Source organism: Streptomyces sp. NBC_01537 (assembly GCF_045040445.1).
Classification (GTDB): domain Bacteria; phylum Actinomycetota; class Actinomycetes; order Streptomycetales; family Streptomycetaceae; genus Actinacidiphila.
Genome location: NZ_CP109392.1, coordinates 57,433 through 169,679, shown reverse-complemented (window position 1 = coordinate 169,679; position 112,247 = coordinate 57,433). Strand labels below are relative to the sequence as shown.

107 protein-coding genes and 9 pseudogenes (2 of these 116 only partly in view) are annotated in these 112,247 nt (G+C 70.3%); 77 read left to right on the top strand and 39 right to left on the bottom strand.

Annotated features, from left to right (window positions below):
* The 9 genes from OG607_RS00825 to OG607_RS00785 all read left to right on the top strand — a co-directional run.
* Positions 1–109, top strand: the final stretch of a protein-coding gene (locus OG607_RS00825; protein ID WP_405717409.1) for an ABC transporter ATP-binding protein. Its footprint begins 686 nt before the window's first position; the window shows 109 of its 795 coding nt (coding positions 687–795); its start codon lies off the left edge, out of view; its stop codon occupies positions 107–109.
* A 14-nt stretch (positions 110–123) separates the two neighbouring features.
* Positions 124–984, top strand: a complete 861-nt coding sequence (locus tag OG607_RS00820) for an ABC transporter permease (RefSeq protein ID WP_405717407.1) — start codon at positions 124–126, stop codon at positions 982–984.
* 132 nt (positions 985–1,116) lie between these two features.
* On the top strand, positions 1,117–2,232 hold the full coding sequence (locus tag OG607_RS00815; protein ID WP_405717405.1) for an ABC transporter substrate-binding protein: 1,116 nt from the start codon (positions 1,117–1,119) through the stop codon (positions 2,230–2,232).
* 77 nt (positions 2,233–2,309) lie between these two features.
* Positions 2,310–3,371, top strand: coding sequence for an LLM class flavin-dependent oxidoreductase (locus OG607_RS00810; protein ID WP_405717402.1), 1,062 nt, complete (start codon positions 2,310–2,312; stop codon positions 3,369–3,371).
* Positions 3,371–4,030, top strand: coding sequence for a cysteine hydrolase family protein (locus tag OG607_RS00805; protein ID WP_405717399.1), 660 nt, complete (start codon positions 3,371–3,373; stop codon positions 4,028–4,030). The genes OG607_RS00810 and OG607_RS00805 overlap by 1 nt, the downstream gene beginning before the upstream one ends.
* 5 nt (positions 4,031–4,035) lie before the next feature.
* A complete protein-coding gene (locus OG607_RS00800; RefSeq protein WP_405736453.1) occupies positions 4,036–5,361 on the top strand; it encodes an NtaA/DmoA family FMN-dependent monooxygenase in 1,326 nt (441 codons plus the stop codon).
* Between the two features lies 1 nt (position 5,362).
* Complete coding sequence (locus tag OG607_RS00795; RefSeq protein ID WP_405717396.1) at positions 5,363–6,772, top strand: MFS transporter; 1,410 nt, start codon at positions 5,363–5,365, stop codon at positions 6,770–6,772.
* Positions 6,769–7,269 carry an NAD(P)H-dependent oxidoreductase gene (locus OG607_RS00790; RefSeq protein WP_405717393.1) on the top strand — a complete coding sequence of 167 codons (501 nt, stop codon included), beginning with the start codon at positions 6,769–6,771 and terminating at the stop codon, positions 7,267–7,269. The genes OG607_RS00795 and OG607_RS00790 overlap by 4 nt, the downstream gene beginning before the upstream one ends.
* Positions 7,266–7,766 (top strand): flavin reductase family protein, encoded by a 501-nt coding sequence (locus OG607_RS00785; protein ID WP_405717390.1) that lies wholly within the window; start codon positions 7,266–7,268, stop codon positions 7,764–7,766. The genes OG607_RS00790 and OG607_RS00785 overlap by 4 nt, the downstream gene beginning before the upstream one ends.
* A gap of 500 nt (positions 7,767–8,266) precedes the next feature.
* Here the strand turns inward: OG607_RS00785 and OG607_RS00780 are convergent, their stop codons facing one another.
* Positions 8,267–9,781 (bottom strand): MFS transporter, encoded by a 1,515-nt coding sequence (locus OG607_RS00780; protein WP_405717387.1) that lies wholly within the window; start codon positions 9,779–9,781, stop codon positions 8,267–8,269.
* A 231-nt stretch (positions 9,782–10,012) separates the two neighbouring features.
* Here OG607_RS00780 and OG607_RS00775 point away from each other — a divergent pair, with 231 nt between their 5' ends.
* Together OG607_RS00775 and OG607_RS00770 are read left to right on the top strand one after the other, a co-directional pair.
* Positions 10,013–10,930 carry a helix-turn-helix transcriptional regulator gene (locus OG607_RS00775; RefSeq protein ID WP_405717384.1) on the top strand — a complete coding sequence of 306 codons (918 nt, stop codon included), beginning with the start codon at positions 10,013–10,015 and terminating at the stop codon, positions 10,928–10,930.
* 60 nt (positions 10,931–10,990) lie between these two features.
* Positions 10,991–11,218 (top strand): annotated as a pseudogene (locus OG607_RS00770) (aldo/keto reductase); the annotation flags it as partial.
* 74 nt (positions 11,219–11,292) lie between these two features.
* Here the strand turns inward: OG607_RS00770 and OG607_RS00765 are convergent.
* The 3 genes from OG607_RS00765 to OG607_RS00755 all read right to left on the bottom strand — a co-directional run bounded on the left by OG607_RS00765 (position 11,293) and on the right by OG607_RS00755 (position 12,622).
* Entirely contained in the window at positions 11,293–11,445 is a 153-nt protein-coding gene (locus tag OG607_RS00765) for a hypothetical protein (protein WP_405717381.1), read from the bottom strand.
* 317 nt (positions 11,446–11,762) lie between these two features.
* Positions 11,763–12,329: a hypothetical protein gene (locus OG607_RS00760; RefSeq protein WP_405717379.1), complete on the bottom strand. Its 567-nt coding sequence runs from the start codon at positions 12,327–12,329 to the stop codon at positions 11,763–11,765.
* Between the two features lie 56 nt (positions 12,330–12,385).
* Positions 12,386–12,622, bottom strand: coding sequence for a hypothetical protein (locus OG607_RS00755; protein ID WP_405717376.1), 237 nt, complete (start codon positions 12,620–12,622; stop codon positions 12,386–12,388).
* A gap of 44 nt (positions 12,623–12,666) precedes the next feature.
* On the opposite strand from OG607_RS00755, the gene OG607_RS00750 reads away from it, so the two are divergent.
* Entirely contained in the window at positions 12,667–12,930 is a 264-nt protein-coding gene (locus tag OG607_RS00750; RefSeq protein WP_405717373.1) for a hypothetical protein, read from the top strand.
* 96 nt (positions 12,931–13,026) lie between these two features.
* Here OG607_RS00750 and OG607_RS00745 read toward each other — a convergent pair whose 3' ends face one another.
* Both OG607_RS00745 and OG607_RS00740 read right to left on the bottom strand, forming a co-directional pair.
* Positions 13,027–13,587, bottom strand: coding sequence for a hypothetical protein (locus OG607_RS00745; RefSeq protein ID WP_405717371.1), 561 nt, complete (start codon positions 13,585–13,587; stop codon positions 13,027–13,029).
* Positions 13,588–14,105: 518 nt separating this feature from the next.
* Positions 14,106–14,669, bottom strand: a complete 564-nt coding sequence (locus tag OG607_RS00740; RefSeq protein WP_405717369.1) for a hypothetical protein — start codon at positions 14,667–14,669, stop codon at positions 14,106–14,108.
* 212 nt (positions 14,670–14,881) lie between these two features.
* Here OG607_RS00740 and OG607_RS00735 point away from each other — a divergent pair.
* Positions 14,882–15,373 (top strand): annotated as a pseudogene (locus OG607_RS00735) (hypothetical protein); the annotation flags it as partial.
* Between the two features lie 113 nt (positions 15,374–15,486).
* Positions 15,487–15,906 (top strand): hypothetical protein, encoded by a 420-nt coding sequence (locus OG607_RS00730; RefSeq protein WP_405736451.1) that lies wholly within the window; start codon positions 15,487–15,489, stop codon positions 15,904–15,906.
* A 6-nt stretch (positions 15,907–15,912) separates the two neighbouring features.
* On the opposite strand, the gene OG607_RS00725 is transcribed toward OG607_RS00730, so the two are convergent.
* Both OG607_RS00725 and OG607_RS00720 read right to left on the bottom strand, forming a co-directional pair.
* The gene (locus OG607_RS00725) at positions 15,913–16,071 is read right to left on the bottom strand and encodes a hypothetical protein (RefSeq protein WP_405737490.1); all 159 of its coding nucleotides are present in this window, start codon (positions 16,069–16,071) and stop codon (positions 15,913–15,915) included.
* A 395-nt stretch (positions 16,072–16,466) separates the two neighbouring features.
* On the bottom strand, positions 16,467–17,447 hold the full coding sequence (locus OG607_RS00720; RefSeq protein ID WP_405717366.1) for a GNAT family N-acetyltransferase: 981 nt from the start codon (positions 17,445–17,447) through the stop codon (positions 16,467–16,469).
* A 257-nt stretch (positions 17,448–17,704) separates the two neighbouring features.
* On the opposite strand from OG607_RS00720, the gene OG607_RS00715 reads away from it, so the two are divergent.
* A complete protein-coding gene (locus tag OG607_RS00715; RefSeq protein WP_405717363.1) occupies positions 17,705–18,007 on the top strand; it encodes a hypothetical protein in 303 nt (100 codons plus the stop codon).
* A gap of 116 nt (positions 18,008–18,123) precedes the next feature.
* Positions 18,124–18,340 (top strand): annotated as a pseudogene (locus OG607_RS00710) (NAD-dependent DNA ligase LigA); the annotation flags it as partial.
* 292 nt (positions 18,341–18,632) lie between these two features.
* Here OG607_RS00710 and OG607_RS00705 read toward each other — a convergent pair.
* Positions 18,633–19,412 (bottom strand): NAD(P)H-dependent oxidoreductase, encoded by a 780-nt coding sequence (locus OG607_RS00705; RefSeq protein ID WP_405717360.1) that lies wholly within the window; start codon positions 19,410–19,412, stop codon positions 18,633–18,635.
* Between the two features lie 138 nt (positions 19,413–19,550).
* On the opposite strand from OG607_RS00705, the gene OG607_RS00700 reads away from it, so the two are divergent.
* From OG607_RS00700 to OG607_RS00685, 4 genes are all read left to right on the top strand, one after another.
* Positions 19,551–20,399 carry a helix-turn-helix transcriptional regulator gene (locus OG607_RS00700; RefSeq protein WP_405717357.1) on the top strand — a complete coding sequence of 283 codons (849 nt, stop codon included), beginning with the start codon at positions 19,551–19,553 and terminating at the stop codon, positions 20,397–20,399.
* Positions 20,400–21,366: 967 nt separating this feature from the next.
* Positions 21,367–21,864, top strand: coding sequence for a hypothetical protein (locus tag OG607_RS00695; protein ID WP_405717354.1), 498 nt, complete (start codon positions 21,367–21,369; stop codon positions 21,862–21,864).
* Between the two features lie 85 nt (positions 21,865–21,949).
* Complete coding sequence (locus tag OG607_RS00690) at positions 21,950–22,201, top strand: hypothetical protein (RefSeq protein WP_405717352.1); 252 nt, start codon at positions 21,950–21,952, stop codon at positions 22,199–22,201.
* Complete coding sequence (locus OG607_RS00685) at positions 22,201–22,572, top strand: fic family toxin-antitoxin system, toxin component (protein ID WP_405717349.1); 372 nt, start codon at positions 22,201–22,203, stop codon at positions 22,570–22,572. Before OG607_RS00690 ends, OG607_RS00685 begins: the two co-directional genes overlap by 1 nt.
* A 179-nt stretch (positions 22,573–22,751) precedes the next feature.
* Here the strand turns inward: OG607_RS00685 and OG607_RS00680 are convergent.
* Positions 22,752–23,144, bottom strand: a pseudogene (locus tag OG607_RS00680) (DUF4265 domain-containing protein); the annotation flags it as partial.
* 296 nt (positions 23,145–23,440) lie between these two features.
* The gene (locus OG607_RS00675) at positions 23,441–27,181 is read right to left on the bottom strand and encodes a tetratricopeptide repeat protein (protein ID WP_405717347.1); all 3,741 of its coding nucleotides are present in this window, start codon (positions 27,179–27,181) and stop codon (positions 23,441–23,443) included.
* A gap of 189 nt (positions 27,182–27,370) precedes the next feature.
* Here OG607_RS00675 and OG607_RS00670 point away from each other — a divergent pair, with 189 nt between their 5' ends.
* From OG607_RS00670 to OG607_RS00660, 3 genes are all read left to right on the top strand, one after another.
* Positions 27,371–27,790 (top strand): hypothetical protein, encoded by a 420-nt coding sequence (locus OG607_RS00670; RefSeq protein ID WP_405717346.1) that lies wholly within the window; start codon positions 27,371–27,373, stop codon positions 27,788–27,790.
* Positions 27,791–27,809: 19 nt separating this feature from the next.
* Positions 27,810–28,778 carry a hypothetical protein gene (locus OG607_RS00665; protein WP_405717343.1) on the top strand — a complete coding sequence of 323 codons (969 nt, stop codon included), beginning with the start codon at positions 27,810–27,812 and terminating at the stop codon, positions 28,776–28,778.
* Between the two features lie 160 nt (positions 28,779–28,938).
* Positions 28,939–29,490 (top strand): hypothetical protein, encoded by a 552-nt coding sequence (locus OG607_RS00660; RefSeq protein WP_405717341.1) that lies wholly within the window; start codon positions 28,939–28,941, stop codon positions 29,488–29,490.
* Between the two features lie 28 nt (positions 29,491–29,518).
* Here the strand turns inward: OG607_RS00660 and OG607_RS00655 are convergent, their stop codons facing one another.
* The 4 genes from OG607_RS00655 to OG607_RS00640 all read right to left on the bottom strand — a co-directional run bounded on the left by OG607_RS00655 (position 29,519) and on the right by OG607_RS00640 (position 32,966).
* Complete coding sequence (locus tag OG607_RS00655; RefSeq protein WP_405717338.1) at positions 29,519–30,154, bottom strand: IS5 family transposase; 636 nt, start codon at positions 30,152–30,154, stop codon at positions 29,519–29,521.
* A 517-nt stretch (positions 30,155–30,671) separates the two neighbouring features.
* Complete coding sequence (locus tag OG607_RS00650; RefSeq protein WP_405717336.1) at positions 30,672–31,106, bottom strand: hypothetical protein; 435 nt, start codon at positions 31,104–31,106, stop codon at positions 30,672–30,674.
* Positions 31,107–31,366: 260 nt separating this feature from the next.
* Positions 31,367–31,744: a transposase gene (locus tag OG607_RS00645; RefSeq protein WP_405717334.1), complete on the bottom strand. Its 378-nt coding sequence runs from the start codon at positions 31,742–31,744 to the stop codon at positions 31,367–31,369.
* Positions 31,653–32,966: an ISL3 family transposase gene (locus OG607_RS00640; RefSeq protein WP_405717331.1), complete on the bottom strand. Its 1,314-nt coding sequence runs from the start codon at positions 32,964–32,966 to the stop codon at positions 31,653–31,655. Before OG607_RS00640 ends, OG607_RS00645 begins: the two co-directional genes overlap by 92 nt.
* 484 nt (positions 32,967–33,450) lie before the next feature.
* Here OG607_RS00640 and tal point away from each other — a divergent pair, with 484 nt between their 5' ends.
* Complete coding sequence (gene tal, locus OG607_RS00635; RefSeq protein WP_405717328.1) at positions 33,451–34,575, top strand: transaldolase; 1,125 nt, start codon at positions 33,451–33,453, stop codon at positions 34,573–34,575.
* A 2-nt stretch (positions 34,576–34,577) separates the two neighbouring features.
* The gene (locus OG607_RS00630; RefSeq protein ID WP_405717327.1) at positions 34,578–35,828 is read left to right on the top strand and encodes an NAD(P)/FAD-dependent oxidoreductase; all 1,251 of its coding nucleotides are present in this window, start codon (positions 34,578–34,580) and stop codon (positions 35,826–35,828) included.
* A gap of 163 nt (positions 35,829–35,991) precedes the next feature.
* Here the strand turns inward: OG607_RS00630 and OG607_RS00625 are convergent, their stop codons facing one another.
* Complete coding sequence (locus OG607_RS00625; RefSeq protein WP_405717325.1) at positions 35,992–36,801, bottom strand: uracil-DNA glycosylase; 810 nt, start codon at positions 36,799–36,801, stop codon at positions 35,992–35,994.
* A 301-nt stretch (positions 36,802–37,102) separates the two neighbouring features.
* On the opposite strand from OG607_RS00625, the gene OG607_RS00620 reads away from it, so the two are divergent.
* Positions 37,103–37,600 carry a VOC family protein gene (locus tag OG607_RS00620; RefSeq protein WP_405717322.1) on the top strand — a complete coding sequence of 166 codons (498 nt, stop codon included), beginning with the start codon at positions 37,103–37,105 and terminating at the stop codon, positions 37,598–37,600.
* Positions 37,601–37,643: 43 nt separating this feature from the next.
* Entirely contained in the window at positions 37,644–38,006 is a 363-nt protein-coding gene (locus OG607_RS00615; RefSeq protein ID WP_405717319.1) for a DUF488 domain-containing protein, read from the top strand.
* Between the two features lie 960 nt (positions 38,007–38,966).
* Here the strand turns inward: OG607_RS00615 and OG607_RS00610 are convergent.
* From OG607_RS00610 to OG607_RS00590, 5 genes are all read right to left on the bottom strand, one after another.
* Positions 38,967–39,848, bottom strand: a complete 882-nt coding sequence (locus OG607_RS00610; protein WP_405717317.1) for an LLM class F420-dependent oxidoreductase — start codon at positions 39,846–39,848, stop codon at positions 38,967–38,969.
* 171 nt (positions 39,849–40,019) lie between these two features.
* Positions 40,020–40,532 carry a MaoC/PaaZ C-terminal domain-containing protein gene (locus tag OG607_RS00605; RefSeq protein ID WP_405717314.1) on the bottom strand — a complete coding sequence of 171 codons (513 nt, stop codon included), beginning with the start codon at positions 40,530–40,532 and terminating at the stop codon, positions 40,020–40,022.
* Between the two features lie 115 nt (positions 40,533–40,647).
* On the bottom strand, positions 40,648–42,207 hold the full coding sequence (locus OG607_RS00600) for a carotenoid oxygenase family protein (protein ID WP_405717311.1): 1,560 nt from the start codon (positions 42,205–42,207) through the stop codon (positions 40,648–40,650).
* A 119-nt stretch (positions 42,208–42,326) separates the two neighbouring features.
* Positions 42,327–42,749, bottom strand: a complete 423-nt coding sequence (locus OG607_RS00595) for a MarR family winged helix-turn-helix transcriptional regulator (protein WP_405717308.1) — start codon at positions 42,747–42,749, stop codon at positions 42,327–42,329.
* Between the two features lie 175 nt (positions 42,750–42,924).
* Positions 42,925–43,899, bottom strand: a complete 975-nt coding sequence (locus OG607_RS00590; RefSeq protein WP_405717306.1) for an amidohydrolase family protein — start codon at positions 43,897–43,899, stop codon at positions 42,925–42,927.
* 77 nt (positions 43,900–43,976) lie between these two features.
* Here OG607_RS00590 and OG607_RS00585 point away from each other — a divergent pair, with 77 nt between their 5' ends.
* From OG607_RS00585 to OG607_RS00575, 3 genes are all read left to right on the top strand, one after another.
* A complete protein-coding gene (locus OG607_RS00585; RefSeq protein ID WP_405717303.1) occupies positions 43,977–44,606 on the top strand; it encodes a TetR/AcrR family transcriptional regulator in 630 nt (209 codons plus the stop codon).
* 201 nt (positions 44,607–44,807) lie between these two features.
* Complete coding sequence (locus tag OG607_RS00580; protein ID WP_405717300.1) at positions 44,808–45,677, top strand: hypothetical protein; 870 nt, start codon at positions 44,808–44,810, stop codon at positions 45,675–45,677.
* Complete coding sequence (locus OG607_RS00575) at positions 45,572–46,120, top strand: hypothetical protein (RefSeq protein WP_405717297.1); 549 nt, start codon at positions 45,572–45,574, stop codon at positions 46,118–46,120. Before OG607_RS00580 ends, OG607_RS00575 begins: the two co-directional genes overlap by 106 nt.
* 256 nt (positions 46,121–46,376) lie before the next feature.
* Here OG607_RS00575 and OG607_RS00570 read toward each other — a convergent pair.
* Positions 46,377–46,757: pseudogene (locus OG607_RS00570) on the bottom strand (transposase family protein); the annotation flags it as partial.
* Positions 46,758–46,867: 110 nt separating this feature from the next.
* On the opposite strand from OG607_RS00570, the gene OG607_RS00565 reads away from it, so the two are divergent.
* The 5 genes from OG607_RS00565 to OG607_RS00545 all read left to right on the top strand — a co-directional run bounded on the left by OG607_RS00565 (position 46,868) and on the right by OG607_RS00545 (position 50,499).
* The gene (locus tag OG607_RS00565) at positions 46,868–47,260 is read left to right on the top strand and encodes a hypothetical protein (RefSeq protein WP_405717295.1); all 393 of its coding nucleotides are present in this window, start codon (positions 46,868–46,870) and stop codon (positions 47,258–47,260) included.
* Positions 47,261–47,413: 153 nt separating this feature from the next.
* On the top strand, positions 47,414–48,235 hold the full coding sequence (locus OG607_RS00560; RefSeq protein WP_405717293.1) for a S1 RNA-binding domain-containing protein: 822 nt from the start codon (positions 47,414–47,416) through the stop codon (positions 48,233–48,235).
* 321 nt (positions 48,236–48,556) lie between these two features.
* A complete protein-coding gene (locus OG607_RS00555; RefSeq protein ID WP_405717290.1) occupies positions 48,557–49,033 on the top strand; it encodes a hypothetical protein in 477 nt (158 codons plus the stop codon).
* Positions 49,030–50,109, top strand: coding sequence for a hypothetical protein (locus tag OG607_RS00550; protein ID WP_405717287.1), 1,080 nt, complete (start codon positions 49,030–49,032; stop codon positions 50,107–50,109). The genes OG607_RS00555 and OG607_RS00550 overlap by 4 nt, the downstream gene beginning before the upstream one ends.
* Before the next feature lie 102 nt (positions 50,110–50,211).
* Positions 50,212–50,499 carry a hypothetical protein gene (locus OG607_RS00545; RefSeq protein WP_405717284.1) on the top strand — a complete coding sequence of 96 codons (288 nt, stop codon included), beginning with the start codon at positions 50,212–50,214 and terminating at the stop codon, positions 50,497–50,499.
* A gap of 147 nt (positions 50,500–50,646) precedes the next feature.
* On the opposite strand, the gene OG607_RS00540 is transcribed toward OG607_RS00545, so the two are convergent.
* On the bottom strand, positions 50,647–51,612 hold the full coding sequence (locus tag OG607_RS00540) for a helix-turn-helix transcriptional regulator (RefSeq protein ID WP_405717282.1): 966 nt from the start codon (positions 51,610–51,612) through the stop codon (positions 50,647–50,649).
* Positions 51,613–51,704: 92 nt separating this feature from the next.
* On the opposite strand from OG607_RS00540, the gene OG607_RS00535 reads away from it, so the two are divergent.
* Both OG607_RS00535 and OG607_RS00530 read left to right on the top strand, forming a co-directional pair.
* Entirely contained in the window at positions 51,705–52,073 is a 369-nt protein-coding gene (locus tag OG607_RS00535) for a VOC family protein (RefSeq protein ID WP_266555071.1), read from the top strand.
* A gap of 71 nt (positions 52,074–52,144) precedes the next feature.
* Positions 52,145–53,148: pseudogene (locus tag OG607_RS00530) on the top strand (IS481 family transposase).
* Between the two features lie 14 nt (positions 53,149–53,162).
* Here the strand turns inward: OG607_RS00530 and OG607_RS00525 are convergent.
* Positions 53,163–54,092: a hypothetical protein gene (locus OG607_RS00525; RefSeq protein WP_405717279.1), complete on the bottom strand. Its 930-nt coding sequence runs from the start codon at positions 54,090–54,092 to the stop codon at positions 53,163–53,165.
* 314 nt (positions 54,093–54,406) lie between these two features.
* Here OG607_RS00525 and OG607_RS00520 point away from each other — a divergent pair, with 314 nt between their 5' ends.
* The 3 genes from OG607_RS00520 (at position 54,407) to OG607_RS00510 (ending at position 56,442) form a co-directional block, all read left to right on the top strand.
* On the top strand, positions 54,407–55,090 hold the full coding sequence (locus OG607_RS00520) for a competence protein CoiA family protein (protein WP_405717276.1): 684 nt from the start codon (positions 54,407–54,409) through the stop codon (positions 55,088–55,090).
* A complete protein-coding gene (locus tag OG607_RS00515) occupies positions 55,027–55,788 on the top strand; it encodes a hypothetical protein (RefSeq protein WP_405717274.1) in 762 nt (253 codons plus the stop codon). The genes OG607_RS00520 and OG607_RS00515 overlap by 64 nt, the downstream gene beginning before the upstream one ends.
* Positions 55,789–55,983: 195 nt before the next feature.
* The gene (locus OG607_RS00510) at positions 55,984–56,442 is read left to right on the top strand and encodes a hypothetical protein (protein ID WP_405717273.1); all 459 of its coding nucleotides are present in this window, start codon (positions 55,984–55,986) and stop codon (positions 56,440–56,442) included.
* A gap of 375 nt (positions 56,443–56,817) precedes the next feature.
* Here the strand turns inward: OG607_RS00510 and OG607_RS00505 are convergent, their stop codons facing one another.
* Positions 56,818–57,396: a hypothetical protein gene (locus OG607_RS00505; RefSeq protein ID WP_405717271.1), complete on the bottom strand. Its 579-nt coding sequence runs from the start codon at positions 57,394–57,396 to the stop codon at positions 56,818–56,820.
* A gap of 358 nt (positions 57,397–57,754) precedes the next feature.
* Positions 57,755–58,327: a CGNR zinc finger domain-containing protein gene (locus OG607_RS00500; protein WP_405717269.1), complete on the bottom strand. Its 573-nt coding sequence runs from the start codon at positions 58,325–58,327 to the stop codon at positions 57,755–57,757.
* Between the two features lie 89 nt (positions 58,328–58,416).
* On the opposite strand from OG607_RS00500, the gene OG607_RS00495 reads away from it, so the two are divergent.
* Complete coding sequence (locus tag OG607_RS00495) at positions 58,417–59,643, top strand: MFS transporter (RefSeq protein ID WP_405717267.1); 1,227 nt, start codon at positions 58,417–58,419, stop codon at positions 59,641–59,643.
* 220 nt (positions 59,644–59,863) lie between these two features.
* Positions 59,864–60,526 (top strand): hypothetical protein, encoded by a 663-nt coding sequence (locus OG607_RS00490; RefSeq protein WP_405717265.1) that lies wholly within the window; start codon positions 59,864–59,866, stop codon positions 60,524–60,526.
* Positions 60,527–60,860: 334 nt separating this feature from the next.
* Here OG607_RS00490 and OG607_RS00485 read toward each other — a convergent pair whose 3' ends face one another.
* Positions 60,861–61,958: a barstar family protein gene (locus OG607_RS00485; RefSeq protein WP_405717263.1), complete on the bottom strand. Its 1,098-nt coding sequence runs from the start codon at positions 61,956–61,958 to the stop codon at positions 60,861–60,863.
* 258 nt (positions 61,959–62,216) lie between these two features.
* Between OG607_RS00485 and OG607_RS00480 the strand changes: the two genes are divergently transcribed.
* A complete protein-coding gene (locus OG607_RS00480) occupies positions 62,217–62,570 on the top strand; it encodes a transposase family protein (RefSeq protein WP_405717260.1) in 354 nt (117 codons plus the stop codon).
* Positions 62,513–63,754, top strand: a complete 1,242-nt coding sequence (locus tag OG607_RS00475; protein ID WP_405736449.1) for an ISL3 family transposase — start codon at positions 62,513–62,515, stop codon at positions 63,752–63,754. The genes OG607_RS00480 and OG607_RS00475 overlap by 58 nt, the downstream gene beginning before the upstream one ends.
* A 339-nt stretch (positions 63,755–64,093) precedes the next feature.
* Here the strand turns inward: OG607_RS00475 and OG607_RS00470 are convergent, their stop codons facing one another.
* Both OG607_RS00470 and OG607_RS00465 read right to left on the bottom strand, forming a co-directional pair.
* The gene (locus OG607_RS00470) at positions 64,094–64,435 is read right to left on the bottom strand and encodes a hypothetical protein (protein WP_405717259.1); all 342 of its coding nucleotides are present in this window, start codon (positions 64,433–64,435) and stop codon (positions 64,094–64,096) included.
* Positions 64,428–64,778 carry a hypothetical protein gene (locus tag OG607_RS00465; protein ID WP_405717257.1) on the bottom strand — a complete coding sequence of 117 codons (351 nt, stop codon included), beginning with the start codon at positions 64,776–64,778 and terminating at the stop codon, positions 64,428–64,430. Before OG607_RS00465 ends, OG607_RS00470 begins: the two co-directional genes overlap by 8 nt.
* Before the next feature lie 487 nt (positions 64,779–65,265).
* Between OG607_RS00465 and OG607_RS00460 the strand changes: the two genes are divergently transcribed.
* Positions 65,266–65,484 carry a ribbon-helix-helix protein, CopG family gene (locus tag OG607_RS00460; protein ID WP_405717255.1) on the top strand — a complete coding sequence of 73 codons (219 nt, stop codon included), beginning with the start codon at positions 65,266–65,268 and terminating at the stop codon, positions 65,482–65,484.
* 915 nt (positions 65,485–66,399) lie between these two features.
* On the opposite strand, the gene OG607_RS00455 is transcribed toward OG607_RS00460, so the two are convergent.
* Together OG607_RS00455 and OG607_RS00450 are read right to left on the bottom strand one after the other, a co-directional pair.
* The gene (locus tag OG607_RS00455; protein WP_405717252.1) at positions 66,400–67,095 is read right to left on the bottom strand and encodes an alpha/beta hydrolase; all 696 of its coding nucleotides are present in this window, start codon (positions 67,093–67,095) and stop codon (positions 66,400–66,402) included.
* An 847-nt stretch (positions 67,096–67,942) separates the two neighbouring features.
* Positions 67,943–68,521 (bottom strand): TetR/AcrR family transcriptional regulator, encoded by a 579-nt coding sequence (locus OG607_RS00450; RefSeq protein ID WP_405717248.1) that lies wholly within the window; start codon positions 68,519–68,521, stop codon positions 67,943–67,945.
* A gap of 91 nt (positions 68,522–68,612) precedes the next feature.
* On the opposite strand from OG607_RS00450, the gene OG607_RS00445 reads away from it, so the two are divergent.
* Positions 68,613–69,059 (top strand): anthrone oxygenase family protein, encoded by a 447-nt coding sequence (locus OG607_RS00445; RefSeq protein WP_405717246.1) that lies wholly within the window; start codon positions 68,613–68,615, stop codon positions 69,057–69,059.
* 16 nt (positions 69,060–69,075) lie between these two features.
* Positions 69,076–69,831: pseudogene (locus tag OG607_RS00440) on the top strand (IS5 family transposase); the annotation flags it as partial.
* Here the strand turns inward: OG607_RS00440 and OG607_RS00435 are convergent.
* A pseudogene (locus OG607_RS00435) lies at positions 69,801–70,250 on the bottom strand (transposase); the annotation flags it as partial. The pseudogenes OG607_RS00440 and OG607_RS00435 sit on opposite strands and share 31 nt — an antisense overlap.
* Positions 70,251–70,407: 157 nt before the next feature.
* Between OG607_RS00435 and OG607_RS00430 the strand changes: the two are divergent.
* Positions 70,408–71,919: an FAD-dependent monooxygenase gene (locus OG607_RS00430; RefSeq protein ID WP_405717244.1), complete on the top strand. Its 1,512-nt coding sequence runs from the start codon at positions 70,408–70,410 to the stop codon at positions 71,917–71,919.
* Positions 71,920–71,973: 54 nt separating this feature from the next.
* Here the strand turns inward: OG607_RS00430 and OG607_RS00425 are convergent, their stop codons facing one another.
* Positions 71,974–72,645 carry a ScbR family autoregulator-binding transcription factor gene (locus OG607_RS00425; RefSeq protein WP_405717241.1) on the bottom strand — a complete coding sequence of 224 codons (672 nt, stop codon included), beginning with the start codon at positions 72,643–72,645 and terminating at the stop codon, positions 71,974–71,976.
* A 95-nt stretch (positions 72,646–72,740) separates the two neighbouring features.
* On the opposite strand from OG607_RS00425, the gene OG607_RS00420 reads away from it, so the two are divergent.
* On the top strand, positions 72,741–73,661 hold the full coding sequence (locus tag OG607_RS00420; RefSeq protein WP_405717238.1) for an NAD(P)H-binding protein: 921 nt from the start codon (positions 72,741–72,743) through the stop codon (positions 73,659–73,661).
* Here the strand turns inward: OG607_RS00420 and OG607_RS00415 are convergent.
* Positions 73,613–74,614, bottom strand: coding sequence for a ScbA/BarX family gamma-butyrolactone biosynthesis protein (locus tag OG607_RS00415; RefSeq protein WP_405717235.1), 1,002 nt, complete (start codon positions 74,612–74,614; stop codon positions 73,613–73,615). The two genes, OG607_RS00420 and OG607_RS00415, sit on opposite strands and share 49 nt — an antisense overlap.
* 529 nt (positions 74,615–75,143) lie before the next feature.
* Between OG607_RS00415 and OG607_RS00410 the strand changes: the two genes are divergently transcribed.
* From OG607_RS00410 to OG607_RS00395, 4 genes are all read left to right on the top strand, one after another.
* The gene (locus OG607_RS00410; protein WP_405717233.1) at positions 75,144–75,347 is read left to right on the top strand and encodes an acyl-CoA carboxylase subunit epsilon; all 204 of its coding nucleotides are present in this window, start codon (positions 75,144–75,146) and stop codon (positions 75,345–75,347) included.
* 123 nt (positions 75,348–75,470) lie between these two features.
* Positions 75,471–77,063: an acyl-CoA carboxylase subunit beta gene (locus tag OG607_RS00405; RefSeq protein WP_405717230.1), complete on the top strand. Its 1,593-nt coding sequence runs from the start codon at positions 75,471–75,473 to the stop codon at positions 77,061–77,063.
* Between the two features lie 11 nt (positions 77,064–77,074).
* Entirely contained in the window at positions 77,075–77,695 is a 621-nt protein-coding gene (locus tag OG607_RS00400) for a ScbR family autoregulator-binding transcription factor (protein ID WP_405717227.1), read from the top strand.
* 454 nt (positions 77,696–78,149) lie between these two features.
* Entirely contained in the window at positions 78,150–79,004 is an 855-nt protein-coding gene (locus OG607_RS00395) for a BTAD domain-containing putative transcriptional regulator (RefSeq protein WP_405717225.1), read from the top strand.
* Between the two features lie 117 nt (positions 79,005–79,121).
* On the opposite strand, the gene OG607_RS00390 is transcribed toward OG607_RS00395, so the two are convergent.
* Positions 79,122–80,066: a BTAD domain-containing putative transcriptional regulator gene (locus tag OG607_RS00390; RefSeq protein WP_405717222.1), complete on the bottom strand. Its 945-nt coding sequence runs from the start codon at positions 80,064–80,066 to the stop codon at positions 79,122–79,124.
* Between the two features lie 195 nt (positions 80,067–80,261).
* Positions 80,262–80,459, bottom strand: coding sequence for a hypothetical protein (locus OG607_RS00385; RefSeq protein WP_405717220.1), 198 nt, complete (start codon positions 80,457–80,459; stop codon positions 80,262–80,264).
* A 306-nt stretch (positions 80,460–80,765) separates the two neighbouring features.
* On the opposite strand from OG607_RS00385, the gene OG607_RS00380 reads away from it, so the two are divergent.
* The 4 genes from OG607_RS00380 to OG607_RS00365 all read left to right on the top strand — a co-directional run bounded on the left by OG607_RS00380 (position 80,766) and on the right by OG607_RS00365 (position 85,012).
* A complete protein-coding gene (locus tag OG607_RS00380) occupies positions 80,766–81,587 on the top strand; it encodes a BTAD domain-containing putative transcriptional regulator (protein WP_405717217.1) in 822 nt (273 codons plus the stop codon).
* A gap of 94 nt (positions 81,588–81,681) precedes the next feature.
* Positions 81,682–82,494: a thioesterase II family protein gene (locus OG607_RS00375; protein WP_405717215.1), complete on the top strand. Its 813-nt coding sequence runs from the start codon at positions 81,682–81,684 to the stop codon at positions 82,492–82,494.
* Positions 82,491–83,765 (top strand): beta-ketoacyl-[acyl-carrier-protein] synthase family protein, encoded by a 1,275-nt coding sequence (locus OG607_RS00370; protein ID WP_405717213.1) that lies wholly within the window; start codon positions 82,491–82,493, stop codon positions 83,763–83,765. The genes OG607_RS00375 and OG607_RS00370 overlap by 4 nt, the downstream gene beginning before the upstream one ends.
* Positions 83,762–85,012, top strand: a complete 1,251-nt coding sequence (locus tag OG607_RS00365; RefSeq protein WP_405717211.1) for a ketosynthase chain-length factor — start codon at positions 83,762–83,764, stop codon at positions 85,010–85,012. The genes OG607_RS00370 and OG607_RS00365 overlap by 4 nt, the downstream gene beginning before the upstream one ends.
* Positions 85,013–85,299: 287 nt before the next feature.
* On the opposite strand, the pseudogene OG607_RS00360 reads toward OG607_RS00365, so the two are convergent.
* Positions 85,300–85,494 (bottom strand): annotated as a pseudogene (locus OG607_RS00360) (DUF6059 family protein); the annotation flags it as partial.
* 831 nt (positions 85,495–86,325) lie between these two features.
* Between OG607_RS00360 and OG607_RS00355 the strand changes: the two are divergent.
* From OG607_RS00355 to OG607_RS00330, 6 genes are all read left to right on the top strand, one after another.
* Positions 86,326–87,282, top strand: a complete 957-nt coding sequence (locus OG607_RS00355; protein WP_405717208.1) for an aromatase/cyclase — start codon at positions 86,326–86,328, stop codon at positions 87,280–87,282.
* On the top strand, positions 87,279–89,069 hold the full coding sequence (locus OG607_RS00350; RefSeq protein WP_405717205.1) for an acyl-CoA dehydrogenase: 1,791 nt from the start codon (positions 87,279–87,281) through the stop codon (positions 89,067–89,069). Before OG607_RS00355 ends, OG607_RS00350 begins: the two co-directional genes overlap by 4 nt.
* A gap of 136 nt (positions 89,070–89,205) precedes the next feature.
* Positions 89,206–90,027 (top strand): 4'-phosphopantetheinyl transferase family protein, encoded by an 822-nt coding sequence (locus tag OG607_RS00345; RefSeq protein ID WP_405717203.1) that lies wholly within the window; start codon positions 89,206–89,208, stop codon positions 90,025–90,027.
* A 165-nt stretch (positions 90,028–90,192) separates the two neighbouring features.
* Positions 90,193–91,680: a condensation domain-containing protein gene (locus tag OG607_RS00340; protein WP_405717200.1), complete on the top strand. Its 1,488-nt coding sequence runs from the start codon at positions 90,193–90,195 to the stop codon at positions 91,678–91,680.
* 34 nt (positions 91,681–91,714) lie between these two features.
* Entirely contained in the window at positions 91,715–91,873 is a 159-nt protein-coding gene (locus OG607_RS00335) for a hypothetical protein (protein WP_405717198.1), read from the top strand.
* Positions 91,874–92,112: 239 nt separating this feature from the next.
* Positions 92,113–92,532 (top strand): pyridoxamine 5'-phosphate oxidase family protein, encoded by a 420-nt coding sequence (locus OG607_RS00330; RefSeq protein WP_405717196.1) that lies wholly within the window; start codon positions 92,113–92,115, stop codon positions 92,530–92,532.
* An 89-nt stretch (positions 92,533–92,621) separates the two neighbouring features.
* Here OG607_RS00330 and OG607_RS00325 read toward each other — a convergent pair whose 3' ends face one another.
* A complete protein-coding gene (locus OG607_RS00325; protein WP_405717193.1) occupies positions 92,622–93,092 on the bottom strand; it encodes a nuclear transport factor 2 family protein in 471 nt (156 codons plus the stop codon).
* Between the two features lie 166 nt (positions 93,093–93,258).
* Between OG607_RS00325 and OG607_RS00320 the strand changes: the two genes are divergently transcribed.
* From OG607_RS00320 to OG607_RS00275, 10 genes are all read left to right on the top strand, one after another.
* Positions 93,259–94,731, top strand: a complete 1,473-nt coding sequence (locus tag OG607_RS00320; RefSeq protein WP_405717191.1) for an FAD-dependent monooxygenase — start codon at positions 93,259–93,261, stop codon at positions 94,729–94,731.
* 50 nt (positions 94,732–94,781) lie between these two features.
* Positions 94,782–95,480 (top strand): antibiotic biosynthesis monooxygenase family protein, encoded by a 699-nt coding sequence (locus OG607_RS00315; RefSeq protein WP_405717189.1) that lies wholly within the window; start codon positions 94,782–94,784, stop codon positions 95,478–95,480.
* Between the two features lie 258 nt (positions 95,481–95,738).
* Positions 95,739–96,068, top strand: coding sequence for a TcmI family type II polyketide cyclase (locus OG607_RS00310; RefSeq protein ID WP_405717186.1), 330 nt, complete (start codon positions 95,739–95,741; stop codon positions 96,066–96,068).
* Entirely contained in the window at positions 96,065–97,336 is a 1,272-nt protein-coding gene (locus OG607_RS00305) for a beta-ketoacyl-[acyl-carrier-protein] synthase family protein (protein ID WP_405717183.1), read from the top strand. Before OG607_RS00310 ends, OG607_RS00305 begins: the two co-directional genes overlap by 4 nt.
* Entirely contained in the window at positions 97,333–98,547 is a 1,215-nt protein-coding gene (locus OG607_RS00300; protein ID WP_405717180.1) for a ketosynthase chain-length factor, read from the top strand. The genes OG607_RS00305 and OG607_RS00300 overlap by 4 nt, the downstream gene beginning before the upstream one ends.
* Positions 98,548–98,609: 62 nt before the next feature.
* A complete protein-coding gene (locus tag OG607_RS00295; protein WP_405736447.1) occupies positions 98,610–98,879 on the top strand; it encodes an acyl carrier protein in 270 nt (89 codons plus the stop codon).
* Between the two features lie 12 nt (positions 98,880–98,891).
* Positions 98,892–99,680: a 3-oxoacyl-ACP reductase FabG gene (gene fabG, locus OG607_RS00290; RefSeq protein ID WP_405717177.1), complete on the top strand. Its 789-nt coding sequence runs from the start codon at positions 98,892–98,894 to the stop codon at positions 99,678–99,680.
* 48 nt (positions 99,681–99,728) lie between these two features.
* A complete protein-coding gene (locus tag OG607_RS00285) occupies positions 99,729–100,691 on the top strand; it encodes an aromatase/cyclase (protein ID WP_405717175.1) in 963 nt (320 codons plus the stop codon).
* Between the two features lie 2 nt (positions 100,692–100,693).
* Complete coding sequence (locus OG607_RS00280; protein WP_405717172.1) at positions 100,694–102,226, top strand: FAD-dependent oxidoreductase; 1,533 nt, start codon at positions 100,694–100,696, stop codon at positions 102,224–102,226.
* Positions 102,227–102,354: 128 nt separating this feature from the next.
* Positions 102,355–103,875 carry an FAD-dependent monooxygenase gene (locus OG607_RS00275; RefSeq protein WP_405717169.1) on the top strand — a complete coding sequence of 507 codons (1,521 nt, stop codon included), beginning with the start codon at positions 102,355–102,357 and terminating at the stop codon, positions 103,873–103,875.
* Between the two features lie 151 nt (positions 103,876–104,026).
* Here the strand turns inward: OG607_RS00275 and OG607_RS00270 are convergent, their stop codons facing one another.
* Positions 104,027–105,109 carry a methyltransferase gene (locus OG607_RS00270; RefSeq protein ID WP_405717167.1) on the bottom strand — a complete coding sequence of 361 codons (1,083 nt, stop codon included), beginning with the start codon at positions 105,107–105,109 and terminating at the stop codon, positions 104,027–104,029.
* 585 nt (positions 105,110–105,694) lie between these two features.
* Between OG607_RS00270 and OG607_RS00265 the strand changes: the two genes are divergently transcribed.
* The 4 genes from OG607_RS00265 to pcaB all read left to right on the top strand — a co-directional run.
* Complete coding sequence (locus tag OG607_RS00265; RefSeq protein ID WP_405717165.1) at positions 105,695–107,173, top strand: FAD-dependent monooxygenase; 1,479 nt, start codon at positions 105,695–105,697, stop codon at positions 107,171–107,173.
* Positions 107,174–107,312: 139 nt separating this feature from the next.
* Positions 107,313–108,785 (top strand): FAD-dependent monooxygenase, encoded by a 1,473-nt coding sequence (locus OG607_RS00260; RefSeq protein WP_405717163.1) that lies wholly within the window; start codon positions 107,313–107,315, stop codon positions 108,783–108,785.
* 333 nt (positions 108,786–109,118) lie between these two features.
* On the top strand, positions 109,119–111,146 hold the full coding sequence (locus OG607_RS00255) for an FAD/NAD(P)-binding protein (RefSeq protein WP_405717161.1): 2,028 nt from the start codon (positions 109,119–109,121) through the stop codon (positions 111,144–111,146).
* A protein-coding gene (pcaB, locus tag OG607_RS00250; protein WP_405717159.1) for a 3-carboxy-cis,cis-muconate cycloisomerase crosses the window boundary here: on the top strand, positions 111,143–112,247 show its 5' portion. Its footprint extends 311 nt past the window's final position; the window shows 1,105 of its 1,416 coding nt (coding positions 1–1,105); the start codon lies at positions 111,143–111,145; its stop codon lies beyond the right edge, outside the window. The genes OG607_RS00255 and pcaB overlap by 4 nt, the downstream gene beginning before the upstream one ends.

Sequence of the window (112,247 nt, the reverse complement as noted above, 5' to 3'; positions counted from 1 at the left end):
CCTGCCCCGGCCGCGCGGCGAACGCCTCTTCAAGGAACGCCGCTTCCACGAGTACGAGGACCTGATCCGAGATCGCCTGCGCCATGCCTGGCACGGCGCGGCGGCGTGAAGGGGGTGCGAGAGATGACCGTGGCCGACGAACGCACCAGCGCCACCCGGGCAACCGAGCCGGAGACACCCGTCGAACCGTCGCCCTTCAGCCTCAGGCATCCGAGGTCCCGGATCGCGTGGATCCGTCCCTCCGTGTGGCTGCCCCTCACTGTGATGCTGGCCTTCCTCGCCGTCCTGTGGCAGTGGGGAGCCAGGGAACTGCCCTACCTGCTGCCGCCGCTGCCGAAGATCGGCGACTCGCTCGCCACAGAGTTCGACTACTACCTCGACAACGCCCTGGTCACCCTGGGTGAGGCGACGGCCGGCCTCGCGCTGGGGTTCGTCGCCGCGTTCGTCCTCGCGGTGCTGACGACCGAGCTTCCTGTGGTGCGCCGGGCGGTCATGCCGATCGCGGTCGTCCTCAACGTCACTCCGCTCGTGGCGATCGCACCGGCGCTGGTCGTGGCCTTCGGTTTCGGCCCGCTGCCCAAGCTCGTCATCGCCGGCCTGATCTGCTTCTTCCCGATCCTCATCAACACCGCTACCGGTCTGCGGTCCGTGCCGCAGCAGGTGCTGCAGGTGTACCGGACGATGGATGCGGGCCGCTTCGAGCTCCTGCTGCACGTGCGCTTGCCCAACGCGTTGCCGTTCCTGTTCGCGGCGCTGCGCATCGTCTTCCCGCTGTCGATCGTCGGTGCAGTGGTGGCCGAGATGTCGGCATCGGGATCGACCCGCGGCCTCGGCACCGCGATCGGTGTGGCCTCGTCGATGAACCAACTACCGGTCGTATACGCCTCGATCCTCGTCCTCGCGGTACTGGGCGTGCTGCTGCTGCTCGTCGTGACGCTGGTGGAACGCCGCGTCCTCCACTGGCACGACAGCGCCCACAACTGACCCGCCCGCACGTCTCTGTCCCCGGTGGCCCGCGATGGCGGGGCGCTCGGCGGCCCATGCCCTGATCCGCGCCATTGGCGCCCCTTCCTCGGCACACCTTCCCAGGCACCCCTCGCCAGTTTGGAGTCACCCATGCAGTCCCGCCTCATCAGATCCGGCCTCGCCTCCCTCACCGCCGTCGTACTGACGGCCGGCGTCGCGGGATGCGGCTCGAACTCCTCCGACAGCACCTCGACGGGCTCGGAAGGTTCCGCGATCTCCGCCGAACGGTGCGCCGAGAACAAGGCCGCTGGCAAGATCACCTACCTGTCGGGCTACCAGTACCAGTCGTCGGTGTCGATCCTCGAGTACATCGCCGCCGCCAAGCTCGGCTACTTCAAGGACCTCTGCCTCGACGTCGCCCTCAAGCCCGGCACCGGCGACACGGCACAGAACACCAAACTGCTCGCCAGCGGACAGGCGACCGTGAGTCCGGTCTCCGAGCAGGACGTCATCCAGGCCCGGGCCAACGGCATCGACATCACCGGCGTCTCCTCGTACTCGAACGCCGGCCTCGAGATCCTGATGACGAACAAGGACATCACCAGGCTGACCCAGCTCGACGGCAAGGTCGTCGGCCACAAGGGCTACGTACCCGCCACCGTCGAGGCGATGATGGTCAAGGCCGGGGTCACGTGGGACTCACTCAAGCTGGTCAAGGAGGGCTACGACCCCTCCGTACTGCCCCGCAGGCAGGGCGGCCTGGAAGCGCTCACCGGATTCGTCTCCAACGAGCCCAACCAGCTCAGGGCGGCTGGCGACGACGTCACCGTGTGGAAGCCGGTCGACTACGGCGTCCCGAGCTCGCTCGGCGCGATGGCGGTGAACCCGGCGGTCGCCAAGGCGCACCCGCACGCCGTCGAGGACATCCTGCGCGCCGCGCTGCACGCCTACGACTACTGCTCGTCCAGTGAGAAGCACATCACCGAGTGCGTCGGCTATGCGGGACAGCTGTCCGGACCGACGTACGACAAGAAGCTGAACACGGCGATCTGGAAGACCGAGACGCAGGTCGTCAAGGACAACCCCACGCCCGGACAGCCCCTGGGCAGCATCGACCTCGACAACGTCGCGGGGCTCGTCGGCATGCTGCACCAGTTCAGGATCGTGCCCGACAGCGTGACCGCCGACCAGGCCAAGGGATGGTTCGACGCTTCCTTCGTCAAGGACGTCTACGCCGCCGACAAGCTCGTCTGGCCCGCCCCGTAGCCGCACCGCGCCGGAGCAGCCCGCTCGGCTCCCGGCCCCCGGGCCAGCATCAGCGATCTCACAAAAGGACCACCCGCATGCCCGCGAAAGAGTACGGAATCTTCCTCCCCATCGGGAACGGGGGATGGATGCTGTCCACGACCGCGCCACACCCCGAGGCGACCTATGCGTGGAACAAGCGCGCAGCCATGCACGCGGAGACCATCGGCCTCGACTTCGTCATGTCGATGGCGAAGTGGCGCGGCTTCGGCGGCAGCACCGACCACTGGGGCCGCTCGCTCGAATCGATGACGATGATGGCGGCACTCGCCGAGGCGACCAGCAGGGTCAAGATCTGGGCGACGCTGCACGCGAACGTCCACAACCCCGCCCTCGCGGCGAAGATGTACGCCACCCTCCAGGACATCTCCGACGGCCGCGCCGGCATGAACATCGTCAACGGCTCCTACGCGGGCGAGTTCGAGCAGTTCGGCGAGTGGGACCCGCGGCTCAGCCACGCGGACCGCTACCGGATGACGGAGCTGTGGACGGAGGCGGTCACCCGCCTGTGGACCGAGGACTCCGTCACCATGCACACGCCGTACTTCGACCTCGTCGACTGCGAGTCCCGCCCGCATCCGGCCACCCGCCCGACCATCATCAACGCGGGCAGGTCGGAAGATGCCCGATGCTTCCAGGCCAAGTACGCCGACGGCGCCTTCCTCTCCGCCGAAAGCCTCGACGAGATGCGGATGCTCTCGGCGGACGTCCACGAGCGGGCGAAGGCCCACGGCCGCGTCTGCAGGACCTACTCGATGCTCACCGTCGTCCAGGACGAGACCGACGAGCTGGCCGCCAAGAAGGTGAAGGAATGGGGCGCGGGCCTCGACCGCGAGGCGCTCGCCCATATGCGCCGCACCTGGGGCATACCCGAGGACCAGGCCCGCGCGTGGGCCGACGGCGCGGACGGCGAGGCGGCGTTCCAGACGCCGTACGTAGCCGGATCGGCGCGGACGATCATCGACCACATCGAGTACATCGTGCGCGAAGCCGACCTCGACGGACTCATGCTGATCTTCCCGGAGTACGACGAGGACATGCTGCTGTTCGGCGAGACCGTACTGCCCACCCTGCGCTCCCGTGACGAGGTGGCGGCCTGATGCCAGACCTGCGCGACACACAACTCGCCCACCTCACCCGGCCCGGCAGCAGGACCGCGCTGGTCGTGGTCGACGTACAGCGGGACTTCGCCGCCCCCGACCGCCTGGCGGCATACGGCCTGACGGATGCCGCACTGACGGCCCTCGATCACGCGGTGAGCCGCGTCGGCGACCTCGTCGACGCCGCGCGCGCGGCCGAAGTACCCGTCCTCTGGGTCGAGTTGGGCAGTGATCCGACCCGTCCGTGGCGGGCGAGCAACTGGCTGCGCGGGGGTGACTACGACGCCCCCATGGGCCCGGCCGAACCGTGCGTCCTCGGTACGCCGGGAGCTGAGTGGTACCGGGTGCGGCCCGCCGAGGGCGAACCGCGCGTCGTCAAGCGCGGTTACAGCGGCTTTCTCGACACCGATCTCGCCGCGCGGCTCCACCAGGCCGGCTGCGACTGGCTCACCGTCGTGGGCCTGACCAGCGAGTGCTGCGTCCACGCGACCGCCCAGGACGCCATGCAACTCGACTGGCCCGTCGTCGTCCCCCGGGATGCCACGGCCGCCTACGACCTCGACGTCAACGCCGCCGCCCTTGTCCAGCTGGGACTCAACGTGGCCGTGCTCAGCGACGCCGACGAGGTCATTGCGATCTGGAAGAAGGCAGCGCGGTGACCGGCATGCACATCGGCTACGACCTCTCCTTCACCCACACCGAGGGTGCGTGGGCACGGCAGGGCTCCTGGGTCGGTCAGGGCTTCCCGGACGTACGCATGTACATGGAGCTGGCCCGGACGGCCGAGCGCGCCGGCGTGGACCTGCTGTTCTTCGGCGACGGAAGCGGCATCCCCAGCACCTGGCGGGGGAGCATCGAACCGGCCGTGGAGTGGGGCATCCAATGGCCGCGCCACGACATGTCACCGGTCATCGCGGCGATGTCCACCGTGACCGAGAAGATCGGCTTCGGGCTGACGTACTCCTCGACGTTCATGCACCCCTTCTACGTCGCCCGGCTGCTGAACTCGCTCGACCACGTGACGAGCGGACGCATCGCCTTCAACGTGGTCGCCTCGACGCGTGGCGCGGACGCGGCGAACTACGGGTTCAACGAGCTGATGGACCATGACCTGCGCTACGAGCGGATGGAGGAGTTCGTCGCGGTCTGCCGCGCGCTGTGGGACTCGGTGGCGCCCGACGCCATTGTGCGGGACCGGGACACGGGCCGGTTCGCCGATCCCTCGAAGGTGCACCCGATCGACCACCGGGGACGGTTCTTCACCGTCAAGGGCCCGCTGGCGTCCGTACCCGGTCCGCAGCACCACCCGCTCGTCGTGCAGGCCGGCAACTCGCCCCGCGGCATCACCGCGTCGGCACGGCTCGCCGATCTCGTCTTCGGCTTCGGCGGCGACCTCACGGCCCAGCAGCGCCACCGCAAACTGCTCGACGAGGCACTCCTCGCCGAGGGACGGGATCCCGCGCACGTGGGCATCCTCTGGGCCACTCAGGTGATCGTCGGCCGTACGACGGCCGAGGCACGGGCGCAGCGGGACTCGGTGCACGAGTTCTGGCACGAGGAAGCCGTCGCCACCTACCTGTCGCACAACGCCGGTTACGACTTCTCGACGCTGCCTGAGTCCTTCCGCCTGGCCGAGTTGCGCGACCAGATCGTCGCGGCCAACGCGAGCCCCGCGGGTCTCATCGGCTCACTCGTCGGGGAGTTCGGCGAGGACCACACGATGAGCCGCGGCGAGTTCTTCACGCACGGCCGCGAGCGGGCGACGGGTCTCGACCACAGCATCGTCGGCGACCCCGCCACCGTCGCCGACGCACTGGAGGAGAACTTCGCCGCGACCGGATCGCGCGGCGGCTACATGTTCTCCTGCCCGGTGGCCATGCCCTCGGGCTTCGGCGCGATCAGCGAGCTGCTACTCCCCGAGCTGCACCGCCGCGGTGCCCTCGCACCGGCCTACCCCGGCGCCACGCTGCGCGAGAACCTGGCGGTGTGAGATGACCACAGCGAGCGAGCGACGCCACCGGCTCGCCCTCGGCAGCCTGTGCGCGGGGTTCTTCATGCTGCTGCTGGACAGCACCGTCACCTCGGTCGCGCTGCCCGCGTTGATCACCGGCCTGCACACCACCGAGACCCTCGCGATCTGGGTCAACAGCAGCTACCTCATCGCCTGCGCGGTACCCCTGGTCATCGCCGGACGGCTGGGCGACCGATACGGCCACCGGCGCGTCCACCTGGTCGGTCTGGCGGCCTTCACGCTCGGGTCGCTGCTGTGTGCGCTGGCCCCCACCGTCGAGGCACTCATCGGAGGGCGGGTGGTACAGGGCATCGGTGCCGCGCTGATGACGCCGCAGAGCCTCACCATCATCAAGGCGCTGTTCCAGCCGCCGCGCCTGGCCGCCGCGCTCGGCACCTGGGGCGCGGTCGGCGGAGCCGCGGTCGCCGCCGGGCCCCTGGTCGGCGGCCTGCTCGTCGCCGTCGGCGGCTGGCCCGCCGTGTTCTGGGTCAACGTCCCGGTCGGTATCGCCACGATGGCCGCCGTGGTCGCGTTCGTACCGTCCCTCCCCCGTCAGAAGGCGGGCATCCCGGTGTGGGCCATCTGCGCGAACGCGACCGGCGTCGGCGCACTCGCGCTCGGCATCCAGGGCACGGATGCGGCGAGCGCCGACGTGCTGGGCCTGCCACGCTGGCTGCTCGCTGCCGTCGGCGCGCTGGTCGTCGCGGCCGTGGTCTGGCTGCAGCGGCGCGACGGGCAGCGCGCGCTCGTACCGGTCGCCCTGCTGCACAGCCGAGGGTTCGTCACCGCTGCCTGGGGTGGCGCCGCCGCGGCCTTCTGCTCCGGCTCGGCGATGATCCCGCTGATGCTCTACCTCCAGCAGGAGCGCGGGCTGACTCCCGGTACGGCGGCTCTGACCCTCGTACCGATGGGCGTGGTGTGCCTGCTCGGCGCGCCGGTCTCGGCCCGGCTCAACAACGGAATCGGCTCGCGTGCGGTCGCCGTGATCGGCTCTTCCGCGCTCGTCCTGTCCATCGGAGCGTCGGCGCTGCTCGTCGCGACCAACGCGCCGGCCCCCGCTCTGACCGCCGTCTTCGCGGTGTACGGGGTGGCCAATTCGTTCGTCTGGTCACCCCTGTCGATCGCGGCGATGACCGCGGTCGCTCCGGACGAGGCCGGGGCTGCGTCGGGAACCTTCAACGCCCTCAAGCAACTCGGCGCGGTGCTGGGCAGCGCGGTCTGCGCCGTTCTCCTGGCCAAAACCGGCTACGCAACCACCCTCGGAGGCCTCGCCGCCGTAGGACTGCTCTGTCTCCTCGCATCCGTCTTCCTGCGAGTCGACCGTCCCGGAGCCGGGTCTTCCGCGGCGTCCGCCGCATCGCCCCGTCTACCCACAGGAGTCGCCGGATGAAGGCCATTGCCGTCGTCGGAAATCCCAAGGCCGGCTCGCGCACCCGCGATGCCGCCGAACGCCTCGCGGCAGCCCTCGGGCTCGACTGCGGGGTCATCGAAGTCACCTCCCTCGGGGCCGGCCTGCTCAGCTGGGGCGACCCGGACGTCACCACGGCCGTCGAGCGGGTCAGGTCCGCCGACATCGTGATCGCGGCGTCTCCCACCTACAAGGGGACCTACACCGGCCTGCTCAAGCTGTTCCTCGACCAGTTCCCCACGGCGACCGGCCTCGCCGGCCAGGTGGCGCTGCCCCTCATGCTCGGTGCCGGTCCGGCGCACGCGCTCGCCCCCGAACTCACCCTCAAACCAGTGCTCGTGGAACTCGGTGCGACTTGTCCCGCACAGGGTCTCTACCAGCTCGACTCCACCTACACGACGGATGACTCACTCGCCCGCTGGGCCGGACAGTGGGGTCCGATCGTGCTCGACGCCGCGAAGACGGGAGCAGACCGATGACCGCACTGAAGGGTTTCACCTCCGATCACGCCGAGGTGAAGAGGGCGTTCGCCGCATTCCCCTCCGGAGTCGCGGCCGTATCGGCACGCGTCCACGGCGAACCCAGCGTCATCGTCGTCTCGTCGTTCACCGTCGGAGTCTCGCTCAACCCGCCCATGGTCTCCTTCGCCGTGCAGCACACTTCGACGACCTGGCCGGTGCTGTCCCGCGCGCACACGATCGGGGTCTCCGTCCTGGGAGAGGAGCACAGCGACAAGACCAGGCAACTCGCGTCCCCCAGCAAGGAGGGCCGGTTCGCCGGCGTCGAGACGGTCCAAGCGGAATCCGGCGCGATCTTCCTTCAGGGTGCGCCGGTCTGGCTGGAGTGCAGCATCGAGCACAGCTATCCGGCCGGCGATCACGACATCATCGTGCTGCGCGTGCTCACCATGATGACGGACGACGACCACAATCCGCTCGTCTGGCACCGTCAGGCACTGAAGATGCTGGACAGTTGAGGCGATGCCGAGGGCGTCGAAGGGGAACCGGCTGCCTTCTGTTTCCGGTTCACTGAGGCTGTTGGTCCGGTGGTCTGGAGACCTCGTCCGGGCGCCGCGTGATGTGGTGCGCGGTTGCCGCGCCGTGCGGTCCGGTGAGCGACTGCTGCGGGAGAACAGGGCCTCGGCGGGCTGTTCCGGGCGAGGTGAGCGCCCAGAACAGCCCGCCGAGGCAGGAGGGTGCAGGTGGGGTGGCACTTCGGTCCGGCCCGGGTCGGCGGCAGTCCAGCTGTGCGCCGCCATTGACGGGCAGGGCGTCCGGCCCCGTGAAGTTCCGGCTGGGAATTACGCGACGTTCCACAGGTGCCGAGCCATGCGCTCCCCGCTGCGATCAGACCAGGCCCGCACCTCCGTCGACATTCAGGAACGCGCGGTTGCCGCTCCGTACGGTTCGGTGGGCGACTGCTGTGGGGGAGGGTAAGTGGCTTGAAAGGGGCCGGGAGCAGGCCCGGGGCGCACCGTCAGTGCGCGATCACCGGGACCTCGACCTGCTGCGCGGCCTCGCCGGAGGAGTCGGCCCTGCTGCGGCCGCCGCCGTTGACGAGAACGAAGGCGATCAGCGAGGCCAGCGCCATGATGGCGGTGCCCCAGCCGAAGGCCACGGCGTAGCCGTGGACGGCGGCCTGCTGGGCGGCCGCCTCGGGGACGGAACCGGAGAACGCGCGTGCGGCGATCCAGCTGCTGGTGGCGCTGGCGGCGACGGTGTTCAGCAGCGCGGTGCCGATGGAGCCGCCGACCTGCTGCGAGACGTTGACCATTGCGGAGGCGACGCCCGCGTCCTGCGGCCGGATGCGGGAGGTGGCCAGGCTCATGCCGGGCATCGAGGCCGTACCCATGCCCAGGCCGAGCAGAATCTCGGAGGGCAGGACATGGGTGGCGAAGGAGCTGTCCACCTCGAGCCGGGTCAGCAGCAGCATGCCGATGGCGGCCAGCAGGAAGCCGGGGCCCATCAGGAAACGGGCCGGGACGCGGTTGACCAGTCGGGTGCCGATCTGGGTGGACCCGATGACCAGGCAGACGACCAGGGGAAGGAAGGCGATACCGCACATGACCGGCGAGTAGCCCTTGTTCAGCTGCAGGAAGTAGGTCAGGAACAGGAACTGACCGAACATGCCGATCATGGCGAGACCGATGGAGAGGTAGGCGCCCCCACGGTTGCGATCCGTGATCACGCGAAGGGGCAGGAGGGGTGTCTTGACCCGGGACTCGACCAGTGCGAACGCGGCCAGCAGCACGACCGCAGCGACGAACATGCCGATGGTGAGGCCGGAGCCCCAGCCGTCCTGCTCCGCCCGGGCGAAGCCGTAGACGAGGGCGACGAGTCCGAAGGTGGCCAGCAGGGTGCCCACGACGTCGAGCCGGTCGCGGTTGCGCTGGTCCCCCCGGTCGCTGATGTAGACGGTGGCACCGGCCGCGGCCACGACCGCGAAGACGATGTTGACGTACATGCACCAGCGCCAGTTGATGTACTCGGTGAGCACACCGCCCAGGAGCAGGCCGACCGCACCGCCTGCCGCGGCGATGGCGCCGAAGATACCGAACGCCTTGGCACGCTCCCTGGCCTCGGTAAACGCCACGGTCAGCAGGGACAGAGCGGCGGGGGCGAGCAGGGCGCCGAAGACGCCCTGGAGGGCGCGGGAGGCGAGCAGCATGCCGAGGTTGACGGCGGCGCCGCCGAGCGCGGAGGCCAGGGCGAAGCCGACCAGGCCCACCACGAAGGCCCGCTTGCGGCCCCACAGGTCTCCGATCCGTCCGCCCAACAGCAGCAGACCGCCGAAGGCGAGACTGTAGGCGGTGATCACCCACTGCCGGCTGCCGTCGGAGATGTTCAGGTCCGCCTGGGCGTGCGGCAGCGCGATGTTCACGACCGTCGCGTCCAGTACGACCATCAGCTGGGCTGTCGCGATGACCGTCAGCGCTTTCCAGCGCCGCGGATCGGGCGCCGGCGCACCGGCAGGAGTGTGACTAGCAGACATGGGAATGGCTCGGTTTCTGTGACGGATGGAACGAAGGGAAGCACCGGGCACCGGAGAGCGGGGACCACACTGTCGGCCGCACGGGCAGGGCCCTCTTCCACGCTCGTCAAGCGTGCGGGCCGGCGGCGAGATGTGGCAGGCCGGGCTGTGCCCTGGAGCCGCGTTCGGTGCTGTGGCAGGGCACCCCACGCGCCTTCCGTCCAGGTCGCGGCATCCCCACACTTTGAACACATGGATCGTGAGCAGCACAGCGGCGGCACCCGCAGTACGGAGCTGGGGCGTTTTCTGCGTGCCTGCCGTGCCCGGCTGACGCCCGAAGAGGTCGGTCTGCCGGCCGGCGGCGGGCGGCGCCGCACTCCCGGACTGCGCCGGGAGGAGCTGGCCACTCTTGCCGGCATCAGCATCGACTACTACGCGCGGCTGGAGCGCGGCACGGAGACCCGGCCCAGCCCGGCCGTGATCGACTCCCTCGCACGTGCTCTCAAGCTGGAGGAGGACGAGCGCGATCACCTGCGCGCTCTCGCCGCGCTCGCCGCCCGGTCGACACCCGAGCCGCCATCGGCGCCCAACCGCACCGTGCGGCCCGGCGTCAAGCTGCTGCTGGAGAGTCTGCGCCCCTACCCCGCACACGTGTTCAGCCGCACCGGCGACGTGCTGGCGTACACCCCGGGCGGACTGCGGCTGCTCCCCGGCCTTGACGACTGGCCGGCCATGCAGCGCAACATCGCCCGCTACGTCTTCCTGCACCCCGCCGCCCGAGGCCTGTTCGACGACTGGTCGGACCAGGTCCGCACCTGCGTCAACGGACTGCGGGCCCTGGCCGGCACGGAGCCGGACGCACCCGACCTGACGCAACTGGTCGGCGAACTCCTGCTCAAGAGCCCCGAGTTCGCGCGCATGTGGGAGCGCTACGACGTCAAGGGCCACACCTACGGGCGCAAGACCTTCCACCATCCCGAGGTCGGCGACCTGACCTTGGGCTACCAAACCATGCAACTGCAGGGCACCCCGGGCCAGTGCATGGTCGTGTACTACGCCGAGGCCGGCACACCCGAACACGACGCGCTGACCCTGCTCGACCTGGCCGCCACCGAGTCCGAGCATGCCCCGAGACTCTCGCCCGACAGCCAAACCATCGAGAACGCGTGACGGAGGGAGCGCCCGTGGACCACACCCGCCTCGGGCACTTCAGGTCTCAAGGTCAGCCGTATCGCCCTCGGGTGCATGAGCTTCGGGGCTCCCCGACCACAGACCCCGTGGACGCTCGACGGCGCCGCCCAACCACTGTTCCAGCGGGCGGTCGAACTCGGCATCACCTTCTGGGACACCGCGAACGCTTATGGCAACGGCACATCCGAGGAGATCGTCGGCCGAGCCATCGACAAGTACACGCGGCGCGACGACATCGTTCTGGGGACCAAGGTTTTCTCACGCATGGACCACCGCACTGGCCAACCTCGGACTCGGCGGGTCGTAGAGCGCGCCTGGCGACGTCGTGACCATGGCGTTGATCAGTGGGACCGGGCTACTGGCTGTGGCTGCTCCGCCGATGCGCAGGCGGGAAGCTCGAGGGCCTGGCGGCCGTCGCCGAAGAGTTCTTCGGGCTCGCGGGCCTGCTCGCGGGTCTGCCGCTCCGCAGCCGCCAGGATCACCGGGTTGACCACCCGGTTCCTCTTGCGACCTGGTGGGCGGCGAGCGCGCGGCGGTACCGGGGCTACTTGGCTTTGTTCAGCTACTGGTGGGCTCGCCGAAAAAACAACGCTAAGCCGTGCGGCAGCCGCCCCTGATCTGGGCTGGTTCCGTGCGCGCCGAGTTCCGGCTCGCCTATTGCGCAGGGGCAAGCCCCGTGCGCAGGACCACGGACCTGGCCTGTGCACGGGGGCAAGCCCTCGGCCCTGGGCAAGCCCCCGTGGGCATGGGCAAGCCCTCCCGGTGCGGTAGCCCCGCCCGGGCACCGCGGGGTGGGAGGCCCGGGCGCGGGTCAGCGGCCGAACAGCCGTCGCAGGCCGCGGCGTTCGGGCTTCTCCTGCGGGCCGGGCGGGGTCGGCGGGCTGACCGCGTCGGCGGGCTCCGGCTCGTCCAGGAGCGCCACCACGGCGGACAGGAAGGCGGCCAGCCCCGGTGCCGGGGCGGAACCGAGGTTGAGGTGGCTGCCGTCCGCCCATTCGCCGAGCACCGTGTACGGCTCCTTGGTGAACGGGTTCACCGCGTGCTCCAGGGTGAAGTACCGGCAGTGGTCGGCGCCGGCTGGCTGGACGACGGCGGTGTAGTACGCCTCTGCCCGTGCGGCGGGCCGCGGCAGCACGACCACCAGCAGCCGGTGCGGGCCCAGCGTGATCAGGTTCGCGTCCAGGCCGTCGCTCGGCAGCCGTTCCCCGGCGGGCAGCCGCCCGCCGAAGTCGTCCCAGAGGGAGACCAGCCCGGCGCCGAAGCCCTCGGGCGGGTCGCCGTCCAGCATCTGCGGCCCGAGGTCCCGGGCGAGGCTCGCGAGCACCTCGTGCGCGAACCGATAGTGGTGCGGCCGGGGGTCATTCTCCACAATGTCCATGCGCGGAAGTATGCCGATCACACTGGGATCGACCGAATTGCCATCCGAAGGGACGGTCAGCCCAGCGGTAAAGAGTTGATGATGCCCAAAACCTTCCACTCCTTTGTGTAGGAGTCCTCGCTCAGGAGCGCGGCACCACCATCACGGAGCTGCTCGAAGACCTCGCGGCTCGTGAGCTCACCGAAGCCGAGCGCGAGCAGCGTGCCCTGGAAGCCGCGCAGGAGCTCGGGGTGGAGTACACCGAGCAGGTGCAGCAGGCCGGCACAGTCGCGTGGGAGAAGATCCGCTCCCACCAGGGCGGCAGTGCCGCCCTGGTGGGCTTGACTGCTGTCCTATCGTGGCCCGCCGCAACGGAGCGCCCGAGACCGACGAAGCCCGCCAGGCCCGCTACGCCGCCCGCTCCGCCGTCACCAGCGCGATGGACGACCTGCACATGGCCACCCGCGACGACGTGCTGCTCCGCCTCGCGCAGGAGGCGGTCGACGCCGCCATCGCGCTGGGTGACGCCGAAGCCGACCGCGAGAGCGCCGGCACCCAGGCCCGCGTGACCCACACTGCGCTCCGGCTGGCCGGCGCAGCCCGCGTGCACGCCCTCCGCTGAGTCCGCCCGGGACCGCACTGCAAGCCCGTACGACAAACGCCTCTGCCCGGCAGTCGACTGCCGGGCAGAGGCGTTTTTTCTCTGCGGGCCGGACGGTCAGCAGGCGAAGGCTTCGGTCAGGCGCACGGTGTAGCCGTCTTCCTCCATCAGGACGACGGTGACGCCGAACGGGTTGGGATGGTCCAGTTCCAGCGGGATGAAGGAGAAGTTGACGGCGGCCTGGATGGGCGGGACCAGTTCGCCGCCGGACTGTGGCTCGAGCGGCGGCTGCCATAGGGGTTCGGCGGAGGCCAAGCCCTCAGAGGTGCTGGGCGCGTGTTCTTCGGTGTAGGGGAACTGGTGCAGTACATGGCCGGCCTTGGTGGCGCTCACCATGTTCAGACACGGTGCCGGGCCGACGACCGGCAGCTCGCAGGCGGTGGCCACGTCGTGGGTTTCCCAGACGAGAACGACTTCGTCGGCGCCTGCCGCCGCGGCGATGCTGGACAGATCCGCGATGCCGGTGAGCGCGTCCTCGCCAACGCTGATCGGACGTACCCAGATCAGGCCGATCAGCTCGCCGCGTAGCAGCGGCATGATGACCGGCTTGGGAACCGCGCCAGCGCCAAGGCCTGCGGTGTAGGCGCTCTTCATCGAGCCGACAAGCGCGTCCCACATACGAGCTTCCACGAACTCCCCCTCGCCGTCCCCGCTTGTCACGATCACTGTTGACCTTGCCATGAGCTCCGCAGCCTTGTCAGCGGGTCCCGTTCACATGCCCCTGCGTGCGCAGAGATGCCGGTGTGACTGAGTACTACATCTGTCCAATGAGCATGGGACTTGTCATGCTGTTGAGTTGGCGGGCAGGGTAGCCCTCGCCGAACCCTGATGCTCTCACCGTGGCGATCCTCGACGAGCCGTGCGGACACCACACCCTCGCTCGGCTCCTGTCCGCTCTGCCCTGGACGAGCACCGCACACGTTCGGCTCCGGCAGCCCGCCCCTCACTGCTCACCCGCCGTGACCGAGGTGATCCGTGGGAGCGTTCGGCTGCTCGCTTTCCACAGCCCCCTGGGCCCCCTGGCTGAGGGTCCCTGGCCATGCGGGGATGCGAATCTTCGGGGAAATCCTGTGACGGACCATTCCGCCCGGCATGTTGAGTAGCGGACGAGCAGGCCCCATTGACCGGCAGCGGCGTCAGCGGCGGGACGTTCCGAGGGTCTGGTCGGCCGTCGCAAAGCGGTGCTCCGTTGGCTTCAGCACGCCGTAGAGGTAGCCGAAGTACTCCGTTTCCGCCGCTCCCGTGAGTACCGCCAGCAGGAAGGCCAGGCACCCTATGTCGTGGTGCGCCCACAGGGGTCCGCGGCCCTCGTTGTAGAGCACGGTCCACTCGTCGGGTGGCTGGCCGGGCCGAATCAGCCAGTACAGGAAGGCCCCTGTGCCCTCCTCGAATGCCCACGGCAGGACCCGCGCCCCTGCCTCCAGCAAGCCGGCAGGCTTCGCCTCGAACTCCCACAGGTCGGCCAACACCTCGTTCCGTTCCGTCGTCTGCGCGCGCAGGTCGCAGTCGCTGTAGGCGGAGTCGGGTACGAGTAGCCAAATCGTGTCGTCGAAGATGCCGGCGCCGTATGTCTCGACGAGCTGCTTGTAGTCAGCGGGCAGACCCGTATCCATGGCGCGCTCGGCCTGTGCCCAGTCCACTGCGGGCCGCGGTTCGTCAGGCGGCGGGCAGAGGCGTACGAGGGAATCGAGGTCGATCATGGAACGGACGCTACTGGTACCCCAGCCGGTGCCCGTGGGCGGGTGGCCAGCGCGGCAAGGGGGCCCGCCCCTGAGTGAAGGCCTTGGGACGTTCTGAGCGCTGTACTTGGCCACAGGGGCCAGCTACGGCGCTCAGGCACAGCCGGGCCGCGTCGGCCAGTGCGTCGGTATACTCCTCGCGTGTTCGAATTTTTGTTCGATACTCCCGGGGGATGGACACCACCAGGACCCAGGACGCGCGACTGCGTGCCGAGCGCGGCGCGCACCTTCTCCATGTGCGCTGTCCGGTCGGCACCGGCGAGGACGCCTACCGCCAGGTGCTGGCTGTGCTGGAGGACCTGACCCCGGTGGTCCAGGCGGTTCCGCCGGCGGCAGCCGTGGCCGATGTCGCTGGGGCGGTCCGGTACTTCGCCCTCACGCCGTATGGACTCGCGCAGCGGATCCGGCTGCGGGTAGCGGCCCTGATCGGCGTCCGCGTCCAAATCGGCGCGGCCGGCACCTGGTCGCTGGCGGCCATGGCATCGGCCCACACCGGCCCCGACGGCATCCTCCTGGTCCCCGACCACCGCGAGGCGGTCACCGCCTTCCTGCAGCCGCTGCCGATCGGGGCGCTGTACGGCGTCGGCTCCCGGCAAGCGGCCTCGCTCACGCGCTACGGACTGCACACCGTCGGCGCCCTCGCCGCGACTCCCGTGGCGACGGTGCAGCGCATCGTGGGCGGCCGCGCCGGGCGGATGCTGCATGAACGCGCCCGCGGCATCGACCTCCGCGCCGTGATCCCGACGGGCCTGCCTTCCACGTCACCGAACAGCGCCTCCTGGGACGCGACACCCTCGATCCCGACCTGCTGCGCACCGAGCTGCTGGACGCGGCCGTCGCCGCCGGCGACCGGCTGCGCCGCCACCAGGCCGCCAAATCCCTCACCCTGGGCGTCTCGTTCTCCGACGGCTCGCGGATCGAACGCACCCGCGCCCTGCGCGAACCCACCGCCCACACCGCCGACCTGCGCCAGGTCGCCGTCGCAGTCTTCGACTCGCTCGCCTTGCAGCGGGCCCGCGTACGAGGGCTCACCCTCAGAGCCGACCAACTCGTCAGCGGCGGCGCCCCGCAGCAGATCACGCTCGATCGCCGCCGCGAGAACCGACTGCTCCTGGAGCCGGTCGTCGACCGCCTCAACGAACGCTTCGGCAAGCACGCCGTCGTCCCGGCCAGCCTGTCCCTCCGCCATAGCGCCTGAGACGGGTCACTCCGGCGCAGCGGTGAGGGCATCGACCAAAACACGCAGGTGGAGCACGGTTTCGGCGGGTACGCCGCCGTCGGCCTGGTCGAAGACGTCGGCGGCCCGCAACAGGACGCCGATCAGCCGGCCGGACCGAACGGCGGGCGGGATGTCGCGCAGCACGGTGCGGAAGAACTGCGCGGTCCACCGGCCGCGAGCGAGGCCTTCGGCGAACTCGTGTTCAGCCGGGTCCGGGACCCACGTTCCCGCCGGTAGCCGTCCAGCAGCGCTGCATCCCGGTGCAGCGCCTCGGCGAGCGCGGTCGTCGTCACGCCCTGCCCAACGGAACCGCGCCTCGCCCCGGCACGGACCTCACGCCGACGGCTACGGATCAGGGTCTTCCGGGTGAAGGCCCACCTCGAGGTGACAAGGCGTTACTCCGTTTGTTGGCTCTGTCCATGAGAAGGGACAGCACTTCGACACTGGTCCGGGAGGCGTCTGGCCGTCGGCGCCGACGCGGAGTGTTCACGGGTTCGGGCAGCACCGGGCCTTCCTCGCGGGCCGAGTGTGGCGGGGTCTCAGCGCCAGTCGTCGATCACGTAGGCGTCGGGGTGGCTGTAGCCGGGTTCGTTGGGCCTGTGCATGGTCACGCCCTGCAACCAGGTGCGGAAACCGCGGTCGGCCATTCGCCGGTAGGCATCCTGGCGGGCCAGGTTCATTCCGGCGTCCAGTTGCCCCAGGCCGCGCTCGGCGGCGAGCCGCTCGCAGGCGGTGAGCAGTCGTTCGAACCGGTCGGCCGCCTCCGGGCCAGGGCGCACGGCGCCGAATTTGACGAAGCACACGTCATCTCCGGCCTCCGACCCGGCTCCGCAGTGGCAGACGGCCAGGCCATCGAGCTCGGAGCCGGCCCCCTGGAGCAGGATGGTGTCACCGAGTCCCTGCGCGTGCGTGGCCACGATCTCGCGTTCCACGCTCAGGCCCTCGAACACGGCCCCGGTCAGTGTGCGACAGAGGCTCAGGGCGTCGAGCCGCTCGGCGGCGGGAAGCTCGCCGTACAGCACTCGGCCGGGGACCGCGGCACTGCCTGCGACCTGCTTCTTCATGATGGCTGTGAGGAATCGGGGCCAGAAACCGTACCGGCGGTAGAGCTCAAGGTGCTTCGGACTGTGCGAGAAGGTGAACAGGCCCAGGTGGCGGTTCTCCCAGGTGTCGAAGCAGTCCATGACCGGCTCCATGAGGCGCCTGCCGACGCCCTGGTCCCACAGGTCCGGACGTACGGTCAGCGGGCCGAAGTACCCGACGCTGCCCCAGTTGACGGCGAAGTTCGATGCAACGACTTCGCCCTCGATCGTCGCTGCGAAGGCCGCCTGTGGATCGGCCGCCCAGCGAGTGCGGACGTAGTCGGCGGTCCCGAAGAACGTCTTCGGCTCGGGAGCCCCGAGGAACGTCCCGAAGGCGACCCTGAAGATCTCGTCGGCCCGATCCAGGTCCGCCGCACCCAGCGGGCGGACCAACACAGGGCCCGCGCCACTCTTGCGCTCCCCTGCCGGTGGGATCATCGCTCTCTCCTTCCCGACCCCCTGTTTCATCGGACCACGGGCGTGCGCCGCAGGCGAGGCGAAAGGTCCACCGATACCCAGATACCGAGGACCCGGCCGGTCTGCCTTGCCTGTCCGTCGGGAACTGCAGCAGTGACCAGGCCGAGGAAGCCGGATCGACCTGACCGCCGCCTGGTCATGCACACACCGTCCGTCTACGGCATCGATCACCCGCTGCCGGGCCGTGCCGTGTGCTGTTCGGTATCGTTGTGCAGCCTGTGACGACAACCGCGCTGGCCGACGCACTACGGCACGATGCCGTCGCCCTGCTGGAGGCCTACCGGACCCGGGCATGGGTGCCCGCGCTGGAAGAACACGACCCTGCTGAGGGCCTGGCCCGTGCACGATGGAGTGGCGCCTCGTTCCGCGCCGCCCTGCGTGACGCGCCGCCCGCCGTACGGTCGGGGCGGCTCATCGATGTCCTCGAACCAGCTGCCGTCGTCCTGGACGACGGCACCGCAGCCGAGGACACCGTGCTGCAGTTGCGCGTCCTGGTCGACGCCCTCACCTCAGCACCCTGACCGGGCCCGTCCTCGCGTCACGAGTGCGAGGCCCAGTGCGTCGGGGGCCGACCGGGCCTCGCTTGATCCATCCCATCTCAGAAAGCGCCATCTCGCAGTGCGGCGATCCGGCCGGGGGTGTGCACACCACGGCGAACACCCCGGTGCCCGGCCGTACCGCCGTTGCGGTGGAAGGGGTGCGAGCCCGGGTCGACGAGATCGCCGCGCTGCGCGCCGATCTGCCGTTCGGCATCGACGGGATCGTCATCAACCGACCTGGCGGCCGACCAACAGGCCGTCGGCTCCGGCACGCGCGCGCCGCGCTGGGCGATCGCCTGGAAGCTGCCCGTTCTGCCGCAGTTTTGAAGGCGCCATCCTTTGTTGAGGTCGACTTTGAATGCCCAGCTCAGGCGGGCAGCTGAACTGCGGTCTGTAGCAACACCTCTGTTGCACTTCTCGGGCTGGGTGGACGACGGACGCGCGAACCGCGTTCCCTCCGGCAGTGCCCCTCCCACGACGGCAGGCACCGCGCGCCCGAGGATTCCGCCCGCACACCCTGGCCGGTGGCGCTCACCCTCACCGCCGCCACGGCCCTCGGGCTGCTCCTCGGGTTCGCGCCCCGGCTCGTCCTGTCCATCGCCGGCGGTCAGCCGCGCACGTGCAGCCCGAAACCCGTGCGGCCCGCGGGCTCCAGTGCCTCCTTCAGGTGCAGCGAGGGGATCTCGTAGTCACCGAAGTTCTGCCGCCGGAACGCGATCGGCTCGGTCGACTCCAGGGTGAGCAGGCGCTGCTCCCAGGCCTTGGCGACGTCCGCGTAGTCCTCGCCGGTCATCCGGTCGGTGCCGTACAGCACGAACGGCGGCAGCACCTCGATGCCCGGGTAGTAGAGGATGCCGTGGTGGATCGGGAACAGCAGATCGTCGATGGGGCCGTTGATCCCGCGAGCGGCGTAATGCGACTCCGGGCCGCCGGCGGTTACCGACAGCAGTGCCTTCCTGCCCGCGAGGGTGCCTTCGCCGAAGCGCTCGCCGTACCTGGTGTCGCTGTGCTCGCCGACGCCGTACGCGAAGTGGTAGGTGAACACCCGGTCCACCCAGCCTTTGAGGATCGCGGGCATCGTGTACCACCACAGCGGGAACTGGAAGATGATCGTGTCGGCCCACAGCAGCTTCTCCTGCTCGGCGAGGACGTCCGGGGTGAGCGTCCCGGCGTCGAAGGCCCGACCCGAGTCCAGGGCGACCTTCAGCGGACTTGAGGCGTCGGGGCCGTAGTCCGCGGCGTCCACGACCGCCTTCCAGTTCATCGCGTACAGATCGCTCACCCGTACCTCGTGCCCGGCGGTCTCCAATGTGGACACCGCGAGGTCCTTCAGCGAGCTGTTGAGCGACTTCGGCTCCGGGTGGGCGTAGACGATCAGCGTCTTCATGGGAATTCCTTCGGATCGGGTGCCTTCGATTCTGGGCGCCGCGGCGCCCGGCGTTCAGGGGCGCCTCTTCCATCGGACGGGACTTCCTGGTATCGGCAGGACCACCTTCACGGGCACCACCGAGGCCATACTGGGGGCATGGACGATCTCGCGGGCTTCCTGCGGACCCGGCGTTCCAGGGTCGACCCCGCGGCCGTCGGCATCCCCACCGACAGCCGCCGCCGGGTCGAAGGGCTGCGCCGCGAAGAGGTCGCGCACCTGTCCGGAGTCAGCGTCGACTACTACGTACGCCTGGAGCAGGGCCGCGCGACCCAGCCCTCCGAGCACGTTCTCGACGCGCTCGCCCGAGTCCTCGGCCTCGACGAGACCGAACGCGGGCATCTCTACCGGCTCGCGCGGCAGCGCCGCCGCCGCGCGAAGGCGCCGGGCGGGCGGGTCCGGCCGGAGTTGCTGCGCGTCCTCGACATGGTCGCCGACGCACCCGTGCTGATCATGGACCACCGACTGGACGTGCTCGCCGGGAACCGCCTCGCCGGGCTTCTCTACGGCCGGCCGATGCCGGGCCTGAACACCGCCCGGCACATCTTCCTTGAGGAGGCCGAGCGCGGCCTTTACGCGGACTGGGAGAAATGCACCTTCGACGTGGTCGGGCACCTGCGCCTGGCCGTCGGCAAATTCCCCGAGGACCCCCGCCTGGCCTCGCTCATCGGCGAGCTGGCGATGGGCAGCGAGCGCTTCCGCCGCCTCTGGGCCCGCGCGGACGTGCGCGCCCGCACACATGGACGCAAGGCGTACCGGCACCCGCTGGTCGGACTGCTGGAACTGCACCAGGAGAACTTCGCACTACCGGATGAATCGGGCATGGAGCTGCTGGTGCTGTCCGCGGCCCCCGGCAGCCCCGCCGAGGACGGGCTGCGCCTGCTCGCGGGCCTGGGCGCGGACAGCGGTGACGCGCATCCCACAGTGAACGCTCAGGTCCGCGAGTAACTCAACGAGCCGATCGAAGCCTGCCGCGACATGGCTGTCCTCCGGCAGGCGATCGCACGAGAGCTAGCCGAACGGCAGGCCAGCCTCAACCATCTTGAGAACCAGTTCAGAACCTCCCGGGGACGCAGAGATATTGCGCGCGGGCTCGGTGTTGGGCTCGGGCTCGGGTTTGCAGCCGGGCTCGCGTTCGGGTGCGCAGCCGGGATCACGGCCGGGCTCTCGTACGGGCTCGCGTTCGGGCTTGCGGGCGAGCTCGCGCGGGAGCCGGGCACGAGTCTCGCAGCCCGGGCTGTCATCAGTAGTGACGCCCTGTTCGGGCTCAAGTTCGGGTCCGAGTTCGGGTTCCCGGTCGGGCTCGTGGGTGGGCTCGCGTACGGGCTCGGGCTCGCGGGCGCCGCGCAGGCTTCGCGCCGGTATGTGGTGTTCCTGATGTGTTCGCGCCGTCGTCTGCCGGTGCGTCTGGGCCTGTTCCTGGACTGGGCCGTCACCGCAGGGCTGTTGCGCTACAGCGGGCACGCTTACCAGTACCGACACCGCGAACTTCAGCAGCTCCGCCCCCCCACTCCCTGCCCTTGCCCTGAGGGCACAACCAACCGGGAGGAGGTCGAAGGGGGAGCGCGGGTACGAGCAGTGCGCGCCGGTTCGCTTCCGTGCGCCCCAGGCGTTTCCACCGGTCCCCTGGCATGGGCTTCGCCTCACTGCCACCGTCGTTGGCCATGTCGCTACTCTTCGTGACCATAGCTGAAGGCTTTACGCCGGACATGTGTGACAAGGGCACAGTCGACTGGAACCCCATCGCGTCGGCAGAGGCCATGAGCGGGTTCTGCGGCATTCTCGCGGGCTTCGTCTTCGCGGCCGTTGTCATGGTGATTGGCGAGAAGAACGCGACTGGTGGCGACGGGCACGCCTCACGTGGCCTGCGTCTGCTGCTGCCGACCCGGCGCCGAGCCCTCCCGAGCGCGAGCCCGTGCGCCAGTGGGTCACCGTTCCCGTGCGGCGCGGATTCGACGATCCTCGGGCAGACGCGGAGAAGCCGGATGAGGTTGAGGACCTGGCCGTCGCCGTTTCCCGGACAGCGGCACAGCGGCCGGCGGGGGTGCCGCTGACCACGGTCGACCGGTACTACGAGGTCTGGGCGGAATACCTCCGGGCCTTCGGGACGGATCCCAACGGCGAACAGCTGCCGGAGTTCCTCGCGGCGCGCGGCTTCACCGGTCGCGGGGGAGGGGCGGTCAGTCCGTCGACGCTCCGCCGCTACCTGCCGGAGTTCCGGGCCTACGCCGCCTGGCAGAACATCCTCGACACCCAGGGCCAGCAGCCGCCGGCGGACGAACTCGCCATGGTGCTGGCCGAGCGGGGCCACGTCGGAGCCGCCTACGCCGTGACCAAGCTGGAGCGGCTCCTGGAGGACTTCCCACGCCGCCGGGCAGCGCTCGCCGGTGACTGGGCAGACAGCAGCGCCTGAGCTCTGGCGCAGCCCCGGGCCGGTGCCAGGACTGCCCTGAACGATCTCAGCCCACGGGAGGTAGCACCCTGCTACCTTGGTGGGTATGGCGAAGACCCAAACGAATCTGAGGCTGGCCCCCGAGGCGCTGGAAGCCGCGAGGGAAGCGGCGAGGACTCGCGGCGTCGCCCTCAACGAGTACGTCGAGCGGCTGATCACCGAGGACACCACCGGCGTCCGCGGTCGTGGCATGGCCGCAGCGCAGCGCATCATCGACGACTTCGGCACCTACCTGGACGGCCTGGAGCAGGAACTGGACCAGGCCGCACCGCACGCCGGCGGGAGCGCGGCCGCCTGATGGACCTGCACGTCGATCTGTCCTGGATCCTCGAAGTCGCCGAACGCGCGGGACAAGGAGATCCACAGCCCGACGACCTCGGCGTCCCCATCGCCGCAGTGGCCAGGCACAGCGCCCAGCTCCTGGACGCACCGGTCTACGACGGCCCCTACGCCCGCGCCGCCGCCCTGGCCCACACCCTGGGGCGCTGCCGCTGGCTGGAGCGCTCCAACCTCACCGTCGCCTGCGCCGCCACCGCCATGTACCTCGCGGCCAGCGGCATCGACGTCCAACCCGACAAACAGCACCTCCGCGCCCTGGCCGAGGAACTCTACGACCCCCGCAGCACCGCCGCCCGCATCGTCAAACTGCTGCGCACCTGGCCGACCTGAACCGGGCGCCATTGTCGGACGGCCTCCTGACGGCGAACTCTCCGACGGACGGAAGGAAGCGATGACGGTCACGGCGCTGCGCATCGGCCCGAACGGCACCGCCGACACCCTGGAGCTTCCGGACGCGCCGAAGCACCCACCGGCCCCGCCCCCAGCGGGGCCGTTCTCGGGTGGCTGGCCTACGCGTCGCGCCATGCATCGGTGACACAGCCAACTTCGAAGTGCCACCACCCGTCCTCCTGGCCGCGGACGAGCAACGCCTTGATCCCCTCAAGGTCTGCATCGGCCGGCACAGTGACGGCGACCAACGGGAACTCCTCGCTGAAGACCTCACCGCCCAGGCCGAACGGCGACAACCGCTCGTGCACAGCCTGAGCACTTCTCCCCAGCGGGCCAGAAGGAACGGGCAGGACCCTGATGGTGCAGTTACCTGATGCCTCCACCCGCTCCTTCGCCCAGTGAAGGCCGTCGGCGTCTGTCACGAACCGCACGATCTCGCCCTCGGCTACCCCGTCCTGCAAGAAGGGGACGCTCTCCACCCTGGCGGTATCACCGCTCAGGCATGTGGCCCAGTGGCTTCGTCGGTGACAACAACTCTCACCTACAAAGCCAAACGGAGACCTCGACCCCTATTGGCGCTTCCATACCGCCCGCGAGCACGAGCGCCTCTACCCCAACCAGCAGAACTACGCCCTCACCGCTTGATCGCGACCGTCACTCGAAACGAACCGCACCCAACCAGATTCAGGGAGCCTCATCAAAGGTGCGCTCATCGCCACAGCAGCTTCGCTCGTCGGTAGGGCGGCACTGACTTATCTGCAGCACCGCGTACAAGGAGACGTACACAACCCCGGGGCAGGGGTGGGTGTCAGGCGCCGGCGTGTAGGTGGGCGGCCCACAGGGACGGGGTGAGGGGCAGTTGGTCGCGCAGGGCGCGGATGGTGGTGTGTAGTGCGTGCGCGGCCCGGTCGGTGTCGACGTTCTTCTCGCTGTCGGTGAGGCGGGTGTAGAAGGTGTCGGCGATGTCGGCGGCGTATGTGTCGTTGATCTGCCAGAGGGTGCCGATGACGTGGGGGAATCCGGCGAGCTGGAAGGCGGCGGTCAGGTGGATGGACTCGTCGAGCAGCTGCTGGTTGCGGGTGAGGGTGGTGGAGCAGGCCGACAGGTAGGCCAGGCGGGCGTGGTCGAGGCTGACCGGGGAGAGAGTGGCGACGGTGAGCGGATCCTCCTGCCAGTCGTGCAGGAGCAGCAGGCTTTGGGAGGGGTCGGTGGGATGGCTGAAGCCGTGGCAGGCGAAGTGCGCGATCGTGGTCTCGGCGAGGCGGGCGAAAACCGCTGTTTTTGTCGGGATCTGGTCTCCCGTCCCCGGGCTGTCGGTATCGGGTTCGGTGAGCAGGATCGGGTGGGGCAGCCGGGCCTGGAGCCGCGTGGCTTCGCGGGCTACTTCCGGCAGTCGGCCTTGGTGCGGCAGGCCGGGGGTGGAGGGCATCGCGACGATGAGTGTCTGAGCCTGTGCGGGTGGCGGTGCGGTGTGCTGGCGGGCATAGCCGAGGGCGGCGATGGTAGGGGTGTAGGAGGAGACAACTCGGTCCAAGGCCGTCCGGGCCTGGTAGCCGGGATCGCGGCGGGAGGTGTGGTGGCCGGCTGCGTGCAGGGGCAGGAGGCTGAGCAGACCGCCGGGTGCCCACCACACGTGCGGCCACTCCTGCCCGTCAGCGGGAGATCCGCTGCAACCGAGGGTGTCTAGGACTGGGCCGACGGCCGTATCCCACAGCCAGGTCAGGATGTCGCGTACCCGCTGCTGTGCGGCGCCCCGGTCTGCGTCGGGATCGGGGTCGCTGCTGTCGGCCAGGGCCTGATGGAAGGCATTGATGCGGGCGAGGACTGCTGCTGGTGTCAGTTCGGGAAGTGCCACGGCGGTGATGCCCTGTTCGGTCAGGAGCAGGGCATCGCTGCGGTAGGCGCTGACGTTGAACGTCACTACTGGTCCCTGCCCGGCCTGCCCGTGCAAGTCCTCTACGGTCGGCGGGAGCGCGAAGGAGGCGAACCCCTCCAGGCGGCGGATCTGCTCCAGCAGCACGTCCAGCTCGGCCCCCACTCGCCGTCGATCCTGCGCCCGCCGGTCCTGAACGGGGGCTGGTCCGGCATCGGCTCTGGCGAACCAGGTCGAGCTGGATGGTGGCTGGTCGAGCAGATCGCGGAGCTCGGTGAATCGTTGTGCCAGGTTCGGATGCAGAGCACGCAGGTCCGTGAGATCGCCCCGGGTCTCCATCACCTGTGCCAGCAGGAACGCCCGCCCCGACTCCAGTAAACCCAGCGCCCGGCCCGCCCGTTCGTCCGCCGGAACGGACAGGTCGGCCAGCACCAAGGCCGCTGCGTCCCCGGCCAGCCCCGCCAACCCGCCGAGCAACTCCTGCTGATCCGGCCGGTCCAGTCCCCGCGGCGCCACCTCCGGCAGCAACCGCACCGCACCCTCCAGCAACCTGGCAGCGCGCCCCGGATCCGAGGCGGCCAGCAGACCACCCGCAGCACGCCCCGCCAGAATACGCACCGACGGCGCAGCAGAACCCACCTCCGCAGCCGTCACCTGCGCCTGCACAGCCTCGTCCAGATCGGCTACGGCGCCGGACCTCTCGAACCGGGTCCGCAGCGCACCCCCCAGGACGCCGAGACGTCCGGCGCGGTCGGGATGGTCGGCAGGGGTGGTCTCCACAGCCTGGCGGCCGACCGCGATCGCCTCGTCCAGGTCGGCCACGGCGCCCGACCGCACGAACCGGGTCCGCAGCGCGTTCCCCAGGCTGCCGAGGTACATGGCGCGGTCGGGATGGTCGGCGGGGGTGGTCTCCACGGCCTGGCGGCCGACCGCGACGGCCGCGTCCAGGTCGGCCACGGCGCCGGACCTCTCGAACCGGGCCTGCAGCGCTTTCCCCAGGCTGCTGAGGTATATGGCGCGGTCGGGATGGTCGGCGGGGGTGGTCTCCACGGCCTGGCGGCCGACCGCGACGGCCGCGTCCAGGTCGGCCACGGCGCCCGACCTCTCGAACCGTCTTTGCAGCGTGCCCCCCAGGTTGCCGAGGTGCATGGCGCGGTCGGGATGGTCGGCGGGGGTGGCCGCCACGGCCTGGCGGCCGACCGCGACGGCCGCGTCCAGGTCGGCCGCAGCGCCCGACCGCACGAACCGGGCCTGCAGCGCGTTCCCCAGGTTGCCGAGGTACATGGCGCGGCCGGGATGGTCGGCAGGGACGGCCGCCACGGCCTGGCGGCCGACCCCGACGGCCTCGTCCAGGTCGGCCACGGCGCCCGACCGCACGAACCGGGCCCGCAGGGCGCCCCCCAGGTTGCTGAGCATCGCGGCGCGGTCGGGATAGTCGGCGGGGGCGGCTGCCACGGCCTGGCGGCCGACCGCGATGGCCTCGTCCAGGTCGGCCACGGCGCCCGACCTCTCGAACCGCCTTTGCAACGCGCCCCCCAGATTGTGGTAAATGCCGTGGTTGGGGTGGTCGGTGGGGGTGGCCGCCACGGCCTGACGGTCGGCCGCGATGGCCGCGTCCAGGTCGGCTACGGCGCCGGACCTCTCGAACCGGGTCCGCAGCGCGTTCCCCAGGTTGCTGAGGTACATGGCGCGGTCGGGATGGTCGGCAGGGACGGCTGCCACGGCCTGGCGGCCGACCGCGACGGCCTCGTCCAGGTCGGCCACGGCGCCCGACCTCTCGAACCGCCTTTGCAGCATGCCCCCCAGGTTGCTGAGGTGCAGGGCGCGGTCGGGATGGTCGGTGGGGGCGGCCTCCACGGCCTGACGGTAGACCGTGACGGCAGCGTCCAGGTCGGCCACAACTCCCGACCGCACGAACCGTCTATGCAGCACATCCCCCAGGACGCTGAGACTTCCGGCGCGGTCGGGGTGGTCGGGATGGTCGGCGGGGGTGGCCTCCACGGCCTGACGGTAGACAGTGACGGCAGCGTCCAGGTCCGCTTCGGCGCCGGACCTCTCGAACCGGGTCCGCAGCGCGTTCCCCAGGTTGCTGAGCATCGCGGCGCGGTCGGGATAGTCAGTGGGGGTGGCCTCCACGGCCTGGCGGTAGACAGTGATGGCCTCGTCCAGGTCGGCCACGGTGCCGGACCTCTCGAACCGGGTCCGCAGCGCACCCCCCAGGTTGCCGAGACGTCCGTCACGGTCGGGATGGTCGGCGGGGGTGTGTGCCAGGATGTGCTGCCACATACGGATGTTGGCGTCTATGACGGTGGGTTCGGCTGAGCCGAGTATCCCTTGAAGCATGGCGAAGGCAGTGACGGCGGCGCCGTCGGCGAGATACGGGAGCAGTGGCTCGGGCAGCGCTTCATCGGGGATGTCATGGACGAAGCAGAGGGTGAACAAGGCCAGTGCGGTGTTCGGATCCTCCTGGCCTCGGCCGCCGGATGCCAGGTAGCGGTACCAGTGCAGCCAGCCCAGGATGTAACGGGCTTCGATGTCCTGGTCGTCGAGGAGCCGGGCGAGGCGTTCGGCCTCAGCCAGAGCAGCCGGTTCAAGCAGCCGCGAAAAATCTTGACTGTCCTCAGCGTGCTGCAGGCGTACCTGCACCGCTGCCAGGAGTGCCTCGCGATCATCCACCCGTCCCCCCAACCCGTGCGTGTCCCCGTTGAATTGAGGTTATTGCCAGCATCGTGAGGTGCGAAGCACGTTCTGCCGATATCGTCGCCACTGCTCGCTGACCTGACCCGGCCCCTGGTTCGCCGGTTCCTCCCTGGGGAGATCAGCACGACACCGACCGCCGACAGCACAAAAAAAGGGGGGAGAGCGATGGGCGCAGCCACCCACCAGCCCGACGACCACACCGACCAAGCGCTGGCCTACGTATGCCGGCGGCTGGACTATCTGCGCCGCCTTCTGACCCCGGACCGGGGCACCGGCGGCGACCCACCCGAGCTACACGGCCTCACCGACGCTGCCACCGCTGCTCAGCGCCCCGACCAGGGTGAACTGCGGGACCTCCTGCAGGCACTCCACCAAGCGGTCCAAGCCGCGGGCGACCCGCTGGGCGTGTGGCAAGCATCCGCACAGCGGAGCCTTCATCTGCCCGGCATCCCCGGCGGCGCTCCGTTCGAGCCGCTCTACCTGTGCCCGATCGGCAGGTGCGCGGGACGACACCCCGACCAGTCCACCGTATTCCCCCTGGCCTGCACGATCACCGGCCGGGAACTGAAGCGGACGATCCTGTGATCACACCCTGGCCGGCGAGGTGAGCGGGTTCTGGTCCGGGCTCACCGGCAAACTCGCCGAACGGTGGCTCACCCTGCTCGTCCTGCCCGGCGCCTTCTATCTCGCCGCCGCCACCACCGCCCACACCCTGGGCTGGGGCCACGCCCTGGACCTGCACCGGCTCACCACCGTCGTCACTACCCGGACGAAGAACCCCACCGCGACCACCACCGGCGGACAGATCGTCCTGCTCGCCGCCACCCTCGCCGGTGCCGCTGCCGCCGGCCTGGCCGCCCAAGCCCTCACCTCCGTAGTGGAACGCCTCGCCCTCGCCGGCGACTGGCAGACCTGGCCACGCCCCCTACGCACCATCGCCGAGCAGCGGACCAACCGACGGCGCCAGGCGTGGACCACCGCTCACACGAGCTATCACCAACTCCTCGCCGCTGCTGAAGCGCGCGTGGTCGCCGACGATGCTCAACATCCCCCGACCGAGGCTGAACTCACCGTCGTCCGAGACGAGCGGTACGCCGCTTACCGGAAGTGGTTCCGCATCGGGCCGGAGAAACCCGACCGGCCGACCTGGAGCGGCGACCGCCTCCACGCCGTCACCGTGCGCCTGGACCGCGACTTGCACCTCCACCTGCCGATCGTCTGGCCCTACCTGTGGACCGTCCTGCCCGAACCCACGCGCAACGACCTGACCACCGCCCGCACCACCCTCACCAAAGCCACCACCCTCACCGCCTGGGCCCTCCTCTACCTCCCCCTCACCCTGTGGTGGTGGCCGGCCCTCCCCCTGTCCGCAGCCATCGCTCTCACCGGCTGGCGACGCACCCGCACCACCACCGACACCTACGCCCAACTCCTCGAAGCCACCACCCGCCTCCACCTCACCACCCTCGCCGCACAGCTCGGCATCCCCCACACCGGTGCCCCCACCCCCGCTCTCGGCGACACCCTCACCCACCACCTCCACACCCAACCTCCGGCACCCAGTCCTCACTGACGCCCGCCACCAGCAGCTCCCACGCCACTGACCAGGACACCTGAGAAGCCGTTGTCTTACCGGTCGCGATAGTTGAGTTTCCGCTGTTCAGGCATGGTCTCCGTGTGGTCGAGGCAGGGATGAGCCGTTCTGTTCGTCCTGGATGACGTGGAGGCGGCCGGTGGCATCGGTCATGGGCTTGCTGGAGGAGCGGGAGACTGCTGCCCGGGTGCGGGTGGAGGAATTGCGGGCGGAAGCGGAGCGGATCGTGGCCGAGCTCGGTGAGGCCGAGACGGTGCTGGAGCGCCGGGTGATCGCGCGGGCGGAACTGGCCGAGGCCCTGTCCGCTCCCGCTGAGGCCGCTGGCATGCTCGTCCCCGGCCCGCAGGATGTTTCGTCCGTGGCGGCGGTGAAGGCGGTCCCGGTCGCGGGATCGCAGGTGCCGCGTCGGCACGGGGGAATGAGTGGGGAGGCGCTTGCGCCGGATTACCGGCAGATCATGGAGGTGCTGGAGTCCGACACGGGGGCCGGCGAGGAGGGCTTGTCGGCGAAGGAACTGACGCACCGGCTTGGGCTGGAACTGGTGCCGGCGAAGATCGAGGGAGTGCGGTGCAAGGCGAAGCGCCTGGTCGAGCGAGGGTGGTTGGCTGTGTCGCCGTCGGGCCGGTTCATGCCGCGGCAGCCCATCGGGACCCTTCCTGCCGCGTCTGGGGCTGGCGGGCACGGCGGGTAAGGCGGCGGCTCATGAGCATGGACGCCGACTACCAGATGAACGCTTCGCTGCTGTCGGGCCGCGTCTCGTAGTCGCGGGCCAGGCGCCGTGAACGCATCAGCCATCCCAGGCTTCGTTCCACCACCCACCGTCTCGGCAGCACCACGAACCCCTTCATGTCGTCGCTCCGCTTGACGATCTGCAGGGTGAGCAGGAGTTTCTCTTTCGCCCAGTCGACGAGGCAGCCGGTGTAGCCGCCGTCGGCCCACACCAGAGAGATCTTGGCAAACTGCTCGCGCAGCCGGGGCAGCAGAGCGCGGGCGGCCTGGCGGTCGGTGACGTCGGCGGCAGTCACCAGCACCATCAGCAGCAGGCCGAGACAGTCCACGATCACGTGCCGTTTCCTTCCGTTGATCTTCTTGCCGCCGTCGTACCCGCGTGAGGCCGTCGGCACCGACGCGGCGGCCTTCACCGACTGCGAATCGATGATTCCCGCGGTCGGTTCTGCCTGGCGGCCCTCCGCGATGCGGACTCGTCCGCACAGCCGGTCGTGGAACTCCTTGACCAGGCCGTGGTCGCGCCACCGGCGGAAGAATGCGTAGACCCGGTCCCAGGCGGGGAAGTCGACGGGCATGGACCGCCACTTGATGCCGTTGTCGACGACGTAGCGGACCGCGTCGATCATCTGACGGTGGCAGTAGCCCTCAGGCTGCCCCCCGCCCTTCCAGCCAGGCCGGCACCGGCAACGACTCGCGTACCGCCGCCCACTCCGCGTCCGTCATGTCCGAGGGGTAGGCCCTCTCCCGGCCGGGCCGGTCAGCAGCGTTCCCGAACTGGTGAGCGAGGCAATCGCACACCCGAAGCGCCGAGTTGAACTCGAACGGCGACACCACGTACAACTGCGACAACAGGGCCTCCTGGACCGCTCCCGGCTTCGACAACCACGAGCTACTCAGGAGGCCCTGCTTTCATGCGTCCTGTCTGCCAAGACCACCCGACCAGGCACCCCTGTTCGATCAGACCGCCCTCACGATCGATAGAAACGGCTTCAAGGGCGACAACAGGACCTCCTGGGACTCGATTGGCTTCGCAGTCTCGAGCTACCAGGCGGCCCTGCCTTCATGTCCCGACCACCAGGACGTCACCCGAACCAGAACCCCGTTCGACCGGCCAACCGCGCTGATCGGTACGACCCCGGCTGCTCAGTGCACGTCGACGTAGTCGCCGGTGGCCTTGGCCGCCGAGGAGATGGTGTTGCCGGCGTAGCTCCAGCGCCAGTAGCCGTCGGTGGTGGCCTTGACCTTGGTCTTCAGGGCGCCGCCGGTGCCGCTGGTCACCGTCTTGACGGTGCTGTAGGTGGACGTGCCCTTCTTGCGGAACTGCAGCTTCACCGAACGGCCGGAGTAGCCCGCGTACTTATGGGTCGCCCAGTTGGCGAGGGTGAGCTTGCCGGTCACGGTGAGGGTGGCGTTCTTCGCCACCGGCTCCGGGGCGGCGTTGGCGGTCAGCTTGGCGAGCCGCAGCACCTTAAAGGTGCCTGCCGAGTCCGCGGATATCCAGTCGCCGTCGTTGGCGTTCACCCTGCTGGCCTCGACGTACCAGGTGATGCTGGCCGGGCTGTTGCTGGAGAAGTCCATCGGATCCACGGTCCAGGTGCCGGTGCAGGACGAGGTGGTCGCGCTCGTGGCGGTGCAGGTGAGTCCCCGGTCCGAGGCAGTTCATAGCGCCGAAACCGTTCGGGACCCGGACCACGTTCCACCTCGACCCTTCATTCTGCGGTCCGGGCGAGGCCATCGCCTGGGCGCTGCGGCCCGAAGAACTGCACGGAGAAGTATGCAAGGAACATCCTTCACCCACGACGTTCCCGATCTACGATCTCCGCTTGGAAGCTGAGGAGTCACTCAGCGAGCAGGACTCGTTTTCGCAGAAGGTCGAAGCCGGCGCGGCCGAACATCTGGCGCTTGAGTATCTTGATGCGGTTGACGTGTCCTTCGACCACGCCTGAGTTCCAGGGCAGGGTCAGACCGGCGATGACCGCGTCGCGGTCGCGGTCGATGCCTGCGGCGAGGGTGTGAAGGCTGGGCAGGTCGTCCTGGCGGACGGCGTCGAGCCACTCAGGGAGTCGTTCGCCCTGGCGCTCGGTGAGCATCCGGGCGAAGGACCGGACGTGCCCGGTGAGGGCGTCAAGCTCGGGGCAGTTGGCCAGCACGGCCTTGAGCCGGAGCTGCTCGATCTCCGTGAGCGTTTCCGGACGGCTGAGAATCCATCTGGCCACCTGGCGGGTGCCGGGGGCTGCGCGGTGACTGGCCGGGGTGACGTGCGCTTCTTCCTGAAATAGGCACTGACGATGCCGTAGCTGCCCTTGTAACCGAGCGGGACGACTCCCAGAGTTTCCAGGCGTTGGTGCAGCCCTCGTTCCAGCGTTCGTCGAGGTAGGGCTTGTACTCATCCAGCGCGGAGGCTCGGTTGAACTGGTACTGACCGGTGAAGAGGTCTTCCGGCCTGGCTGCATCGGCAAGGCCTTTGACGGTGCGGTGCGTCATCTGGAGTTGGCGGCCGATCGAGCGGCGGCTGTGGCCGGCCTCCAGCATCGCGTGAACCGTGGCGTGTCGGGCCCGAATGCGGTTGGCGAACCGGTCGCTCTTCCAGGGCGAGGCCGGGTCCACCACCGAGGGTGCGGGTTCGTCGGATCTCTCCTGGACCGGTTCGGGGGCCAGGACGCGCAAGCACTGGCGGTGGCGGGCAACAGCTCGCTCGGCGGCCTCGCTGAGGTTGTGCCACAGATGCCACCGGTCAGCGACCTGAATCGCTTGGGGTGCCCCCGCCGAAGCGCCTTCGGCGAAGAACGGAGCACGGTCCCGGCAGGTCACCTCGATGCCCGGCCGCCTCGACAGCCACTTGGCCAGGCTGGACGCCTCCCGATCAGGCAGCAGGTCCACCGGCCGTCGGGTCTCGCAGTCGACCAGCACGGTGCCGTAGACGCGGCCCTTGCGTGTGGCGTACTCGTCGACGCCGACCACCCGCGGAGGCGACACATCCGGCTCGGGCAGCATGTCGACCAGCCGCAGCACCGTACTGCGGCTGACAGATACCCCGAAAACGCTCGCCATCCGGGCGCCGGCCCGGCCTGCGAGGGCGAGGCCAACCATGGCCAGGGTCGATCGCAGACGTTCGGTGCACCTGCTGTATCTCCTGGTCAGCCCCGGCATCTGCTCGACGAACGTCCGCCGTCCGCATACAGCGTCCAGACAGAAGAACCTGCGGACTCGCAGGCATAGAACCACCCGTCGTCCTGCGCTGGGTACATCGGCGGGAAACCGCAGATAGGAGCTGTGTATTCGGCTTGAAGAGCACTCGCAACTCGGACACACTGCCTCGGCCGCCGCATTGCGGGCCTCGACGCGTATCGACTCGTCGTTCACGTCCACTGACAGCACCGTCACGTCCGCGACCGACGGGAACAACAGCCCCTTCAGACGGAGCAATGTCTCTTCCACGACGTCGAACTGTCGGCGACCCCAAGATCGGCACTGATCATTTTCAGGCAACTTCCCAGAGGCCGCCGCGGACGTCAGCCGTCACTCAACGTATGCGCTTCACGGAAGTTGAGCCAGAACCCAAACTCGTCGACAAGTGGTGTCCGTTCCCACCTTCGAAGCCAGGCGGCAAAGATGGCCGCAGCGTCCAGCACGCCAGCAGCACCCAACCCCAGCCCGAAGTGGTTGTCGGTGGGGCAGGCGCGCGTGCCGTCGAGAGCATCTCTGCCTGCGTTTGCCAAATAGGCCCATGGCCAGCAGGCTGAAGTTGATCGCTTTTGTGCAGCGGCGGGATCCAGTGCCCGTCGGTGCGGCCGACTGCGCGGCATGTGACCTCGGTGCTCGTGGACATCCGCAACGTTGGCGTGCACTTTCCCGGGCGGAATCCTCAGGAACGTGACTGGCGGACTTCGCTCCGCCGCGAAGCGGGAAGGAGGACCACGCCGTGAGCGACCCTTTGACTGCGCTCAGTGCCTGCGGGGTCTCGATCTGGCTCGACGATCTGAGCCGGGAACGGCTGGTATCGGGCAGTCTCGCCGGCCTGGTCGCCGACAACCACGTGGCAGGAGTGACCACAAACCCCACCATATTCGCCAAGGCCATCACAGCGGGCGACGCCTATGACGCGCAGCTGCGTGACCTGTCCGTCCGGGGAGTCGAGGCTGGGGAGGCGCTGCGGGCGCTGACGACGTTCGACGTCCGCGCCGCCTGCGACGTGCTGCGGCCGGTCCACGATGCCACGGGCGGGGTGGACGGGCGCGTTTCGATCGAGGTTGACCCGCGCCTTGCCCACGACACCTCGGCGACCATCGCCGAGGCACGGGCCCTGTGGTGGCTGGTCGACCGGCCTAATCTGTTCGTCAAGATCCCGGCCGCCCGTCAAGGGCTGCCGGCGATCGCCGCGTGCCTCGCCGAGGGGATCAGCATCAACGTCACGTTGATCTTCTCCCTGTCTCGCTACGACGCGGTCATGGATGCCTTCCTCGACGGGATGGAATGCGCCCGGCAGGCCGGCTATGACCTCTCTTTGCTCGGCTCAGTGGCTTCGTTCTTCGTCTCCCGCCTTGACGCCGAGGTCGACGTGCGGCTGGACAAGATCGGGACGGCGGAGGCCGCCGGGCTGCGCGGCCGAGCCGCGCTCGCCAATGCCCGACTCGCGTATCAGCACTACGAGCAGGTCTTCTCCTCGCGACGCTGGGAAGCGTTGCGCGATGCCGGTGCCCGCCCGCAGCGGCCGCTGTGGGCCTCGACTTCGACCAAGGATCCGGCCTACCCGGACACGCGTTATGTGGTCGACCTGGTTGCGCCTGGTGTGGTCAACACCATGCCCGAGGCCACCCTCCGTGCAGTCGCCGACCATGGCCAGGTGCCGACCGACTCGGTGCGCGGTCACTACGGCGAAGCGCAACAGGCGCTGAATCAACTGGAGGCCCTGGGCATCGATTACGACGATGTGGTGCAGAAGCTTGAGGACGAGGGCGTGGCCGCGTTCGACGCGAGTTGGGACCGGCTGCGCGAGCAGCTGTCCGCCACCCTGCGCGCACAGTCCGCAGGGCAGCAGAGGAGCTGACTATGGCCTCGGACACGACGTACCTGATCGTCGGAGCGAGCCTGGCGGGGGCCAAGGCCGCGCAGACCTTGCGCGAGGAGGGCTTCGAGGGTCGGATCGTGCTGGTCGGCGAGGAGAACGAGCGCCCCTACGAGCGGCCGCCGCTCTCGAAGGGCTATCTGCTGGGTAAGGCTGAGCGGGAGGAGATCTACGTCCACCGGCCCCAGTGGTACGCCGAGCACGATGTCGACCTGCGCCTTGGTGTCACGGTCACCAGCGTGGACCCGGCCGCCCACGAAGTGACCTTCGCGGACGGCAGTCGCCTGGGCTACGCAAAGCTGCTGCTGACCACCGGCTCCTCGCCGCGCCGCCTGCCGGTCCCTGGCGTCGACCTCGACGGCGTGCTCTACCTGCGCCGGCTCGAAGACAGCAACCGCATCAAGGAGGCTTTCGGGGCCGCATCCCGGATCGTGGTGATCGGGGCAGGCTGGATCGGCCTGGAGACCGCGGCCGCTGCCCGCGCCGCCGGTGTCGAGGTGACCGTGTTGGAGATGGCAGAGTTGCCGTTGCTTCGGGTGCTGGGCCGCGAGGCCTCCCAGATCTTCGCCGACCTGCACACTGACCACGGGGTCGACCTGCGCTGCGGTGTCCAGGTGGCCGAGATCACCGGCACCGACGGACACGCCAGCGGCGTGCTGCTGGCTGACAGCAGCCGCATCGAGGCCGACGCGGTCATCGTCGGCGTCGGGATCACCCCCAACAGCCGACTCGCCGCGGCCGCGGGCCTCGACGTCGACAACGGCATCCGCGTCGACGCCCATCTGCGCTCGTCCGACCAGGACATTTACGCGGCCGGCGACGTTGCCAACGCCTTCCATCCTCTGCTCGGCAAGCACATCCGGGTCGAGCACTGGGCCAACGCCCTGCACCAACCGCAGGTCGCGGCCAAGGCGATGCTGGGCCAGGACGTGACCTACGACCGTGTGCCGTACTTCTTCACCGACCAGTACGACCTGGGCATGGAGTACACCGGCTACGTCGAACCCGGCGCCTACGACCAGGTGGTCTTCCGCGGCGGAACCAGCACCCGTGAATTCATCGCGTTCTGGCTCGCCCACAGTCGGGTACTGGCCGGGATGAACGTCAACGTCTGGGACGTCACCGACCTGATCCGCGCCCTGGTGACCTCCGGCCGAGCAGTTGACGCAAAGAAGCTCGCCGACCCCGGCGTGCCCCTGACAGACCTGCTCGACCACACCGACGGGACCGGGTGATACCGGAGGGGCGCCCTCAGGTGACAGCCACACCTCCAGAGCGGGTCCTGTTTACGCCGGTGCCGGACAGGCACCGGCGTAAACAGGGTCGTGCCTGACGTGACGGCCGCCCAGCCTGCGCCGCGTACCGCCCCCCGCGAGCGCCGTCCACAGGGCAGGGCGGTCATTCGCGGGGGGGCCTGAGCGGTCCGGGCGACAGCCCAGCGGCCTCGGCGGCCGCGCCGAGCACCGTGCGCAGCATGGCCGGGGTGAGGCGGCCGGTGGAGATGTTGCGCGGGCTGACGTGGTAGCAGCCGAACAGGCTCAGAGGGCTACCGGCGTCGGCCGCCCGCAAACTGACCCGCGCGCCGTGGCCGAATACCGGGCGGGGGCGGGGCACCGACCAGTCGGCAGCCTCCAGGGCCGGCAGTGCGGCGAGCCAGCCGAAGCCACCAAGGACGACGATGGAACGCATGGTCGGCTGCAGCAAGCGCAGTTCCCGCTCCAGCCATGGCCGGCAGGTGTCCCGCTCACGGGCTGTGGGCCGGTTGGCCGGAGGGGCGCAGTGCACGGGATTGGTGACCCTGACGCCGTAGAGTTCCAGCCCGTCGCCCAGCCGTACAGAGGTCGGCTGCGAGGCCAGGCCGAGGGTGTGCAAGGCGGCGTACAGGACGTCCCCGGAGCGGTCGCCGGTGAATATCCGGCCGGTGCGGTTGCCGCCATGGGCTGCCGGTGCCAGGCCGATGATCAGCAGGGCGGCGTCCGAGGGCCCGAATCCGGGTACGGGCCGACCCCAGTACTCCCAGTCGCGGAACTCGTTGCGCTTGACCCGAGCCGCTTCCTCGCGCCACTCGACCAGGCGCGGGCAGGCGCGACAGCCCGTCATCAGCGCGTCCAGTCCCGCCACGTCGCAGGCCCCGGGAGCCGCTACAGCCGGGAACGCAGGGTCCTCGACGGTCGCCGACGGGCCGGCCAGAGGGACCTTGCGCACCATGCCGCCTCCCCCCGTCACCTGTGCCCCGGCATACGCCACAGCCCGTTGGATGAGCGGCCGCGGGCTAAGAATGCGTCCACTAAGCGGTGTAATACCCCAAATGCGGTTACTTGCATCAGTAGGGAGACAGGTCAGTAGCCGGGCATTCAGGTGACAGCCCCCCGCTGGCACTCCCGTGTGTGGGGAGTGAGCCTGGAAAGGACTCGGCACGGACCAGCAGTCCTGGAGGCGCCATGTACAGCAAGATCACCATCGCGGGCCATCCAATTCGTACTGCGGTCGAAAGCGGAATGGTCCTTTAATGGCGCATCCACATGAAGCGGCGCCCTCCGGCCCGCGCAGTGCTCCGCTCCCGGCGGATTCGGAGCCGGCCGGTAGCGGACCGGATACGCGCGGGCCCCGGCTGGCCTCGGTCGTGTTGTTCGTCCACGACCACGACGAATCGGCGGGCTTCTATCAGGACCTGCTGAAAATGGAGGTCACGGTCCGCACCGCCACTGCCGCGCTGCTCGTGGGCCGGAACGGCTTCCAGGTGTACCTACGCACCGTGGGCCCGAAAGCCGCCCACCCGGTGGGCCACCTCGGTGCGCAGTACGTGATCTGGACGGCGGACGGCCCCGACGACTTCCAGCGGTGCGAGCGCGTGCTCAGAGCCCAGTCCGACCATGTGTACACCAGGCACGGCGAGGGCTTCACCCTCATCGAGGGCCGGGATCCCAGCGGCCTGCCGGTGCTGGTGGCCTATCCGGGGCCGGACGAAGTGGCCCGCCTCGAGATCATCGCTCGTTACCACGTGTGATGCCGGAAGAAGCGGAGCACGCATCTCACCAGGAGGTCCCTCCATGGCACGCAAGAGGACGGTGCACGTCCGCAGGGTCTACGAGGCTCCGGCGCAGGCTGACGGCGCCAGAGTGCTGGTCGACCGGGTCTGGCCCCGGGGAATGGCCAAGGAGAAGGCCCACCTCGACGAGTGGTGCAAGCAGGTCGCACCCTCCACGGAGCTGCGCAAGTGGTACAGCCACGACCCGGATCGTTTCGCGGAATTCAGCCGCCGCTACCGGACCGAGCTCAAAGATCCCGAACGCGCAGACGTGCTGGCGCACCTGCGCGACCTCGCCAAGGACCGGACCCTGACACTACTCACCGCAACCAAGCATCCCGAGATCAGCGAAGCCGAGGTGCTCGCCGAGCTGCTCCGGGACTGACAAGCGGGGTTAAACGGCACAGGGATGCTCTGCGAGCTCAACTGCGCTGCCGCAGGAGGCAGCGTGAGCTCGTCCAGCGCTCACGCAGAAATCGGTCGATAAAGGAAGCGGTCCAGTGCAGCGAGATGTATGGCAGGGTGAAAAATCCCGTGCCGAGGATTGGCGGGTCGTTTCCGATGCCGTCATGTGCCGCACACTCTGGGGCCGCCCCAAGACGAAGGCTCTCGGCGGAACGGGACGAGTGTCCCGACGAGAGCTGCTCGGGGCCCGCCTACTCCGGGCGGCCCGGCCCCAGGTTCTGTCCGGCGGATCATTCCAGGCCACAATGGCTCGTCAGTGCAGATGGGCGTGCCAGGCACCGCGCGCCGGCATGATCCCGCGAGACAGCCATAGTCGTCGAGGAGGGCGTTCGAACCCTCCTCCTGTCTGTCGTGCGCGGCGAGCTGGGCTGAACCCGGGATGCGCAGGCGATTCGATGGGCGGACAGGGCGCGGACGGTGGTTTTCTCCGGGACCGAGCGGCTGGCGGGGTGTCTATGCGGGTGCTGGATGGATGAGGCGCCGTGGAAGATGAGTGAGGCGGTTTTATCCGGCGAGGCGGTGACCGGTGCCGTGGCTGTCGTGGCGTTCACAGAGCTTCCTTTCGCGACCGCGCCGCACGCGTGGTGCGGCGCGGTCGCGGACTGGCCCTGCCAATGTCGGCCCCGAAGCACGCCGGCACCGAGGATCCGCTGGCGAGTAGTGAAAACCGCCATTTGCTCCACACATGCGCGGAACCTGCGTCAGCGCCGGCGGTGCGATGTGCCAGGTACCTCGTCCGCCCCCTCCGGCCGTCGCCCGCCCACCGCGACAGCTGGTCGTACACGTCGTGCATGGTCAGCGGGGCAGCCGGTCCTGCCAGCGCCCGGTCGCGGGGCCGACGACCCCGGTGCGTGGCGAACTCCCGGTTCCCTGGGCCGTTTCAGCCCAGTTCGGCCAGTCGTCGTACGGCCGGGGCGGCGAAGGTCTCCATCCAGCGCGACGTGGCGCCCAGGTGCGGCGAGATGATTACCGTGTCGATGCCGAGCTTGGTGTACGGCTCGATGTCACGGGTGAAGGCGTCCAGGTCCTCTTCGGTGGCGGCGGCTCCCGAGTACGTGATGGTCCGTCGGATGGCGTCGCAGGCGCGGTCTGCCTCATCGCAGTGCCTGCACAGCACGGTCAGCTTGTGCGCGACGTCCTCGGGCGAGGTGGCGAACAGGTTGCATGCGTCGGCGTACCGGGCGACGAGCCGCAGGGTCTTCTTCTCACCGCCGCCGCCGATCATGACCTCGGGGTGCGGGCTGCTGACCGGCGGCGGGACGCACAGGGTTTCGGCGAGTTGGTAGTAGCGGCCCTCGAAGGGCCCGTTGTTGTCGGGGTTCCACATCTGCAGGCAGATCCGCAGGGTCTCCTCCAGCCGCTCGAAGCGCTCCGCGAGTGGTGGGTAGGGCACGCCCAGGCCGTGGTGTTCGCGGTCGTACCAGGCCGCGCCGATGCCGAGGGTGGCGCGGCCGCCGGACAGCACGTCGAGCGTGGTGGCGATCTTGGCGAGAAGCCCTGGGTGGCGGTACGTCACCCCGGTGACCAGCGCGCCCAGTCGCACCGTGGAGGTGTGGGCGGCCAGGTAGGCCAGGGTCGTGCAGGCCTCCAGCATGGGCGCCTCGGCGCCGCCGTTGAATTCCATCTGGAAGTAGTGGTCCATGACCGACAGCCGGCTCACGCCTGCCGCCTCCGCCGCGGCTCCCGCGGCGGCCAGCTCGGCACGCAGGGCGCCACCGCCCTGCGGGTGGTCGAACCGGTTGATGTGTACACCCACGTGCATGTCCGTCTCCGTTCGATTCATTGACGGGCCGTGGCCGACCCCGCGAAGCTCGCTTACGACGTCGTGGCGCGCCGGCCCTCGCCCTGTCGTGCGCAAGTGGCCGTGACCGACGCCGCCCGCCGGTCGCGGCAGGTCGACGAGGAGCGCGCATGGGTGGCCGGCCCGTCCCGCTCACCGGTGGCGTACCGGTCTGTCAAGCCGCCCCACTTCGGTCCCGCCCATCGGCCGGTGCTCCCAGAGCGTCTCGCCCTGGACCTCCATGACGACGGTGCCGGAGTCGTTGGTGAGGGTGCCCCGGCTGCGGACGACGGCGGTGCTGTCGTCGCGGGGGCGGACCTCCACGATTTCCATCGTGCCGTGCAGCACGTCCCCGGGCCGGACCGGCGCCCGCATGCGCAGGGAGTCGATCTCCCGGCCGGCGATGAGGGCGGCGCGTGAGAACACGGCGTCCACCGAGAGGCGCTGCAGGACCGCCGCGGTGTGGAAACCGCTGGCGATGAGGCCCCCGAAGCGGCTCGCGGCCGCCGCGCCCTCGTCCGTGTGCAGAGGCAACGGGTCGAAGCGACGGCCGAAATCGAGGATCTCCTCCTTGGAGACCTTGGTGCTGCCCAGGTCGAACACGGCCCCGGCGTGAAGGTCCTCGGCGTACAGCCGCACGGCACTCACCGCCGATCCGACGTCCACGCGAGCCCTCCCAGACCTTGGCGCGGGCTGCACCGGTGGATGTGCGTGCCGAGTCGCATGCGGGTCTCCGTTCGTCCTGTCTTGGCGGTCGTTGATGATCTCTGGCGCTCGCCGGCTACGAGGCGAGGGTGGCGATCTCCGCGGTGTCCAGCCATATGGCGTGGACACCGAACGGCACGCGCTGTGGCAGATGCAGCCGGGCCAGCTCGGTCATGGTCCTGGCGTCGATGACGATGAGTTCGGCGCGGTGGGCGTCCATGAGCAGGTCGAGGAGGTAGCCGTCGTCCTCGCTGCTCGCCGCGCGCCTGGGAACGAACAGGGCCTCGCCGCCGTACATGTCGCCGTAGTCGAGGTAGCCGAGTTCCTTCTCCTCGATGAGGTCGTACTTCAGGACCCCCTTGCCCATGTAGCCGTCGCCGTGCTCGTCGAGCAGGTAGCAGTAACGGCTGGTCCTTCCGACGTGGTTCAGATTGAGGCTGGGCCGCTCGTAGCCGTGGTGGATCAGCAGCCGGTCGTCGGTGACCTCCCCGCTGTCCAGGTCCAGTACCCAGGTCTTGACCTGGGCGGGCGGTTCCTCGGGGGTGTGGAGCGCAACGCTCGACGGATAGGACGGGAAGACCGGGGAGTAGAGCACGATCTCCCGGGAACCGTACGTGCCTTGGCGCTCCCAGGCGTTGATGACGTGCCAGATGGTGCCCGCTTGGCCGGTGGTGAACCAGCGCACCTCGGTGTCCGGTCCGAAGTCGCGGGGGACCACGCCCCACCGCAGCCGGTGGCCGGGGTCGTGGCGGAAGGCGCTGCCCTCCGGGCCGAGCAGACCGCCAGGGTCCCGGCGCATGGAGATGTCGGGGAACACGAGGTGGTTCTCGGTCAGGAAGAAGTCGTGCAGCCAGCCCATGTGGCCCGTGCGCGACCTCTGCCGGTGCACGACCTGCTGTGCCGCGAGTTCACCCTTGTGGATCAGCCCGGCGATGATCTGTCCGGACGGCTCGACGCTGACGTTGTACACGTCGCCGTTGTCCGGGTTGATGCGCGGGTGCGCGGAGAACGGGCCTTCCCATTCCCCCGCCCACGTCTCCAGCCGGCCGTGGCCGTCCACGATCAGCCGGCCGTTCTCGACGTGCGTGGCGAGAACGAACGCGTAACCCGTTTCCTGAAGGCAGTACAGGCGGCCGTGGTGGTACCGGATCGAGGTGGACCCCGGGGTCCTTTCGAAGGGGCCGAGGGCGGGGATCAGCCCCTGGCGGATCTTCTCCTCCACCAGGGCGATCCGGTCCGCGCCCGGCCTTCCGGAGATCAAGTCGGAGAACTCCGGGTACAACTCCCGGCCGGCGGCACGCTCGGCCTCGAACCGAGGGGTGCGGACGTAGGAGTTGCCGTATGTGGCGCTCCCCGATGAGATCTGGATCTGGTGGACCATCCCGGCGCCCGAGAAGGCGTGGAGCCGGACATGGCCGCCGTCGAACTGGGGGTTGGTGCCGTTGCGCAGGTACGCGCCTTCCAGGTCGGCGGGCAGCTCACCGGTCACCCGGACCGGAGCGTGGGTCAGTTCCCTGCGCACCGGCTGGTAGCCCGGAACGTTGTACACGCTTTCCCGGTTGTGATTCTCCAGATCCAGTGCGGCGTCGATGCGCCGTTCTTCTTCCTCGATCGCGGAGTCGGACGCGACGGTCATGAGGTCACTCCTTGTCGCCGGGCGGCCAGGAGGGATTGGCCTTGCTGAGATCAGGCTGTGGAGGGCGGCGACTGAACCGGTCCGGCGCCGCGACTGACGTCCGGGGCATGGCCCGGACGTCAGTCGAGTTCGGTGACGAACCGCCGGAGCAGGCGGCCGAACGTCTCGACGTCCTCGTCCGGCCACTGGCCGAGCCGCTCCTGGAGTCCCTTGCGCTGGTGCTGCCTCACATGGGCGAGGCAGGCGTGGCCGGCGTCGGTGAGTTCCAGCAGCTTGGTCCTGGGCCGAGAAGGATGGGCCACCCGGCGTAGCAGGCCGTCTTCTTCCAACTGAGACAGCTGACGGCTGACGGTGGACTTCTCCAAGCCGTACCGCTCCGCCAGGTCGGAGGCGGTGGGGAGGGGGAAGGTGCCCACATACGACAGCATCGTGTAAGCGACGAAGGACAAGTCGTCGTACATGCTGTTCGCCCGCACCCGGGAATTGCGGGAAAACAGGATGATCGCCTCATGGATCACATCAAGGGGGTCCTGTGCTGTCATAGCGCCATCATCGAGTTGTATGAAGCAACTGTCAAGGTTGTATCGCGCAACTCTGGTTTGGTCGCTCTCCGTCGGCCACATGCGGTGTCGCCGGACTGGATGAACTGGTCGAAGGCCCGTGGCTCCTCGCCGGCCTCGACCACGGGGGCGAGCCCGGTTGCGGGTGCGGTTCAAGTCAGGCTGCTGTGATGGCGCCGCGGTGGCGCTGTGCGGCTGCGGGAAAGAGGTCGAAGGCGCGCTGGCCCAGTGCTTCGACTTCTTGTGGAGTGAGGACGCGGGAGTTCTGGAGCGCGTCGATGTTGCGTTTCATGTTGCTCTCGTTCGAGCAGGGGACTCCGGCGTCGGCGCCGTAGACGAAGTGGTCGCGGGGCACCATCGTGACTGCTGCGGCGAGGTTGGCGTCTGTGCCGGCCGCGGCGGTGTCGAGGTAGAGCTTTGCCAGGTCGGTGCGGATGTCATCGGCGGTCAGGCCCAGTGGGTTGAATACGTACGCCTCCGCCCCGAGCAGCCCGAGGCGGCCGGAGAGCGCGGGCAGGGCGCCGCCGCAGTGGGCGAGGACGACCGTGAGACGGGGGTACCGGCGGAAGAATCCTGTGTAGAGGAGGTCCACGACGGTCCGGGTGGTCTCGAACGGCAATTCGACCAGGACGCTGGTCTGCCGGAACGTGGGCGGTACGGCGCTGGGATGGATGAACAGCACGGCCGAGCGCCGGTCGAGTTCCTCCCACACCGGCGCCAGGCGCGGGTCCCCGAGCGGGACACCTGAGCGACGGGTGGTCAGCAGGTAGCCGTCAGGGTGTGTTTCCGTGTCGCCGCGCGCGATCTCGGCCAGAGCCGCGTCCGGGTCGTCGGTGGGCAGGCCGGCGAGCAGGCCGAAGCGGCCAGGGTGGTCGGCGACGAGCTGGGCGCCGTAGTCGTTCCAGGCGCGCAGCTGCGGCAGCGGGGAATCGACGGGTACCGGGCTGAGTATCTGCATGGCGATGCCCAGGCGATCCATAGTGGCGAGCATCGTCTCGGGCTGCCAGTGGGGGGGCTCGGGCGCCAGGAGGTGTGCGTCCCTCAGCTGATGCCACTGGGCCTCACGTTCCTCCGCCGTGGTCGGTGGGGTGAAATGCGCGTGGATGTCCACCCAGCCGTTGATCTTGTCCATGATGCGTTCTCCCTCAAATCAAATTGCACTCAGGTGCAACAAGCTTGATGGTTGCACGGGAGTGCAACAATGTCCACATGAGGCAGACGGCGGGCGAGAAGCAGGACGGGAGGACGCGCAATGCCCAGGCCAACCGGGAGCGCGTCTATGCGGCAGCGATCAAGGTGTTCGCCTCGCGCGGCTACGACGCCGCCACGATGGACGAGATCGCGGCAGAAGCCGGGGTGGCGCGACGGACCGCGTTCAATCACTTCCCCGCCAAGGCGGACATCGCCACCGAGTGGGCAGTACGAGGCGGAGAGTCGGCCTTCGCCCTGGCTCGCGACGTCGACCGCACCACCTCTGCCGCAGATCGGGTGCGGGCATATTTCCACGAGCTGGCCCTGATGGCCGAGAGGGACTGGGACGAGACCCGCCAGATGACAACCGGACTGCTGCGCGGACACGGCGTACCGCCCCACCGCTCGCAGCTTTCCGAGGAACTGCGCGACTGGCTGCGTGACTGCCTACGGGAGCGGCCGGGCAACGCACCGACGCCCTCTGCCGATCCCGCCCTGGCCGTAGACGTGCTCTACGACGTCTTCCAGGGCGCACTCATGCGATGGCTGCCCCAAGAGACTGCGCCGCACGGGGCGTTCACGGCCGAGGTGGACGCCGCGATCGCGCTCGTGCTGGCCGGATTCGCGAGTGATGCCGGACACGCATAGACAAATGAGTGTGAGAGATTGCCACCGCCCACGCATCAGCTGGGTGGAAAGCCCGAACCATCGCCCCTGACCAGGCCGGTCTCGCCGCTCGCTACCACCTGCGGCACCTCGGCAGCGCGTGAGGCCGGACGCCCCTACCGGCGTCGGCCGTGCCCGGTGGACAAGGGTTTTTCGTGCACGGGCTGCGGCGGGGTGTGCAACGTGGTGTCCGGTTTCGGGGGCAGCATGCACTACGGCGACGGGGCCAAGCTCAGCCTGCTTCCGTCGGGGCGACGACTGGTCGGCCACCTCGGCGACGACCGAGCCCAGGCGTTGTGCACCACGGCCGTCGAGTGGCTCACCGAACCCCTCGCGACCCGCCCGCATTTGCTGGGTCAGGGACTGTCACCGGCGGCGGTGGGCGCCTTCGAGGCCAACAGCCTGCGCATCCGCGAGTACCCGGTCGCCGTACTGGGCGAGAGCGACCTGCGCCGGGTCATCGAGGGCTGGCACGACCTGCTCGCCCCGGCTGTCGACCTGTGGCACTTATCCGAGCTGACCGGCGCCGAGCCGGATGGCACCGGGCTGCGGCTCCAGGTGCGTACCGGCGACGGCGTACGGCAACTGCACACCGATCACCTGGTGCTCGCCACCGTCCGCCGGGGCGTCACCTCCACCACGGCCCTGCTCGACGAGCTGGGGGTGGAGCAGCAGGACCCCGACATCTCCGTCGGTGTTCGCTTCGAGATGGCGGCCGGACTGCTGCGGGCGATCGGTGACGAGCACCCCGACCTGAAAATCACCCAGCTCGGCAGCGTCCCGGTCAAGACCAAGACGTTCTGCTTCTGTGGCGGGCCGAACGGCAGCCGCATCAAGTTCACCAACTACGAGGGCAGCTTCGGCGACCCGGTGATCACCCTGGACGGGCACGAGACCACCGAACGCCCCACCGGCGAGCGGGCCCTGTCGGCCAACTTCGGGCTGTTGTGCCAGGCCGGGGGAGTGCCTACCAGGCCCGGGATTCCTTCCTCGCCGCCTACCGCAAGCTCAACGGCGGCCGCCCCGTCGTCCAGGGCCTGCGCAGCTTCCTGAACCGCGCCAGCGAACCCCGGTGGTGGGCCGACCTGGCGGCGCCTTTGCCGTTCAGGCCCTCCGTCCAGGACCTCGTCACCGGCCGGGCCGACCAGCTGTTCACCACCGCCGAGCACGCCAGCCTCGCCGCCGGGTTCCGCCGCCTGATGGACTCCATCCTCAGCCACGTCGGCGACAGCACCGGCTTCGAGGACCTGCTGGACGACGTGCTCGTGGTCGCCCCCGAGATCGAGTTCCTCTGGCCGCAGCCGCAGATCGACGCCACCGGCAAGGTGCCGGGCCTGCCGGTGTACGTGGCCGGCGACGCCGCCGGGATCGCCCAGGGCATCGTGCAGGGCGCCATGATGGGCATCGCCGCCGGCCAGGACATCACCCGCACCCACGCCAGCGCCGACGCGCCGGGCAGACCCGGCCGGGCGCCGGCGGGGGCGACCGGCCGATGACCTCGACTGCGCCCCTGCGCGTTCCCATCGCCGTCCCTGGTGTCCGGTCCGGCAGCCTGGACGACCTGTACCCGGATGCGGCGTGGGATCTGCCGGTCAACCCTGCGCTGCCCGCTCCACGGCTCCCGGACCCGCCGCCCGAACAATCCAATCCCGCCGCCTACCGGGCCCACTACCACCCCTTCATCGTCGAAGAATTCGCCGTCCCCGGTGCGGCCGAGCGCATCGCGGTCATCGACAAGGCCTTCCCGCACAGCCTGTACGACCTCATGCTCCTGGTGGCCCGGGACGACATCGTGCGCACCAGGGTGCCGTCCACGATGAGCACGGTGTCCTTGCGGAACCGCCTGCGGGGCTGCAGGGCAAGCGCGGGGCCGAGGTGGTCGTTGATCCGGTCGGCTGCGGACTTCGATACGCCGAAGAGCGGGGCGAGTTGGCGCATCGTCAAGTTCGTTCGCCAGTAGGCCGACACGAGCAGCACCCGGTCCTCCAGCGGAAGGGACCACGGGCGGCCCTTGCGAACCGGATCTGCACCTTCGCGGCGCAGCGCGGTCACCAGCTTCCCGAAGGAACGCGGGCTCAGCCCGCTGAACGGGACTATCCAGGACGACTCCGACGCCGTGATCACACCAGCCACCACAAGATCGTTTCACGGTGCCCGGCACAACATCGAGAATGCTCCATCCTCTATCCCACGCCCCGCCGGGTCCTGTAGCAACGCCCACAGCCAGTCTCTACAGTCACCGCATGGCCACCGAGGACGAGCACCCAAGTCAGCCCGACATCGCCGCGATGCTCACCGACCAGACGAGCGCCTGCAAGGCAGCACGCGACGCCATCGCCGCCGGCGGCGAGGTAGTGGTCTGGGACAGGGAGGTGCCCCAGTGGATGGTCGCCGGCATCGCTTCAACGAGGCTCAGATGGTCGTTGAAGCGCGGCCTGACGACCCTCGGCCTCGACGAGACCGTTGAGATCCTCGCTCGACACCGCGACGAGCAACTGCGTACCGGAATCATCGACGCAGCAGACCGGTCCTGGTTCTTCACTCTGTACTTCGACGCCACTGGGACCGAGGTCTTGGCGTGCAGCGGTGTCAAACGCTCTCCGAGGCCCAGCACGAAGGACTCGTTCGAGCCCTGAGCTGATCCGCATCCGCATCACCGACCCTCTGCCCGACCGCAGCCGCCACTACCTGCAACATCTCAGCTTCGAGGAGCAGGTCGTGGAGGCAGGCGATGCCGAATCATCTCAACTGCGGCCAGGTGTTACGGGACAAGCCTTAGGCTCACCCCCGTGTCCGATCCAACCGCTGACCCTCGCGTGCAGTCCTTGATCAACCAGCTCCGGCCGGGGGCCGTGAGAACGGTGAGGGTCGCCGGGTTCGACGGAGCGGACGTTTTGGTGCAGCTGGTAGATGTCGAAGGTGAGAAAGCCGAGATCGCTCGGATTCCTCGACAGGAGGCGTCGATGCGTCGGATGGAACATCCATCCGAGCTGTTTGAGGTCGGCCAGGAGATCAACGCCGAAGAGATCGGGCGTTGGCGCGAAGGTCAGCTTCACCTCTCCGCCAGGGCATGCGAGATTCAGGCCTTGCGGTCCTTCCTCCTCGCGTTTGAAGGAGGGCAGGTCGTCGCCGGGACGGTCTCCGAGGTTCACAACTTCGGGGTCTTCGTTCACGTCGATGGCGAACCGGACGGCTCCTGCACCGGCTTCATCCGGGTGCCGGACCTGACATGGGGCTGGATCAACCACCCTTCCGAGGCAGTCGAAGCAGGCCAGCGGATCACCGCTGAGGTGATCATTGCCGAGACTCGAACCGGACAGGTCACGCTCTCGCTGAAGGCTCTGCAGGATGATCCACTCATTCGGTTTGCGGATCAGGTCGGCCGGGTCCTCACCGGGCCGATCATCAAGATCGTTCCTTTTGGTGTGTTCGTGCAGCTTGCTCCCGACGTTGTGGGGTTCCTTCACCTCTCAGAGCTGGCCGACGAGTCGGTCGAGACCCCTGGCAAGCTCGTCGACGAGGGCGAGCTGATCACAGTGGAGGTCACCGAGGTCGACCTCCAGCGTCACCGGGTGCGGTTGAGCGCCGCCGGTGGAGCGGACAGAACCTAGCGAACTGGTGCCAAGAAGACTGTCAACTCGCGGTTGGTCGCAAGAAGCATGCACTCGGTGCCAACAAGCGTGTCCCACCGTCCAGAAACCACCAGCTCGCCGGGCCTCGCTGGTTCCAACTAACGTGTCCAGGCTCACGTGGGTGTCGACAGGTCGACGACTGTGATCATCCGTGTCCGGCTCCTAGACCACGTCACATCGTGCCCGGCAGCGCGGACACCTGAGCCCGGCTGGCCGCAACCATTTCCGCACCTCGCGGGTCACACCTGTGAAGCAGGGCGGGCCGGGATCCTCCCGGCGCGCAGGGAAGGGTCCGGTCGGATGGCACGACGATCACGGGTACGCGCGGTCGCGACGGCGGCGGCGGGCGCGGTGGCGCTGGTGGCGGGGGTGTTCGGCACGGGTCCGGCCCGCGCCGACACGGCGGACGCCGCACGAGGGATGACGGTCCAGTTCGCCGAGCACAAGCTCTTCATCGGGAGGGAGCCGGCGAGCGTGGACCTGTCCTACCGGTGGAAGGTGGCCGGCGGGGGCACGGCACACCACGTCCACCTGACCGTCGACCTGTCCGGAGTGGCCGACTTCGCCGAGACGGCACCGTCGGAGCACTGCAAGGGCAACCTCTGCACGCTGGACCTGGCGTCCGCCACCTCGGACTTCCACGCCATCACGCTGGTGCCGAAGCCCGGTGCGGCCGTCGGCAGCAGCGGCACCGTGACCGTCTCCGGCACGGCGTCGGACGCCACCGTCACCGGCGACCACCTCACCCTGACCAACGGCGCGACGCAGCTGAAGTGAGCGCGTCCGCCGAGCAGCTGCACCAGGTGCCGGGCGACACGCTGACCTTCCCGCTCGACGTGTGGAACAATGGCCAACTCCCGGCGGCCAAGGGGGTGGAGCTGCGGATCGACACCACCGCCGGGCTGCACCTCCAGGGCTCCTGGGCCAACTGCCGCGACGTGCCCGCGAGCGACCGCGGGGGGCACATCGTGCGCGAGACCCTGTGCGACTTCCCCACCCCGGTGGAGCCCGGCCGGCAGTACGCGTTGTCGTCGCCGCTGCGCGTCAAGGTCGGCGACGAGGCCCTGCGCGACAAGATCTTCTACGAATTCACCCCGCTGACCAGCGCCGCCCCGGCGAACGGCCCCGGGACCCCGCTGACCCTGGTCCCGAGGGGCGCGATGCCGTCCGACGGGAACATCGACCCGTACTTCACCACCTACGTCAACAGCGTCAACCACGCCGACTTCGCCGTCACCGGGGACACCGTCACCGGGCGGCGCGGCGGTCACGCCACGCTGCACGCCACGGTGATCGACCGGGGGCCGGCGGTGGTGGAGGACCTCCTCGACGACGACGCCTTCCTCCCGGTCCTCGTCAAGCTGCCGCCGGGCACGAAGGCCACGAAGATCCCGGACAACTGCCAGCCGCCGCCCACGGACGACGGGTCGGACCCCGGCCCCCGGATGGGCCGGTCCTCCTACCAGTGCTACTTCGGCGACCCCGCCCCGGGGGACAGACACGTCCTGTCGTTCACCGTCGCTATCGGCCCCCGTACCCCGGCGGTCTCCACGGGCCAGGTCCGCACGCTGGAGGTCATGAAGGGGCTCGACCCCGACGCCTCCAACGACAGCGCGGCGCTGACCCTGCGGCTGGCGCAGGGCGGCTCCGCGGGCGGCGGTACGCCCGGCGGGTCCGGCTCCGGCGGCGCGGCCGGAGCGTCCGGCTCCGTTTCGGGCGGCCCTTCCGCAGGGTCCGGACCGCTGGCCGACACCGGATTCGGCGGCGGCTGGATCGTCTGGGCGGCCGGCGCGCTGTTGCTGGCCGGTGGTGTGGCCGTAGCGCTCTCCCGACGGTCCCGCGGCGGGAACTGACACGTCGTTCGGGGGTCCGGAGGGGCCCCGGACGGGTCAGGGAGGGAAGCAGTCGGTGATGGTCGCAGCAGCAGCCGCGCCCGCGACTGCGCACGCGACGGCATGCTCTACGCCGACCCAATGCAGCCCGGCACCGGGATCGGGGCTGTGGTCCCCGAGGGCTGGAGCGCGCTCGGTTTCACATCGCCCGGAGCCGGCCTCACTCAGTTCCCGGGGGTCCCGGTCGAGCGCTTCTGCATCCACAACGGCCTTGCGTGCGATACCACGTCGCTTGCGTCGGTCTACGGCTTCCTCACCGGCACACACGGGCTCTACTGGCATGACTGCGATGTCATGGCTCAAACGATCGCCCACGACGGCGGCGACGGGATCTTCTGGTATTCCTCCTGACCCGATGCGGCCCGGCGGCGAGCGTCCGTGGCGGACGGCTTCACGATGCCCGGCGCACCGCCGCGGCCTTCTGCCGATCCCGGGTGTCCCAGAGACGTTCGTCGGGTGAGCGCCGGGTGGGTTCGCCGACCGGCTAGTTGTTGCGGGTCAGGACGTTGGTGACGGCGCATAGTGGTGGGCAAGATTGGTGGCGAGGTCGCGGAGGTGAGCCCTGGCTTCGGTGGGGCCGTGCACAGTGATGGCGCTCCCGAACGGCAGTAGTGCTCGCACGTCCTCCAGATGCAGGAAGCGGATCGTCACCTTGCGGCCGGTGGCGCATTCTTCATGGTCGTCCGGGACGAGTCGTAGGCCAAAGATCCGTTGCGCTCGCTCGATCTGGGTCTGGTCGATGGTGGCGCTGACCTCTATCGCGTGGTTGTGCTCCCACTGATCAATGAGCGCTGCGGCGACGGTGGCCAGGGTCTGGTTCTCGCGGATCCGTCGTGGCTGGTCGGCTTCTTTCCACGTCGTGATCCGTTCGAGTCGGTACATCCGTGGCACTCGGACACAGTCGGCGACGAGGTACCAGATGCCGGCCTTGGCGAGCAGCCCGTAGGGATCCACGACCAGGTCGCGTGGGCCTGACTCGCGTGGGCTGTCGTACTCGATCCGTAGCCGGCGACCTCGCCGCACTGCGCCGATCAGCGAAGCCGGAGTCGTGCCGGAAGCTCGTGCCTGACGCCAGGGACGGCTGTCCACGTGCACTACGTCGGTGAGCGGCAGGAGCTCATGAACTCGACGTGGCTGTGTAGCGGCGATCTTGGAGAGCGCGCGCTGGCTTTCGACCGATGCGTTGAGCTCCGCACGTTGCTTCTCATCCAGCCCGGTGAGCGACAGATGATCACGCTCGCCCGGTGTGAGTCGCGTGAGGTCGAGTCCGGATCCGGGCAGCATGGTCACGCCTCCGAGGCGGCCCCGGTGTGCGGTCACCGGCAGACCGGCGTCGCGGAGCCAGTTCAGGTCTCGGGTGATGGTTCGAAGGGACACTCCGAGCGCTGAGGCGAGTTCCTGGGTGGTCACGGCATCCCTCGATTTGAGGAGCAGCATCAGGGTGAAGAAGCGGTCTGGGGTCACACACCAATTTTTTCAGGAATTGCGACACGATGCGGCGCATATCCCGGTCAGGCTGGTGGATGCGTACCTACGACCTGTGAGAAGGAACAACCATGACCACATCCGTCGTGTCCATCGTCTACGTGAACGACGCTCCCGCCGCAGCTCGTTTCTACGGCGACCTCCTCGGCATGAGCCCCTCGTTCGAGACTTCGGGATACATCACCTTCGACCTCGGGCCAGGCGCTGACCTCGGTCTGTGGTCTGGCCAGTTCGAGGATCTGTCACCGGACGTCCCGCGCACCAGTGAGGTGTGCCTGGCCATCGACGGTGGACGACCCGACGAGCTCAACGCGACCTTTGAGCAGTGGAAGTCCAAGGGGGTCACGATCCTGCGCGAGCCTCATGATGCGGGGTTCGGGCTGACCTTCCTCGCAGCCGATCCTGACGGGAACCGTATCCGCGTCGCACCGAAGGGCTGAAAGGCCGCAATGCGGCAGGCGCGCACGATAGGTGTCGCGCCTGCCGTCGTCTGACGTCGAGAGGACGACGAGTGCCCCACGCGAATGCGCCCCTGAGCGTCGAGGGCCGTAGGCGGCTCGTGAAGCGGTGCCAGACACGTCCCATTGCCCACGTCGCCGCTGAGATGGGTATCTCTCGCGCATGCGCCAGAAAGTGGGTAAATCGCTGGCGGCTACACGGTGATGCGGGATTGCAAGACCGGCCGTCGAGTCCGCACCGGAGTCCGAACGCGACTCCAGCATGGGTCATCGAGCAGATCGAGTCCTGGCGCCGCGAGCTCAAGTGGTCCGCGCAACGGATCACCGACGAACTTGTGAGTATCGGTTTTGTGATCGACCGGCGAACTGTCAGCCGACACCTGACCCGGCTCGGCCTCGGCAAACGCCGCTTCATCGACCCAGGCGGTGAGAACAACCGGAAGCCGGGGAAGATCATCGCCCGCTGGCCCGGACACATGGTGCACCTGGATGTGAAGAAGGTCGGCCGGATCCCTGATGGCGGCGGGTGGCGGATCCATGGCCGGGACAGCGATCAGGCCAAGGTCGCTAGTCGGGCGAAGTCGGCCGGGGCGAAGCGTGGCTACGTCTACCTGCACTCCGTCGTCGATGGTTTCTCACGGCTCGCCTACACAGAACCGCTGGGTGATGAGAGGGCGCGACGGCTGCTGCTTTCCTCGCCCGGGCGAAGGTCTGGTTCGCCGCCCACGGCATCAACCACATCCACCGGGTCGTCACCGACAATGGCGCTTGCTACCGCTCCAGCGACTTCGCCCGCATCGTCGGGCAAGGCACCCGGCATCAGAGAACCAAGCCATACACACCTCGGCACAACGGGAAGGTGGAGCGCTACCAGCGCATCATGGCCGAGGAAGTCCTCTACGCCCGCGAGTTCACCAGCGAGGACGCCCGGTCAGCCGCGATCGCAGTGTGGAACATCCACTACAACTACCACCGGCCGCATAGTGCTGCCGCCGGAAGGCCGCCAGCAGCACGCCTCCGCGAGAGCGTCACCAACGTCGAGCCCTCATACAGCTAGCACGGTGATCCTGGTCATCGCCGCGGCCCCGCCTTCCGGGCCTGGACGGCGCGCTGCCGGATGGCCTCGCCCATCCGGTCTTCCGGATCCGGCGGGGGGAGGTGGCCGGTGATCGCGCGGTACTGCTCGCGGTACCCACGCCTATCGCGTCGCCACCTATCCCGGGCTTTGCAGACCTGGCTGGCGACCAGGGAGGCGCTGATGCCGAGCGTGTCGCCGATCTCGGCGTAGTTGTGCCCGTCGTAGATCATGCGGAACATGTGGCGGATGTGGTCGGGCTGGTCGGCCATGAGCCGGTTGAGGCAGTCGTTGACGAGCAGTTCTTCGTCCTCGAACGGCGAGCCGGTCCACCATGGCGTCAGGCGCACGTTCCAGTCCTCGAAGAGGCCCAGTTCGATGAGCCGCCGGTCACGGTCGGCGGACCACTCCCAGTAGTGGCGGGGAAGTACTGCAGGACGCAGCGGGTGAAGTAGGTCTGCAGGCTCGCGGCGCCGGGCCGCCGTCGGCCGGCGCCGCGGCCCGGCCTCGGGTTCCCAGCGCGGGTTCCATCCGCCGCCGTGCAGCGCCTTCTCGGCGAACACGGGCCAGGCGCCCGCGATCGCGGCAAGGACGAGGCCGATTCGCTCCTCCGCGTTACTGCGCAGGACGTCGGCGTGCCGGCCCTCGATGCGAAACTCTGCGAGGAACGTCGCCGATTCCTGCACGTGCAACACGATGTGACCGTCAGAGCACCAGCCGTTGAGACAGACCATGGCGTACCCCCACAGCCGCTCACGCGTCAGGTCCATCTCATGGCCCCGGAAGCTGGCCCGGCGCAGCCGCTCGACGATCTCGGCGTCCTCGGCGCGCTGCCGCTCTGCCCTGGCGGCCGGATCCTCGTCCGGGACCGCGTGCTCCGCACCGGCCTTCTTGAGCTGTTCGATCATGATTCGTTCAGGTGTCATAAGTCCCTCCCCTGTCATATCGCGTGCCGTTGGCACGACGTAGCGGGATGGGTGAAAAAAGATGACCGGTGATTCCAGAAAAATTGTGAGCCCAATTCGGCGCGTCAATTCGGGCGCGGAACGGTGGTCGCTGGACCCGTCAGCCCCGGACGTCCTGGCTGGTCATCTCGTCGGATAAGCAGGTTGTCCGACGTGATCCCCCTCCGGAGCCGCTTGTCAGCGTCGGTCCGGGACGGGCTGTCAGTGCCGCCTGCTATCTCCTGTTGTGTCATATACGCAGCGGTTTACGCCGGATCGCCCAGGAGATGCGATTCATGCCCTTCACTGCACTGCATCCCGATACCGGGCGTCTCGACGCCACCCAGCCGGACCTCGGAGCCGGTCTGGACTGGGGCCAGGTCTACAAGGCCAGCCCCCGCCTTCCGCTGACCTGTCCCGATTGCGGCTGGAGCGTCCACGCCAAGCGCTCGCCCCGCGGGGTGCCGTACTTCTGCCACGATCCCGGGCGGCCGCGGGAGTGCTCGTTGACGAACGAGTCGTGGGAGCACCACATGCTCAAGCTGGAGATCGCGGGAGCGATCCGTGACGCCGGGTGGTACGCCGAGCTGGAGGTCGCGGCTGCCGACGGCTCGTGGTGGGCCGACGTCATGGCGACCGCACCGGACGGCACTGAGCGCATGGCCTGGGAGGCCCAGCTCTCCGCAATCACCGTCGACGACATCCGGGCGCGCCCCGCCCGCTACCGGGCCGAGGGCATTGCCGTGTGCTGGGTCTCGCCGCACAAGAGGACGTCAAAGTGGATCGGCGCGGTGCCGGCGGTACGGGTCCGCGCGCCCGAAGACAAGGGCCCGTGGATGGCGGACGACGGGATCGCCGGATTCAACTTCGCTGCCGGCAGATGGGCGTTCAAGGAGGAGGAACTGCAGAGAAGTTCGTGCGGTGGGCCGTCCTCGGACAGCTCTCCCCCTGCCGGAGCCTGCCCCGCTACCGCCAGGTGACCCGGGTCATCGACGACCAGTACTGGACCTTCCGCCGCGACCTGTGGTGGACCTCCCGGCAGTCCGCCCGCGCCCAGACAGAGCACGAGGCCATGCGCCAGCGCCAGGAGAAGGCGAAGCAGGCGCGCGAGGCCCGGAAGAAGGAGCAGGAAGCTGCGGCCGCTCTCCGTCGGCAGCGGCTGGAAGAGGCCCGCCGGCTCCGCGCCGCAGAGGAGGCACGGGAGCGCCGAAAGGTCCAGGAGGAGGAGCACCGGGTGTGGATGGAGGAGCAGCAGCGTCTCCACGTGGAGCGGGAGACGCAACGTGCGCGCGAGGCGGCCGAGAAGGAAGAGGCAGCGCGCAGGGCCACGGAAACGGCAAGGGCTTGGTGGGGCCGCCTGTCACGGGTGCCGATCGAGGAACTGTTCTCCACGGTGGCCGACCGCGCGTGGCGTGAGGAGCAGATTCGGGTGACCGTTCCCGAGAATCCCGCCATGGCCCCCAACTTCGCGTACGGCGTCCCGGTTCACTCCGAGGGGCGGCTCACCGCGCTGTACGGCATCGTCCGCCCGTGCCCCAAGCTTGTCTCCCGCTCGCCGCAGCTGTCGTCCCAGCGCGTCTTCGCCCGCAACGCCCAGGAGGCTCGCGAGCTGGCGGTGGTCACCGGGCGCATCACACACTTCGACCTGCCCGACCATGAACAGCTCCCCCAGTGCTGATCAGCCGATTCCCATGGTGCAGCAGAGCGGGAAATCCCACGCTACTGCACCGTGCACACAGCGATGCTGAGGCTCCGCGTGTCAGTTGGCGGCGTTCGCCAACTGACACGCTGGGGCCTTGAAAGTCGTCCGCCCAAGCCAGATACGAGGCACGCGATCACCCACCTGGCGTCGACCTCGTGCGACGCTTGTCCCATGCTTGGTCAGGGCTGGGAATCGCAATGGGCCCGGGTAGGTCGCCGCCTAGAGGACGTGCGGGCCGTGTACCAAGGCGCTCCGGGTGGCACCGACGTTGCAGTCGACCGAGTTCTGTCGTTCTTCGAGACCGTGCACCACCTCAAGGACTGGCTCGGCAACGATCCGGCGAGCCAGGTGACGAAGCCCCACGGGGACAAACTGATCAATGACCACCTAGTTCTCCAGCTCTCTGCGGACCTCGCCAACGGCTCGAAGCACCTCAAGCTGACGAGCACTCGGACCGGTGACACCTCCACGACGATTGCGCGGAACGACGTAACCGTGTTCGTCGGCACGGGGAACTCGGCGCACCGATTCTACGTGGCGTCCGGCGGCAAGGAGTACGATGCTCTGCAGATCGCCGAAGACGCTGTCAACGAGTGGCGCAGGTTCCTCTCCGGGCGCGGCCTCATCTAAATCTGGCAGCGCGGGCGCAGCCCGACCTCGCTCCAACTCAGGCACTCAGCCCCGCCAGCTCAAGCGCCCATCCGCCAGGTAAACCGCTCAGGCACAGATGCCGGGTGCGACCTTTCTCGCTAGGTGACACCAAGGGCGGCGGGTTGAACTGGGCGGACCAGTCGGCCTGGTCGCTCTACTTGGCATCAGGAGGTCGGTATTGTTGACACCTTCGCTGAATTTTCAGTCCAGTTGACGCCGGGGTCAGGTTCAGCGTTGCCGCGCACACCCTCCGACGGGTCGGTTCCGGGTATGACGGATGCCGCGCATGCCGGTCCGGTCCGTTTCCGGACGATCAGGCCGCCGGCCGCCCCACCCCCGGGGCCACACCAACGGCTATGGCCTCTCCGAGACTGGGTTCTGGGTCTGCGTGAGCTCATCGTCTCGGGTGCCCCTGCTTGCGGTAGGGGCTTTGAGGAACCACCACGCCTCTACGGACCGCGACAGTAGGAACCACAAGCAAATCCAGGCCTGGGTCTCCGGTCCGTAGGTCGGATGCGCAATCGCGAGCCATACGAAGCCGCCGTAGCCGCCGAGCGGAATGGTCGTCAGGATCGCCTGCCAGTGGTCGTTGCTGCTCAATCCAGTTCCCTGGTCCCCTCCCTCCTCATCCGACTGGGGGGCGACCGTGAAGCGGGCTGAGACGTAGGCGGTCCAGTAGACGGCGACAAGGACCAGGCCAACCAGTCCGACGATTCCGGCGGCAAGACGCCACGGGTGGCTGGGCATCAGGATGATCAGGGCGGTGAACAGCGGTGTGCCGAACTCAGCAAGAGTGAAGACGGCGAGGAGGCGTCGGAGTGTGGTGCCTTCCCGCCAGACATCGGCTCTGACCTGGAAGGTGAGGAACGCGATGGCGGCGATTCCAGCAGCGACAGAAGCCAGGGTCCCGTAGAAATCAACCCAGGTACTCAAGGCTCCTCCTGTCCCCAGCGGGCCGTTCATAGTAACGGGGTGATGTGGCGGGCAACTGGGCTTTGTTATTTCTTCGGTGAGGAGAGTCACTGCGGCACGTTGCGCGGCTGGTGTCAGCCAGTGGCTGAGGCCTGGACAGGGCTGATTCGAGCGCGGCCGAAGCCGCTGCGGGGGTGGCGATCGGACCCACGACTGGACGCTTCACGCCGACGAGAAGTGACGCCACAGCCTCGGTGTCAAACCATCGAGACCAAGCGTCGCAATCAGGAAAAGTCGCGCCGGTGTGACTTTTCGCGGTAGATGACACTTGGTCGAACTATCTGCCACTCAGGGAGAAAGTGTCTGCCGCGGCTGCGGCTCAACCTTGTGAGGTCTTGCGTGCACGGAAGGCTGCAGCTTTGACTCGGCTGCGGCAGGCGTTCGAGCAGAAGTGGCGTACGGCGTTACGAGAGTTGTCGACGTAGACGCGGTCGCATTGCGGGGCTGTGCAGACGCCGAGGCGTCCGGCGAGGTCGCTGCCGACGGCCAGGGCAAGGGCGGTCGCGCATCCGGCGCTCCAGCCCACGGAGAGAGTGTCGTCGGCGCCGTGGAAGTGGACTTGCCAGGGCTCGCCGTCAATGCGGTCGAGTTGAGGGCGAGCACCGGTGGTGCGCAGCAGGACGTTCACAAGTTCTGCCGCCTGGTCGGTACGGCCGCTGTCGACGGCGTCGAACACCGCCCTCATCTGCTGGGCGGTGTGCGCGAGATAGGCCGCGTGTACCTGTTCGACTGTGGTGCGGTCAGGTGCGGGCGGCAGTGCGTCGTGGACTGCCTGGGGGAGCTGGTCGCCGTGCGGGGCGGTGTAGGGGCGGCCTTGCCGGGAGCCGTCGGTCAGCACATTCACGAGTGAGACAGCTACATCGAGCAGCGTCGCCACGTGACCATCGAACATCACTTGACTGATCACTCCTTCGAGCTCTAGCGTTTTATTACGTCACCGACGATATCCGTTTCGCCGGTGACGGGTGACGGGTGAGGTCTATGCAGGGCAGGAAGCGGTTGCCGCGTGCGGTGCGGTTGCTGATTGTGGCGCGGGCGGTCAACCGGCTAGGAGCGTTCTCCCTGTCGTTCCTCACCGTGCTCATCACGACCAGGTTCGGGGCCAGCACCGCCGTCGCCGGATGCGTCACCGCCGCCTTCGGCCTCGCCACGATTCCCTCACGCTTGGTCGGCGGACGCCTGGCCGATCGGATCGGCCGACGCCGCACGATCGTGGTGGGCCTGACAGGGTGCGCGGTGGCGCAGCTGGGACTCGCCGCGGCCGACAGCCTGACACCGGCCATCTGCTTCGCAGTTCTGCTGGGCCTGGTCTTCGAGATCTACGAACCGCCGAGCCAGGCCGTGATCGCTGATGTACTGACGCCAAGTGAGCACGTTCGCGCCTACAGCCTGCTGAACGCGGCTTTGGCCGCGGCGGGCATGGGCGCTGGACTTGTGGCGGCAGGGCTGGGCCGCTGGGATCTGCGGTGGCTGTTCGTCGTTGACGCCCTCACGTGCCTGCTCTGCGCGCTCACCGTGCGCCTAGTGCTCCCCGCCGACCACCGCACGACCGCGGCAGCGGCACCCGACCAGACACCCGCCGTCACCCCGTGGCGTGATCGTGCCCTGCTGCTCATGCTCGCAACAGGGACATTGTTCGCCGTGATCTACCTCCAGATCATGATCACGCTCCCGCTCTCCATGGACCATGAAGGACTGCGGCCTACCGACGCCGGTCTGTTGTTCACTACCTCCGCACTCACCATCAGCGCAGGCCAACCGCTTATGCGCTGGAGCCGGCTCTCCACGCTCTCGACGCCAGTCGCCTTCGCCGCCGGGTACCTGCTGCTGGCACTGGGGCTGGGTGGATACGCGCTCGCTCACAACGTGACCGCCTACCTGGCGGCAACCATCGTGTGGAGTGTGGGCGACTTGCTCCTTGTGGGCCGTGCATACGCGGTCGTCGCGGGCCTGGCCCCGCCCGGCGGAAGGGGGCGCTATCTGGCCGTCTACGGCACCAGTTGGGGCATCGCGGGGATCGCAGCCCCTTTGATGGGGACACAACTGATCGAGCATGCCGGACCAGCTGGACTGTGGAGTGCGATGGTGCTCGCGAGCCTGCTGCTTGCGGCGCTACAGCCCACTCTGGTCCGGCGTGCCACTTTCCACGGTAATGACCACCAACTTGATACAGCGCCCGCTGAGTTGCAGGACGAGCGGGCTGGATGACCTGTGTCCTCGACTCCCGTCCGAGCTGGGTGTCAGCCGTCCGAACAACAGATACAGGTGTCATCAACGATGACCATCCAGTGTCATGTAGAGCGATCAGTCGAGTTCGGAAACCCTGCCCCGCCATGCGTCGCTGTGGCAACTACCTCGAAAAGTCGCGCTGCGACTTTTCTCGCTAGGTGACACTTGGTCGATTTGACTGCCACTTAGAGTGAGATCTGTGCCGGGACGCGATAGCCATCACCTGGCCAAGATTGTTGTCACCGATCCGCAGCAGCACCGTGTCTGTCGCGCCGCTCACTCCGTCCACTCACGGGCGCCTGGACTACTGACCGCTCGCAAGCAAAACGCTGAGTCGCTATGGCAGGTTTGCGGGTTTGATCTTTCGCGTGGCGATCACGGCGAGCCTGTCCGGCTGTCGTCCGGGCTTGCCTTGGACGGTGTTGCCGGCGACTTCACCGGCGGGACGTTCTTCCTCTGTGGTGATCGCGGCACGGTTCGGCCCATGTTGTATGCCAGCTCCGAGGGACAGGCCGGGCTGATCGGCCAGAGCCTGGCCGAAGCACTGGAGATCATGCTTGGGCTGCCGTCCTGGTGGGACTGCCAGAAATTCTCTGGATCCGGTGATCTGGAGGTTATGCGAACGACCGCAATTCACCTTGGCCGCGACGAGCTCAGCGATGAACCGGAGCTCGGCGCTAATCGAGTGCGTCTGGCGGCGGCGCTGGACCTGGAGCTGGGATCCGTCCCGGTCTTGCTGGCTCGCCTGCATGCTGCGGTTTCGGCTACCGCGCCTGATTTCGTGCTCACCGTCAAGACTGGCGAGGAGTACGAGTCTCTGTTCGGGCCATGGCTGCCGAGCCGCAATCCCGCCTGGCGGTGAACGGCGAGGCTGGGCGGTTTGGGTTCGACGATCAAGACGTGATGGCGGATGCAGGCACCCTCGGGAGGACATCAGCTCCTGAAGCCCGCAGACGGCAGACGGCAGACATCACAAGATCGCCGACAGAGCCATTACGGGCTCTGGCGACGATCACGTGACGTTCCTGGCTGACGCGCCGCGGTGAACAGGGCCGACCGTGCAACTAGGTTGGCATTTGAGTAGCCGAGTTGGCACCACGGAGCGTGCGAGTCAGCTTGGTGCTCGGCATGTGATCCAGAGGAGAGTGGTGAGGGAGCAATCTGGCTGCCGGGTACCGTGGCGGGCGGCGCGCAGCTCAGGCCAGGGTGACGTTCATGCCGCCCTCGGCGAGGACATCGAGGATCTCGGCGAACAGGTTGTAGGGCTGGCCGTCCGGTGTCAGGGTTTCGGACAAGTGCTCGCGTGCGGTCGCGGCGTCTCGCCAGAGCAGGGTTGCGGGGGCGGTGTAGCCGAAGGTACCGCGCAGGCAGTCGTCGAGGGCGGCCAGGCAGCCGCCGAAGTAGCCACCCGGCCCGTTCACTGCCTCGCCGAGCGCCAGGTAGAGGCCAGGTTCGTCGGTGATGTGCCGGCCGTCGAGTTGGTAGGCGTGATGAGCCGGCCGGTCATGGTGGGCGCGTCGGCAGGCCCTTTCTCGGACGAGATCGAGCCAGGCCCCGCGGCGCCGGGTGTCGAGGCGGGCCCAGGCTCCCGAGGTGTCCGGTGGCCCGGCGAGCCACTGCTCCCAGATGGGCCGGGCGTATTCGGGAACGGGCGTGAAGAGCTTCCCGTCGAGCTCCAGGTCGATCAGGTCCGTCCCGTAGGAGGATGGGTGCCAGGCGCTGACTCTGGTCCACAGGAGTCGGTCGGTAAGCGGCTCACCTTGGTCGTCCCGTATCTCGAAGGCGGCCTCTTCCAGATCCAGTGCCCGCCGGGTGCCCTTCATCAGTGCCGTCCGCAGCTGATCGCTCGGGGCGAGTCCCCGCAGGACGAGCGGGGGTGTCGCCTGCTCGGGCGGCAGGATGCGGGTGAATGCCCGACACGAGCCCAGCCACCGGTGCCCGTCGTGTACTCGGACGGGACCCATGTGTCCCTCGGGCGGACCTTCGTAGTCGTCCAGACCGGTGAACACGAGGCTGTCTGTCCCAGGGAACTGCCCTACGCTCTCCGCGTCCTCCAGCAGCCAAGCATCGAGTGCCTCGTCTTCCGGCACCAACCACACCCAGCTGCCGGCCCAGCCGCGCACCTCGGCTCCTTCGCCGACCCAGCCGAACAGCTCGTACGTCCCACGCCGGGGTTCCCCGAACAGCCCCTCCGCCTCGGCGCAGACGCCCCAGGCATGGCCGTTCCCCGTCTCAGTCAGCGTGTACCGTGTCCGCCCGCGATCGTTCTCGTCCTCATGCACGGTGGAAATCATGCCCGGACCAGGCTTTCGCGACGAAGTCCTTTTCCCGTAGCCGGTCACGATGCATCAAGGCTGAACACTCGAGTCGGCTGTGGGCGATCAAGTACTTTCGGCTCTGGCAGATCACGTGGCGTTTCCCCTGGCCGACGCGTCTCGGCGCACGGGGCCCTGTGTGATCGGAGAGCATGATCGGCGTGCTTATCGCAGACTGTAGAGGACCTGTTTCCGCACCTGAACGCTGTTGCTGTCGATCGGGTTGAGTCCGACGGGGTGTCGGTGACGTTGTCCGTGCGGTCTTCCGCACCGGTCGCGGCGTGTTCCGGCTGCGGCGCGCGGTCCTCACGGGTTCACGGTCGCTATCGCCGTTCGCTGGCGGACTCGTCGGTTGCCGGGCGTGGGGTGATGGTCGTGGTGAGGGTACGCGGCTTCAAGTGCGTCAATGATGCGTGTCTCCAGACAACGTTCTGCGAGCAGGTCGCGGGTCTCACGTCGCTGTTCGCCCGGCGGACGTCGGCGTTGACCAAGGCGCTGGCGTCGATCGCGCTGGCGCTGGCCGGCCGGGCCGGATCCCGGCTCGCTGCTCAGCTGGCATGCCGTGCGGCCGTGACCTGCTCATCGAGCTGATCCGAGTGCAGCCCCTGCCCGCAGTCCCGGCGGTGACTGTGCTCGGCGTCGACGGCTTCGCGATCCGGCGCCGTCACTCCTACAGCACCGTCCTGATCGACATGGAAACGCACCGGCCGATCGAGGTGCTGCCGGACCGTGAGGCCCAGACGCTGGCCAATTGGCTGGCCGGGCATCGCGGCATCGAGATCGTGTGCCGCGACCGCGGCGGCGCCTACGCCGGGGGCGTCCTGGCCGGCGCACGGGACGCCGTGCAGGTCGCGGAGTTCTTCCAGCTGTGGAAGAACCTGTGCGAGGCGGCGCAGAAGACGGTCGTGGCACACCACGGCTGCCTGCGTCAGGCAGCTCGCCCCGAGGCCGAACCCCAAGAGCACGCGCCCGGGCCGGAGATCCCCGGCCCGCCGAGCCGGGACTACCCGCTGGCCGCCCGCACCCGACAACGCTACGCCGACGTGCAGGAATGCCTGGCCCGCGGCTTGTCCAGGGCGGCAGTCGGCCGTGAGCTGAACCTTGACATACAGACCGTGCGCCGCTTCGCCGACGCGGCCACCGTCGAGGAGCTGTTGGCCAAGGCCGAGCACCGGGCCAGCCGACTGGAGCCGTGGCGCGACGTGGTCAACCAGTGCTGGAACGCCGGAGTCACCAATGTCCAGGACATCACCGCCGAACTCCACATCCTGGGTTTTACCGGCAGCGTCCAGATCGTCCGCCGCTACCTGCGGCCACTGCGTCCGCACGGCGACGGACGCAAACGCGGCCCCGGAAAGTCCGCGCCGACCACCCCGGCGATCCCCAAGCCACGCCAGGTCAGCCGCTGGATGCTCACCCACCCTGACCACCTCGACCAGGACGACGCGCTCGGGTTGAAAACCGCAGTGTCCAACTGCGAGCATCTGGAACGCCTGCACAACCACCTCCGCACGTTCGCCGCCATCATGACGCAGCGACGGGGCGCCGACCTTCCGGCCTGGCTGGACTCCGTGGACGCCGACGACCTCCCGGCACTGCACACGCTCGCCACCGGCTTGCGCCGCGACGTGGAGGCCGTCATCAACGGGCTGACCCTGGAACACAACTCAGGTGCCGTCGAGGGTGCCGTGACGCGCATCAAGGCCCTCAAACGCCAGTGCTACGGGCGAGCCAACTGCGGCCTTCTCAGACTCCGGATATTACTGACGCCTTGACCACGTCCGCATTTCGTCGGTTCCTCTTTGTCCTGGGTGCCACACGGTGCGGTGACGGGCCTTCAAAGCTGGACCAGCCGTACGATGCGCCGTCGGTCCAGCACGGACCGCCCCTGGTCGGGTCTTCTCCCGCTTCCGGCCGACGGGGGCTCGCCGGACCCGGTCACCGCGCCGATCGCCCGGGGACGATCGGCCGCGTGGTCACGGGAATCAACGGCAGACGCTCTCCGTTCCCGGTGTCTGATGTCGACGGGTGGCCCTCGGGCTGTCGCCGGTTTGGTGGGCCGGTGGCCTGCGCGGTCTGTGGTCTGTGGTTGGTGGGGTGGGTGGTGGGGTTTGCTATTCGGGGCGGCTGCCGGTTGCGGCGTTTGCGCTGGCGCTGCCGAAGAAGAATCCGAAGGCGGCGCTGGCCAGGGTGACCACGGGGGTGAACAGGAGGGACAGTTCGCGGAATTTTTCGGGTGTGAAGTCCTTGTCGAAGACGAAGGCGGTTTCGGCGAGGAGGACTTGCAGGGCGACTAAGAGCAGGAGGCCGATGGCCAGGAAGCGCCGGGTGTGTTCCCGGTGCGGGGGTGGCTGCAGTCGTACGATGCCGCCCAGTCCGGCGCTGGGGGCGGGCGGCTCGTCCTCGCTGAGGTCCGCCGGCTGGTTGCGGGCGGTGGGGGAGTCCGGGTCAGTCATGGCACCTCCGCTGGCACGGTATGCAGGGCGGCCGGGGTTCTTCCCGGGTGGTGTAGACGCCTTCCAGGCCCGCTCCGACATCGTGCGGCGTGCGGCGCAGGGCGCCGAACTCCTCTTCGCCGCGGGCGCCGTCGCCGTCGAGCTCGGGGTGCTGGGGGTCGGCGGGCGTCTGCCGGGCCGTCAACTGCGGTGCCCCGTAGGGGCTGACGGGGCCGTCGGGGGAGGCGAACAAGGGGCACCGCTGGTCGGCGGCCACCCGTACCGTCGCGCCGGATACGTACGGGCACAGGTCGCCCGGTGAGGGTGTGTTCCCGCTGGAGTGGGGAGCGCCGTCGATCGTCATGCCCCGGCTCGCTTCTGTCGGCGGCGCCTCCGGGAGAGCGTCCGCGCCGTGCAAGCCCGAATGGGCTTGAGGGGGAGCTTATCATATGAGGTGTGATCTCAGTGTGCATCCTGTACGCTTCAGATGTGGCAAAAAAGCGTGTTTCACCCCCATGAGGGGCGGGAATTATGTTGACGTGAGCTGGGTTCCGGGGCATGATGAACGCTTGGGAATCCAGTCGAATGAGATGTCTGCCGGTGGCCTCAACGGAGCGGCGGTCGCAGCGTCTCATCGCTTTTGGCCACGGGGGCGTCGGCCTGGGCGGACTGGCAACAACGACGGGGGCTGTAGTCGCCTTGCTGTGCCTGAGGCCGGCGGTGCGTACGGAGTGTGTGACGGGGGCGAGCCTGCATGGCGTGGGCGGGCCTGGACGATGTCCTGGCTGCCCGGCGGCCGCGGCTCCGGCGTCTGTCGTGTCCCGGGCTCGCGAACAATGAAGGAGTCGGGGATGTCCGAGCAGAAGCTGTTCACCCGGTTGAGCGTCAATCTCAACGATGAAGCGGCGCGTGCCCTGAAGGAGAACAGCGACAGGCGCGGCATCTCCATCACCGAGGCCGTCCGTCGAGCCATCGCCGTGTACGACTTCATCGAGCGTGAGACCGCCGCCGGTAACCGCATCCAGGTTGTCGACCCCGAAGGCAGGGTCCGCGAGCTTCTCCTGGTCTGACGCGCGGCGGGCATGACGTTGACCCGCCGCGCAATCTTTTTGTCTGCCGCCGTACGGCGTGTGCCTCCTGGAGGGGGTGGGGCGGTTGTCCGTGGCCGGGAGTGCCGAGCCGGTGGTATTCGCCCCGCTGTGGCCGCATCGACCACCACCGTGCCGTGCGGGCACGGCCCTGGCCCTCCCTGCGTGCCCGCGGATCCCCGACGGGGGATCCGCGGGCAGGAGGCAGTGGCTGCGGGTGGGCTGCCTGCTGTGTCTTCGGGCTTGCCCGTGCGCCGGAGCGTCGGCCCGCCACAGGCCCTGCTCGGCGAGGTCGCGCCCGTGGTGTGCCTCGCCCGCCGCGGGGGAGAGGCGGTCGTTCGAGGTGACGTCACCTCGGACGGACGGACGGACGGCTCGGCGGCGGCGGCGGCGTGTTCGGTGACAGCGGCGCGGGCCTGGCAGGCGTCCGTCAGCCGCCAGGTGCGCCCGGTCCGGGCGCGGGCCACAAGCAGCAGGGCCGGGCCGTCGCAGCCGCGGTGGCGTCCGTGCCACGGGGCGCCCCTGCTCGCCGCGCCGGCAGGTCCGCAGATGCGGGGCGAGGGGCTCGGTGCGGGCGTGCTGCGCCAGGTGCGCCACCACCGCTCCCCGGGTGGCAGCAGCCCCGGGGCCGCAGGGGATCCGGTGACGCTCGGTGGGGGGCTGGTTGGTGTTGGGTGTCGTGGCCGGCCTGGTGTGGTGGTGGTTCGTTGAGAGGCGGTGGGCGGGGGCCGGGTGGGGAGGTCAGGGTGTGTGAGCTGGGGTTGTGTGTTGTGTGTTGTGTGTTGAGCGGGGCTGGGTTCGTTGCAGGTGGCGGCAGGGCTGAAAGGCCCGGTGCGCGTTTGGGCTGGTCAGGGCTGTTTGTGCTGGTTGGTGGTCAGGGCGTGCATCGGAAGTGGATCAAGTCGTGGTAGCGAGTTCGACGAGGTGCCGGGCTGTGCCGGCAGGATCGATGATCTGATGGAGGTGTGCGCCGGGCAGGTGTGCCGCATGCCAGCCGCGTTCACGCGCCTCGGCTGCGAGGTCGTCATACGGAGGACCGAACAGCAAGTAGGAGCAGGGATGGTCATCCCAGCCGTCGGGGACCGGGATGTGCTGCTCGTAGTAGGACAGCGGCAGGGTCGGCTGCTCCTCGATGATGGTCTGCCGCACCATCGGATCAGCGAACATGGGTGCGATGTCTGCCTCGTCCCACCAATCGGTCCAGCGTGGCAGCCTGCCGTTCACAGCCATCGGGCGAAGGAACTCCAGCAGCTCGGGTGAGGCGACAGGGGTCGGTCCGGTCCGGGCCGGCAGCGCGGCGTCGACGAAGATCGAGCTGGTCACCGGATGGTCCAGGCCCGAGCGGATCGCCGGGAGGAACAAGCCTGCGTTGCTGTGTGCCACCAGCGTGACGGGGCTGTCGGCCGGGACCTGCCGGAGGTCGTCGTGGATGGCGTCGACGACGCGGGGCCAGAAGGGCGGAGCGCCGGCGCCTATGTGCAGCAGGGACGGCACCCGCACCTGGTATCCCGCCGCCGTCAGGTGTTCGGCCGTGGGGTGCCAGGTCGAGGGGCCTACGGACGGACTGTGCACGAGAACGAAGATCGGCTGCATGTGACGATCCTGTCGCCCATGCCATGGAAGGCGCGACAGTCTTGGCCGACGGCAGAACGCTTCGCTTCAAAGAAGCCCGTGCGCCGCCACAGCACGGGCGTTCACCACCATGGGTTGATGGCGGCGATGGGGACGGTCGCTTCGTGGCGGACGGCAGGCCTGTCGTACCTCGTGGCGGCGGCCCGGTGCCTGTTGAGGCGGTTGATGCCGCGCTCGGCCGCGTGCCGGGCGTTGTAGTCCCTGCGGGTCGGACTTCGGCGGCCGGCCGCCGCGCGAGCCGGGTTTCTTGCGGTTGCGGGCCTGGTCGGCCTTGTCCGCGATGGTGCGGAGGATCCCGTGCCGCCGCAGGTGGGCGCGGTTCCTGCGCGAGGCGTACGCCTCATGGGCGCGTGGGTTGGCCGTTGAGCCAGTCCGGGCGGGGGCCGGGCAGGACGTCTGGTCTGTATGCGGCGCCGGGGGTGCTTCGACAAGACAGACGCTGTTCCGGGCCCCTGCCGTATCGAGCTCGGTCGCCGTAGCGTGCCGTGGTTCGAGCCATTCCCAGGGCCACCTCCCGGTCAGCCGGAGCCGTCGAGCTCTTCACGAGAGCGAGGGCCCTGGGCTGGGCTGGGGCCACGGACGGCTGATGGGGTGGTGCGCCCGCGAGCGCTTCTATGAGGGCGCGTATCGGGTCGTGACCAATGAGCATGGCAGCTTCCGGGGCGGGTGCCCGTCTGGGGTGCGGGGTCCGGCGGTCTGTGGCTGCGCCGTGTGGGCGCGTGTAACCCAAAGCGGTGCCGCAGGCAGGCAGTGGCGGGGCCCGAGGGCCCCGGCCGGGTGCCCGCCGGGATGGTGTGTCAATGGTGTGTCAGGTGATGGCGAGTCGGTCCACCAGCAGCTCCACCCTCGGCTCGGTGTCCTCCGGCGGCAGCCGTCCCGCCCGGGTCAGGGTCGCCAGCCCGTGCAGGGCCGCCCAGAACGTCTCGGTGAACAGCCCCGGGTGGACGCCGTCCCCGGCGACCTCGCCGAGGCACTCCAGCAGCGCGGCGAAAGCGTCCTTGAGAGGTTCCGGGGTGTCCTGCTGTGCGTACGGGAGACCGCCGTCGAGCTGGAAGATGGCGTCGTAGACCGCGGGGTTGCGTGCGGCGAAGTCGAGGTAGGCGCGGGCGAGGGCGGCGACCCGCTCGCGCGGGCCGTCTGCGGCGGCGGTCGCGGCGCGCACCGCCGCGGCCAGTTCGGCGGCGCCCTCCAGGGCGACGGCGCCGATGATCTCGCGTTTGCCGCGGAAGTGGCTGTAGAGGACGGGCTGGCTGTATTCGATGCGCTCGGCGAGCTGGCGGGTGGTGACCGCGTCCCAGCCCTGCTGCTCGGCGAGTTCGCGGGCCGTGGCCACGATGAGGCGCTCGCGGACCGCCCGTTCGCGCTCCTTGCGTTCCTGTACCGACATGATTCGATCCTAGCACCGCTAGACAATCAAGCGGCAGTAGTACTAGCGTTGCCTCGCCATCTAGCGACACTAGATTTCAGGAGGGGTAGTCATGCTCAACGCACTTGAGGTCTTCACCACCGTGGTCGTCGGCCTGATGGTGGGGGTGGAATTCTCCGTCGCCTTCGTCATGAACCCGATCCTCAACGCCCTCCCCGAGGACAGTGGCCAACTCGGCCACGCCCACGGGGGCCGGATGCTCGGCGCCCTGATGCCCCTCTGGTACATCGGCTCGCTCGTCCTGAGCGCGCTCTGGGCCATCGCCGGATGGCATCACCACGGCGCCGGCCTGGTCGTCATCGCCGCCGCGCTGCTGATCCTGAGCGTGATCATGTCGCTCCTGCTGCTCGTCCCGATCAACAACCGGAACAAGACGTGGACCCCCGAGAACCGGCCCGAGGACTGGAAGGAGCAGATGAACCGCTGGCTCCGCTTCCACTACGTCCGCGTCGCCGTCATCATCGCCGCCTTCACCCTGCTCGTCGCCGCCCTCGCCTGAGCTTGCGGGCCGACACCAGTGGGCCCTTCTCGAACCGCTCCTGCCCGTCCCGGCCTGCCGGACCAAGACCGGCGGGCATCCCGAGAAGTGGCCCCGACGGCAGATCGTCGATGCCATCGGCTACATCGTCGGCAACGGCGCCAAGTGGCGTGCTCTGCCCTCCGACTACCCGCCGTGGGAAACGGTTTACGGGTTTTTCGCCCGATGGAACCGTCGCGGCGTGATCACCTACATCCGTGACCAGCTCCGTCGTCGGCTGCGCACTGGCCCGGGACGATGCGCCTACCCGGTCACGCTGATCATCGACCCGCAGTCCGTCAAGGGCGCCACCACGGTAAGCCGGGCGACACGCGGATTCGATCCCGCAAAATTGATCAACGGGCGCAAGAGACATCTCGCGGTGGACACGAAGGGCTTCCCCGTGATGATCATGGTGACGCCCGCCGACATGCAGGACCGCGACGCCGCCCGCGAACTGCTCTGGCGCCTTCGCCTCACGCACCCGCAGATCACCCAGGTCCGGGCCGACTCCGCCTGTGCCGGCCAGCTCGTCACCTGGGCTGAGGACTTCCTCCACATCACCCTCAAGACCGTCTCCCGCCCCAGGGGCGCCAAAGGCTTCGTCGTGCTCCCGCGCCGCTGGCGTGTCGAACGCACCCTGGGATGGATCATGAACGCTCGCCGCAACGCCCGTGACTACGAACGCCTTCCCCAGCACGGCGAAGCTTCCTCATGCTGTTGTCAAGCGGCTGTGGTCACTGGTGGTGTGACTTGGTAGCACCGTCGGTCTCGGATCAGGGCCCACAGGACGTTCACGCGTCGGCGGGCGAGGGCGAGCACGGCCTGGACGTGCTTCTTGCCTTCGGCGCGTTTGCGGTCGTAGAACTTCCGCGAGTTGGGGTCGCAGCGGACGCTGAGGAGTGCGGAGGTGCAGAAGACGCGCTGGAGTCTTCGGTGGTAGGTGACCGGCCGGCGGAGGTTGCCGCTGACCTTGCCCGAGTCACGAGGCGCGGGTGCGACGCCGGCGAAAGCCGCCAGGGCGTCCGGGGAGTCGAAGTCCTCCAGGCTGCCGCCGGCGGCGGCGAGGAACTCCGCACCGAGCACGGTGCCGATACCCGGGACGCTCAGGACGATGTCAGCGAGTTCGTGCTCGCGAAACCGGCCTTCAATGAGCTTGTCCACCTCGGCAATGCGCTCGTTCTGACAAGGTCCGCCCCTTGTCGGGGTCCCACTTCCGGGCGCGCGCCCACCGGGCCGGATCCGGCCTGCCCCGAACCCTGTAATAAAAACGGCTTAGCCGGTATATTTCCGCTTCGTACGGTGGCCGGGGGGCGAAGGGGGTACCGCTGTGCGGGAGTTGTGTGCGGTGCGGGCGCAGGTCGTGGTGGTCGGGGGAGGGCCCGTCGGACTGCTGGTCGCGGCCGAGTTGGCCGCGTACGGGATCGATACGGTGCTCCTGGAGGCGCGGGACCGGGTGTCCGAGCGGCCCAAGGCGACCACGCTGCACGCCCGGGCGGTACAGGGCCTGGCCAGGCGGGGGTACCTGCCCGGCGGCAGGAACCCGTCCGCCGGGTGCCCGGCGGGGCGGCCCTTTCACTTCGCCGGGCTGCCGGGGCTGGTCATCACGGCCCCCGAGAACGAGCCGGAGCCGATCCTGAAGTGTGCGCAGGCGGAGCTGGAGCGGCTGTTCGAGCAGCGGGCCGGGGCGGCCGGGGCGCGGATCCTGCGCGGGTACCGGGTGACGGAGGTCCGCCAGGAGGCGGACGAGGTGCGCGTCGAGGCCGAAGGGCCGCAGGGGCCCGCCGTGTTCGTGGCCCCGTACGCGGTGGGGGCCGACGGGGCGCGCGGTACCGTCCGGGAACAGGCGGGCATCGCCTGCGACACCCGTCCGGCGTCGGTGTCCGCGCTGATGGGCGCCGTCACGATCGCGAGCCCGGACACGCTGGCCGACGGCTGGCACTGCACCGCACGTGGCTGGATCGTGGCCAAGCGGGACCCGGCGGGCCGTACCCACATCCGGACGCTCAACTGCGCCGGCGCCCACGGGGACCGGCAGCTCGCGCCCACCCTGGAGGAGCTGCGCCGGGAGGTGTCCTGGATCGCCGGGCGCGACATCGCGATGCAGGAGCCGCGCTGGCTCAGCCGGTTCAGCGACTTCACGCGGCTGGCCCGGACCTTCCGCGCGGGAGGCGTCTTCCTGGTGGGGGACGCGGCGCACGTGCACTTCCCGATCGGCGGGCAGGGCCTGAGCACCGGGGTGCTGGACGCGCTGAACCTGGGCTGGAAACTGGCGCTCGCGGTGCTCGGGGCGGCGGGTGCGGGCCTGCTGGACACCTACGACGCGGAGCGTCGGCCGGCCGCCGGGCGGGTCATCGAGAACACCCGGGCGCAGCTCGCGCTGATGCGGCCGGGACCCGAGTCCGACGCGCTGCGCGGGGTGTTCACCGGGCTGCTGGCCTCGCAGGACGGCCAGGGGGGTCATGGGCACCTCGGCGCCATGGTCAGCGGCCAGGACACCGTGCTGCCGCCCGTCACCGGACGTCCGTCACCTGCCGCAGGAACGTTTCTGCGAAACATCTCGATCACCACGGCAACAGGTGAGAGCGATGTGATCGAGCTGATGCGGGCGGGCCGGCCGCAGCTGCTGCTCTTCGGCGAGAAGGGCAGCAGCTACCGGGACCAGGCGCGGGAGTGGGAGGGGATCGTGCGGGTGGTCAGCGTCCTGCCCACGCCCGAAGTGCCGTACGAGGCGCTGCTGGTGCGGCCCGACGGCTACATAGCCTGGGCGCCGGGCGGCGAAGAGCTGACCGTGGCGCTGTCGGCGTACTTCGCCGCGGGCGCCCGGGTGGGGGCTCCGTGACGGGAGCGGGGGCATGGCGGGAGGCGGATGCGTCCCGCCTCGGGCCCCCGCCGTTCAGACGGCGGCTTTCTCGGCTCCCTGCTCGTCGAACAGCCTCAGGGCCTCGGCGTACACCGTGGCTCCCCGGCTCTCGGAGACGTCCAGCGAGACCAGGACGGAGGACACCACCGCGCTCGGCAGCAGGTGGCGCAGCAGCGCGGACACCCTCGACGGCAGGTCGCCGTAGTTGCAGACGGCCTGGGACATGGACTGGACGCCGGCGAACGAGGCAACGATCACCTCGGCGGTCTCGACCGGAACCACGTGCGGCAGCAACTCGCCCTGGGCCCGGGCCTTCTCGAGCAGCGCCTGGCCGACCTCGGCCCAGCGCAGGAACGGGCCGCTGCGGTCGAGGCCGTTCGCCTGCTGGTCCATGGTCAGCCGTACGCCCGCGCGCACCATGGGATCGGTCTGCAGGCGGTACGCGTGCAGCATCACCGAGTCCACGACCTCCTGCACCTTCGAGGCGCGGTCGGGAACGATCAGCCGCTGGTCCTGCTCGGCGAGCACGCCCAGGGCGAGGTCCCCCTTCGACTGGAAATGGAAGTACAGGGCCCCCTTGGTGACCCCGGCCGCGGACAGGATCTGGGAGATCGTGGCCGCTTGGTACCCGTGTTCCTCAAAGATCCTGGCTGCCGAAGAAAGGATCGTCTGGCGTGTGCGGGTGGCTCGTACCTGCTCAACCACGGTTCCCTCCTGCCTCCTCAGGTCGACCTGGCATGGGAAGCCATAAGAGACCGCCCGGTTTGTATCTTACAGCGGTTAACCAGGGAGGGAAGATCATGATTCTGGTCACAGGAGCGACGGGGACGATCGGCCGGGAGGTGGTCCGCCTGCTGCCGGCGCACCTGGCGGTCCGCATCCTGGCCAGAGACCCGGCGGCCGTCACCGGTGGATCCACGACGGCCGAGACCGTTCAGGGGGACTATGAGGACCCGGGGTCGCTGATGCGCGCGCTGAGCGGGGTGCGGGCCGCCTTCCTGGTGACGAATCGGATCGCGGACGACGACGCGCGCTTCTTGCGGGCCGCGCGTTCGGCCGGGGTGCGCCACGTCGTGAAACTCTCCGCCGCCGGGGTCACGGACGGCGAGGCCGAGGACCTGATCACCCGGTGGCAGCGCGGCAACGAGGAGCTGTGGCGCGGGTCCGGGCTGGAGTGGACCCTGCTGCGGCCCCGCCTGTTCATGTCCAACACCCTCTCCTGGGCGGAGTCCGTCCGTACGCACGGTGTGGTGCGGGCGCTCTACGGGACGTCGGCCAACGCCTGCGTCGATCCCCGCGACGTCGCCGAGGTGGCGGTACGCGCGCTCACCGGGGACCGGGAGCGGTATGCCGGGACGGCCCTCACGCTGACCGGGCCGGAGCCGCTCACGGCGGTCCGGCAGACGGCCCAGCTCGCCGAACTGCTGGACCGTCCGCTGCGCTTGGAGGAACTCGGTCCCGGGCAGGCGCGCACCGTGCTGGCCGAGCGCTATCCGCGGGACATCGTCGAGGCGATCCTGGAGCGGGCCGAGCAGCAGCGCCAGGGCGGCAAGAGCGAGGTGGACGGGACCGTTCCCGCCCTGCTCGGCCGGCCGGCCGGTTCCTTCCGCATGTGGGCCAGGCACCATCTGAGTGCTTTCCGTGCGTCGATGGAGCCGGTTTCCGCAGCCGGTCAGAGCCCGTGCGAGCCCGCCGTCACGATGGCGGAGAAGGCGGACTGACCGCCCTGACGGGCGGTCACGAGGACCGTCTGCTCGCCGGGGGAGGCCGCGGCCTCGAGCAGACGGGCCTCGATCATGCAGGGCGCGTCGAGCTCGACGTACCGCTTGAACCGGGTGGCGATGGAGAGCGGCAGATAGGAGGACCGGCCCAGCACGGCGGCCGTGGCCTGGCGGGCGGCCTCGATCAGCACCGTGCCGGGTATGTGGTCGACCGGGTGCTCGAAGAGCACGGGGTGGCGGGTGTCCACGCGCAGTTGCCAGCAGGCCTCCTCGCCGGTGGGGGAGAGTACGACGTCCATGGGCGACATGCGCCCGACGCTCTGCGGCGCCGCCGGGCTGATGAGGGGCAGCTGGTGCCAGTCCCCGCCGAACGTGTGGTCGCCGCGGACCCGCTGGTAGACCGCGGGCGCCAGACAGCAGTAGGAGCCGGTGCCCGTCGCGACGACGTTTCCGTCGCGGCGGAAGACCGCCTCGATGCGGAGCCCCGACAGCCGCCCGCCGCGTCGGGTGATCTCGGTGCACGTGACGTCGATGCTGAGCGCCGCGGGTGCGTAGCCCACCAGGAGGTGTTCCGGGCGTACGGCGATGTCGAGGTCCCAGATGACGAACTGGTGGCCAAGGGGCACACCGAACTCGGCATGGGCCAGCAGGATGCCGACCTGGCGGATCGTCTCGCAGGCGATGAGCGGGTCGTGGTACCCGTCCGCCACCGGGGTGAAGAAGCTGTGGCCGCGCGGCCACTGCGCGGTGATGCGGAAGTGGGTGTCGTCCACCCGCGCCCAGTCGGTGAGCAGAACCTCGGCGACGGCCGACCGGTGTACAAACTCCTTGGGAACGGTGCTGGTCAGGGTCGTGGCGCCGGCGACACGGGCTGTGACGGCGGTAACCGTGGCGGCCTCCCTCGTCCAGGTGTCGAAGGCTGTGCGCTCCATCTGAGACTTGCTCGCTGACATAGCTCCCCCTTGTGCTGCTGGAGTTGTGCTCGGCTTTTCCCCTCTGGCCCGGGAAGATACATACCAACCGGTTTAATTTCCAGGGTTTCTCAGGTGCCTCCACCAAGAATTAGTGGAGGCATTTACTCCGATTCGCCCGTTCGTCCTGGTGGGTGCCGTCCTCCCGAGCCCGGCGGCCGCCGGCCCTCCGATGCCGGGCGGGACCGCGTTGAGCAGGACGCGAGCCGTTCTTGAGCGGCGCCGGCAACGGCGTCCGCACCCGCGGTCCGCTTCTGGCCGGCCGCTCCTCCAAAACCCGCACAGACGGTTTGTTAAGCGCCTCGTGGACCCACAGGAACGGGGCGGCGCCGGAGCGGGTGCGGCTCGTTTTCGATGCGCCGGTCCCGCCCTGGGGCGGCCGCGCGCGGCGTGCCGTTGCCGACGCCGGCGTCCGCCGGCATCGAACCCGAACCCGAGCCCGTCTCAAGCGGGGCGAGAGCGGTTCATTAGCCGGGTGTCCGATGGTGGCCGCAGACCCCGAGGAGGGACAGTGGTCGAGTCGGACACCGGGAAGCTCGCGCTGCGGATCGAGCGCGGGTCGGTCAGCGAGGAAGAGCTGGCCGCGCTCACCGCCGTGCTGTGCTGGGCGCTGGCGCAGGAGGACGAGGTGGGCGGGGACGAGTTGCCCGATGTCCCGCTGTGGCGACGCGAGCGGTCCAGCTCGGTCTATCGCTCCCCTTATCACTGGCGGTAGCGCCGGTGAGGCATTTGTCCATGGCTGATTTCGTGTGGCCGCCATACTCCCGTTACACAAACCGCATTGGCGGTTTGTTACGGTGGGTTCGTCGATGGGGCCGCACCCTGGGAGGGACGTGTCGTGACCGTTGTGAATGACATTCCTCGGGCCTTCGCGGAGACGGCGGACGCTTACGGGCGTGTGGCCGAACTGCATGCGGTCCGTGCGCAAGCGCTCGCCGGGCCGAGTGAAAGGGCGACCGAGGCGCAGCACGCCAAGGGCAAGCTGACCGCTCGGGAGCGCATCGCGCTGCTGCTCGACGAGGGCTCGTTCAACGAGGTGGAGCAGTTGCGCCGGCACCGGGCGACCGGTTTCGGCCTGGAGGCCAAACGCCCGTACACCGATGGTGTGATCACGGGCTGGGGCACGGTCGAGGGCCGCACGGTCTTCGTCTACGCGCATGACTTCCGGATCTTCGGCGGGGCGCTGGGCGAGGCCCACGCGACGAAGATCCACAAGATCATGGACATGGCCATGTCGGCGGGTGCCCCGCTGGTCTCCCTGAACGACGGCGCGGGTGCCCGTATCCAGGAGGGCGTCTCGGCGCTGGCCGGCTACGGCGGCATCTTCCAGCGCAACACCAGGGCCTCGGGTGTCATCCCGCAGATCTCGGTGATGCTGGGCCCGTGCGCCGGTGGCGCGGCCTACTCCCCGGCGCTGACGGACTTCGTGTTCATGGTCCGTGAGACCTCGCAGATGTTCATCACGGGCCCGGACGTGGTCCGTGCGGTGACCGGCGAGGAGATCACCCAGAACGGCCTCGGCGGCGCTGACGTGCACGCCGGCACCTCGGGCGTGGCGCACTTCGCGTACGACGACGAGGAGACCTGCATCTGCGAGGTCCGCTACCTGCTCTCCATGCTTCCGCAGAACAACCGCGAGTACCCGCCGTGCGTGCCGTGCACGGATCCTAGGACCCGGCGCACCGAGGTGCTGCTGGACCTGGTTCCGGCCGATGGCAACCGCCCGTACGACATGGCCAAGGTGATCGAGGAGCTCGTCGACGACGGCGACTACCTGGAGGTCCACGAGCGCTGGGCGCGCAACATCGTCTGCGCCCTGGGGCGGCTGGGCGGCCAGGTGGTCGCCCTGGTGGCCAATCAGCCGCAGTCGCTGGCCGGTGTGCTCGACATCGAGGCCTCGGAGAAGGCCGCGCGGTTCGTCCAGATGTGCGACGCCTTCAACATCCCGATCATCACGCTGCTGGACGTGCCCGGCTTCCTGCCCGGTGTCGACCAGGAGCACGGCGGCATCATCCGGCACGGCGCCAAGCTGCTGTACGCGTACTGCAACGCCACCGTCCCGCGGATATCGCTGATCCTGCGCAAGGCCTACGGCGGCGCCTACATCGTCATGGACTCCCAGTCCATCGGCGCCGACCTGACCTACGCGTGGCCCACCAACGAGATCGCGGTGATGGGCGCCGAGGGCGCCGCAGGCGTCATCTTCCGCAAGCAGATAGCCGAGGCCGAAGACCCCGAGGCCATGCGCGAGCACATGGTCAAGGAGTACAAGGCCGAGCTGATGCACCCCTATTACGCCGCCGAGCGCGGCCTGGTCGACGATGTCATCGACCCGGCCCGGACCCGCGAGGTCCTGATCAACTCGCTGGCGATGCTCCGCAGCAAACACGCAGACCTGCCCTCTCGAAAGCACGGCAATCCCCCGCAGTAACGGAGCACTCGATGGCCAAACAAGAACGTGCGGTGCGAACGCGGGAGAGCCTGATCAGATCCGCAGCCGAGACCTTTTACCGCGAGGGCTTCGCGGTGGCGTCCCTGTCCGTGATCAGCGCACAGGCCGGAGTGAGCAGCGGAGCGCTGCACTTCCACTTCGCCAGCAAGGCGGCCCTGGCCGACGCCGTGGAGACCGCCGCGCTGGACCGGTTGCGGATCATCGCCCAGGTGGCGTCGAGGCAGGGGGCGGGCCGGCTCCAGTGCCTGGTCGATGTGACCCACGGGCTCGCCCTCGGGTTGCGCAGGGACGTGGTGCTGCGGGCGGGGTTCGGGCTGAGCGGCGACATGGCCCGCGTGACGCCGGGCGGCCTGCGTGAGCACTGGCGGTGCTGGGTCGAGGAGGCCGTGGCGGAGGCCGGGAAGGCGGGGGAGCTGCGGCCGGGGGTGGCGCCGCAGGACGCCGTGACCGCGGTGGTGGCCGCGACCGTGGGCTTCGAGACGCTCGGCGCACGGGAAGAGGTCTGGCTCACGCCGCGTACGATCGCCCGGTTCTGGGAGCTGCTGCTGCCGGCGCTGGCGGCGGGGGACCGCCTCGCGGCGTTGGAACCGGAAGGATCAGCCGGCGACTAGGAAAGACCGGTCGGTTTGTTTTCGTTCGCTGGTGAAATCTCGGCCCCGGCTGCCCATGCACCGCGTTTCAGCAGGTGAGGGCAGGTTCGGCAGGTGGCCCCGGCTCTTCGCGAAGACGCGAGGGGGCCGGGGCCGCTTGCGTGCGGCGGCCGGGAAGGTTTCGGCCATGTCGTAAAGACCCTCTTCCGCCGGTGTTCAGCTGGATCGTTGCGCCAACTTGCTGGGGAGCAGAGGCCGATTGGCACCCGGATGGGAGCAGCGGGGGTGGTCATGGAGTCAAGAAGTGGCTGGAAACAGTCTGCCAAACGCTCCGGATAGGTGTCTGGGATTGACAAACCGACTGCGCTGTTTTGTTATCAAGGGGTCCGGTTGGTTTTGCACCCGGGCCCCGGCAGCGGGAAACGCGGGAAACGCGCAGGCCGGGAACGGCCTCCAGGCGACCTTTGGGGAAAACGTGGACATCGAAGTGCTTGGTGCGCTGTCCGTTCATGAAAACGGGGTGTCGATCACACTGACGGCACCCAAGCCGCGGCAGGTCCTGGCCCTGCTCGCGCTCCACGCCGACCATGCGGTCCCCGTGGCCACGCTGATCGAGGAGTTGTGGGAGCACAACCCGCCGCGCAGTGCGCGCACCACGTTGCAGACGTACGTCCTGCAACTGCGCGAGGCCATCGGCGTGGCACTGGCGTACGGCGAGAACGAGCGCTGCACCCCGAAGGACATTCTGGCCACTCTCCCCGGCGGCTACCGCCTGGAGACCCGTGGCGGAAGCGTCGACTTCCGGGAGTTCGAGCGCAGGGCCGGTGCGGGCTACCGGGCGATGGACGCCGACGACTACCAGGGCGCCGCGCGCCGGCTGGCGGACGCGCTCTCGCTGTGGACCGGTCCCGCGCTCACCGACGTACAGGCCGGGAGCCGGATCGAGACGGAGGTCAGGCGTCTGGAGGAACTGCGCCTGTGCGCGCTCGACCAGCGCATAGAGGCGGATCTGCGCCTGGGCCGCCACCGCGAGCTGCTGTCGGAACTGACCGTCCTGGTCAAGCAGTACCGCCTGCACGAGAGCCTGCACGGTCAGTTCATGCTGGCACTGCACCGCTCGGGCCGACGCGGCGAGGCGCTCAACGTCTACCAGCGGCTGCGCACCATGCTCGTCTCCGAGCTGGGCCTTGAGCCCTCGGCCGCGTTGGGCAGGCTGCAGCGCTCCATCCTGATGGCGCACCCCGACAGTGCGGCCCCGCTCAAGGCGACTCTCCCGGTGACCGCTCCGGCGGGGGCCGGCGGCGGGCGGCTCGTGACGCGGACCAACTGACCGCCCGGGCCTGGCGACAGCCGGCGGCATGACCACTGAAGCCCTTCTCCCGGGCCCTCGAACGAGGGCCCGGGAGAAGGGCTTCAGTGGTCATGCACGGGGCGCCGAGGACGGCCGTCAGCGGCTCGTCACGCGGTCCATGGCCAACTGCTCGAAGCGGTCGGTCAGTTCTCGCTGCTGCCGGCTCAGCACCTCGACCTGGTGGCGCAGCCGGGCCACCTCGGCACGCAGCGGGTGCAGGCCCGCCGCCCCCTGCGTCTCTCCGGTTTCTCCGGGTGCCGGGTCCTGCCGGTGACGGATCGACTCCATACGGCCGCGCAGTACGGGCCCCGGCTCCACTCCGAGGTCGTGCACGAGCCGGCGTCGCGCCCGGTCGTAGACGCCCAGTGCCTCGGCCTGGCGCCCGCACTGGTACAGCGCGGTCATGAGCAGCTCGTAGAACCGTTCACGCAGCGGGTGGGAAGCCGTCAGCTCCGCCAGCTCGCCGGCGACCTCCCCGGCCCGGCCGGCCCGCAGGCAGGCGTCGTACAGCGTCTCCAAGGTGATCAGCCGGCTCTCCTCCAGCAGCGATGCCTCGGTCGAGCAGATGGTGCCGCGGCCCGCGCCCTCCAGTGCGGGGCCGCGCCACAGCGCCAGCGCCTCGCGCAGGACCTCGGCCGAACGGGCCGGGTCGGTGGCGGCCAGCGAGCGGCCCCGGGCCGTGAGGTGGTGGAAGCGCTGGGCGTCGGTGCCGGACCGGCCCAGGCGCAGTGCGTAGCCCAGCGGGCGGGTCACGAGCCACTCGTAGTGGCTCTCGCCGGAACCGGAACCGGAACCGGAACCGGGTGCGGGGACGGGCAGCAGTCGGCGCAGCCGGGCGATATGGCTCTGGAGGGCATTGGCGGCGTTGGCGGGCGGATGTTCGCCCCACAATTCGTCGACGAGCCGGTCCGAGGAAACGACCTGGCCGGCCTTCACGACGAGCGTACCCAAAAGGGCGCGCTGCTTGGCGCCGGCCGGTGTGATCCGTATATCGGCGCGCTCGCCGAAGACCTGGACGGGACCCAGGATCCCAAACTCCATCTCATCCTCGCACGGGGAGAGTCGGCAAGTACGCGGCCGCGGATCCGTACTCGGCATTCACTCAGAAATGGCCGGGGAAAGATCCTTGCGCTCTTATCGGACTCTAGGCGCTTCTCGGCGCCGGTGGAGGATTTATCAGCCGTACGCGGGGACTCGTGGAGTGTTCCTTGAGGGGGATTCAGGTGCCTGGCGTCTTCATGGCCGGTCGCCGGTCAGGTCCGGAAAGCCCACCTGCACCCCGCGCCGATGCCAGGCGCCCAGCAGCCGCAGCAGGGTCTTCGGATCGGGCAGGCCCTGCAGCCCGGGCGGGCCTGCGGCCTGGTCCCGGGCGAGTCGGTTCAGCAGCCCGCGGGTGAACGGGTCGGCGCCGCGCGCCGTCGAATCCGTTGCCATGGCCGGAAACCTAACAGCGCCCACTAGAGCGCCGAAAGAGAACCCGGTCGGCCGATACGGGTCTTTACATGACACGCCGGTGTCTTCTCGGCGCTATGTCGGCTGCCTGTGCGCCGGGTCCGGCGGTCCCATTGGAAGGTCGCTCAAGACGCACTCAATTTCTGCATATGAGACGGTCGGGGAAGGATATGGTGCCCCTCGTCCGCCGTCTACGGCAATGACAAGAAGGGCCGGAAGGCGACACTATCGAAAAACTCGAACACCGGCTTGTTGCCGAAGTCGGCCGGCAATGCGCGGAGGGGAATCATGAAGATCAAGGTACTGGGTCCGTTGAATGTCGAAGTCAACGGTATATCGGTCGTCCCGACTGCGGGCAAACCGCGCCAGATCCTGGCGCTGCTCGCGCTCTACCCGGGCAGGGTGGTGCCCGTGCCCACGCTGATGGAAGAGATCTGGGGCACCCACCTGCCACAGAGCGCGCTGACCACGCTTCAGACCTACATCCTCCAGCTGCGTCGCAGACTGGGCACCGCCATGGGCCCGGACGCGCCCGGCTCGGCCAAGGACGTGCTCGCCACCCGGTACGGCGGCTACCTGCTCCAGATCCCGGCCGAGGCGGTCGACGTGCGCACGTACGAGTGCCTGGTGGCGGAGGGGCAGCAGGCGTTCGAGGACGGCGAGGACGCCCGGTTGGCCAAGTGTCTGCGCGCGGCACTGGACCTGTGGGAGGGGCCCGCGCTGGTGGACGTACGCGTCGGCCCGATCCTCGACATCGAGGTGATGCGGCTGGAGGAGAGCCGGCTCGTGGCCCGCGAGCGCCGCATCGACGCCGACCTGCGGATGGGCCGGCACATCGAACTCATCGCCGAACTCACCGACCTGATCGCCCGCCACCCCCAGCACGAAGGGCTGCACTCGCAGGCGATGGTCGCGCTCTACCGGTCGGGCCGGCAGGCCAGCGCACTCGACGTCTACCGCCGGATGCGCCAGCGGCTGATCGCCGAGCTCGGCGTGGAGCCCTCGCCGCAACTCCAGCGGCTGCACCAGGCGATGCTCGCCGTCGACCCACGCCTGGACGTGGCCTGCGGGCCGCGGCGCACCTCGACCTTCGATCTGTACGCAGCCTGAATCGAGTACCGCTCAAGGCACACAGGTGACGCTCGGGCCGCGGCGGCGCCGTACGACCGACGTTTCCGCACAGCTTCCCCGAGGAGGGCGACCGATGGCTTCGCTGACGGCGGTAGAGGGGGTGGTGGGGCGGCGGGTACGGCTCCACTGCCTTGCCCACGCGGGCGCGGGGGTGGCCAGCTACCGTCGCTGGCCCGTCGCGGCCGGGCCGGGCGTGGACGTCGCGGCGCTGGTGCTGCCGGGCCGTGACAGCCGGCGGCGGGAGCCGCGCATCACCGAGCGCGCAGGGCTCCTGGCGGATCTGCTGCCCCCGCTGCTGGAGGCGGCCCGGTCCGGACCGTACGCGCTGTACGGCCACAGTCTGGGCGCCCTGGTGGCGTACACGCTCACCCGGGCGCTGGCGGACGCCGGGGTGCCGCCGCCGCTGTTCCTCGCGGTGGGCGCCTGCCTGCCGCCGCACGCCAGTGCCGCCCTGGTGGCCGCGGCGGAACAGCCCGACGAACTGCTGCTGCCCCTCCTGGGTGAGCTCGGCTCGCTGCCCAAGGGAGCCGCCGCCCACCCCGGCGGGCTATGGCACCGCAGTGTGCTGCCTGTCCTGCGCGACGACCTGCGCCTGGCCCGGGCACTGCGCCAGGCGGCCCTGGACCCCGTCACCGGAGGATCCGTGGATCTGCCCCTGCTCGTCTTCGCGGGCAGTGACGATCCGCTCGCGGTGCCCGCCGCCCTTGAGGAGTGGCGGCGCTGGACCACCGGGCCGATCACCGTACGCACCGTCGACGGCGACCACTTCTTCGCGGGCGCGGACGTACTGCCGGCCCTGGTCGGCGAGGCCTGCCGCGAGTACGAGGCGGCGGATGCCGCCGGGGCGGCGGCGCGCGCGAGCACGGGCGCGGGGGGTGTGCGGTGAAGCGCGTGGTCATCACAGGGGTCGGCGTGGTGGCCCCCGCAGCCGTCGGCACCGCCGACTTCTGGTCCCTGCTGACCTCGGGCCGTACCGCCACCCGGGGCGTCACCCTCTTCGACGCCGCCAGCTACCGCTCGCGGGTCGCCGCCGAGGTCGACTTCGACGCCGCCGCGCACGGCTTCACCCTCGCCGACACCGAACGCCTGGACCGGGCCGCCCAGTTCGCGCTGGTCAGCGCCCGGGAGGCGGTGGCCGACAGTGGCCTGCACGCCGTACTGGCCGCAGGGAACCGGCTGCGCACCGGGGTCAGTCTGGGCAACGCGGCAGGCTGCACCACCGGGCTCGCCACCCAGTACGCGCTGCTGAGCGACTTCGGCAGGACCTGGACCGTCGACCACTCCCGGGCCGCGGAGTGCCTCTACGACTACTTCGTGCCCAGCTCGCTGGCGGCCGCCGTGGCCCGCGACAGCGGCGCGCAGGGCCCGGTCAGCCTGGTCTCCAGCGGCTGCACCTCGGGCCTGGACGCGATCGGACACGCCGCCGAGCTGATCCGCGAGGGCAGCGCCGACGTGATGCTCGCGGGCGGGGCGGAGGCACCGATCTCTCCCATCGCCATGGCCTGCTTCGACCGCATCCGCCTCACCAGCCCCCGCAACGAGGACCCCACCACCGCCTCGCGCCCCTTCGACCGCACCCGCGACGGCTTCGTGCTCGGCGAGGGCGCGGCCGTGGTGATCCTGGAGGAGTTGGAGCACGCGCGCCGCCGGGGCGCCCACGCGTACGCGGAGCTGTCCGGCTTCGCCTCGTACAGCAGCGCGCACCACATGACGGGGCTGCGGCCGGGCGGCCAGGAAATGGCCGACGCCATCCGGGCGGCACTCGACGAGGCGCGGCTGAACCCGGTCGACGTGGACTACATCAGTGCGCACGGGGCCGGCACCCTGCACAACGACCGGCATGAGACACACGCCTTCAAGCAGGGACTGGGCGACCACGCCCGGCGCGTCCCGGTCAGCTCCATCAAATCGATGATCGGACACGCACTCGGCGCCGCCGGGGCCCTGGACGTGGTGGCCAGCGTGCTGGCCATCGAGCACAGTACGGTGCCGCCGACCGCCAACCTGCACGAGCCCGACCCGACCTGCGACCTGGACTACACACCGCTGTTCGCCCGCGAGCAGCGCACCAGTACGGTGCTCAGCGTCGCCAGCGGCTTCGGCGGCTTCCACGCCGCCACCGTGCTGACCCGGCCCCGGCTGCGGGAGACGCCATGAGCGGCGTCAACGGCGCGAGCGGGGGCGTACGCAGCCCGGTCCGGGCCCTGGTCACCGGCATCGGCGTGGCCGCGCCCAACGGGCTGGGTACCGAGGCCTGGTGGAGCGCCATGCTGGAGGGCCGCAGCGGCATCGGCCCGATCACCCGCTTCGACGCCTCCGGCTACCCGGTGCGGATCGCGGGCGAGATCCGCGGCTTCGTCGACGAGGACCACATCCCCAGCCGCCTGCTCCCCTCCACCGACCGGGTCACCCGCCTGAGCCTGGTCGCGGCCAAGGAGGCCTTGGAGGACTCGGGTGCCGACCCGGCCGCGCTGCCCGGCTACCGGGCGGGCGTGATCACGGCCAGCTCCGCGGGCGGCACCGAGTTCGGCCAGCGAGGGCTGGAGGCATTGTGGGGCAAGGGCGCCCGGTACGTCAGCGCGTACCAGTCCTTCGCCTGGTTCCACGCGGCGGGAACCGCCGAGATCTCCATCCGGCATACGCTGCGCGGTCCCGCCTCCGCCATGGTCAGCGAGCAGGCGGGCGGGATCGACACGCTCGCCCGCGCCCGGCGCGAGATCCGCAAGGGCGTGGGCCTCATGGTGACCGGGGGCGTCGACTCGGCGCTGTGCCCCTGGGGCTGGGCCGCGCACCTGGCAGACGGCCGGCTGAGCACCGACCCCGATCCGGCGCGGGCCTACCGGCCCTTCGACGCGCAGGCCCGCGGCCATGTCGTGGGTGAGGGCGGCGCGCTGCTGGTGCTGGAGGACGCGGCGGCCGCCGCCGCGCGCGGCGTCAGCGGGTACGCCGTGGTGGCCGGGTACGCGGCGACCTTCGACGGCGGGCCCGGGGAGGAGCGGCTCAGGGAGGCGGCCGGACTCGCTCTGGCTGATGCCCGGGTGAGCCCGGACCAGGTGGACGTGGTGTTCGCCGACGGGGCCGGGGAGCGGGCCGCCGACCGGGCCGAGGCCGAGGCGCTGGCCGCGCTGTTCGGGCCGCGCGGGGTGCCGGTGACCGCGCCGAAGTCGATGACGGGCCGGCTGGGCGCCGGGGGTTCCTCGCTGGACCTGGCGGCGGCGGCGCTCGCGCTGCGCGACAAGGTGGTGCCCCCGACCACCGGGACGCGGCGGGTCGCCGCGGACTGCCCGCTGGATCTGGTGACGGGCGCGGCGCGGGAGCTGCCCGGGCTGCGGACCGTGCTGGTGCTGGCGCGCGGGAGGGGCGGGTTTAACTCGGCCGCGGTGTTGCGGGCGGCCGATGCCTGAGCCGGCCTGCGGAAGGGTGCAGGCCGGTTGTTCGCGGACCGGCGGCTCGACGGACCGGCGCCGCGGGGACCGCACGCGCCGGAGAGGGAGAACGCACGGAGCGCTTCTGACCGGCTGAGAGGCTGTCGGGCGACCTGCGATCGGGCGGCCACGCCCCGGCACGCACGCTTTCCGATCGCAGGTCGCCCGACAGCCTCTGAGCGCTGACGAGGAGGGCGCGGACGAGTCCGGGGCCCCGCGCCCGTACGTCGCCCTCGTGGAGCGGGCATTGGGTTCAGCTCGCGCCGCAGCCGGCGCTCCAGCGGGGTCAGCGGCAGATCGGGCCGCATCCGGTCCGGGTGTCCCGCCGGAGCGCGTCCCCCGTCGGGCCGGGGGGCCGGGCAGCCGTCCATACCGCTGTGTGCCACGGCAGGCAGCAGCCCGAGGGCGATCAGCCCGTCCCACACGGCGCGCACGAACGGGCACGGGTGCCCGGGGGGCATATCGCCTCCAGGGCGTCGGCCGCCGACCGGCGGGCGGGCGCGCGGGATGTGCGGTCACGATCCGCCCCCTTGGGCCGAGAAGCGGATGCGGACGGCCGGAGCGCGGGTGGATGCCCGGTGCATGCCCTGGCGCGGCGCAGTGGAGCTCCGGCCGGGCTGAACCGCCGCACGGACGCTGATGGACGGGCGGGTGCTGTCGGCCGGTCCGGGACTCGTGGGACCAGAAGGAAGCGTGAGCCCTGTTGCGCCGTGCCGCGGATGAGGAGAACGGGGCCGGGTGCTTTCGCGGCGCGGTCCTCGCGGGGGTCGCGGAAGTCTTGGACGCCCCGGCGGCGCGCCGCCCGAAGCCGCCCACCAGGACGGGGTGGCCGGGTGGGCGGCGGTCACGAGCCGGGCCGGGGGAGGGGAGCTGCCCCGGGACGCCGCAGGCGTTGTCCGTCAGGTCGACGCCGCCTGGGCTTCCGCCCGGAGAGTCTCGGCGGCCGGGCTCGAGGACGGCTCGGGCGGCGGGGGCGCGGGCCCTCCCGCGAGAGGGGCGTACGGCCAGAACGGGAGGCCGGGCCTTCGGATCAAGGCGGACACAGCGGGTGGCTGGAGCCGCGCTCCAGTCAGGCCCGTGCGGTCTGCGAGCGGTTCCGGACAGTGTCGTTGGGCACGGCCGTCAGCCCGGCGCGGCACGACAACGTCTGTCGGCGGCCCTCAGCGGCAGGCGGACGGGTTCGCCGGGGCGAGGGCACCGGCGCAGTGGCGGCACCGTGCCGGGCGGGGGTCGCAGTCCCGCCGCGCCCCGGCACAGTGCCGGTCGGCGTACCAATGAGGAGGGTGTGGAAGATGTCGGATGCGCGTGTGCACCGCACGGTCCACGAAGTGATCGCGGCGGCCCCGGCCGGAGTGATGTACGGGCTGATCGCGGACGCCACCCGGTGGCCGCTGTTCTTCCAGCCCTGTGTCCATGTCGAGCAGCTCGACTTCGACGGGACGCGGGAGCGGCTGCGCATGTGGGTCACCGCGGGCGAGACCGTCAAGTCCTGGGTGTCCAGCCGGCGCCTGGACGTGGAGCGGCTGCGCGTGGAGTTCACCCATGACCTGCCCGCCGCGCCCACGCAGTCCATGAGCGGCGTGTGGACGGTGGTGCCGCTGGGTGAGTACGCCGCCAAGGTGACCCTGCAGCACTCCTACACCGTCGCCCGGGACGTGCCGGCGGACGTGGCCTGGGTCGAGCGGGTCACCCGCGACAACAGCCGCGCCCAGCTGGACCGGCTGGCCGAGCTCGCCGAGTGCTGGACGCGTCTGGACGACCTGGTGTGGTCCTTCGAGGACACCGTACGGGTCAACGCCCCTGACGAGCTGGTGTTCGACTTCCTGTACCGGGCGCGGGACTGGCCCGCCGAACTCCCGCACGTCAGCCGGGTCGACCTGGTCGAGGACGAGCCGGGAGTACAGCTGATGTCCATGGGCAGCCTGTCCGTCGACGGCAGCGCGCACAGCACCGGATCGGTGCGCATCTGCTTCCCGGGCACCCAGCGCATCTGCTACAAGCAGACCCGGACCTCGCCCCTGCTGACCGCGCACACCGGCGAGTGGTCGATCGAGCCCGACGAGTCCGGGGTGAACCTGACGGCCCGGCACAGCGTGCTGCTGTGCGAGGAGAACATCGAGAGCGTGCTGGGCGAGGGCACCGACGCGGTGGCCGCCGGACGGCACGTGCGCGAGGCGATGGGCCAGGCAGGCCTGTCCGTACTGCGCCACGCCGCGCAGTACGCCATCGACTCGATCCGCGTCCTGTGACCGCGGTCCAGGACACCACGGCCCCCGTACGGGACACCCACGCCCCCGTACGGGACACAGGTGAGGCGGCGCCCGCCGCCGCGTCCGAGCGCGCCGCCCGGCTGGAGGCGGCCCTCGGCGACCCCCTTGACCCGGACAACCCGCACGGACACCTGGCGCTGCTGCGCGCCGACGAGGCCCGCGAGGCGCCGGCGGCCACCGAGACACTGCTCGCCGAGGCGGGCCTGGGCGCCGAGTTCGTCCCGTACGACCTCGGCGGCCGGCTCACCGATCTGGAGGAACTGGCGCGGGTACTGCGCCCGTTGTTCCGCCGCGATCTCGCGCTCGGCTACGGATTCGGCATCACCTCGCTCTTCGCCGCCTGCGCGGTGTGGACCGCGGGGGACGAGCCGCAGCGCCGGGCGCTGGCCGCGCACCTCCTCGACGGCGGCCGGGTCACGATCGTGCACCGCGAGGTGGCGCACGCCAACGCGATCCTGCGCAACGAGGTCGAGGCGGAGCCCGGCCCGGACGGCGGCTGGATGCTCAACGGGCACAAGGACGCGGTCATCAACGCCCACCGCGCCGAGGCCTTCGTCGTGTACGCGCGCACCGCGCGCGAGGAGGGTCCGCGCAGCCACTCCGTGCTGCTGCTCGGCCCCGGGCCGCCCGCCTCCGGCGAGGTGCGCAGGCTGGGCAGGGTCCAGATGCCGGGCATGCGCGGCGCCCACTTCTCCGGACTCGAATTCGCCGATGCGGCCGCGGGACCCGAGGCGCTGGTCGGCGAGGTCGGTGAAGGGGTGTCGCTGGCGCTGCGCAGCTTCCAGATCAGCCACTGCCTGATTCCGGGCGTGGTGCTGGCCGGCGTGGACAGCGTGCTGCGCCAGGCGGTGCGCGCGGCCGTGGAGAACCGGCCCGACGGACGGCCTGCCCGCCGCTGGCAAAAGGTGCTCGCCGGGGTCTTCGCGGACCTGCTGGCCTGCGACAGCATGGCCGTCACCGGGCTGCGGGCGATGAGCCTGCTGCCGGAGGACTCGTACCTGCTGGCCGCCGCGGTCAAGTACACGATGCCGGACCTGCTGCGTGAGGACCTGGAGGAGCTGGCGACCGTGCTCGGCGCCCGCGGGTACGACCGCGGGCCGCTGCACGGCGGCTTCCAGAAGCTCGTACGGGACCTGCCGGTGGCCGGTCTCGGACACGCGGGGACGGCCGTATGCCAGGCGGTGCTGGTGCCGCAGCTGCCGGCGCTGGCGCGCACGGCGTGGTTCCGTACACCGGAGCCGCCGGCGGGGCTGTTCGAACCGGGGGCGCCGTTGCCCCCGTTCGACCACCGGCGCCTGGCGCACTCCGGTACGGACGACCTGCTGACGGCGACCCTGGTCGGCGCGGCGGGCCGGCTGGCGAAGGGGCGCTGCGGGTACGCCGACGGGTCGCCGCACGCGGTGCTGGCGGGGCTCGCGCAGGCGTTCGTGGCGGAGCTGCGGGTGCTGAGGGCGCGGTGCGCCGCGTTGAGCGCGCCGGTCGGCGGCACCGGATTCGACGCGCAGGCCTGCGCGCTGGCCGACCGGTACGCGCTGGTGCTCGCGGCGGCGGCGGTACTGGGCATGTGGGAGGGGCAGGCCGGGACCGGATCGTTCCTGGAGGAGCCCGCCTGGGCCGTGCTCGCGCTGAGCCGGATCGTGCGGCGGCTGGGTGCGGTGGTACCGGACCTTCCCGAGGGCGTGGTGGGCTCGGTGCTCGGTGAGGTGCTGGAGCGGTGCCGGGAGGGGCGGAGCCTGGACCTGTACGGGACGGCGCTGGCGGGTTGAGGCGTGCGGTGACCTCGCCCGGCCGCCTTCCGGTCACGGCACCGCAGATGTGCCGGGGCGGTGGACGAACGCCTCGGCCAGATCGCCGTCGGCCCCGCGGGACCGGGACGGACGGCACTACACGCAGGAGACGACGATGGACCAGGTGAGATGCGCCGCCCCCCTTCGTGTGCCGCGGCCGCACGGTCCGTGGCACGGGGTGAAGGAGAACCTGACCGGGCTCGGCAACGCGGTGGTCCACACGACCTGGAGCGAATGGCTGCCCAGCGTGCTGACCACACCCCGGCTGCGCGAGCTGCTCGGGCCGGACTGGGACCGCTACCGGCGTACCCCCGACGCCACCGTGCGCTACCGCTTCGCGGCCGCCCGGCTGCTCATCAAGTACACGGCGGCGGCGGCGCTCGGCATCCCGCCGGAGTACCTCGACCTGGCCTACCGGCTGGGCGGGCGCCCCTATCTGCGCGGCTTCGACCAGATCGAGCTGAGCCTGTCCCACACCGGCGACCTGATGGCCGTCGGGCTGAGCCGCACGGGCCGGATCGGCGTGGACGTGGAGCCGGCCGGCCGCAACGTACGGCTGGACCTGCTGGAGGCGCAGATCCTGACCCCGGCCGAGGTGGCGGAGATCGCCGGGTTGCCGGAGGCGGAGCGGGTCCCGTACGCGCTGAAGCTGTGGACCCTCAAGGAGGCGTACAGCAAGGCGCTCGGGCAGGGGCTGCGGCTGGGCTTCAAGGAGTTCGGCTTCACGGAGTCCGGCCTGACGGGCGCGCGGCTGCACGCCGCGGACGGCAGCGCGGCGACCCGGGGGGAGTGGGGCTTCGCCACGCACCCGGTGATGGGCCGCTACCTGCTGAGCACGGCCTGCCACGACGCGGGGCTGTACACCGCGGACGACACGTCGGTGGGGACCATGCTCGACCAGGGGTTCCTGTCGGCGATGAACCAGAGCGCGAGCTGACCTGCGGCCCGGGTGCGGGCCTTGAGGCGCTCTGCGGCGGGTTTTGAGGCGCGCCAGCGCTCTGCCAGGTCTCCGGCAGCGGGTTGCTCCACGGTGGACCCGGGAGTACCGCGCCCTCGGGCGCCCCGCTCCCCGGGATGATCCGGACCGGAGGAGGGCGACCACATGGCCAGGCCGAGCCGCCCGCACGCGGGCCGGGGACGAGGCGGTCGCCAGGCAGGCTCCGCCCTGCCGCTGACCTGGTGGCAGCACGACCTGCTGCTGGACTCACTGGAGCACCGCGGCACCGGCCGCCACGTCGAGCAGCTGTCCTGGCGCTGGTGCGGACCGCTGGACACCGAGCGGTTCACCGCGGCCTGGCAGTCCGTCACCGACCGGGAGACGGTGCTGCGCGCCGCCGTCGACTGGGAGCCGTGGCCGCGAGTGGTCCTGCACGACCGGGCCGCCGTCGAGGTCGTACGCCACCGGGCCGGCGGCGTCGACTGGGACGAGCTGGTGGAACGCGACCGGCTGCGCGGCTTCGACCTGCGCGGCCCCGGACCGCTGCGGGTCACCCTGGTCGACGACCCGGCGCCCGCCGCGCCCGCCACGCGCATGCTGCTCACCTTCCACCACGCACTGCTGGACGCCTGGAGCGTGTTCGTCCTCCTGGACGAGTTCTGCCGGGCCTATCTGGCCGGCGGCGCGCTGCCCGGAGGGGAGCGGCGGCCCGACATCCGCGACTGGGCGCGCTGGCTGGAGCGCCAGGACCCGGGCCCGGCACGGGAGTTCTGGACCCGGACGGTACCCGAGGGCGCGCCTGCCGTGTTGCCCGCCGTACCCGGCCCGGACACCCTGGAGAGCGGCTGCGGCCGCGCCGAGGTGCGCTTGTCGGCCCAGGAGGCCGAGCGGCTGTACCGCTGGGCCGCGGCCCAGGCGGTGCCCGACTCCAGTGCGCTGCAGGCGGTCTGGGCGATGCTGCTGTACCGCGGCGCGGGCCTGAGCGGCCCCGCGCAGGTCGGATTCGGCGTCACCGTTTCGGGGCGCGGCATCGCCCTGGAGGCCGTTGAGCGGCTGCCCGCGCCGATGCGCAACTGCCTGCCGATGTCCGTCCAGGTCGATCCGGCGCACCGGCTGGGGCGGCTGCTGACGGTGCTGCGCGACCGCGCGCTGGACATGGCGGCGTACGAGTGGGTCTCCGCCGGGCAGATCCACGAGTGGACCGGCCGGGCCACGGGCGGCGGGCCGCTGCTGGCGAGCCTGGTGGCCGTCGGAAGCGTGCCGCGCCCGCCGCGGGAGCTGCGCGCCGTGCTGGCCGACCACGGCGTGCGGATCGAGCCGCTGTACGCGAGCGGTGCGCACACCGCCTTCCCCGTGGCCCTGCTCACGCACCGCGGCCCCGACGGCTCGCTGACGCTGACCGCCGCACACGACCGGTCCCGGATGTCCGGAGCCGACGCGGTCCGGCTGGTGGGCCACTGCGCGCGGCTGCTGCGCGAACTGCCCGCCACCAGCGCCGAGACGACGCTCACCCAGGTGCTCGCCGTCCTCGAAGGGGACGAGCCGCCGCGGATCGCCCAGCGGCGCGGCTCGGCAGCCCAGCGGGCGGCCCGCTTCCGCCTTCACTCGATCGGTGAGCGAGCCGACGTCGAGCGGATCCCTAGCGGGTCTTGACACCGTGGAGCGACTCATCGTGAAGGAGCCGCCCATGTTCACCTACGACAACAGGCAAGATTTCCGGGAGGTCGAGATGTACTTCTTCGGCTTGGTCCCGATGGAGGTCGCACCGCCGCTGCGGCTGGCCGGCGTGGACGAGGACGACGCGGAGTTCCTCGAGGAGTCCGCCATCGTCCGCGGTATCGACTAAGGGCTGTCCGGCCGTCGGCCGCCCCGGCCCCCGGGTGGCTGCGCAACCCGGTGAACCAAGGCGGTCACAGCACTGGCGCCGCTCCGGCCCCGGTCGAGCGGTCTTTTGCACGCTGCCTGCCCGGACCCGGACCGCGTGGCGGACCGGTTCGGCCGCCGCCGGGTCCGCCCCCATGCGGGACAGCGCCGCCGGCGCCCCGCCGCGGCCGTCGAGCACCAGCGAAAGAAAGGAATCACCCGATGTCGCTGTCGAAGCAGCGCGCCGGCGCACCGCAGGTGTCGCCCTCGGTCGAGGCGTTTCTCAACAGCCCCGAGCACGTGGGCGTGCTCACCACCGTCAGGCCCGACGGGACGCTGCACACGGCGCCCGTACGGTTCACCTGGGACGGGAAGGCCGGCCTTGTCCGGGTCATGACCGTCGCCTCCTCGCGCAAGGCGCGCAACCTGCTGACCGGCCCCGGTGGCCGGGTGGCGATCTGCCAGGTGCAGGGCTTCACCTGGGTCACGCTGGAGGGCTCCGGCACGGTGGTGCGCGAACCTGGGCGGGTGGCCGAGGGGGTCAGGCGGTACGCCGAGCGGTACCGGTCGGCGCCGCCGAACCCGCCCGGCCGGGTGGTCATCGAGATCGAGGTCGACCGGGTACTGGCCCTCAACACCTGAGCAGTACCTGCGCACCACCGCAGCCCCGGCGCCCGGCCGCGCGGCGGCGGCCGTCCCGGCTGCGCCGCGCGGTCACCCGTATCGCGCGCCTACGCGGCCGGCGGGGGAGTGCCGTCCGCCCACAGCAGGCGGAAGGACAGCAGGGTCAGCCGCCACCCGGCGGGGGTGCGCAGGGCCTCGCCGTTGACGAAGGTGCCGGTGGTGAACAGCGGCGCGAGCACGCCCTGCGGCGGGACGTGGCGCGGGTGGTGCACCTGGGTGGAGATCAGGTTGGCGCGCAGGGTGGCCCGGTCCCCGTCCAGGACGACCACGGCCGGGGAGCCCAGGTGCTGGGTGGCGGCGAAGGACGACAGGGCCTTGCGGTGGAACTCGGCCATGCCCTCGGTGCCCTCGTGCCGGCTCATCGGGGGGAAGGCCACCACCGCGTCCGGGGTGAACAGTTCCGCCGCCCAGGCGTCGTCGGGCTCTTCGTCGTCGAGGGAGACCAGATAGCGGTTCAAAAGGGCCGCCACAAGAAGGCTTGCGGTGCCGGATTCCTCGAGGATTTCGGTGGAGGTCATCCTTGAGAATGCGCCTGGCCCGTCCCGTCCGGGCAACCCCGCCTGACAAAGATCTGACATTGCTGACGCTTTTCTGTCATTGATTGTCGAAGGTCTGTATCAATCACTCTTTACGCCCCGCACGGGCCCTCGTGATACTGGCCGAACACCAGTGGGAAGAGGCGGGATGAGCACCTTTGATGTAGATGCCATTGTTGTGGGAGCCGGGCCCACCGGACTCATGCTCGCGGGCGAGTTGAGGCTCAATGGAGCCTCGGTGACAGTCCTTGACAAACTTGCCGAGCCGATTAAGGAATCCCGGGCGCTCGGCTTTTCTGCACGGACCATCGAGGAATTCGCCCAGCGCGGCCTGATCGCCCGCTTCGGCGAGGTCGGCGTCATTCCGGTCGGCCACTTCGGCGGCGTCCCGCTCGACTACCGGGTGCTCGAAGGCGGCTCGTACGGCGCCCGCGGCATCCCGCAGGCCCGTACCGAGGGCGTCCTCGGCGGCTGGGCGCGCGAACTGGGCGCCGAGATCCGCCGCGGCGTCGAGGTCACCGGCCTGGCCCAGGACGCCGAGGGCGTGACGCTCACCGCGCAGGGCGCGGACGGCACCCTCACCCTGCGCGCCCGCCACGTGGTGGGCTGCGACGGCGCCCGCAGCATCGTGCGCAAGCTCGCCGGCATCGACTTCCCCGGTACCGAACCGGCCATCGAGCTGCGCTTCGCGGACGTGGCCGGCGTACCGCTGCGCCCGCGCTTCAGCGGCGAGCGCGTCCCCGGCGGCATGGTGATGGTCATCCCCATGGGCCCGGACCGCAGCCGCGTCATCTACTTCGACAGCGCCGAGCCGCTGCGCAAGAGCCCCGAGGCGATCACCTTCGAGGAGGTGGTCGCATCCTGGCAGCGCCTGACGGGCGAGGACATCAGTGGCGCCACGCCGCTGTGGGTCAGCTCCACCACCGACAACAGCCGCCAGGCCACCGAGTACCGGCGCGGCCGGGTCTTCCTGGCCGGTGACGCCGCGCACATCCACCTGCCCATCGGCGCGCAGGGCATGAGCGCGGGCATCCAGGACGCGGTGAACCTCGGCTGGAAGCTCGCCCTGGACATCCGGGGCCGGGCGCCCGAGGGCCTGCTCGACACCTACCACTGCGAGCGGCACCCGGTCGGGGCCCGGATCCTGACCAACACCCTCGCCCAGCGCATCCTCTACCTCGGCGGCGACGACATCACCCCGATGCGCGAGGTCTTCACCGAGCTGGTGGACAACCACGAATCGGTCCGCCGCCACCTCGCCGGCATGGTCACCGGCCTCGACATCCGCCACGACGTCGGCGCGGGCGACCACCCGCTGCTCGGCCGGCGCCTGCCCGACCGGGAACTCGTCGTCGACGGCGAAAAGACCTCGGTCTTCGCGCTGCTGAACGCCGGCCGCGCCGTGCTCCTCGAACTCGGCGGCGCCCACGGCCTGCGCGAGGCGGCCGCCGGCTGGGCCGACCGCGTCGAGGTGGTCCGCGCCGACCAGCCCGACTGCGACGCCCCGGTGGACGGCATCCTCGTCCGCCCCGACGGCTACGTCGCCTGGCTCGCGCCCGAAGGCGCCGGCTCCGAAGGCTTCACCGAAGCTCTCACCCGCTGGTTCGGTCCCGCCAACTGAGTGCCTTTCCGTCCCGCTCCGTCCGTACCCTCCACAGGAAGCGAAGAAGAATGCCTTTCATCTCCCTTGAGGACAAACACCTGACCGTCCTCAACCTCTTCACCACCGACGCGTCCGAGAAGCAGGACAGCCTGGTCGAGGAGATGCGGAAGATCGTCGACGCGGCCACCTACGACGGCTGGATGAACAGCACCGTGCACGCGGGCGTCGACAGCCTGGGCACCGCCAACTTCATCCAGTGGCGCAGCGGCGAGGACCTGGAGCGGCGATACGAGGGCGAGGAGTTCAAGCACCGCACCCTCCCCGTCTTCGGCGAGATCACCACCTCGATCAAGCTGCTGCAGAACGAGGTCGCCTACACGCTGACCTCGGGCGCCCTCGACGGCAGGGTCGAGGTCGGCCCGCACCGCGACGACTACACCGTCCTCGGCGTCTTCTCCGTGACCGACGACGGCCAGGACGAGGCCATCGACGCCCTCGGCAAGGGTCAGGACTTCTTCGCCGAGGTCCCCGGCTTCCGCTCGCACGTGGTCCTCAGGGGCCTGCGCGCCCGCGGCCTGGACGGCAAGTTCGTCGTCTCCTACTCGCAGTGGGACAGCAAGGAGGCCTTCGACTCCTACCGCAACCAGGCCCCGGAGCAGCAGTCCGCCGCGCGCCAGGAGGCCCAGAACCGCGTCCACGCCGTCTCCACCGGCGCCCCGTACATCAACTCGTACACCGTGGTGCACTCCCGCTCCGCCGGCGAGTGAACCGGCGCGCTCTCCACGGCGCGACGGGACCGCAATGCCCCGGACGCCCGGCACCCCGCTCAGGGCGCCGGGCGTCCCGCGTTACATGCCCCCATCCATGAGAAGGCGCACTGTGCACCCGCTCCGGCGGAATTCGAGAATTCCCCGTGCGGCGCCCTATCGCCAGGCGGGACCGTCAAGCCAGTGGCGAATTCAGGCCGCCACACAGGCCGCGTCCGCACCGCGCTCTCCCGCGCACACGCTGAGGAGCCAAACCTTATGCACAGCACGTTGATTGTCGCCCGGATGGCAGCAGCCTCGTCCGCCGATGTGGCAAAGCTGTTCTCCGAATTCGACGCGACGGACATGCCCCAGCGCATGGGAACGCGGCGCCGCCAGTTGTTCTCGTACCGGGGCCTGTACTTCCACCTCCAGGACTTCGACGAGGACAACGGAGGCGAGCTGATCGAGCAGGCGAAGGGCGACCCGCGCTTCGTCGGGATCAGCCAGGACCTCAAGCCCTTCATCGAGGCCTACGACCCCAAGAGCTGGCGCTCACCGGCCGACGCGATGGCCGCACGCTTCTACAGCTGGGAGGCGTCCGCGTGACCCGCCGACGCGTCGTCATCACCGGAATCGAGGTGATCGCCCCCGGTGGTGTCGGCAAGGAGAAGTTCTGGAACCTGCTGAGCGAGGGCCGCACCGCCACCCGCGGGATCACCTTCTTCGACCCCGCGCCCTTCCGCTCCCGGGTGGCCGCCGAGATCGACTTCGACCCGTACGCCCACGGGCTGACCGCGCAGGAGGTGCGCCGCCTGGACCGGGCCGCGCAGTTCGCGGTGGTCGCCTCGCGCGGCGCGGTCGCCGACAGCGGCATCGACCTGGGCGGGATCGACCCGCACCGCATCGGTGTCACGGTGGGCTCCGCGGTCGGCGCCACGATGAGCCTCGACGAGGAGTACCGGGTCGTCAGTGACGGCGGCCGGCTCGACCTGGTCGACCACGCCTACGCGGTCCCGCACCTCTACGACCACATGGTGCCGAGCTCCTTCGCCTCCGAGGTCGCCTGGGCCGTGGGCGCCGAGGGCCCCTCCACCGTGGTGTCCACCGGCTGTACCTCCGGCCTCGACTCGGTCGGCTACGCCGTCGAGCTGGTCCGCGAGGGGTCGGCGGACGTGGTGATCGCAGGCTCCTCGGACGCCCCGATCTCCCCGATCACGATGGCCTGCTTCGATGCCATCAAGGCCACCACCCCCCGCCACGACGATCCGCAGAGCGCCTCGCGCCCCTTCGACGGCACCCGCAACGGGTTCGTGCTGGGCGAGGGCACCGCCTTCTTCGTGCTGGAGGAGCTGGAGAGCGCCAAGGAGCGCGGCGCGCACATCTACGCCGAGATCGCCGGCTATGCGACGCGCTCCAACGCGTACCACATGACGGGCCTGCGCCCCGATGGCCGGGAGATGTCCGAGGCCATCAGCATCGCCCTCGGCGAGGCCCGCATGAACCCCGAGGCGATCGACTACATCAACGCGCACGGCTCGGGCACCAAGCAGAACGACCGGCACGAGACGGCCGCCTTCAAGCGCAGTCTCGGCGACCACGCCTACCGCACGCCGGTCAGCTCCATCAAGTCGATGGTCGGGCACTCGCTCGGCGCGATCGGCTCCATCGAGATCGCCGCGTCCGCCCTGGCCATGGAGTACGACCTCGTACCGCCCACGGCCAACCTGACGACGCCCGACCCCGAGTGCGACCTCGACTACGTCCCCGTCACCGCGCGGGACCAGCGGGTCGACGCGGTCCTCACGGTCGGCAGCGGATTCGGCGGCTTCCAGAGCGCCATGGTGCTGGCCAGCCCCGAAAGGAACCTCGTATGACCGCGTCGGTAGTGGTCACCGGCCTCGGCATAGCCTCCCCCAACGGGCTGGGTGCCAAGGACTACTGGTCGGCGACTCTTGGCGGAAAGAACGGCATCGGCCGGATCACCCGCTTCGACCCGTCGAGTTACCCCGCCCGCCTGGCGGGTGAGGTCCCCGGCTTCGTCGCCGAGGACCACCTGCCCTCACGCATCCTGCCGCAGACCGACCGGGTCACCCGGCTCGCGCTGGTGGCCACGGACTGGGCGCTGCAGGACGCGGGCGTCGACCCCGCGAAGATGTCCGAGTTCGACATGGGCGTCATCACGGCCTCGGCCGCGGGCGGCTTCGAGTTCGGCCAGGGTGAGCTGCAGAGCCTGTGGAGCCGGGGCAGCCAGTACGTCTCGGCGTACCAGTCCTTCGCCTGGTTCTACGCCGTCAACAGCGGCCAGATCTCGATCCGCAACGGCATGAAGGGCCCGGCCGGCGTCGTGGTCAGCGAGGGAGCCGGCGGCCTGGACGCCGTCGCCCACGCCCGCCGCCAGATCCGCAAGGGCACCTCGCTGATCGTCACCGGAGCCGTCGACGCCTCCATCTGCCCGTGGGGCTGGGTGGCCCAGCTGTCCACCGGCAAGCTGTCCACCAGCGACGAGCCCGCCCGCGCCTACCTGCCCTTCGACCGCGACTCCCGCGGTTATGTGCCCGGCGAGGGCGGCGCGATCCTCATCACCGAGGACGCCGACGCGGCGCGCGCCCGCGGCGCCCGCATCTACGGCGAGATCGCCGGCCACGGCTCGACGATGGACCCCAGGCCCGGCAGCGGCCGCGAGCCGGGCCTGCGCAAGGCCATCGAGCTCGCCCTCGCCGACGCGGGCGCCGACTCCGGCGACATCGACGTCGTCTTCGCCGACGGCGCCGGCGACCCCGGTCCTGACCGCATCGAGGCCGAGGCGATCACCGCCGTCTTCGGAGCCCGGGCCGTCCCGGTGACCGTGCCCAAGACGATGACCGGACGCCTGTACTCGGGCGCGGCCCCGCTGGACCTGGCCGCCGCCCTGCTCACCATCCGCGACGGGGTCATCCCTCCCACCGTGCACGTCGACCCGTGCCCGGACTACCTGCTCGACCTGGTCCTGGACCGGCCGCGCCCGGCACCGGTGCGCAGCGCACTGGTCCTGGCCCGCGGCAGCGGCGGGTTCAACTCCGCCATGGTCGTGCGCGCCGCCGAGTAGGGCGGCCTCGTCCACACGTACGCCACCACCCACGCAGCATCATGACGAAAGGGACTTCCACCATGGTCACCAAGGCGTTCACCCTCGACGACCTCAAGCGCATCCTGAAGGAGGCCGCGGGCGTGGCCGAGGGCGTCGACCTGGACGGCGACATCCTCGACACCGAGTTCGACGTGCTCGGCTACGAGTCCCTCGCCCTGCTGGAGGCCGGCAGCCTCATCGAGCGCGAGTGCGGCATCTCCCTCGACGAGGAGGCCGTCAACGACGCGCACACGCCGCGGACCTTCATCGACGTCGTCAACATGCAGCTCGCGCCTGCCACGGCTGCCTGAAGGGATCCGGACATGACCCAGCACGCCACCCCCAGGGTCGCCGTCGTCACCGGCGCCACCAGTGGCATCGGCCTCGCCTCGGCGCGTCTGCTCGCCTCGCAGAACCACAAGGTGTTCATCGGCGCCCGCAACGCCGACAACGTCGCCGCCACCGTCAAGGAGCTCCAGACCGAGGGCCTGGACGTGGACGGCGCGGTCGTCGACGTCCGCGACACCACCTCGGTGGACGCCTTCGTCCAGGCCGCCGTCGACCGCTTCGGCACCGTCGACGTCGTGGTCAACAACGCCGGCCGGTCCGGCGGCGGACCGACCGCCGACATCACCGACGAGCTGTGGCAGGACGTCATCGAGACGAACCTCAACAGCGTCTTCCGCGTCACCCGCGCCGTGCTCGGCACCGGCGGTATGCGGCACAAGGACCGCGGCCGGATCATCAACATCGCCTCCACCGCGGGCAAGCAGGGCGTCGTCCTCGGCGCTCCGTACTCCGCCTCCAAGCACGGCGTCGTCGGCTTCACCAAGGCGCTGGGCAACGAGCTGGCCCCCACCGGCATCACCGTCAACGCGGTCTGCCCCGGGTACGTCGAGACCCCGATGGCCCAGAAGGTCCGCCAGGGCTACGCGGCCGCCTACGACACCTCCGAGGACGCCATCCTCGAGAAGTTCCAGGCGAAGATCCCGCTCGGCCGCTACTCCACCCCGGAGGAGGTCGCCGGCCTGGTCGGCTACCTGGCCTCCGACACCGCCGCCTCCATCACCTCGCAGGCGCTCAACGTCTGCGGCGGCCTGGGCAACTTCTAGCAGTGCCCGCCCCACGCACCCCCGAACACCACCTGAGGAGAACCCGTCATGACCACGCGTGAGGTCGAGCACGAAATCACCGTCGGCGCCCCGGCCGCCGCCGTCTACCAGCTGCTCGCGGACGTGACCAACTGGCCGCGCATCTTCCCGCCCACCATCCACGTGGACCAGATCGAGGCCGAGGGCGCCGAGGAGAAGATCCGGATCTGGGCGACCGCCAACGGCCGGCCGAAGAACTGGACCTCGCGCCGCACCCTGGACCCGGAGGGCCTGCGCATCACCTTCCGCCAGGAGGTCCCGGCGGAGCCCGTCAAGCACATGGGCGGTACCTGGATCATCGAGCCGCTCGGCGAGGCGGAGTCCCGCGTCCGGCTGTTGCACGACTACAGCGCCATCGACGACGACGCGCACGACCTGCTGTGGATCGCGCGGGCGGTGGACAGGAACAGCACCTCCGAGCTGGCCGCGCTCAAGGTCAACGTCGAGGCGGCGCACGCCGCGGAGACCGAGGAGCTGACCTTCTCGTTCACCGACACCGTCCAGGTCGCGGGCTCCGCCAAGGACGTGTTCGACTTCATCAACGAGGCCCAGCTGTGGGCCGAGCGGCTCCCGCACGTGGCCGTGGTGCGCCTCGATGAGGACACCCCGGGCCTGCAGGAGCTGGAGATGGACACCCGCGCCAAGGACGGCTCGGTGCACACCACCAAGTCGTACCGGGTGGTCTTCCCCCACGACAAGATCGCCTACAAGCAGGTCACCCTGCCGGCGCTGATGACCCTGCACACCGGCGAGTGGACGTTCGTCGAGACCGACGAGGGCACCGCCGCATCCTCGCAGCACACCGTCAGCCTCAACACGGAGAACATCGCGCGCTGCCTCGGGGACGAAGCCACCGTCGCCGACGCCCGCGCGTACGTGCACACTGCGCTGTCCACCAACAGCTGCGCCACCCTCGCGCACGCGAAGGCCTACGCCGAGTCGAAGTCCTACGCCGAGTCGAAGGCCTCCTGAGGATGGCGCCCGACCTTGCAACGGGCGGTGCCGGGCCGGCACCGGGCGGCGCGGGCCGCCCGGACCGGTTCGGCACCGAGGTCCTGGTCGTCGGTGCCGGACCCGTCGGGCTGATGCTCGCCGCCGAACTCGCACGCGGCGGCGTGGACGTGGTCGTGGTCGAGAAGCGCAAGGCCCCGTCCACCGAGTCCCGGGCCTCCACGCTGCACGCCCGCACCATGGAGATCCTCGACGCGCGGGAACTGCTGCCCGACGTCGGCACGCCGCCCCACGAGCCGCGCGGCCACTTCGGCGGCCTCCCGCTCGACCTCACCCTGCCCAGCACCCACCCGGGCCAGTGGAAGGTGCCGCAGGCCAAGACCGAGGCGGTCCTGGAGGAGCGGGCGATCTCGCACGGCGTCGACATCCGGTGCGGCCACGAACTGGTCGCCGCCGGCGAGGTCGGCGAGTACGTCGAGGCCGAGGCCGTCGGACGGGACGGAGTCCTGCGGCTGCGCGCCCGCTACCTGGTCGCCTGCGACGGCGAGGACAGCACCGTACGGCGGCTGACCGGGGTGGACTTCCCCGGCCACGACGCCGGCCGGGAACTGCTGCGGGCCGACGTCGAGGGCATCGACATCCCCAACCGGCGTTTCCAGCGCCTGGAGCGCGGGCTGGCCATCGCCTGGCGCAACGACAAGGGCGTCACCCGCGTCATGGTCCACGAGTTCGGCTCGACGGCCGGCCCGCGCACCGCGGACGTCTCGTTCGAGGAGGTCGCCACCGTCTGGAAGCGGGTCACCGGAGAGGACATCAGCGGCGGTACCCCGCTGTGGGTGAACTCCTTCGGCGACGCCTCCCGGCAGCTCGCCTCCTACCGGCACGGGCGCGTCCTGTTCGCGGGGGACGCCGCCCACCGGCAGATGCCGGTCGGTGGCCAGGCCCTCAACCTCGGTCTCCAGGACGCCTTCAACCTCGGCTGGAAGCTCGCGCTCACCGTGCGCGGGCCGGCTCCCGAGAGCCTCCTCGACACCTACCACGAGGAGCGGCACGCGGTCGGCCGCCGGGTCCTGGCGAACATCCGGGCCCAGGCCCTGCTGCTGCTCGGCGGCCCCGAGGTGGAGCCGCTGCGCGCGCTGGTGGTCGAGCTGACCGGCCTGGAGGAGGTACGGGCCCACCTGGCCGGGATGATCAGCGCACTCGACGTGCGCTACCCGGTGCCCGGCCCCGCGCACCCGCTGCTCGGCGCCCGGCTGCCGCACACCGTCGTGCGGTCCGGCGGGCGCGAGCGCGGAAGCACCGCCGAGCTGCTGCGCGCCCGCGGCGGTCTGCTGCTCGACGTGGGCGGTACCGGCGTACGGGTGCCCGCCGGCTGGGCCGACCGGGTCACCGCGGTCGCCGGCGACCCGGAGCCCGGCTCGCTCCCCGGTGAGCCGGGGGCCGTTCTCGTACGGCCCGACGGCCACGTGGCGTGGGTGGGCCGGTACGACGACGGCGACGGGCTGGCCGAGGCGCTCGGCCGCTGGTTCGGCCCGGCCCGCCCACCGACCCCCTGAGCGTCCCCGGACCGGGGGCACGTCCGCACTCCCCCTGCGAGCGCGTCCCCACGTGTACGTCCGCACCCCGCCGCACACCCACTCACAACCCAGTCTCCAGTGATCCCCACTGTCAGGAAGGACAGCCCATGCAAGGGACCGAAGGGACAGCGGCGGACACCGACGTCATCGTCGTCGGCGCCGGCCCGACCGGACTGATGCTCGCCGGCGAACTGCGCCTGGGCGGAGCCCGCGTCGTCGTGATCGAGAAACTGGCTGCGCCTACCGGGCAGTCCCGTGGCCTGGGCTTCACCGCCCGTGCCATGGAGGTGTTCGACGAGCGCGGGCTGCTGCCCCGGTTCGGCCAGGGCGAGACCCTCGCCACCAGCCCCGTAGGACACTTCGGCGGGGCCCAGTTCGACTTCACCGTCCTCGAGGACGCCCACTTCGGCGCCCGCGGCATCCCGCAGGGGCAGACCGAGGCCGTGCTGGAGGGCTGGGCCGCCGAACTCGGCGCCGACATCCGGCGCGGCTGGGAGTTCGTCTCGCTCGCCGACGGCTTCCTCGACGGGGACCACGTCGAGATCACCGTCCGTACGCCCGAGGGCGACGAGCAGCGGCTGCGCGCCGCGTACCTGGTGGGCGCCGACGGCGGCTCCAGCCGCGTCCGCAAGGCGGCCGGCTTCGAGTTCCCGGGCACCGACGCCACCCAGGGCATGTACCTCGCCGACGTCACCGGCTGCTCCCTGCGGCCGCGGTTCCTCGGCGAGCGCCTGGGCAACGGCATGGTGATGGCGGCCCCGCTCGCCGAGGGCGTGGACCGGATCATCGTCTGCCCCGACGGCCGGCCGGCGCACGGCCGCGAGCGGACCGTCACCTTCGAGGAGGTCGCGGAAGCCTGGCGGAGCATCACCGGCGAGGACATCTCGCACGGCGGCGCCGACTGGGTGTCCTCCTTCACCAACGCCACCCGCCAGGCCTGCGAGTACCGGCGGGGCCGGGTGTTCGTGGCCGGCGACGCGGCGCACATCCACCTGCCGGCCGGCGGCCAGGGCTTGAGCACCGGCGTGCAGGACGCGGCCAACCTCGGCTGGAAGCTGGTCGCCGTGGTCCGCGGCGACGCCCCCGCGGCGCTGCTGGACACCTACCACGCCGAGCGGTGGCCGGTCGGCCGCCGCCTGCTGGCCAACACCCGTGCCCAGGGGATCGTCTTCCTCGGCGGCGCGGAGTCGGACCCGCTGCGCGAGCTGTTCGGCGAGCTGGTCCGGTACGACGACGTCAAGCGGCACCTGGCCGGAGCGGTCAGCCACCTCGACATCCGCTACGACCTCGGCGCAGGCGAGGACGCCCACCCGCTGGTCGGCCGCCGGATGCCACCGCGGCTGCTGGTCGGCGCCGACGGCGAGCAGCGCACCGCGCGGCTGCTGCACCCGGGCCGGGCCGTACTGCTCGACTTCGCCGACGATGCCGGGGCGCGCCGTACGGCAGCCGGCTGGCAGGGCCGCCTCGACGTGCACACCGTGTCCGCCAAGCCGGTTGACGGCCCGGACGTACTGGCCGGCGTCCCTGCGCTGCTGGTCCGTCCCGACGGGTACGTGGCCTGGGCCGGCGAGCCCGCGCAAGGGCTCGCGGCCGCGCTGGAGCGGTGGCTGGGAGCCACTTCCGCCTGACCCCCTCAGGGCGCCGCAGCCCCCGCCCCGCCGGTCGGACGGCGGGGCGGGGGCTGCGGCGTGCGGGGGGCGACGTACGGGGCGGGCATGCGGGGAGCCCCGGTTCCGCGTCGGGGGAAACGCGGTACCGGGGCAGTTCAGGGGCGGTGCGTCAGACCGCGATGGCCTCCACGACCGAGACGGCCGCGGCGGTCTCCACGACCCGCTCCAGCTTGAAGCCGGCCTTCGCCACCAGCTCCGCGTACTGCGACCGGGTGCGCTCCTTGCCGCCCACGAGCAGCAGCAGCCACAGGTCGACGAGCTTGCCGGAGTGCGGCTCGTCGCCCTCCGGGACCACCATCTCCACCAGCAGCAGCCTGCCGCCCGGCTTGATCGCGGCGCGCACGTTGCGGAGGATCTGCAGGGCCTGCTCCTGCGGCCAGTCGTGCACGATGTGCTTGAGGACGTACGCGTCCGCACCCGACGGCATCGGGTCGAACAGGTCGCCGTCGGCCAGGGTCACGCGGTCCGCGACACCCTGCGCCGCCAGGAACTCCGCAGCGCCGTTCGCGGCGATGCGCGGGTCCGAGAGGATGCCCTTGGTGTCGGGCGCGCTGTTGAGGATGCCGGCCAGCAGCCCGCCGTTGGCTCCACAGAAGTCCAGGACCGTGCCGAACTGCGAGAAGTCGTACGCGGCCACGACCGGTGCGGTCTCGGTGGAGGACATGTTGCCCATCCCGCCGATGAACACCGCACCGTATTCCGGATTCTGCATGAGGTATTCGAAGGCGCCCATTCCGCGCCGCTTCGGCAGGCTCGGCTCGCCGGTTCGCACCGCGTCCAGGAAACCGTTCCAGTCGTCCCAGTGCGTCGGGTGGCCCATCAGCACGCAGATGTCGCGCATCGTCACCGGGTGGTCGGCGCGCAGCGCGTCGGCCATCGGAGTCAGCGCCCAGAGGCCGTCGTCGTGGCGCGTGAACACGCCCTGGGAGGCGAGCAGGCGCAGCACCCGGCCCAGCGCCTCGGCGTCCGCGCCGACCTCGGCGGCCAGCTCTTCGATCGGTCGCGGACCGGCCTGCAGGGCCTCGGCCACGCGCAGTTCGGCGGCGGCGTACAGGGCCTGGGTCACCATGGAGCCCATGGCCAGTTCGAGCAGGGCGAACGGGGGCGGAGCCAGCTCCCGGACCTGCTTCTGCAGGTCCGCCCGGGTCTTCTCCGCGGCGCGGACGACTTCGGGGGGCGGCACAGCGGGCATGTGGTTCCTCCATGGCAGATGAGCGAGAACTCTGTCCCAACCGCCGGAAGGGACCCGTCCCGCCACGATAAGGAGGAGGAATAGACCCGCCCTGGAAAGCGACTTGTACGTATCTGGAGCGGGGCGGACGCCTCGCACGCCCCCAGGAGTTCCGCCGCGGCCGCCGTCCGGCGGCCGCCGGACGGCCGGCCCAGAACTGCTCGGCGGCCGCTCGACGTGGGCCGGAGACCGGTTCGTTCAGGGCGAAGTACTCGGCATCCTTGGCCCGGCATCGCGTTGCGCAGTCCGACGCCCCTGGAGGTCGTCCGTGTCCGTTCGTACCGAGCCCCCCTCGCCGGAGACCGGCGCGCCGTGTGCACCCTGCCCGCGACCCGCTGACGGAGCACGGCCTGAAAGAGCTGCCGTGACCACCGTCCCCGCCGCCCCGGCGGCGGCCCCGCCGCGCACCACGCACCGGCGGTTGCCTCGCGCGGGTGAGGAACGGACCTCAAGGATCGCCTGAGCGATCCTGCGGTCCCGCTGCACCGCCCCTCGACCCCCCTGGTCTTTTCTGATGATCTCAACCGTCTGTACGGAGGAATCGAAATGGCAAAGAGCGCGATCATCGTGGGCGCCGGGCCGGTCGGTCTGATGCTCGCGGGTGAGCTGCGGCTCGGCGGCGCGGACGTCGTCGTCTACGACAAACTGCCCGCCCCCAGCGGCGAGTCGCGCGGCCTGGGGTTCACCAGCCGTACCGCGGAGGTCTTCGACCAGCGCGGGCTGCTCGGCAGGCTCGGCGACATCCGCTGGGGCAAGCAGGGCCACTACGGCGGTGTCCGCATCGACTTCTCCCTCCTGGACGAGAGCCACTTCGGCATCATGGGCCTGGCCCAGTCCGTCACCGAGGACATGCTCGGCCGCTGGGTCGAAGAGCTCGGCGTCGAGGTGCGCCGCGGCTACGGCCTGATCACCCTGACCGAGACCGGGGACGGCGTGGTCCTCGGCTTCCAGGGCCCCGACGGGTACACCGAGGCCACCGGCACGTACGTCATCGGCTGCGACGGCGGCAAGTCCACCGTGCGCATCCTGGCCGACATCGACTTCCCCGGCGACGTGGCCACCCGCGGCATGTACCTGGCCGACGTCGTCGGCGCGGACGTGCGCATGAGGCCCATCGGCGAGCGCATCGAGGGCGGCGGCATGGTGCTGTCCGTCACCCTGGAGCCGGGTGTGGACCGCATCGTCATCCACGAGCCCGGCGTCCGCCCGCACCACGGCGAGGGCGAGCTGGAGTTCTCGGAGCTCGCCGACGCCTGGCAGCGCATGACCGGCGAGGACATCCACGGCGCCTCCGCCTCCTGGATGTGCGCCCTGACCAACGCCACCGGCCTGGCCGCCCAGTACCGCAAGGGCCGCGTCTTCCTCGCCGGCGACTCCGCCCACGACCACGCCCCGCTCGGCGCCCAGGGCGTCAGCGTCGGTCTCCAGGACGCCGTCAACCTCGGGTGGAAGCTCGCCGCCGTGCTCGGGGACCGGGCGCCCGAGTCCCTGCTCGACACCTACCACGCCGAGCGCCACCCGATCGGCGAGCAGCTGATGCGCGACGTGCACTCCATGTCGATGCTGTACCTCGCAGGCGAGGAGATGGAGCCGCTGCGCGCCGTCGTACGCGAACTCGTCACGCTGCCCGAGGCCGCCCGGCGGCTCGCGGGCCGCGTCTCCGGCCTGCACATCAAGTACGACGTGGGCGCCGGGGAACACCCCTTCCTGGGGCTGCGCCTGGCCCCGCACCGAGCCGTCGAGCGCGCCGACGGCAGCCGTACGAAGGTCGCCGAGCTCCTGCACGCAGGCCGCGGCGTGCTCATCGTCACGGACGGGGACGGCGGCCCGGCCGAACTCGCCGCCCGCTGGGCCGACCGCGTGGACGTCATCACCGGCGCCTGGGCCGACCAGGAGGCCGACCACCACGACGCCCCGCAGGCCGTGCTGGTCCGCCCCGACGGCTACATCGCCTGGGTGGCGCCGGCAGGCGGCGACCTCGAAGCCGCCCTCACCCGTTGGTTCGGGGCGCCCGCGGCCGTCTGACAGCCCGCCGCACGACACCCCGCCCCACCCCGCAGAGGGCCGGAACTGATCGGCCGGTACCTGCTGGTCTTCTTCGCCCGACCACCGCCGACCCGGCGCTGCCCCATGCGCGGCAGCTTTGATGTTTGAGGAGTAGGACATGGCAAAGGGCGCGATCATCGTCGGCGCCGGGCCGGTCGGGCTGACGCTCGCCGGCGAACTGAAATTGGGCGGCGTGGACGTCGTCGTCCTCGAGAAGCTCCCCGCACCCAGCGGCGAATCCCGCGGCGTGGGCTTCACCCGCCGCGCGGCCGAGGTCTTCGACCAGCGCGGCCTGCTGGAGCGCTTCGGCGACGTCGAATGGGCCCAGGGCCACTTCGGCGGGGTCCACATCGACTTCTCCAAGCTGGACGACAACCACTTCAGCGTCCGCGGCATCCCGCAGTTCCGCACCGAGGAGATCCTCGAAGGCTGGCTGAAGGAGCTGGGCGTCGAGATCCGCCGCGAACACGAGGTGCTCGGCTTCCGCGAGACCGAGGACGGCGTCGTCGTCGAGTACGAGGGTCCCGCAGGCCGCGGCGAGGAGAGCGCCGGCTACCTGGTCGGCTGCGACGGGGCGCGCAGCATCGTCCGCCGGCTCGCCGGCATCGACTTCCCCGGCTGGGAGCCCACCCGCGGGATGTACATGGCCGACGTCGTCGGGGCGGACGTACGCCAGCGCCCCATCGGCGAGCGCGTGCCCGGCGGCATGGTCATGGCCTTCAACCTGGAGGACGGCGTCCACCGGATCGTCATCCACAACGAGTCGCTGCGCCCGCCGGAGGACAGGAGCGGCCTCACGTTCGAGACCATCGCCGACACCTGGCGGGACATGACCGGCGAGCGCCTGCACGACGCCGAGGTCCGCTGGATCAGCTCCTTCACCGACACCACCCGCCAGGCCGCCCAGTACCGCAAGGGCCGGATCTTCCTGGCCGGCGACGCCACCCACATCCACATGCCGGCCGGCGCGCAGGGCATGAGCGTGGGCGTGCAGGACGCGGTCAACCTCGGCTGGAAACTGGCGGCCACCATCAACGGCTGGGCGCCCGAGGGCCTGCTCGACACCTTCCAGTCCGAGCGGCACCCGGTCGGGGAGCTGCTCATGCGCAACACCCGCGCCCAGACCAAGCTCTACCTCTCCGGCGAGGAGATGGAGCCGCTGCGCGCGGTCATGCAGGAACTCGTCCAGGACGTCGCGGTGGCCCGCCACCTGGCCGGCCAGGTCTCCGGCCTCGACGTGCGCTACGACGTCGGCTCCGGCAGCCATCCGCGGCTCGGCCTGCGGCTGCGCCCCGACACCCCGCTCAAGCTCACCGACGGCAGCCCCGCCACCGTGCGGGACCTGCTCAAGCCGGCCCGCGGCGTGCTGTTCGTGACCCCCGCGGCGGCCGGCTCCGACGCGCTGCGCGCCACCGCGGCGCGCTGGGGTGACCGGGTGGACACGGTCACCGGCGACTGGGCCGAGGGCGAGGGGGCCGCGTCGGACGCCCCGCACGCGCTGCTGGTCCGCCCCGACGGCTACATCGCCTGGGCCGCCCCGGACGAGGCCGGCCTGCATGAGGCGTTGGAGCGCTGGTTCGGAGCCGTTTGAGCGAGTTCTTCGGCGGTGATCTGCCGTCCGGGCCGATCTCCTCGTCCGAGGAACGCGAAGAGCGGCGGGGCAGATCGCACGCTTGAGGCAGCGTCCGCAGCGCGGCCCCGGCACCCGGGCGGCGCCGGCGCTGCACGGGACCGGCTCGGACGGCGCCCGAAACCGGTCCAGGACCGGTCTTCCACTCGGATCCGAGCACTGGTTGAGCGGCGGGACCGACCGTTGGCGGACACCACCTTGACCCCCGGGGACCAGGCCGGGCAGGCACACCGGCGGGGCCGACGCGTCGGCCCCGCGGTCCAGCCGTCCCCCGTCTCCTGAGCGGAGTGCTTCGTGACTAGCGGACGTATGGAAGTGTGCCTTGTCGGCGCCGGACCCCGCGGGCTGTCCGTACTGGAACGACTCTGTGCGCAGGAGCGGAAGTCCCCCCGCTGGAAGCAGCTGACCGTGCACATCGTGGAACCGGACCCACCGGGCTCCGGCCGGGTCTGGCGGCCCTCCCAGTCCCGGCACCTCCTGATGAACACCGTCTCCAGTCAGGTCACGGTCTACACCGACGCCAGTGTGGCCATCGAAGGGCCGCTGGAGGAGGGTCCGAGCCTGTACCAGTGGGCCAAGGCGCTGGGCCCCAGCGCTCTGACGCCCGGGGCGGGCGCGCCGTACGACGACGAGACCCTCGCCGAGGCCCGGGACCTGGGGCCGGACACGTACCCCACCCGCGCCTTGTACGGCCAGTACCTGACCTGGGTGTTCGGCCGGGTGACCGCGAGCGCGTCCGCGAACACCACCGTCCGCGTGCACGCCTCGCGCGCCGTGGCCCTGGAGGACGCCGAGCCCGGCACTGGACCCAGCGGGGCGCAGACCGTGCTCCTGGAGGACGGCACCCGGCTGACGGGCCTGGGCGCGGTGGTGCTCGCGCAGGGCCATGTGCAGGTGCGGCCGAACGACGTGGAGCGGGAGTTCGCCGCGTACGCCGCCCGGCACGGGCTGACCTACATCGCGCCGAGCAACCCGGCGGACGTCGACCTGTCCACCGTCGCCCCCGGCGAGACGGTGCTGCTGCGCGGCCTGGGCCTGAACTTCTTCGACTACATGGCGCTGTTCACGCACGCCCGCGGCGGGCTGTTCGAGCGCGTCGACGGCCGCCTGGTGTACCGCCCCTCGGGCCGCGAACCGCGGCTGTACGCGGGCTCCCGCCGCGGCGTGCCGTACCAGGCGCGCGGCGAGAACGAGAAGGGCGCACACGGCCGCTACCACCCGCGGCTGCTGACCACCCGTTTCGTGGCGTCCCTGCGCGCCCGGGTACGGGGCGGGGAGCCGATCCGCTTCGGCACCGAACTGTGGCCGCTGATCTCCAAGGAAGTGCGCACCCTCTACTACGAGACGCTCCTCGCGCGGCGCGCGGAGCCGGCCGCGGTGGCCGCCTTCGGGGAGGCGTTCCTGCAGGCAGGGGATGACGAGGCCGAGGACCTGCTGCTCGGCGCGGCCGGTATCGGCGACGACGAGCGCTGGAACTGGGACACGGTCGCCCGGCCGTACGACGAGCAGGTCTTCCGGGACCTGGCCTCCTTCCGCGGCTGGCTGCGCGGCTACCTCGACGAGGACGTGCGCCGGGCCCGGGAGGGCAACGTCAGCGGCCCGTTCAAGGCGGCCCTGGACCTGCTGCGGGACCTGCGCAACGAGCTGCGCCTGGCGATCGACCACGGCGGCCTCGACGCCGACTCGCACCGCGACGAGCTCGACCGCTGGTACACGCCGCTCAACGCCTTCCTGTCGATCGGTCCGCCGGCCTCCCGCATCGAGGAGATGGCCGCCCTGATCGACGCGGGCATCCTCGACGTGACCGGTCCGGGGCTGCGGGTGTCCACCGACCCCCTCGACCCCGCGGGCGCGGCCTTCATCGGCACCTCCCCGGACATGGCCGACCTGCGGGTGCGGGCCACGGTGCTGATCGAAGCCCGGCTGCCGGAGATCGACGTGCGGCGCACCGCCGATCCGCTCATGGACCGGCTGCTGGGCACCGGTCAGGCCCGGACCCACCGCATCGCGGGCGCGGACGGCTCGTCCTACGAGACCGGAGGCCTGGCCGTCTCGCAGCGCCCGTACCACCTGCTCCAGGGGCAGGGGGTGCCGCACCTCAGACGGTTCGCGTACGGGGTGCCCACCGAGGCCGTGCACTGGGTGACCGCGGCCGGCATCCGGCCGGGCGTGGGCTCGGTGACGCTGGAGGACTCCGACGCCATCGCGGCGGCGGTGCTGGCGCTGCCGGAGCCGCGCCCCGCGCTGCGGCTGCCCGGGACGCCGGCGGTCGCGGCGGGGCCGGCGATGTCCGGCAACGCGGGTGCGGGAGCGGTCGCATGAGCCGGGCCGCCGTCCGCACCGCGGGCCCGGACACGGGGCTGCTGTCCCCGGTCCGGGCCGGCACGCCCGTCGAGGCCGCCGTCGCCGACGACGGCTGGGTCCAGGCGATGCTCGACGCCGAGGCCGCGCTGGCCCGCGCCCAGGCGCGGTGCGGCACGGTCCCGCCGGCGGCGGCCGCCGCGATCACCGCCGCCGCCCGGGCCTCGGGCTTCGACACCAGGGAGCTGGCGCTGGCCTCGCGGGAGACCGCCAACCCGGTGGTGGGCCTGGTCGCGGCGCTCACCGCACGGGTCGCGGCCCGCTCGCCGGAGGCGGCCGAGTACGTGCACCGCGGCTCCACCAGCCAGGACGTCTTCGACACCGGCGCGATGCTGGTGGCGACCCGGGCCCTGCGGCTGATCGTCGCGGACCTCAGGGCGGTGGCCGACGCACTCGCCGGCCTGGCGGCCGACCACCGGGACACGGTGATGGCGGGACGCACCCTCGCCCTGCACGCCGTACCCACCACCTTCGGGCTGAAGGCGGCGGGCTGGCGCCAGCTGGTCCTGGAATCCATCGAGCGGCTGGAGCGGCTGGCCGAGGGCGGCCTACCGGTCTCCTTGGGCGGCGCGGCCGGCACACTGGCCGGCTACCTCCAGTACGCGGGCGACGGCGCCGACCCGGCGACCGTCCTGGCCGAACTGGTGGACGCCTTCGCGGACGAGACCGGGCTGGCCGCACCGGTGCTCCCCTGGCACGCGCTGCGCACGCCGGTCGCCGACCTGGGTGCGGCCCTCGCGCACACCACCGGGGCACTGGGGAAGATCGCCGTCGACGTGCTGGTGCTGGCCCGCACCGAGATCGGGGAGCTGGCCGAGCCGGCGGTGGCCGGGCGGGGCGCCTCCTCGGCGATGCCGCACAAGCGCAACCCGGTGCTCTCGACGCTGATCCGCTCCGCCGCCCTCCAGGTCCCGGCGCTGGCCGCCGTCCTCGTGCAGTGCCTGCCGCACGAGGACGAGCGGTCGGCGGGGGTCTGGCACGCCGAGTGGCAGCCGCTGCGCGAGGCGCTGCGGCTGACCGGCGGGGCCGCGCACACCGCCGTGGAGCTGGTCCGCGGGCTCA

Excerpts from the sequence above, each read along its gene's own strand:
- OG607_RS00820 (WP_405717407.1), top strand. The coding sequence starts at position 124 with ATGACCGTGGCCGACGAACGCACCAGCGCCACCCGGGCAACCGAGCCG.
- OG607_RS00815 (WP_405717405.1), top strand. The coding sequence starts at position 1,117 with ATGCAGTCCCGCCTCATCAGATCCGGCCTCGCCTCCCTCACCGCCGTC.
- OG607_RS00810 (WP_405717402.1), top strand. The coding sequence starts at position 2,310 with ATGCCCGCGAAAGAGTACGGAATCTTCCTCCCCATCGGGAACGGGGGA.
- OG607_RS00805 (WP_405717399.1), top strand. The coding sequence starts at position 3,371 with ATGCCAGACCTGCGCGACACACAACTCGCCCACCTCACCCGGCCCGGC.
- OG607_RS00800 (WP_405736453.1), top strand. The coding sequence starts at position 4,036 with ATGCACATCGGCTACGACCTCTCCTTCACCCACACCGAGGGTGCGTGG.
- OG607_RS00795 (WP_405717396.1), top strand. The coding sequence starts at position 5,363 with ATGACCACAGCGAGCGAGCGACGCCACCGGCTCGCCCTCGGCAGCCTG.
- OG607_RS00790 (WP_405717393.1), top strand. The coding sequence starts at position 6,769 with ATGAAGGCCATTGCCGTCGTCGGAAATCCCAAGGCCGGCTCGCGCACC.
- OG607_RS00785 (WP_405717390.1), top strand. The coding sequence starts at position 7,266 with ATGACCGCACTGAAGGGTTTCACCTCCGATCACGCCGAGGTGAAGAGG.
- OG607_RS00780 (WP_405717387.1), bottom strand. The coding sequence starts at position 9,781 with ATGTCTGCTAGTCACACTCCTGCCGGTGCGCCGGCGCCCGATCCGCGG.
- OG607_RS00775 (WP_405717384.1), top strand. The coding sequence starts at position 10,013 with ATGGATCGTGAGCAGCACAGCGGCGGCACCCGCAGTACGGAGCTGGGG.
- OG607_RS00760 (WP_405717379.1), bottom strand. The coding sequence starts at position 12,329 with ATGGACATTGTGGAGAATGACCCCCGGCCGCACCACTATCGGTTCGCG.
- OG607_RS00745 (WP_405717371.1), bottom strand. The coding sequence starts at position 13,587 with ATGTGGGACGCGCTTGTCGGCTCGATGAAGAGCGCCTACACCGCAGGC.
- OG607_RS00740 (WP_405717369.1), bottom strand. The coding sequence starts at position 14,669 with ATGATCGACCTCGATTCCCTCGTACGCCTCTGCCCGCCGCCTGACGAA.
- OG607_RS00720 (WP_405717366.1), bottom strand. The coding sequence starts at position 17,447 with ATGATCCCACCGGCAGGGGAGCGCAAGAGTGGCGCGGGCCCTGTGTTG.
- OG607_RS00705 (WP_405717360.1), bottom strand. The coding sequence starts at position 19,412 with ATGAAGACGCTGATCGTCTACGCCCACCCGGAGCCGAAGTCGCTCAAC.
- OG607_RS00700 (WP_405717357.1), top strand. The coding sequence starts at position 19,551 with ATGGACGATCTCGCGGGCTTCCTGCGGACCCGGCGTTCCAGGGTCGAC.
- OG607_RS00690 (WP_405717352.1), top strand. The coding sequence starts at position 21,950 with ATGGCGAAGACCCAAACGAATCTGAGGCTGGCCCCCGAGGCGCTGGAA.
- OG607_RS00685 (WP_405717349.1), top strand. The coding sequence starts at position 22,201 with ATGGACCTGCACGTCGATCTGTCCTGGATCCTCGAAGTCGCCGAACGC.
- OG607_RS00670 (WP_405717346.1), top strand. The coding sequence starts at position 27,371 with ATGGGCGCAGCCACCCACCAGCCCGACGACCACACCGACCAAGCGCTG.
- OG607_RS00655 (WP_405717338.1), bottom strand. The coding sequence starts at position 30,154 with ATGATCGACGCGGTCCGCTACGTCGTCGACAACGGCATCAAGTGGCGG.
- OG607_RS00650 (WP_405717336.1), bottom strand. The coding sequence starts at position 31,106 with ATGGACTTCTCCAGCAACAGCCCGGCCAGCATCACCTGGTACGTCGAG.
- OG607_RS00630 (WP_405717327.1), top strand. The coding sequence starts at position 34,578 with ATGGCCTCGGACACGACGTACCTGATCGTCGGAGCGAGCCTGGCGGGG.
- OG607_RS00625 (WP_405717325.1), bottom strand. The coding sequence starts at position 36,801 with ATGGTGCGCAAGGTCCCTCTGGCCGGCCCGTCGGCGACCGTCGAGGAC.
- OG607_RS00620 (WP_405717322.1), top strand. The coding sequence starts at position 37,103 with ATGGCGCATCCACATGAAGCGGCGCCCTCCGGCCCGCGCAGTGCTCCG.
- OG607_RS00615 (WP_405717319.1), top strand. The coding sequence starts at position 37,644 with ATGGCACGCAAGAGGACGGTGCACGTCCGCAGGGTCTACGAGGCTCCG.
- OG607_RS00610 (WP_405717317.1), bottom strand. The coding sequence starts at position 39,848 with ATGCACGTGGGTGTACACATCAACCGGTTCGACCACCCGCAGGGCGGT.
- OG607_RS00600 (WP_405717311.1), bottom strand. The coding sequence starts at position 42,207 with ATGACCGTCGCGTCCGACTCCGCGATCGAGGAAGAAGAACGGCGCATC.
- OG607_RS00595 (WP_405717308.1), bottom strand. The coding sequence starts at position 42,749 with ATGACAGCACAGGACCCCCTTGATGTGATCCATGAGGCGATCATCCTG.
- OG607_RS00590 (WP_405717306.1), bottom strand. The coding sequence starts at position 43,899 with ATGGACAAGATCAACGGCTGGGTGGACATCCACGCGCATTTCACCCCA.
- OG607_RS00585 (WP_405717303.1), top strand. The coding sequence starts at position 43,977 with ATGAGGCAGACGGCGGGCGAGAAGCAGGACGGGAGGACGCGCAATGCC.
- OG607_RS00565 (WP_405717295.1), top strand. The coding sequence starts at position 46,868 with ATGGCCACCGAGGACGAGCACCCAAGTCAGCCCGACATCGCCGCGATG.
- OG607_RS00555 (WP_405717290.1), top strand. The coding sequence starts at position 48,557 with ATGGCACGACGATCACGGGTACGCGCGGTCGCGACGGCGGCGGCGGGC.
- OG607_RS00545 (WP_405717284.1), top strand. The coding sequence starts at position 50,212 with ATGCTCTACGCCGACCCAATGCAGCCCGGCACCGGGATCGGGGCTGTG.
- OG607_RS00535 (WP_266555071.1), top strand. The coding sequence starts at position 51,705 with ATGACCACATCCGTCGTGTCCATCGTCTACGTGAACGACGCTCCCGCC.
- OG607_RS00525 (WP_405717279.1), bottom strand. The coding sequence starts at position 54,092 with ATGACACCTGAACGAATCATGATCGAACAGCTCAAGAAGGCCGGTGCG.
- OG607_RS00520 (WP_405717276.1), top strand. The coding sequence starts at position 54,407 with ATGCCCTTCACTGCACTGCATCCCGATACCGGGCGTCTCGACGCCACC.
- OG607_RS00510 (WP_405717273.1), top strand. The coding sequence starts at position 55,984 with ATGCTTGGTCAGGGCTGGGAATCGCAATGGGCCCGGGTAGGTCGCCGC.
- OG607_RS00500 (WP_405717269.1), bottom strand. The coding sequence starts at position 58,327 with ATGTTCGATGGTCACGTGGCGACGCTGCTCGATGTAGCTGTCTCACTC.
- OG607_RS00495 (WP_405717267.1), top strand. The coding sequence starts at position 58,417 with ATGCAGGGCAGGAAGCGGTTGCCGCGTGCGGTGCGGTTGCTGATTGTG.
- OG607_RS00485 (WP_405717263.1), bottom strand. The coding sequence starts at position 61,958 with ATGATTTCCACCGTGCATGAGGACGAGAACGATCGCGGGCGGACACGG.
- OG607_RS00470 (WP_405717259.1), bottom strand. The coding sequence starts at position 64,435 with ATGACTGACCCGGACTCCCCCACCGCCCGCAACCAGCCGGCGGACCTC.
- OG607_RS00465 (WP_405717257.1), bottom strand. The coding sequence starts at position 64,778 with ATGACGATCGACGGCGCTCCCCACTCCAGCGGGAACACACCCTCACCG.
- OG607_RS00460 (WP_405717255.1), top strand. The coding sequence starts at position 65,266 with ATGTCCGAGCAGAAGCTGTTCACCCGGTTGAGCGTCAATCTCAACGAT.
- OG607_RS00455 (WP_405717252.1), bottom strand. The coding sequence starts at position 67,095 with ATGCAGCCGATCTTCGTTCTCGTGCACAGTCCGTCCGTAGGCCCCTCG.
- OG607_RS00450 (WP_405717248.1), bottom strand. The coding sequence starts at position 68,521 with ATGTCGGTACAGGAACGCAAGGAGCGCGAACGGGCGGTCCGCGAGCGC.
- OG607_RS00445 (WP_405717246.1), top strand. The coding sequence starts at position 68,613 with ATGCTCAACGCACTTGAGGTCTTCACCACCGTGGTCGTCGGCCTGATG.
- OG607_RS00420 (WP_405717238.1), top strand. The coding sequence starts at position 72,741 with ATGATTCTGGTCACAGGAGCGACGGGGACGATCGGCCGGGAGGTGGTC.
- OG607_RS00415 (WP_405717235.1), bottom strand. The coding sequence starts at position 74,614 with ATGTCAGCGAGCAAGTCTCAGATGGAGCGCACAGCCTTCGACACCTGG.
- OG607_RS00400 (WP_405717227.1), top strand. The coding sequence starts at position 77,075 with ATGGCCAAACAAGAACGTGCGGTGCGAACGCGGGAGAGCCTGATCAGA.
- OG607_RS00390 (WP_405717222.1), bottom strand. The coding sequence starts at position 80,066 with ATGGAGTTTGGGATCCTGGGTCCCGTCCAGGTCTTCGGCGAGCGCGCC.
- OG607_RS00385 (WP_405717220.1), bottom strand. The coding sequence starts at position 80,459 with ATGGCAACGGATTCGACGGCGCGCGGCGCCGACCCGTTCACCCGCGGG.
- OG607_RS00380 (WP_405717217.1), top strand. The coding sequence starts at position 80,766 with ATGAAGATCAAGGTACTGGGTCCGTTGAATGTCGAAGTCAACGGTATA.
- OG607_RS00375 (WP_405717215.1), top strand. The coding sequence starts at position 81,682 with ATGGCTTCGCTGACGGCGGTAGAGGGGGTGGTGGGGCGGCGGGTACGG.
- OG607_RS00365 (WP_405717211.1), top strand. The coding sequence starts at position 83,762 with ATGAGCGGCGTCAACGGCGCGAGCGGGGGCGTACGCAGCCCGGTCCGG.
- OG607_RS00355 (WP_405717208.1), top strand. The coding sequence starts at position 86,326 with ATGTCGGATGCGCGTGTGCACCGCACGGTCCACGAAGTGATCGCGGCG.
- OG607_RS00345 (WP_405717203.1), top strand. The coding sequence starts at position 89,206 with ATGGACCAGGTGAGATGCGCCGCCCCCCTTCGTGTGCCGCGGCCGCAC.
- OG607_RS00340 (WP_405717200.1), top strand. The coding sequence starts at position 90,193 with ATGGCCAGGCCGAGCCGCCCGCACGCGGGCCGGGGACGAGGCGGTCGC.
- OG607_RS00335 (WP_405717198.1), top strand. The coding sequence starts at position 91,715 with ATGTTCACCTACGACAACAGGCAAGATTTCCGGGAGGTCGAGATGTAC.
- OG607_RS00330 (WP_405717196.1), top strand. The coding sequence starts at position 92,113 with ATGTCGCTGTCGAAGCAGCGCGCCGGCGCACCGCAGGTGTCGCCCTCG.
- OG607_RS00325 (WP_405717193.1), bottom strand. The coding sequence starts at position 93,092 with ATGACCTCCACCGAAATCCTCGAGGAATCCGGCACCGCAAGCCTTCTT.
- OG607_RS00320 (WP_405717191.1), top strand. The coding sequence starts at position 93,259 with ATGAGCACCTTTGATGTAGATGCCATTGTTGTGGGAGCCGGGCCCACC.
- OG607_RS00315 (WP_405717189.1), top strand. The coding sequence starts at position 94,782 with ATGCCTTTCATCTCCCTTGAGGACAAACACCTGACCGTCCTCAACCTC.
- OG607_RS00310 (WP_405717186.1), top strand. The coding sequence starts at position 95,739 with ATGCACAGCACGTTGATTGTCGCCCGGATGGCAGCAGCCTCGTCCGCC.
- OG607_RS00300 (WP_405717180.1), top strand. The coding sequence starts at position 97,333 with ATGACCGCGTCGGTAGTGGTCACCGGCCTCGGCATAGCCTCCCCCAAC.
- OG607_RS00295 (WP_405736447.1), top strand. The coding sequence starts at position 98,610 with ATGGTCACCAAGGCGTTCACCCTCGACGACCTCAAGCGCATCCTGAAG.
- fabG (WP_405717177.1), top strand. The coding sequence starts at position 98,892 with ATGACCCAGCACGCCACCCCCAGGGTCGCCGTCGTCACCGGCGCCACC.
- OG607_RS00285 (WP_405717175.1), top strand. The coding sequence starts at position 99,729 with ATGACCACGCGTGAGGTCGAGCACGAAATCACCGTCGGCGCCCCGGCC.
- OG607_RS00280 (WP_405717172.1), top strand. The coding sequence starts at position 100,694 with ATGGCGCCCGACCTTGCAACGGGCGGTGCCGGGCCGGCACCGGGCGGC.
- OG607_RS00275 (WP_405717169.1), top strand. The coding sequence starts at position 102,355 with ATGCAAGGGACCGAAGGGACAGCGGCGGACACCGACGTCATCGTCGTC.
- OG607_RS00270 (WP_405717167.1), bottom strand. The coding sequence starts at position 105,109 with ATGCCCGCTGTGCCGCCCCCCGAAGTCGTCCGCGCCGCGGAGAAGACC.
- OG607_RS00265 (WP_405717165.1), top strand. The coding sequence starts at position 105,695 with ATGGCAAAGAGCGCGATCATCGTGGGCGCCGGGCCGGTCGGTCTGATG.
- OG607_RS00260 (WP_405717163.1), top strand. The coding sequence starts at position 107,313 with ATGGCAAAGGGCGCGATCATCGTCGGCGCCGGGCCGGTCGGGCTGACG.